The organism is Hymenobacter defluvii (genome assembly GCF_017589435.1).
In the GTDB taxonomy this organism is placed as follows: Bacteria; Bacteroidota; Bacteroidia; order Cytophagales; family Hymenobacteraceae; genus Hymenobacter; species Hymenobacter profundi.
In genome coordinates this window covers 344,607-459,949 of the sequence record NZ_JAGETX010000002.1, presented here as the reverse complement: position 1 = coordinate 459,949, position 115,343 = coordinate 344,607, and the positions used below count along the sequence as shown (strand labels likewise).

Here is a 115,343-nt window from a genome sequence, read left to right as displayed (position 1 = left end):
GGGCGCCAATGGTTTTCACCCAGTCAGCGTTCGTGAAAGTGCCCAGCTCGGCCTTGGCCTCGGCGTAGTTCAGCAGCACCTCGGCGTAGCGGATGATGGGTAGGGAGTTGATGTTGCGCGTGCCGCCGTCGTAGTACGTGTCGTCCAGCGTCAGTTTAATGGGCTGGTAGCCAGTATAGGTATACGAGAAAACCGGCGGGGCGGCCTCTGTAGTGTTGCCATTGGTGCGGCGGTAGTCACCCATCCGGATGGTTTGTTGCAGGCGCTTGTCGCGGCCCTTCACCTCCTGCGCAAAGGGCAGTGTTTCGTAGCCGTCCTTGCTGGTGAAGGGCGTGCCGTCGATGTTCAGGTAGGTGTTCACGAAGGTGCGAATCAGGCTCACGCGCGAGCCGTAAGTAGCGCTGGTCCACCACCAGTTGGCGTCGTTGTACACGCTCAGCGCCGGGTCCGACACGGCGGCCAGAATCACCTCCGAGCCCACCGGCGCTTGGCTGGTAAACACTTGGCGGTAGGCGCGGTCGGTGCCGCCAGCCGCGTTCAGGCTGAAGCCGCCGGTGGTCATCACCTGCTCGGCGGCGGTGGCGGCCTCGGTCAGCCACTGGTTGGCGCTGCCCGTGAGGCCGTAGCCGGTCTGGTATTTCCGAAACGTGCCCTCAAACAGGCACACCCGCGACTTAAAGGCGGCGGCCGTTTGCTTGGTCACGAGGCTGCGGCTGTTGTCGGCGGTAGTTGTGATGTTCTGGATGGCGAAGTTCAAATCGGCCAGCACCGAGTCCATCACCAGGGTGCGCGGGTCGCGGGCGTTGTAGAGCGTAGGGTCGTCCACCGACTGGGGCTTGCCAATCCACGGCACATCCCCGAAGCGCTTCACTTTATCGAAGTAAAACCACGCCCGGAAAAACCGCGCCAGGCCCAGGTAATGGTTGCGCACGGCCGGCGCCACGGCGGGGTTGTTGTTGTTGGCAATGAAATAGTTGATGTTGCGCAACGGGCGCCAGTCCCAGCCCGAACTTTGGCGGGCACTGAAAGCGCCGGGTAGCAAAAAGTCGGGTACCTGGGTACGGGCCGCGTAGTCGGCCATGGCGTCGCCGCGCACGATGTCGTTGGCGGTCGGCAGCACGTCATAGAAGGAGTTGGCGTACAGCTCCAGGCCCCGCTCGCTGCTGAACACGGCCGAGCCTGTGACAGTAGCCTCGGGCTCCTGGTCCAGCGAATCGCAACCGGCCAGGGCTAGGCACAGGAGGAGGAAGGTGGTAAGGTATTGTTTCATGGTTGTTTGGTTGTTGCGCTGGTGTGCACCCCACCCCCGGCCCTCTCCCGGAGGATTCTCCGCATCAAGGAGAGAGGGCCGGGGGTGGGGTCTCGCCGTTAGAAAGTCACCGACAAGCCCAGGATGACACTTTTGAGGATGGGGTAGTTGTTGCCGTTGCCGCTGCTGTTGCTGTTGGGGTTGGAGCTATTAGCGGCTGGAGGGCTCAGCAAAGCGTCGGAGCGGCCGATGCTCTCCACGTCCAAATCACGCGTGATTTTGTAGAGCGGCGACCACGCCCACAGGTTCTCGCCCGACACGTACACCCGCGCCGCCGACAGCTTGGCGCGGTTAATCAGCGACACCGGTAGGTTGTAGCCCAACTGCACGTTTTTCAGGCGGATATACGCCGCGTTGATGAGGTAGCGCGTCTGGGTTTGGGTTAGTTCGCCGGCGCCATTTTGGGCCACGTAGCCGCGGTAGCGGGGGAAGTAGGCATCGGGGTTGTCTTCCGACCAGATGTTGCCCAGCTGCGACTTCGGTATCTTATTATAGGGCCGGTTGTACTGGCCCCAGAACGTGCCTGCTTCCGCGCCGGGGTACCAGTCCTGGTGCCCTACCCCCTGGAAGAAGGCCGAGAAGAAGAAGTTGTGCCAGCTGGCATCGGCCATCACGCCGTAGGTGTAGCGGGGTAGGGAGTTGCCAATCACGCGCCGGTCGCCGGGGTTGGCCACGGTATTGTCGCCGTTGTTGATAACGTTGTCGCCGTTCAGGTCGGCAAACTTGATGTCGCCGGGCAGCAGCTGGCCGCTGGTAGAAGCCCGGAACAGAGCCTGCGAGGGCGAGGCGCTGATCTGATCCTGCGACACAAACAGCCCGTCGGCCGTATAGCCCCAGATTTCGCCCAGGCGCTGCCCCTCGTAGTAGTCGTTCAGGCGCTTGTTGGGGTTGTTGTACTTGGTGATGTGGGCCGTGTAGTCGGCCAGGGTCAGGCGCAGACCGTAGGCGAAGGGGCTAGCGCCCACATTTGCCTGGTCGCGCCAGTTCAGGGCCACTTCCCAGCCTTTGGTGCGCAGGTCGGCATAGTTGCCCTTCGGGATGTCGGTACCAAACACGGCCGGCAGGGTAGGGCCTACCGTGAACATATCGGTGGTGTTGCGGATGTAGCCGTCGGCGTTCAGCGTCAGGCGGTTTTTCAGCATGCTCAGGTCCAGGCCTAGGTCCGAGGTAGTGGAGGTTTCCCAAGTCAGGCCGTTGGGCAGCACGTTGGGCTGGCCGGTGTACTGGGGCCGCACCCCGTTCAGCACCCTACCCGACTGCGCAATGCTGAACTGCTCCTGGAAGGCGTAGGAGTTGATGTTGCCGTTGCCCAGCGCCCCATACGAGCCCCGGATTTTCAACTCTGAAATCAGGTTAGGCGACACCTTCCAGAACGGCTCGTTGGAGATGCGCCACCCTGCCGAGAAGGACGGAAAGTAGGCAAACCGTTCGTTCTCCGGAAACTTCGAGGAGCCGTCGTAGCGGCCGCTGGCTTCCAGCAGGTAGCGGTCCTTAAAGGAGTAGTTCAGACGATAGAAACCACCCGAAATGTTCCATCGGTCCCAGCCACCGCCCGTGGTAATGGCCTGGCCCAGGGCCAGATTGATGTCCTGGGCGCCTTCGTAAATCAGGCCGTTGCGCTGGGTTTGCAGCGCCTGGTAGGTCGACTGCTCGTAGTTGTAGCCCAGCAGCGCCTTGAAGTAGTGCGCCGGCGTGAAGTTGGTTTCGTACTCGGTGTAGAGGTTAGTGGCTAGGTAGCGCGTCTGCCCGAAAGCGCGCAGGTAGTCGTTGGTGTTGGTGCCCACGTACTCAATCACGCCGGGCTTGCGGCTATACGGCACCGGCACGCGCGTTTGGGTGCGGTCGTTGTCGGTGTTGCGAATGGTGAAGTTGCCGTTGACGCGGAATTTGTTGTCGAAAAACCGCGAGCTGAACGACGTCGTGTTCCGAAACACCCGCTCGTCGAGGTCGATGCCGTTTTTGCCGTACCAAAAGTCGCCCACCGTATAAGCCGCCGAGTAGGTAAGCGTGCCGTCGGGGTTGAACATGGGCGCTACCGTGTGGCCCTCATCGGCAATATTGCGCCAAATGCCCCCACCCTCGCCCACGTTCAGCGGGTTGTGGTAGGTCATGTTGGAGTAGTCGGCGTTGTTCTCCACACGCAGCCACGGAAACAGGTCCAAGGCCCCCTTCACCCGGAAGTTATACATCCGGTAATCGTCAGAATTATAGCGAAATAGCCCGTCCTGCCCGAAGTAGCGACCCGTGGCATAGAAGCTGGCCTTGCCGCTGCTCCCCGACACCGACACGTTGTGCTCCGACGAGCTGGTGCGCTTCTTATACAGCTCCTTGTACCAGTCGGTGTTACCGTAATACACGTACTCGCCATTGGCATTCACGTCTACCTTGGGTAGGCTGGGGTCTTCGGAACGCCGCTTCAGCTCGGCCAGGTACTCCGGCGAGAATTTCACCGTTTTGTTGATGTTCTGCGGGGTCTGGGAGTAGTCGTTCCACGCCGACCACCCCTCGTTGAACATCTTGGCAAACTGGTAGCCATCGGTCACGAAATCTGGCACCGCCGTGGGGCTCTTAATGGCCTGGTTGAACGAGTAGGTGATGCTGGTGCGGTCCTGGCTGGGGTTTTTGGTCGTAATCAGCACCACGCCAAATGCACCCCGCGCCCCGTAAATGGCCGCCGCCGAGGCATCCTTCAGCACCGATACCGTGGCGACGTCGTTGGGGTTCAGGCGGCTCGGGTCGCCCTCCACGCCGTCAATCAGCACCAGCGCATTGCCCCCCTGTCCAATCGAGGTAGTACCCCGAATGTTGTAGGCCGGGGACGTAATTGGCTTGCCGTCGCCGGGCACCAGGTTCAGGTTGGGTAGCACGCCCTGCAAGCCCTGCGTGAGGTTGGGCACCGAACGGTTTTGCAGTACCTCCGACGTCACCTGGTCCACGGCGCCGGTCAGGTTCACCTTCTTCTGGGTGCCGTAGCCCACCACCACCACCTCGTCCAGCGCCTTGGTGTCGGGCGCTAGTTTGATGTCGATGGTCGTGCGGTTGTTCAGCGGCACTTCCTGCGTATGAAAACCTAAATACGAAACGACCAGCGTGTTAGCCTCCGCAGGTACTTCCAGCGAGTAGGCACCAGTGGCGTCGGTTACGGTGCCTACCTGGGTGCCCTTGGCCAGCACCGTTACGCCGGGCAGGGCCTCGCCGGCAGTATCGGCAATGCGGCCGCTGACGGAGCGAGCCTGTTGGGCCGCGGCCGTGAGGCTGCAACACAAAACAGCGGGTAGCAGCAAGTGCCGCTGCCAGCGAAAAGCAGTAGGGGTTGAGGTCATGTACTAGGTGTATTGGTTGGAGGAAAGTAGGCGCACGACAGTCCCTGATGCTTATGTATAATAAGCCAGCGGGTAGGGTAGAAAAAGGACGGGATGGAGGAAAGAAAAGTAATTAAACAGTCAAGAAAAAGCCATATAAAACTCGCTCTGCTTTTCTTGGTGCAAAGATACAGCAGTGGTTTATGCTTTATTTAAGATTGAATAGGATTGACAAATTAATAACATATTCTGCTTGCTCATAATGTTTGCATAACGTTTCGGTATACATTTGATGATATAGCTTTGCCAAGCCTAAACAGTAGCTTCTTAAGATGTTTTTGTAACTATACTATTCATAAATACAAGTAGTTATGTTAAAAAAATAAAGCCCCGATACGCACTAAGCGGACTCTCAAGTCGCCAAATGCGTAGCGGGGCCAATCGAAAAAGATGGCGTATGTAAGCTGTGGAGTTACGCTGTTGTTTTAGTTATTATTTTGTTTTACAATGAGCTGGATAATGTGCGAGGATTATAAAATTATTGTAATTCAAATTTTAAAATTGAAAAATAATTCACTTGTTTAATAATATTATTTTTCAGAAAATAAATCCGGATAATCCGTAATAATTCCGTCTACCTGCTGCGCTACCAATTCCTTAATAGCCGCAGCAGAATTTACCGTCCACGGAATAACCTGGATATCTTGCTTGTGGCAGGTTTGCACCATTTTGGAGGTCACTAGCTTGTAGTAGGGGCTGTAGATAGTCGGCCGGAAGCTGAGGCGTTTCAGGTTGGCGGATAGGCCATCGAGGTTTTCGATGAGCAGGGCCGTGCGCAGGGTAGGGTGCGTGCGGTGCACCACCTCCAGCGTGCGCGGGTCGAAGGACTGGATAATGACGCGGTCCTGGATGCCTTTTGCCGTCACCACGGCCAGCAGCAGACGCACAAACTCCTCCGGCTCGGGGTGCAGGGTGTTGTCGCCGGCCGGGGTGGTTTTGGTTTCGATATTGTAGTGGGGTAGGGGGCGCCCCTGCTGCCGCGCGTGCGCCTCCGCTGAGTCGATGACCTCGGCGAGCAGAGGCTTGTAGGTCTTCAGTTTCTCTTGCCGCGGAAACTTGGGGTTGCCGTGGCTGCCCACGTCGTAGCGCCGAATTTCTGCGTAGGGCAACCCGTAGAGGCGCAGGGCTTTACCCGCGGCCGACGTGAGCGGCTGGCCATCGGGCGTGTGCACGAAGTCGGCGTTCATGTAGGGGTCGTGGGAGAGCAGCACCTGCTTGTCCTGGCTGATGGCGGCGTCCATCTCCAGGGTCGTCACGCCTAGGTCCAGCGCCTTCAGCATGGCCGGCACGGTGTTTTCGGGCAGCAGGCCGCGGCAGCCGCGGTGGCCCTGCGTGTCGAGCGGTGGTGGTGGGGTAGGGGCGGGCGTGAGCATGGCGAGCAGGGGAAGGAGCAGCAAGATTTTCATCGAAAGGAGGTTTTACGGCGCGGGTAGGGGTAGGGCCGGGGGGCATCAATCGTCGTCATCGTCGCGCTTGGGCGCTAGCTTCAGGAAGGCGCCGCGCCGGGGAGCGGGGGCCGTGGCGTTTTCGCCGCGCACAAACTTCCAGATCACCTCGTTCAGCTCCAGATCGGGCACGGCGTCTTCGCGAGCCAGGTTGAAGCGCTCCGACTTCTCGGCGCTTTTGTTCCAGGCCACGTTGCGGGCGTCCAGGTCTACGCGGGCGGGGCGGGCCTGGTAGGGCGTGGCGTTGGGCGTGGTGGTGAAGCAGTCGGCTAGGGGGAGGGCGGCGGCATCGTACTGACTCATAGGGGGTAGGCCCAGCAGCAGCTCCATGGTGCGCAGCGCGCCCGAGGTGGAGTAGAGCGTGTGGTTGACGGTGCCGCGGCGGGTGTAGGGGCTAATCACGAAGGCCAGGGAGCGGTGCGCGTCCACGTGGTCGGGGCCGTTCTGGGCGTCGTCTTCCAGCACAAACACCACCGATTCTTTCCAAATCGGGCTTTTCGACAGGTGCTCTACCAGCTGGCCCAGGGCCAGGTCGTTGTCGGCCATGGCGGCAATGGGCGTGTACTTGCCGCGCCGCTGCCCGCTGGTGTGGTCGTTGCTGAGGCGGATAGTGCTGAACTGCGGCACGGCCCCCACGGCCAGCAGCGAGTCGAAATCCTGCCGCCAGATGCGCACCCGCTCCACGTCCTTGATGTCCATATTAAACCCCGGCGACGGCACGCACACGTGCCCCTGCAACGACTTGAGCGGGGTTTTGCCCTTGTCGGCAAACTCGCCGTAGGTGCGGTAGCGCAGGCCGGCGCGCTGGCAGTAGTCCCAGATGTAGCCGTCGCGGGGGTAGGCAATCGGGCGGGTGCCCTCGTAGTCGTAGGTGCCGCCGCGGCCGCCGTAGCTGGTGGGCCAGGTTTTCTCGGTGTAGTCGGTGGCGTAGGCGGCCATGCTCCAGTTGTGGCCGTCGGCACTCACCTCGGCATTCACATAGAAGTTGTCGAGCAGCACAAACTCGCGGGCCAGGGCGTGGTGGTTGGGCGTCACCTTCTCCGGAAACACGCACAGGGTAGAGTCGCCGTTGCCCTCCGGCATATCGCCCAGCACCTGGTCGTAGGTGCGGTTTTCCTTGATGACGTAGAACACGTATTTGATGGGCGACGCCTCGCCTACCTTGCCGGGCACCGGGTGGCCGGCGGGGCGGGCCGCGGCCTGGCGTTCGGACTCAGCCGTGAAGGGCGTGTTGGCGTACACCTGCTTGGAGTAGGCGCCCAACGTAGCCTCGTCGGGCCGCGGAATAAACGACAGCGTGCCCTTAAACAGGCTGCCGATGTACTGCACCGGCTGCCCCGTCACGCCGGTATGCGAGCCGCTGTTGTCGGTGTTCTTCACTGGCTGCGGCCCCTGCGGGTTAGCCAGCGAGGAAAACCCTTTGCCATTGGCTACCAGAATGGTACGCCCCAAGGTCTTCACGTTGGTCGGGTACCAGCCCGTCGGGATGAAGCCGCGGGCCGCGCTCTTGCCCGGCGTGCGCACATCAAACACGGCCAGGCAGTTGTTGTCGGCGTTGGCGATGTAGAGCGTTTTCTCGTTGGGCGACAAGGCCAGCCCGTTGGTGGTCGAGCCGGTGAGATGGGTAGGGTAGAGGACCGTCGAAATCACCTCCAGCACCCGGCGCGTGCGCGTGTCCACCACCGACACCGAGTTGTCGTTGGCATTGGCCACGAACAGGTAGCGGCCGTTGCGGGTCAACAGCAGCTCGTTGGGGTGGCTTTCGGTGGCAATTTCGCCGGTGAGGCGGCCGGTTTGGGTGTCGAACAGCGCCACCTTGTCGCCGCCCCAGAGGGAGATGTAGAGCGTGCGCCGGTCGGGGGCGAGCAGGCAGGCGTAGGCTTCGTGGCCCAGCGCTACCTTCTGCACTGTAGCCCCGGTGCGGGTGTCGAGCACGTAGAGACTGTTGTCTTCCTTCGTCACCACGTAGAGGCGCTGGCGGGCGTCGTCGAGGGCCAGGCCGGTAGGACCGATCTTATTGGGCCAGGCGCGGCCCAGGCGCAGCGTGTCGGGGGTGCCCAGGCGGTTGCCGGCGGTAGGGTAGCGCAACACCACGTTGTCGTTGCCACCCGAGGCGTAGAGCTGCCGCCCATCGGCGCTAAAGGCCAGCCCGTACCACGACTTGCCAATCACCTTTTCGTCCAGCAGCTTTTCCGATTTGGGGTCGATCAGCTGAATGCTCTGCGTGCCCTGCCCGTTGTTGCTCACGGCCAGCAGCCGGCCGTTGCGGGAGAGCTGCATGTTCAGCGGCAAATCACCGAGCGGCACCGACCGCCCCGCCGGACTCAGTGACCAGCCATTGGGCAGCAGAATACGCTCGGCCTGCGGATTGTTGGTGGGCAGCTGGGCCTGCGCGGCCGGCGCGAGCCAGGTGCTGCCCAGCAGGCAGAGGCCCAAGGCGAAGGGGTGGGTACGGTGCATAGACGAGGAGGGTAGGGCGTGGAAGGCGGTAAGGTAAGGGAGTCGCGTGAATTGTGTTGTCGTTCTGGCAGTTACCCCACCCCCTAAACCCCTCCCCTCCGGGAGAGGGGGAACTAGTTCTAGAGCTAGATTTCTAGACAAACTATCGGCTAGTTCCCCCTCTCCCGGAGGGGAGGGGGCTAGGGGGTGGGGTATCCGGTTGCGTCGTGAGAACGTGCTCTGAGGACCATGCCAGAACTACCTGTATTTACACGGCTACCGTTTCGGTGTATTGCTGCCCGAAGCGGTCCGTCACTTCCACCCTGATTTCCTTGGCGTCTTTGGAAGGTCGGGCGTAGAACATGTGGTCGGCGAGGGTAGGGTCTACCCACTTGTGCTTAGCCGGGAGTTTGGGGCCGGCTTGCAGCTGCACGGCCAGCGGGTCGAGGCTGGTTTGCTGGTGCATGGGGCCTTGGCGCTGGCCGTTTTCAAACCACGTTACCTGCCACTCGGGGTCCCAGTTCCACACGTTCACTACGATGTCCTCGGGGCGTTCGGGGTTGGCGCCTTTGGGGTAGGCGCGGAACTGGTGGTTGCGGTCCTTGCCGAAGGATTTGTAGTACCACTTAATGGTGGGGCCGTCTACTTCATACACGCCGTAGCCACTGGGCGTGCCGTCGGTGCAGATGGGGCCAGTCCACCACGCGCCGCACACCGCGCCGTGGGTGTGCTCGATGGTGTTTTCGTGGAAGATTTTCTCGCACACGTGCGTGTGTCCCGACATAATGTGGGCCGTGTAGGGCTTCAGCAGCCGGTACAGCTCGTGGCGGTTCGACAGCACACCGCCCAGCGACTCGTCCTTGAGCTGATTGCGCCGCTTGTCGCCGCTGTCCACCGGAATATGCAGGGCCACCACCACGGTGCTGCCCGGCTTCACGTAGCTCAAATCCTGCTCCAGCCACTGCAACTGCGTCTCGGTCAGGTAGCCGATGTACTTTTTGGGCGGGCCAATGAAGAACACGTCATCCAACACCACGTAGTGCACCTCGCCCCGGTTGAATGAATAGTAGGTAGGCCCGAACAAGCTCTTGAACGTCTCGGCCGAGCCGTCGTCGGAGCGGGCCTTGATGTTCATATCGTGGTTGCCAATCACCTGGAAAAACGGAATGCCGGTGATGTCCACGGCCTGCTTGTAGTCCTCAAACAGCTCGAAATGGTCCCACACCAAATCGCCGCACCCGATGGCAAAGGTGTTGGGGCTGTTGTACTGCGCGGCCAGCTGCTTGAGGTCGGGCGCCGATACGGTTATCAGTTCGTGCGTGTCCTTCTTGTCGATCATCTGCGGGTCGGCCCACACCATAAAGGTGTGTTTCGAGTCGTCGCCGGGTAGCGGTTGCAGGGCGAAGTCGGCCGTCATGCTGCGCTGGCCGGGCTTGATGGGCTGGTAGAACCGCGCCACGCCCTTCTCGTGCGGAATCTGGTAGCCACGGGGTAGGGTGAGATACACAAACTCGGCGGTGGAGTTGCTGGTTAGCGTGTAGCGGCCGCTTTTGTCGGTGAGCACGATGTTGTAGCCGTCCGTGACGGGTACGCCGGCCAGGCCTTTACCGCCCGCGTGCACGCGGCCCTTAATCGTGAGCGGTGTGAGGTTGAGCTTGTGCGGAGTGGCTTTCGACTCTGCCAGTTCGGCTACGGCCGCCGGAGCCAGCGGCAGACTCACGCCCGCACTCAGCAGGCCCAGGCTTTGAAGAAATTTTCTGCGAAACATATATCTGAGTGTAGAGACGCGTACTCGCGTCTCGTCGTTGCTGATGTTGTTTATATCGGCTTCCTGAATCGTTCTGGCGGGTGTCGTTCAACGCCGAGACGCGAATACGCGTCTCTACATCGTGCCCTCGCTTCCGACTCAGTTTTCGTAAATGGCAATGTCATCCAGCCCCAAGCGCCCATTCAGGATGGCGGGCGGGGCGCTGGTGCCCAGACCGAGCTTGTTGATGCGGAAGCGCACCGGCCCTTCTATGTTCATCAGGAAGGTGATGGAGTGCTGCCAGCTGCCAGCGTCGGTGATGGTGGGGCCGGTTTGCTGCCAGGTAGCACCCTGGTCCTGCGAGTATTCCAGCATCCAGGAGCTGGAAGCGTCGTTATAGTAGGCGCCGTAGAGCAGGGTCACTTTGCTGGCCCCGTTGGGCAGGTCGAACTTCATTTCGGCCACGGCCGGCACGGTTAGGTTTTGCTGCATGCGCAGGCCCTGGGTGCCGGTGTACCGGTCGCGGCCGGCGGTATTGCCCAGAATGGTCTGGTAGAGTTTCCAGGGGCCAGTGCCGAAGGTTACGGTGTTGTCGGGCACGGCGGCGGTGTTCATGTTGTAGCTGCCCTTGGTGCTCTGCGGCACTCCCTCGAAGCTCTCGGGAAAGCCCGCGTACACGGGGCCGCTGGGGTCGATGGCGTCGGCAATAGTGCGCAGCCACAGCTGGGGTAGGGGCTGCCCATCGGTACCGGTAACCGCCACCGGAATGCCCTGGAAGGTGGCGCTGGCCGGCACCCGGCGACTGGCAAACGCGGCCGCGGCCTCGGTGTGGAGTACCAATAGGTTGCCGGAGCCGTCTACCAGGTTTTTGTCGCCGCTGTAGGTGACGCCCCCGGTAGGCGCGGGCGTGATGTTGCCACCCGTGACGCGCACCAGCGTGGCCTCGTAGGTGCCAGGCGAGGCGCGCAGGGCCTCAATGGTAACCGCCTGCACCACCGGCTTATTGCCGCCGCTCACTTTGGTGATGTTGGCTGGCGACAGACCCGTAATGCGCAGGCCGCCGTTCTGGCTGGTGAGGGTAGCCCCGCTGATATCCACCACCACCGAGTCGCCCACGGCGTAGTTGAGGGGGGCGCCGTCCGGCATGGGCAGCACTAGGCCGCGCACCTGGCCTTTGCGGCGGTTTTGCACCACCACGGCCTGGGGGCCACCCGGCACGTTGCGGCCGCTGGCGTCGGAAATCACGAGGCCCGCAATCTGGCGGGCACCGGACAGGTTGCCGTTGTCGAGCAGCACGTCGGTGCCTTTGTAGAGGTTACGCACATCGGCAATGGAGATGGTCGGGCTGGGGATACCGGCGGCGTAGTCAGGGTTGTCTTCGAGGCAGCCGCCTAGCGCGAAGGCGCTGAGCAGCAAGGCGAAAGGTAGGGTGCGTTTCATGGGTTGAGCTGTTAGCTGATGGCTGATAGCTGTTAGCTTTTTTCGTTCTAGTATGGAGCATTTGAGTTTCTTCTAGCGGCGAGCTAACAGCTAATAGCCATCAGCTAACAGCTAAAAAAACCTAGTTCTGCCACCACACCTTGGTGTTCACATCATCTGGGCCCTGGTCGGCTACGGCGGCCTGGTAGCTTTGCTGGTTCAGGCTTTGCACGTACACAGGGTAGTTGAGGCGGGCGGGCATCTTACCGTCGTTGCGCACGCCGGCGCCGCGGGGTAGCACTGGGTGGCCCGTGCGGCGGTACTCAAACCACTGCTGGAAATCGGTGAAAAACAGAGCGTAGTATTTCTGCAAGTGAATCTGCTCCAGCTTGCGGTCTAGGGAGCTGGCGGGGTTCCACTGCACGTCGGAATTGTCGAAGTAGCCCGTGGGCACGGTGTAGCCCCAGAGCGTGATGCCGGCCGTAGTCCCGGCCTCGTAATAGGTTTGGGCGTTGCCCGACACCCAGCCCCGCGCGGCGGCTTCGGCCAGCAGTAACTGCACTTCGCCGTAGTTGAGGATGTTGCCCAGCAGCGGCTCCGTCATGAGGGCCGCGGGGTAGGTAGAGCCCACTGGCTGGCCCTGCGTGATGGGGTCGTAGCCGCTCGGAATGCCCTCGTACACCCCCTGGTAGAGCGTCATCCACTTGGCGCGGCGCGGGTCGTTCCACTCGTTCAGGTTGTTCACAAAGAACTGACTTAGCGAGCTGAACGACGAAAAATCGGCCGTGCGGAAGGTGGCAAACGGCGACTGGTAGGGCGCCGTGCCGGTCCAACGCAAAATGGCCGACTCCTCGTTGTTGCTGATGAGGGGGTAGGCCGCGGCGTTGGTGTTCACCAGGTCGCGCAGTTTGTCTTGCGGGCTCATGCCGTTGGCAATGGCATCGGTGCGGTTGGATACGCGCAGGAGCAGGCGCAGGTAAAGCGAGTTGCCAAACTTGCGCCATTTCAGCGCTTTGCCGGCGTAAAGCGGGTCGAGCTGGCTTTGGTCGGCCGAGAGGTCGGTGCCGGCTTTCAGCAGCTCGTTGGCTTCTTCCAGCTTGGTAAACAGGTCTTTGTAAATGTCTTCCTGCTTATCGAAGGCCGGCTGCAACAGCCCCTCGCGCCCCCGAATGGCCTGAGAATACGGCACGTCGCCGTACGTATCCGTCAGCAGCGACACCGTCCAGACCTCCAGGATGCGGGCAATGGCCTTGAAGGTCGGACTATTCACGGCCTCGGCGCTGCGGTACAGGTCGCGGAAGTCGGTGAGCTGGGTGTACCAGTTGTTCCACATGTAGTCGGCCTCGGCGGGGCGCACCACGTAGCGGTGAATGGCGTCGCCCTCGTTGCGCGTCACCTGCACCTGCATCAGCTCGTTGGTGATGCGCTTGGCGCGGTCCATGTTGCGCTTCACCAGGTCGGTGAGGGCCGGGGCCAGCAGCGTTTCCGGTATCACGTTGGGGTTCTGGTTGGGGTTCACGTTCAGCTCCTCAAAGCCGTCGGTGCAGGCGGGTAGGGTAGCCGCGCTGGTGGAAGCAAGCAGCAGCCAGGCGAGTAGTTTGATGGTTTTCATGAGGTTATGGTAGACCCCACCCCCCGGCCCCCTCCCCTCCGGGAGAGGGGGAGCCAGTCGTCAGAACGACGTCGGAGCAGGTAGAAGAAGGTGAGGGTTATTCAAATTGACTATTGCTAGTGCAGTTAGTGCCGCCGTGGCTCCCCCTCTCCCAGAGGATTCTCCGCATCAAGGAGAGTGGGGCCGGGGGGTGGGGTTAAATCCCCACCGTCAGGTTCAGCCCTATGGTGCGGGTGCTGGGGAACTGGCCCAGCTCGTAGCCCAGGCTCACGGTGTCGTCGTTCAGGGTGCCAAACTCGGGGTCGTAGGCGGGCCACTTGGTCAGGATGTACAGGTCGCGGCCGTAGAGGCCGATGGTGGCCTGCGTGAGCTTGAAGCGCTGCAACAGGCTGGCGGGTAAGGAGTAATCAATGCGCACCTCGCGCAGCTTCAGGAAATCGGTGCGGAACAGGTTGGCCTCAATGTTGTCGCGACCGTAGTGCTGCGAGTAGTAGGCCGGCACGTTCTCGGCCACCACGTCGTTGGGGCGGAAAGTACCGTCGCCGTTGTCAATCACCCCATTGCCGATGATGCCGTTGTAGCGGCCGGGTAGGGTGAGCTTGGTTTTGCCCTGTTCGGCCAGCACGGCGTTGGTCATGGAGTAGGCTTTGGCGCCGAACTGCCCGTCTACCAGCACGTTCAGGCGCACTTGCTTGTAGCGGAACTCGTTGCCGATGCTGGCCTTCCACTTGGGTAGGGCCGAGCCCAGCAGCATCACGTCGTTGGTGAGCTGGGGTAGGCCGTTGCGGTAGATGATCTGGCCGTCGGGGGCGCGCAGGTAGCCGCGGCCGTAGATGGCGCCCATGTTGCCGCCGGGCCGGGCCTCCACGGTGCCGCGCCCGCCGGGGCCGCGCTGAAGCTGGTAGGTAAACACGCTGTCGGCCAGCTCTACCACCTTGTTGCGGTTGGCGGTGTAGGTGCCAAACATCTTCCAGCCAAAGCCCGAAGGTCGCGTCAGTATTTCGGCATTGGCCTGAATTTCAAGTCCCTGGTTGCGCACCAGGCCGGCGTTTAGTACCGAAGAGTTGTAGCCGGAAGCCCTATCGACGGGCACTTCCAGAATCTGGTCGTAGGTGTTGTTGCGGTACACGGCCACGTCCAGCCCGATGCGGTTTTGCAGGAAGCGCAAGTCCAAACCGAATTCGGTGCTGCGGGTGCGGCGCGGTTGCAGGCCGGGGTTGGCAATGTAGCTGGGGTTGCTCAGGCCCGACGGAAAGCCCGTGGCCACGGCGTAGGTGTAGGCCGTGCGGTAGGGCACCGTGGTGCCGCTACCCACCTCGGCCCACGAGCCGCGCACCTTCGCAAAGGATATCACCTCCGGCAGCTTCACCACCTCCGACACAATGCCGCTGAGGCTGGCCGATGGGTAAATCGGAATTTCCGTGACGCCGTTCACGCTGGCCAGCGTGCTGCTCCAGTCCTTGCGGGCGGTCAGGTCGAGGTACAGAAACTTGTTGAAGGCCACCGTGGCCAGGCCGTAGAAGCTGTTCACCGCAAACTCGGCGCGGTAGGGTAGGGTGATGGGTAGGTCGCGGCTGTTGGCGAAGGAGAAAATGCCGGGGTAGAGCAGGCGCTCGGCGCGCAGCTCGTCCTTCACGTAGCGGTTGCGCAGGCGGCTGCCCCCGCCCGAGGCCGTTAGCTCAAACTTGCCCACGTTGCGGGCGTATTGCAGCAGGAAATCGTGATTGATTTCCTGCGAAAAGATGTTCTGCGTGCGGTACATGCCCTCTTTGTAGCGCTCCGTGTCTTTGGGGCGCTGCTGCGAGCGGGCCTCGTAGGAGTAGTCCAGGGCCGAGCGCAGCATCAGGTTCCAGTGCTGCCCAAACTTGTAGTTCACCTGCACGTTGCCGGTGAGCGTGTTGCGGTTGCTTTTGTTCAGCATCTCGTAGGCAATCAGGTAGGGATTGTCGATGAGGCTGCTGAAGGGGCTGCGCTGGGTGATGTTCTCGGCGCCCGGCAGCCAGTAGTCCTTCCACCAGTTCAGGTTGGCGTTGGGCACCTGAAACATGTTCCAGTACATAATCGTCTGGTTGTTGTAGCCGGTGCTGGGGAGGTTGTCGCTGTAGCGGTTGGTGTAGTTGGCCTTGGCCGAAATGCGTAGGCGGTCGGTCAGCTTGTGGTTCAAGGACAAGGCCACCGTATTGCGCTTGTAGCCCGTGTTCGGGATAATCCAGGTGTTCTGTAAGTTGGTCAGCGACAGGCGGGCCGTGGTTTTGTCGGTGCCGCCGTCGATGGAAACCGTATTCACGAAGGTTTTGCCCGTCTCGAAGAAGTCCTTGCGGTTGTTTTTGTAGGGCACCCAGGGCGTGCGCTCGGTGGCGGTGGTGTTGGTGGCGGGGTCGTACTGGTAGAACTGCTGTCCATCAAACTTCGGCCCCCAGGCCGAGCTGGTGCTGCGCGTGCTGGGGCCGTCCTCGGTGGTATTATAGGAGTAGTAGTTCTGCCCAGCATCGCCCTGACCGTACTCGTACTGAAAGTCGGGCCAGCGCGAAATCGTCTCAATCGAGGAGTTGGAGTTGAACGTAACGCCGATGCCGCGCTTGCGCGCCTTGCCCGATTTGGTGGTGATAATGATGGCACCGTTGCCGCCGCGGGCGCCGTACAGCGCCGTAGCCGCCGGCCCCTTCAGCACCGACACCGACTCGATGTCCTCGGGGTTGATGTCGTTGAGGCTGGTGCCAAAATCCACCGGCGACTCGCTCTGGAGGTAGGCCGAGCTGCCGGTGCCGGTGTTGCGGTTCGAGCCGCCCAGCACCACGCCGTCCACCACAATCAGAGCGTCGTTGTCGCCGGCCAGGGAGCTTTCCCCGCGCAAGATGATGCGGTTGGTACCCGCCGGTCCGCCACCCGAGCGCACCAAATTCAGCCCCGCCACCTTGCCCGACAGCGCATCGGTCCAGTTGTTGGATTTGGCCTCCGTCAGCGCCTCGTTGTCAAGTTTCGCCACGGCGTAGCCCAGCGCTTTTTCCTCCCGCTGAATGCCCAGCGCCGTTACCAATACTTCGTCGAGGCTGGTCGCGTCCTCGCGCAGCACCACATCGTAAGTAGCTTTGGCTTCTACCCGCACCTCCTGCGTGGTATAGCCAATGAAGCTGAATAGCAGCACCTGGCCCGGCTCGGCGCTTAGCTGGTAGCGGCCCTCTACGTCGGTTACGGTGCCGGTGCTGGTGTCTTTGATGCGGATGGACACACCCGGTAAGCTCTGCCCCTGCGCGTCCAGCACGCGGCCGCTCACGGGCTTGGGCGCAGCTGTGCGGCCGGCTTTCAGCACAATGCGCTTGTCCTGCACCTCAAACTGCACGCCCGCCTGCGCGGCCACCTGGTTCAGCACGGCCTCCAAGTTGCTGTGCGGTGCCTGCACGCTGATGCGGCGGCTCAGTAGCTGGCCCTGGCCCGCAAACAGGAAGTGGTAGCCGGTTTGCCGCTCAATGCTGGTTAGTACCTCGCTCAGGGGCTGCTGCTGCACCTGCACCGCGCACGGCACGGCGCTGGGGCGCGTGGCCTGGTCCGGCGTGGCAGCGGGGGCGGCCGTGGCGCTCAGCACCGTTAGGCTCAGGCCCAACAGGGTAGGGCGCCAGTTGCCGGTTCGTTTCGAGTACCTCGTTTTTTTCATAAACTTGTACGTGAGCGTTTTAAATGACACAGGATTATTCTGTTGAGCTATTAGCTGTTGGCTATTAGCTGTTAGCTCATTCCGTAGTGCTGAGGTAAATGGTCTGGCCTTCGCGGCGGTAGACGATGGGGCCAGCCTCTTGCAAGGCCGCCAATACCTGGGGTAGGGGCTCGTTGCGGAAGGTGGCCCACAGGCGCACGTTGGCCGTGGCCGTATCGGCAAACACCAGCTTCACGCCGTAGAGGCGCTCAATCTGGTCAGCTACATCGGCCAACTTTTCATTCTGAAAAATTAGCTGGCGCTGCCGCCAGCCCGTCACGCGGTCGGCGCTGAAGGGCTGCCGGTACATGCGCCCCGTGCGGCGGTCGGCGAGTAGCTGCTGGCCCGGCGCGAGCTGGTAGGTGGTCTGCTGGTCCAGCACTTCCACGCGGCCTTCTACCAACGACACTGCCACTTGGGCCGCGCCCGGCCGGGCGTCCACGTTGAAGCGCGTGCCCAGTACCCGCGTAATCAAGGCGCCACTATGCACCCGAAACGGCCGGTGCGGATTCTTGCTGACTTCAAAAAAGGCCTCGCCCTCCAGGTACACCTCACGGCTATGGGCCGCAAACCGGGTAGGGTAGCGCAGCTGGCTTTGCGGGGCCAGCGTCACGCGGGAGCCATCGGGTAGGCGCAGGGTGTGCTGCTGACCGGCCGCGGTGCGGGCCAGGCGGTAGGCTGCGGTGGTCGGAGAGGTAGGGTAGAACAAGATGCCTACCCCCGCCACCACCAGCACCAGCAGTACCCACACTGCTACCCGGTAGCGCCGGACCTTTGCGGAGCGCAGCTGGTGTTGTGTGGCTTGGGCTAATGTCTGGCCGACCAGCTCCGGGCGGGCTTTCAGGCGGCGCAGGGCGGCGGCCGTGGCGCCGGGGGTAGGCGGCGTCTGGCTATGCTGCCACACAGTTTTGAGCTGCTCAAACGTCTGCTCGTTTTCGGCCGAGGTGGCCACCCAGGTAGCCAGTCGCTCATTTTCTGCGGGCGAGGTTTGGCGGGCCAGGTAACGGGTAATGAGCAGGTAGGATTCTTCTGGTCTCAACGGGTGCCGAGTGGCTGATTGCGTCGCCGCTCACCTGTATAGACGCCCGCGCTGTCTTGGCTCGTGACACGCAAAAGCAGGCTTAACCGAATCGTAACAACCGTAATATTGCCGTAACGTGGTGCCTGGGTACCTCGTCTCCCCGGCACGTCACTAAAAAGCTCCTGTTTGAGTTAGCTGCAAGGCTCGCCAGAACGGTGTAGAGACGCATACTTGCGTCTTATCGTTGAACGAAATGCGGTCTGATGGCACAAGCAACGAGACGCAAGTATGCGCGTCTCTACACCGTTCTGGCGAGCCTTGCAGCTAACTCAAACAACTTCTAAACTATCTGCTCCATGCTCCGTCTCATTCGCACCACCTCCGACCATCCCGATTTCCGCGCCCTCGTGCAACTCCTCGACCATGACCTCGCCTTGCGCGACGGCGCCGAGCACGCCTTCTATGCCCAGTTCAATAAGATTGACACCATCCGCCACGCCGTGGTGGCCTACCTCGACGATGAGCCTGTAGGTTGCGGTGCGTTCAAGCCGTATGCAGAAAAGCAGGTGGAAATCAAGCGGATGTATGTGCAGCCTGCTCGCCGCGGGCAGGGCGTGGCACCCGCCGTGTTGGCCGCGTTGGAAGATTGGGCCAACGAATTGGGCTACCGCGGCTGTGTGCTCGAAACCGGCCTCAAGCAACCTGAAGCTATCCGACTGTATGAGAAAAGCGGCTACCAGCGCATCCCCAATTACGGGCAGTACGTGGGGGTGGCGAACAGCGTATGTATGGAGAAGGCACTGTAGCCATTCCGGTTATCAGGGTTGAAACCCTGGGCTACGGAGTGGGTTGGGCAGCTATACAGAAAACGCTGCATAGCCCAGGGATTCAACCCTGGGAGCCGGGTTCACCGCACCCCCGATACGTGAAGCGCTTCTTTCAGAAAACGCAAGGCGCGGAACATGTGGGTTTTCACCGAGTTCAGGGAAATATCCAGCAGGTTGGCAATTTCCTCGTACGTCAGGCCTGCATCGCGGTGGAGCTGAAACACCTGGTGGGTACGGGCCGGCAGCTGCCCGATGAGCTGGTGCAGGCGCTGGTGTAGCTCCTGGTACGCCAGCTGCTCGTCGGGGCGCAGGTAGGCGGCCTCGGGCTGGTGCGGCGGCAGCTCGTCAATGACAGTGATTTCCTGGGCAGTGCGGCGCTGTTGGCGCAGCCGGTCGAAGCTGCGGTGCCGCACTGCAGTGTAGAGGTAGGCAGCCACCGAGCCCTGCACCGCAAGCTGGGCACGATTGGTCCAGAGGGTGCAAAACACGTCGGCCGTCACGTCTTCGGCGGCATCGGTGGGGTAGGGAAGCAGGCTGATAGCGTAGCGCAGCAAGCCGGCGTAGTGGCGAGCAAACAGCGCGTCGAAAGCGGCCTCGTTGCCGAGGGCCAGCGCGGCTAGTAGCTGCTGATCGGAAGAACTGGTTGCGTAGGTCATACCGGTAGGCAAAGCTACCAGTCGGCACTATACGACTACAATATGCTTTCATTACCTCAATATGAAGAACCCGGGCAGGGTAGTGAGGCTGGGGCGTGGTGCTCACACCTGGGCCGAACGCCAACCTTTTCGCGGTCAAGTCAGTATCAACAAACAGCCCTGACCTTGTAGGTCGGCTAGGTGCTCTCTCACTCTCTCCCCCTATATTGTCATGAAAAACTACCGTTTTTTTCTCCCGTTTTTTCTGTTTGTACTCATGTTTTCGGTCAGCAGCTGCGATGCCATTGCCGGCATCTTCAAAGCAGGTGCCTGGACGGCCGTTGTGGGTATTTTCCTGGTAGTACTACTCCTATGGTGGATTGTACGCCGGATGCGCGGTTAGCATATCATAGGTTTCTATACACACAAAAAGGCACCTAGTAGGTGCCTTTTTTAATAAAGCAGATCTTATTTTAAACTGCTTTCCATATCTGGAATAAACAAAAAGCCCAACTCGTATGAGTTGGGCCTGCATTCTACTAAGAAAGAAGAATAGCTACTTCTTCGGCTGGCGCGAAGGCATAGTGCCGATGATGTGGTCCCATAGGGTAGTACTCACCCCAAACGCCTCATCCTCTTGCCGGTAATGGTGCATGGCATGGTGGTGCCACCAGAACTTCAAGAAGTTCTTGGGCGGCGCATACATGTGGATGGCATAATGCACAAACAAATAGAGCGCGTAGCCAAACACAAAGCCCGCTAGAATACCGAAGCCCGCGTTGCCAAACGTGAAGCGGAAAATAAAGAACAGCAGCGAGGCCACAAATACCGTCAGGATAGGCGGCATGGCCAGGCGGGTCTTGTCTTTGGGGTATTCGTGGTGCACGCCGTGCATGGTATACTGAAACTTGGCCCGGCCGGGGGTAGAGGGCTCGATGTGGTACACGTAGCGATGCACCAGGTACTCGGCCAGCGTAAACAGCAACCACCCGCCCAAAAACAACCCAAACGCCGACAGCCCTGTGAGCAACCCCCGGCTCAGGCTGTAATACAGGCTAACTGCTGCCACCGCGAAAAAAATGCTGAGAGGCCCTGCTATGTGCGTGTGCGTGAGGCGCTCCAGCACGGGGTTCTGAAACAACTGCGCCGAGCCTTTGGCTTTCGGCTTCACAGCTGCAACAGGTTTCTTCGCGGGGGCAGCTTGTACCTCGGGTTGGGGGGAGGATGTAGCGTTCATAACAGAATAATCGTCTGAATTCAAGGTCAAAAGTACGCAGCCTGACGCAAACGCCATGCCTGCCCACTCCCAACGCTGCTACCTATGCCGTGGTACGGAAACGGTCAATGAGTTCACGCACAGCGGGTAATGTGCAGGCCGGAGGTGAGCAGCGCAGGGGTGCGCGCTCGTAAAACTCTTGGCGGGCGCGTAAGGTTTCGTCTAGGCGCAGTAGTAGGGCGGCTTCGTCGCGGGCGGGGGCCAGTAGGGGGCGGGTAGCCGCCGCACGCATTACCCGGCGCAGCAGCTCGGTGGTAGACACGGCCAGGTAGAGCGTCAGGCCGGTCTCGAGCAGCAGATCGAGGCTGTTGTGGAAGCAGGGCGTGCCGCCGCCAGTAGCCAGCACTAGGCGCGGGTAGCGCTCCAGCACCAAGCGCAGCACAGCCGCCTCCCGCTCACGGAAATACGCCTCGCCCTCATTCTGAAAAATATCAACGACGGTGCGCCCCTCGTGGCGTACAATTTCCTCGTCCAGATCAACAAAAGGCACTTCATAAGCCACGGCCAGCGCCCGCCCCAGGGTCGTTTTGCCCGCCCCCGGCATTCCAATTAAATAAAGTCGCATGAAGTGATGAGATGGTGAGTGGTGAAATTGTGAGTAGTCAATATAGCTGTCATCCTGAGCGCAGCGAAGGACCTTCTCAGTTGTGAACGAGTCGTTATTACGCCTGTCGTTCACAACTGAGAAGGTCCTTCGCTGCGCTCAGGATGACACGTTTCTTCTTATGCACAAACTCACAACTTTACCCGTGGGTCCAATACAGCATACAGCATGTCGACTACAATATTAATGGCCACAAACAGGAAGGCAATGAACAGGGTAGCTCCCATCACCACCGGAAAATCCAGATTTTCGACAGCGCGCAACGTAATGGTGCCCAGACCTTTCCAGTTGAAGATGTACTCAATAAAGAACGCACCCGCCATCAGGGAAGCCAGCCAGCCCGATACGGCCGTTACCACCGGGTTCAGAGCGTTTTTCAGGGCGTGCCCTACCACCGTGTGGTAGGATGAAAGGCCCTTTGCCCGCGCCGTGCGGATGTAGTCTTGGCTGAGTACATCCAGCATAGACGAGCGTGTGAGCTGGGTGATAATGGCCAGCGGCCGGATGCCCAGCGCAAAAGCGGGCAGGAGCAAGTTGCGCAGTACCAGATGGTTGCCCGTAAACGGGTCGGTTTCGTAGAGCTGGCCGGTGAGGTTGAGGCCGGTCCAGTGGCTCCAGTAGAATCCAAACGTCATGGCAATGAGGATGCCCGCCACAAACGACGGCACCGAGATACCCAACACCGAGGTGGTAATCAGGGTGCGGTCTAGCCAAGAGTGAGGCCGGAGCGCCGCCAGAATACCGAACAGGATGCCCAGCACCGCCGCCAGCAGCATAGCGGCCAGCGCCAGCCACAGGGTGCCCGTAAAGTGGTCGAGTAAAATACTGAGCACGTCTTTGTTGCTCTGAAAAGAGCGACGCAGGTAAGGCGCTTTCAGCACCAGCGCCTTGCCACCCAGCGGCAGCAGCGTAACCCCCCCATAGCGCACCACTGCCACCGAGTCGCGGGCGTGGATGCCTAGGGGCGAGGCGTCGTTGAGGTAGCCCAGCAGCTGGGCGGGTAGGGGCTTGTCGAGGCCCAGGTCGGCGCTGATGGCGGCGCGGGTAGCCGGGTCGGAGCGCTGGCCGGCCAGTAGAGCCACCGGGTCGCCGGGCAGCACATTGAACAGGAAGAACACCGTCACGGCCACCCCAATCAACACCAACACACCCTGGCCCAGCCGACTAAGTAAAAAGGAAAGCATTCGGTTTTCAGTGGTATTCGGTTTTCGTAACTGTCATCCTGAGCAGCGCGAAGGACCTTCTCACGTGAGAACGATAGACGTATCAACGACTCGTTCTCACGTGAGAAGGTCCTTCGCGCTGCTCAGGATGACAAACGCTTTCTATGCGCAGCTCTAAAGAAGCCCTTCCAGCTTGGCGCGGGTAGGGATGTCGTGGTAGTGAAACTTGCCCTTCACTACCCCATTCTGCAACAGCAGAAAACCAGGGTCGGAGCGGATGATGGTTTTGAGCACGGTGGCATCGGCGTAGTACACGGGCGCAATCAGGTTCACGTCGTGCCGAAAGGCGTCGAAGTCGGCGGGGCTGCTGCTGGTAACTACTAGAGGCGTTAACTTCTTTTGTGACGAATCGGCCGATTGCAGCAGCAGATTGATCTGCTTGAACCGGTCGCGGTCGGCGCGTTCTACGCTCTGCACAATCAGCACCAGTTTGTTGCCCTTCAATAGCTCTTGGGTGTAGTCACCCTCGTCGTTCCACACCCGGAAATCCGTAATTTTGGGGCCGTCATTCGGATTCAGCGCCACCATTTCCTTGAACTTCCAAGTGGTATCGGTGGGGTAGTCGATGAATTCCTGGTCCGCACCGTTGCGCGTCATAATGTACTTGTAGCGTAGCGGCGCCGAGGGCTGCATCAGCTTGCCAATGTCGTTGCCTACCTTATAAGGGCGGAAATCGAAGTAGGGCAAGTGCCCCAGCGCGTACACGCCAATGCCCGCCGATACGGCCGTGGCAATCGTGATGTACATCACGCCCAACTGGCCCGGCGCGAAAGAATAGCGCAGGTAGCGCTGCCCGCGGTACACTACCACCCACAGGCCCAGCAGGATCATGTCCTTCGTGAACGAAGCCCAGGGCGTCAGCTTCAGGAAGTCGCCGAAGCAGCCGCAGTCCGTTACTTTATTGAAAGCAGCCGAGTAGAACGTGAGGAAGCCGAAGAATACCAGCAAGGCCAGCAGCACCCACAACGTTTTGCGCAGGTACCAGCGTAGCAGCAACGCCACGCCCAATACCACCTCCAGGGTGCTGAGAATGATGGCCAGCGTGCGGGCTATGTTGCGGAAAATCAGGAAGAACGAGCCGAAATCCTGGGCAAATACCTCAAAGTATTCCTCCAGCTTTAGGCCCGTGCCCACTGGGTCGTTGAGCTTAATCAGGCCCGAGAAGATGAATACGATGCCCAGCAGCGCCCAACAAATGCGCGTAATCAGTTTCATAGGTAGGGTCTTGGGGTCTTAGGAGCTTGGTTGTTGTGTGGGAGCCGTTATGCAAGGTACGCCACGCACGCCAATACGGAAATGCTAGGGTAGGGGGCGTATGTCATTTCGACCAGCGGGAGAAATCTCGCTTGATAGTATCCAGCATCAGCACGCGAAATGCTTCGACAAGCAGACGCCAGATGGAGCATGACGTTCAACGTTTAGCACACAGGATTTCTCCCGCTGGTCGAAATGACGTTTGGGTTTATGCGGCTCCCACTTCTCCTAACTCCATCTTAATCAACACAAACACCGCATAGTTCAGCATGTCGCGGTAATTGGCTTCCACGCCTTCCGATACTTGGGTTTGGCCGGCCAGGTCCTCAATCTGCTTGGTGCGGTGCAGCTTCATCAGGATAATATCAGTGATGCTGGGAATGCGCATCTGGCGCCAGGCCTCGCCGTAGTCGTGGTTTTTAGCGAACAGCAGTTGGCGGTTGGCCTCTATTTCCTGGTCGTAGGCAGCGGCTACCTCCTCAGTGGGGAGGTCGAGGGGCGCGTCGGCGGGTAGGTGCAATTGCAGCAAGGCAATCACGCAGTAGTTGATGATGGCCACAAATTCTTCCTCCACGCCATCGGCTACCAACTGCGTGCCTTTCTCCTGAATGGAGCGAATACGCTGGGCCTTAATGTAGAGCTGATCGGTAACGGAGGGTAGGCGCAGGATGCGCCAGGCGGTGCCGTAGTCGTGGGTTTTGGCCAGAAACAGCGCGCGGCAGCGCGCAATTACCTGGTCGTACTCGTGCTGGGTTTGCGTTTGCAAGGTTTTCAACCTATTTTGTTGGGAAACGAAGGCGTCTGTCATCCTGACGAAGGAAGGACCTTATGACAGCAGAAGGAACCGCGGGCACGATACTCGTTACTATCTCCATCAGGTCCTTCCTTCGTCAGGATGACAGACGACCCACCCCGAAACTATGCTCCAGGCTCCGCAAGATACGTGTTTTTCGCCGAGGCAAACTCTGCGTTGCCCCCATGGTCGGGTGCTGGATTTGGGCCGTCCGCAGGTGATGGGCATCCTCAACCTCACCCCCGATTCGTTCTTCGAGGGTAGCCGGGTAGGGTCTGATGCCGACCTGCTGCACCGCGCCGAAGCCATGCTTACGGCCGGCGCCGCTGTGCTCGACTTGGGTGGCTATTCCTCCCGCCCCGGCGCCGAGGACATCAGCGCCGACGAGGAAAAGCGCCGCGTACTGCCCGCGGTAGAAGCCGTGCGCCGGGCCTTCCCGGAGGCGTTTCTCTCCGTCGACACCTTTCGGGCCAGCGTGGCCTCCGAGGCCGTGGCCGCCGGCGCCGACATCCTCAACGACATCAGCGGCGGCACCCTCGACGACGAAATGCTGACCACCGTGGGCCGCCTGCATGCGCCCTACGTGCTGATGCACATGCGCGGCACGCCCCAAACGATGATTCAACATACTGAATATAGTGGCGACATCGTTACGGAGCTCGTGCGTTATTTCCGCGACAAGCTAACCCATCTGCGCTCCTTCGGAGTGCGCGACGTGCTGCTCGACCCCGGCTTCGGGTTTGCCAAGACGGCTGCTCAGAACCACGAGCTGCTGCGCCGTCTACCCGAGCTAGGGGTGCTGGGCCTGCCCATCCTGGCGGGGCTTTCGCGCAAAGCCATGCTCTACAAACCCTTTGGCCTTACCCCCGATGCTGCACTCACGGGCACGGTGGCCGTCAATACCATTGCCCTGCTCAACGGTGCTCGCCTGCTGCGCGTACACGACGTAGCCGAGGCCATGCAAACCATTCACCTCGTATCGAACACCTACCCCGCCCACCCTTCCCTCCCGCTTTCCCCGTGAGTAGCTCTTTTGCCATCGGCTTCCTGCGCGTCGGCTGGATCGACGTTGTCGACGTGCTGCTCGTGACGGTGCTGTTTTATCAACTCTACAAGCTGCTGACGGGTAGCGTTGCCCTCAAGATTTTCCTGGGGTTGATGTCGCTCTACCTCACCTACCTGGTGGTGAAGGCCGCTGGTATGGAGCTGCTGACCAGCATCTTGGGGCAGTTTATGAGTGTGGGCGTTATTGCGTCGGTGGTGCTGTTTCAGCAGGAAATCCGGCGGTTTTTGCTGAACATCGGCAAGGCCACGGCCCTGGAGCGGGTGCGCATGTTCTCGTGGCGCCGCGAAACCGGCGGGCAGCGCATGAGCATCACGCCGTTTGTGGAAGCTGCTAAAAGCCTGTCGGGCAAGAATACGGGCGCGCTCATCGCCTTCACCATGTCCACGGAGCTGAAGTTCTACGCTGATTCCGGCGACCTGATTGACGCTGCCATCAGCAAACGCCTGCTGATGAGTATTTTCAACAAGACCAGTCCCCTGCACGACGGCGCCGTGATTATCGCCAACGGCCGTATCAACGCCGCTCGCTGCATCCTACCCGTGAGCGAAAACCCTGACGTGCCCGCCTCCATGGGTCTGCGCCACCGTGCCGCCATCGGCCTCACCGAGGTGACAGACGCCGTGGTGCTGGTCGTGAGTGAGGAAACCGGTCAGGTGTCATTAGTGCGTAGCGGCGAGGTATTCCGCAACTTGGCTCCCGCCGACCTGCGTGCCCGCCTCAACGAGTTCCTGTTCAATGCCGCGCCCCGCGCCGCTACTACCCCTACTGACGTAGCGGCGTAGTCTCTTCTGGGAGCTGTCCTGTTTCTCTGTCATCCTGAGCTTGCGAAGGACCTTCTCACGCGAGAACGACAGGCATTGTTAGGCAAAAACATCTGTCATCCTGAACGCAGTGAAGGACCTTCTCACAGCAGAATAAGTCGTTATTTCGACAATCGTTCTGCTGTGAGAAGGTCCTTCACTGCGTTCAGGATGACAGAGAAGTGAAAAATGACAGCCTACCGTAGTGTACTCCGTCCGCCGCTTCGGCTTACCGCTTCACAATGCGTTGCGCCAGGGTAGCATTGGCGGTTTGCACTTGCAGGAGGTACATGCCGGCGGGTAGTGCTTCCAGACGTAGCTGGGGCATGGAGCCATCCGTCACGGCCTGCTCCAGTACCAGTTGGCCCGCCAGATTGCGCAGTTGTGCGCGCGTGCTTCCGGCCGTCAGATTGCGTAGGTCCAGGGTTAGGCAATCGGTGGCGGGGTTGGGGTAGGCTGTTAGGGTAGTAGCAGTGGTAGTAGGAGCATCGGCTACCTGCACGCTGATGATGGGTGCATAATTAGTGCTGCCATCGAGGTCTACCTGCTTCAGGCGGTAGTAGCTGCGGCCCGTGAGGGGGCGTGCATCCGTGCTGGTATAGCGGGTAGGGGCAGCAGTGGTACCAGCACCCTGCACAGTAGCCAGCGATTGGAAGGTGTAGCCATCGGTGCTACGCTCCACCACAAAATGGTCGTTATTTTTCTCCGAAGCCGTGCTCCAAGCCAGTAGGACAGCGTTACCACGCACCTGCGCCGTGAAGCTGGTCAGTTCCACCGGCAGCACCTGATCGACGCAGCCACCGGTTTGCAGATTGGTATTATAGGAGTAGTTGCTGCCGAGTACGCCCGCTAGGGCATCCCAGCCCCTATCGCCAATTATCAAGGAAAGGAGAATGTTGAAGAGACCTTGTTCACACCGGCTCAAATCCAGACGGCCTACCACAGCAAACTTGCCGGAGCCATTTTGGCGGCATAGCTGGTAGCCAGACAGCTTGTCCACAATCACTTTCCCAACGCTTTTGCCATCGGTGGGGCCTTGTACCTCGCCGTCGTTGATGAGTTCGTGCACGGCCAGCTTGCCGGAGTTGAGGAGTAGGGCCACGCCATTGTTGTGACACGTATTGTCCACCTCAATGGTGCCGCAGTTGTTGGTCGTTTTATTGTTGTTGTAGTTGAGGCACTTCCAATAACCCTCATTATAGATCTTGCCCGAGTTATTGGTGTGGCCTTTGAGGATGCAGCTGCTGTAGTTGCGGAAGGTGGTGCCTTCAGCCGTCTGGCAATTCGTAAACGACAGCTGGCCCCAGTTATATACATTACCACCAGTAGTATTCAGATTCAGATCTTGGCACGAAATACTTCCGGTTCTCTCAACCGTAAGGGTGCCAGCCTGCCCCACCGGAATACTGCCGGGGCATGTCCATTTGCCGCTGGTGGTGATGGTAGCGCCGTTACCGTTCCAGTTCACGCCCGCCTTCAGGGTGCCCTTATTGGAGACAACGACCCCGTCGGTGAGGTTGAGATTACCTACTATGGTCTGGCTGGTTGCCGATGTATATAGTGCTCCGTTCTTCCCGAAATTGATGCTGTTGCCTGTGCTCCACACCCCGTTGTTGTACACGGCGCACTTGGTGCCATTCCAGTTGACGCTGCCTGTGAACGTGATACCAGCCGGAATGCATAGCGTCTCATTGTTGCCGAGGGGAAAAGAGTTGTTTCGCGTGCTTTCCGTAACTGTATAGGTATACGTCGTCGGTGTTTGCCCCTGCACGGATACTGGCCTTATCGCGATTATTGACAATAATATAACAAAATAGTTCAATGCCTTAGTAAAGGCACAGCGGTTCGGATACTGGCTGAAGAGCAGCATGGGTAGGAGTGTTTTATATCAAAACGAGAAGTTATAGGACAAATGTAATATAACTTTTCTATTAACAAATATGACTTATATAAATGTAAGCCTATAAAATGCTACGAATATTGATAAAAAACCTTCTTATTGTAACAAATCAGTTTGTAACTATCTCATAATAGGACAATTATCTCAAAGTGAGATGATATAAATATTTTCATAAAAAATAGCCCAGGATTACAATTGCCATGTGGCAACTGTAATCCTGGGCTATCAAGTAGGGTTATAGGCGCTCCTACCCCATCCGTTTTCCGATGGGCTATACTCTATGGCGTATTGGTTACCACTTGGCCAGGCGTGGTTTGGGCTGCGGCGCTACGGTCTTTCAGCGTACCCAGTTCCTGCCCTACCTCCACGAAAGCCGCAATGGCCTTGTCCAGATGCTCGCGGGAATGGGCGGCGGAGAGCTGCACCCGAATGCGGGCCTGGCCCTGCGGCACCACAGGGTAGTAGAAGCCTACCACATAGATGCCTTTTTCCAGCATTTTGGCTGCAAACTCCTGGCTCAGCTTAGCATCATAGAGCATCACGGGTACAATGGGGTGCTCGCCCGGCCGGATGTCGAAGCCAGCTTCCGTCATCTTCTCGCGGAAGTACTTGGTGTTTTCTTCCAGCTGGTCACGCAGTTGGGTGCTTTCGGTCAGCAGTTCCAGCACGCGCAGTGAGGCACCTACAATGGCCGGAGCCAGCGTATTGGAAAACAGGTAGGGCCGGCTGCGCTGGCGCAGCATATCAATAATCTCCTTGCGGCCAGAGGTGAAACCACCCATAGCGCCGCCCAACGCCTTGCCCAGCGTGCCGGTGATGATGTCCACGCGGCCCATCACGTCGCGGTACTCGTGGGTGCCGCGGCCGGTTTTGCCCAGGAAGCCCATCGAGTGGCACTCGTCAATCATCACCAAAGCCTCGTACTTATCAGCCAGGTCGCAGATTTTGTCGAGCTGGGCAATGGTGCCGTCCATCGAGAACGAGCCGTCGGTGACGATGATGCGGTGGCGCGTGCCCTTAGCCTGGGCATCCTGGAGCTGTTTTTCCAGGTCCTCCATGTTATTGTGCTGGTAGCGGTAGCGCTGGGCCTTGCACAGACGCACCCCATCGATGATGCTGGCGTGGTTGAGGGCGTCGGAAATAATAGCGTCCTGCTCGTTGAACAGCGGCTCGAACACGCCGCCGTTGGCGTCGAAAGCAGCAGCGTAGAGAATGGTGTCTTCGGTGCCCAGAAACTCGGCTAGCTTCTGCTCCAGCTCCTTATGGATATCCTGTGTGCCGCAAATAAAGCGCACCGACGACATGCCGTAGCCGTGCGTATCGATGGCCGCTTTGGCCGCCTGCACCACCTCGGGGTGCGACGACAGGCCCAGGTAGTTGTTGGCGCAGAAGTTCAGCACATCGCCCGCTTCCCGCGTTTCAATTTCGGCGCCCTGGGGCGAAGTAATCACGCGCTCCTTTTTATAGAGGCCGTTGTCTTTGATTTCCTGAAGCTGTTTTTCGAGGTCGGATTGCAGGGTAGCGTACATAGGGTAGTAGGTAGTGAAGAAGCGAATAACGCGAAATTACGCGTTCCAATACGTTTAACCCTGACAGGGCTTTGAGCCCCTGTCAGGGTTGCAAGGAGGCGTGCTATGCGCGGCAATACTAATTAGCGGGCTGCTACGTCAGCCTTCAGCAGGTTCGGGAAGGCCTTGCGGAACTTCTCTACTTTAGGCCGCGATACATTGGCGATATAGCCTTGGTTAGGGTTCTTGCGGTAGAAACCCTGGTGGTAGCTCTCAGCAGGCCAGAACTTTTGGATAGGGGTCACTTGCGTCACCACCGGCTCGGTGCCGTAATGACGCGAGGCGTTGATTTTCTTGATTTCGGCCTCAATCTGCTGCTTTTCCTGGGGCGTGCGGTAGAAGGCCACCGAGCGGTACTCCGGGCCGCGGTCGGGACCCTGGTAATTGAGCTCCGTAGGGTTGTGGGCGCCCAGAAAAAATACGTCGAGCAGCTGCTGGTAGCTCACCTGCTTGGGGTCATAGTACACCTGCACCGATTCGGCGTGGCCGGTTCCTTGGCCTGCTACCTCCTCGTAGGTAGGGTTTTGGGCTTTGCCGCCAGCGTAGCCCGCCAAGGTTTCGCGCACACCGCGCACCTCCCGGAAGGTTTCCTGCACGCTCCAGAAGCAACCACCGGCAAACGTAGCTACAGCCAGGCCTTGCGTGTTTTTGGGTAGGGACGCGGGTTTTAGCGCATCAGGCGACTGTTGCTGAGCGCAGGCAGTAGAGGCCACCGTGGCCAATACTAATAAGAGGGATTGAAAGAATTTCATACGAAAGAACAAGACGAAAAAAGACCAAAGCGTGCCGGCAAAAGCGCCAGCAGACTACAGATACATACGTCTTTCTCAACAAACCGGACTGCAAAAAAGCTCCTGCGTAGTAGCCTGTTACCGGTTGCCTGGGTAGCGCCGAGTGCTCAGCGGCTCGCCCGGTTTCGACCAAAAAAGGCCATGGCGCCTTCCCGGCCACTTTGTACCAGCAGCTGTTTCTGCGCCGCCGTCATGCGCTTGATTTTGGGGTTGAAGCCAGCCGTGCTGATGCTCACCGTGCGGGGCCAGTCCTGGGGCTGGGCGGGGTTCAGGTTTTCGATGGAAAGCGAGTAGAGCGCACCCATATAAGAACCGAAGTTCTGAATAGGGTAGGGGGCCAGCTGCTGCCGACCGCTGGGTAGCGTGTCCAAGGCAATCTGCTCGGCGCGGTCGAGGCGCAGGCCCAGGGTTTCGGGGTTGGGGGTAGGGGTAGCCGTTGGGCCAGTGCCGGCGGGCTGGTAGCGCGGGGCGTCGAACAGGTCGATGGGGTAGTTGGCCAGCAGGCCACCATCTACCAACACGTGCACCGGCTGCCCTTTGGCGGGGCGCGTCACCACGTGGCCCTGCATATCCAGCAGTACCGCCCGGAAGTACAGCGGAATGCTCATGCTGATGCGCACGGCATCAGCCACGCGCAGGTCGGGGTGGGTTTCGTAGCTGAACACCTGCACGCGCTGGGTGGTGAGGTTGGTGCCGGTGGTGTATAGGTCGCGGTAGCGGGTAGGCTGTACCAGGGCTAGCTGGTGCAGTTGGCCCAGCGTGAGGTTGGGCTGCTGGGTTTGCTGGCCTACCAGCTCGCTGAGGTACTCCGTAAACTGGTCGCCGCGGTACCAGCCGTATTGCTTCAGGAGACGGTTGCTACCCCCGAAGAAGATGAAGCGCCCGTCGTTGAGGCGCTGCACCGGCGTGCGGTCGATGATGTCGATGATCTGCTGGGACGAATAGCCCACGGCCAGCAGCGCCGCCTGAATAGCCCCCGCCGACGTACCGCCTACCCGCCGGATGTCGGCCAGCACCCCCTGTTCTTCCAGCACCTGCAAGGCCCCGCCGTAGGCAATGCCGCAGATGCCGCCGCCCTCCATCACCAGGTTGCGGTAGGGACTGGCGGGCTGCGCCAGTAGCGGGTTGGTCAGCAACAGAAAAAACAGGATAGCAAGGCAACGCAGCATACAAGGGTAGCAATAAGCACTATTCGGCTTCAAAATAAGCAATGCTTTACAGATAAATGAGTTATAGTCGTTTTGCAACAGTTGTGGTGAAAATGTGAAGAGTGAATTTGTAAATCAATCATCTTTCCTCTTCACAGCTTCACCCTCTACCGCTGCCCCTACGGCCTTGCGGGTAGCGGCACATAAGTTGCCTACCCGGTATCTTTGCATCGACCACCTGCTTCACGTTTTTACTCCATTTGTTTTCTATGGCTACCACCCCCGCCGAACCTGCTACCATTCTCGTTATTGGCGCTTGCGGCCAACTAGGTCTGGAACTCACTGAGGCGCTGCGCCAGCGCTACGGCGCGGCCCAGGTAATAGCCGCCGACGTGCGCCCACCCCAGCAGCCAGAGTTGTTGCATGGTGGCCCGTTTGAGCTGTTGGACGTGCTGGACCGCGCCCGCCTGTTTGCGCTGGTGCAGCAGTACCGCCCACGCCAAATCTACCACTTGGTTGCCATGCTCTCGGCCACCGCCGAGAAGCATCCGCAGGTGGCCTGGAAGCTGAACATGGATGGGTTGCTGAACGTGTTGGATGTGGCCGTGGAGTACCAGGTAGCGCAAGTCTATTGGCCCAGCAGCATCGCTGTGTTCGGCCCCGATACGCCCCGCACGCACACGCCCCAGCTCACCGTGATGAACCCCAACACGGTGTACGGCATCAGCAAGCTGGCCGGCGAGCAGTGGTGCGAGTGGTATCATCAGAAATACGGCCTCGATGTACGCAGTCTGCGCTATCCTGGTCTCATCGGCTACAAGAGCCTACCCGGCGGCGGCACCACCGACTACGCCGTGGACATCTACCACAAAGCGGTGGCCGGCGAAAACTTCGAGTGCTTTCTTCAGGAAGACACCGAGCTGCCCATGATGTACATGCCCGACGCCCTGCGCGCTACCCTAGACCTGATGCACGCCCCCGCCGAGCAGATTCTGATTCGCTCTTCATACAACCTGAGCGGCATGAGCTTCTCGCCCCAGGAAATTGCAGCCAGCATCCGGCGCCACGTACCCGGGTTTGAGGTTTCCTACCGCCCCGATACCCGCCAGCAGATTGCCGACTCCTGGCCCCGCAGCATCGACGACTCCCGGGCCCGCCAGGACTGGGGCTGGCAGCCGGAGTTCGACCTGGATAAGATGACCGCCGATATGCTGGCGCACTTGGCCGTGAGCGTGTAGCTTTTTCGCAGAGGTACGCAGAGAAAAGGCGCCGAGGTTCGCAGAGTTCAACGATTATCGTGCGCTGCGAACCTCGGCGCTTTCCCTCTGCGTACCTCTGCGAGAAACGTACTCCTCGCATGATTGTCAACCCTACCCCTACCGGCTGGCAGGTTATCTACCAGCAAGCCCACGCCCTGCTGGCCGCCCAACTAGCCTGGCAGTGGCCACCTTTCCTACCCACCGACCGCTGGGTAGGGCTGCTGGCTGCCACCGCTCAGCACGACGACGAGCAGCAGCGCTGGCGCGGCCACTACGGCCTCACCGCCGCCGGCGCCCCCGCCGACTTCACCCAAAAAGAATTTTCCCTGGAGCAAGCCGAGGGCGTAATGCGCGCGGCCCGCTTTCAGGGGCAGTGGCGCAGCCTGCTTACCAGCTTGCACCTGAGCTTTTTGTATGAGCCACAGCGCGGAGAAAATACGCAGCAAGATGCCTTCCTGGACGAGCAGCAGGCCCAGCAAACGCAATGGCGCCGCGCCCTGCACGTCACCAAAGCCGAGGCCCAGCGTGCCTACGCCCTGCTCCAATGGTGCGACCGGCTCTCCCTGATTTTGTGCCGGCAGGAATTGCCCGAACGAGGACGGGCGCTCGAAATCAGCGAGGGGCCAGACGGGAAACGGTATACCGTGCACCGCCCTACCCCCGAAGGACCGGTGCTGGTATCGCCCTGGCCCTTTGCGGCCTCAGAATTCGACGTGACGGTGGAGGCCAGTCAGCTGCACGAGTTGCAGTTTCAGGACGATGCAGCGCTGACGGCGGCCCTGCACGCGGCCCCCATCGAAACGCTACAGTGGGGCCTACGGCGGCAGCATTAGCTAACTCATCGCCTGGTAGTGCGTACTAGTGAACAATCTTCACCTGTAACAACTGCTACATGGCAACTCGGTATACTGCTGCTAATCTGGGCTCTATCCTCAAATGCACGGCCAGTAATTTTATTGAAAACAACTCCCTTCGCCTAGCTGGCGCATTGGCCTACAACGCCATTTTCTCGTTGCCACCGCTGCTGTTGATTGTTATCACAGCGGCCAGCACCTTTCTGGATCAGGACGCCGTTACGGGCAAGCTTTTCACTCAGATTGATGGTCTAGTAGGGGCTAAGGCCGCAGCTACCATTCAGGATTCCATTCGCACCTTCAATCAACAGCAGCAGGGCGGCATATCGGCCATCATTGGTGTCGGCACGCTGATTTTTGCAGCTACTACATTCTTTGTCACGTTGCAGGAAAGCATCAACAGCATCTGGAACGTGAAGGCTAAGCCCGATACGACCACGGGCAGCGCCTGGAATTTCGTTCGCGACCGGCTCCTGTCATTTGGTTTGATTTTGAGTGTGGCGTTGCTTCTGCTGATGTCATTCGTTATCAGCGCCTTGCTTACGGCATTCACAGACTATCTGTCCCGCCTTCTGCCCGGTATCACGGTGGTGTTAATTAAGGTGATTGACTTTGTGGTATCGTTGGGCGTTACCAGCCTACTGTTTGCCATGATTTACCGCTACCTACCAGACGCCATCATTCGCTGGCGCGATGTACGGATTGGCGCCCTGATTACCGGTACTCTGTTTCTGTTGGGTAAGTATCTGATATCTTTCTATATATCTAATTTTGATCCGGGTTCAGCCTATGGTGCGGCGGGTTCCATCATCGTGCTACTGGTCTGGATCTATTACTCTTCCCTCATCATCTTCTTCGGGGCCGAATTCACGCAGGAATACGCTGCTGCCTACGGACAGCGCGTGCAGCCCAAGGCCCACGCCGTGCGCATTGAAACCCGCGAAGTGCCTTTCCACAAAACAGAAGACAGTATAGACAGCGGCCGGCCAGAGCCCGAGGGTGTTTGGCGAGATACGAAGCGAAAGTAGATTGTAAAAGTCTAATAAGTAAAAGAGAAACTATATTAGAAGGTTCTGATATACAAATAGCTATACTGAAAAAAGATAGCTTAATCGGGCATATGTAACGTCTAATTCTCTATACGAATGTTGATGTGCGAACGAGAAAGTAGATAACAAAAGTGCTAGGTTTGAGGGCTTTGCATTCTACTTCTTATTCCAATGCGTCTACAGGGAATTGCAGCCTGCTTGGTTGCTATAACTAGCTGGTGTAGCCTTACTGCTCGTGCCCAACAATCCACTGGGAGCAGCCATACCTACGTGGTAAGCTCGCAGGTAGGTGAAGTAATCGACCACCAAGAAAAGGTCCGATTTGGTCTATTCCCGTACTATGCGGCCGACGATTTTAAGGAGGCTCGGTTCCTGCAATATTTCAGTGCCGATAGCTCTAGCAACTCCGTGGTGCTACAGGCTACCATGCGCAGTGGCGAGCTAAAGACCCGTCGGTTCACCGAAAGCGAGTTGCAAGATGTTCGCCGTCAGATTGAGGGGCGTAGTCAGGAGTTGCAGCAGTATGGCGCCCGGAACGCAGTAGCTGGCGACTCCATTGGAGGTACCTACTCGGTGGAGCTGCGTTCCGGTACCAGTTTCGTAGGGGTGTTGCTGGCACGCAACGATAACGAGTTAGAGTTTGATGCCCAGGATATTGGTCGGGTTTCGATTCAGAAGAGCAATATTCGCAGTATGCAGTTGCTTTCTGAAACGCAGCTGCGCAAAGGCTGGGAGCCCGTGGGCAATGGTACGCGCATGTTTTTCGCACCTACAGCCCGCAATTTGCGCAGGGGTGAAGGCTACGTGCAGGATATCAACATTGTATTGCTCGGTGCCAACTACGGCATCACGGACCACATCTCAATCGGGGCGCTGGTTCCCGCCCTTCCAGGGGTAGGCCTCAACGTATTCGCCATTACGCCGAAAGTTTCGGTGCCGATTAGCGAGAAGTTTCACGTGGGCGGAGGGCTGCTTTATGCCTTTGCATTTGGCTCTGGGGGAGGTATTGCCTACGGTGTGGGCACCTATGGTACCGCCGACAATAATGCAACGCTGGGCCTGGGGTATCTGGTTGGAAGCGGTGATGTTGATGCCTCACCAGTTGTGTTGGTGGGTGGAGCCACCCGCATTTCCCGACGGTTTTCGCTGCTGAATGAAACCTATATTACCGATGGCTTTCTAGCCGGGTTGGTAGGCGCCCGAGTGTCAGCCGCCCGTGTCAGTGGAAGTCTAGGTTTTATCTACGGTACAGGCATACCTATTTTGCCGGCTTACTTAGAAGTAGCCTATCGTTTTGGGCGAGTACGGTGAGTAGTAGCCGTAATAATTGTCGTGCTTGACGTAGCATATTCGCATTATACTTTATGAAGTCACTATTCTTCTATTCCTTCTTACTCTCCTTTTCGTGGTGTATTACATGCTATGCTGGCACGTCGCCAACAGCTCCCGATTCTATTTCGGGTCAAACGCAACTTATCAAGCAGATTGCTGCTGAAGCATGCCAGCAAATGGCTGCCGACAAACAACAGGACTCCTTCGCTACCATGCGTCCTCCGCAAGCGCAGGACACTTTCGAAAAAATACTACTAGCGACAATCAAACGGAGAGAAAGCACTATCCGACAGGTAGCGCGACGGAGTAACGTGCCAGGAGCCTACGAACAGCTATTAGGGAGTTTAGCGACTCTGGTTTCGGTGCAATTGGTCAGAACGTGTCCGGATGCTACCACGCTTTATGGTCGATTTGCAGGCGCACGGAGTGCTGAGCCTACCCCCACCGAACAAGCGCTTATACAAGAATGGGGCGATGAGCTGTGTCAGCGTCTGGCCGCTTTACAGAAAGCAGGACGTTTACAGGGCAAAACGTCTGCCGAATGCCTAGAGCTTTTTCACCAAGAATATACTGCTTCTCTTACAAAGCGCGGCCCTCAGACTATGCAGGTATACGGCTCAGATGCTAATAGTCAGATGGTTGTAGACTTATTGAGTAACCGAATTACCCAGTACATGCAGCAACACTGTCTGCAAACGCTTCTGTTGCTGCGCGGAACGGATGCGAAATAAACAAGAAGGCCGCTGGTAGTTGCTACCAGCGGCCTTCTTGTTCAAGAATTGCGCTTTACTACGCAACGGCTTCTGCCTTCTCCTTCACTGCCAGCTGTCCGCAGGCCGCGTCGATATCTTTACCGCGTGAGCGGCGCACGTTGGTTTGCACGCCCCGGTCGGCGAGGTACTTGTGGAAAGCTACCAGCTTATCGTCGGCGGTGTTGATGTAGTCGGCGTTTTCGATGGGATTATACTCGATCAGGTTCACCTTGCAGGGTAGCCACTTCGAAATCTGGAACAGCTCCTCGGCGTCTTGCAGCGTGTCGTTGAAGCTCTCGAACACGATGTACTCGTAGGTGACTTTGCGGCCGGTTTTCTGGTGGTAGTACTGCAACGCTTCCTTCAGCGCGGCCAGGGAGTTAGCTTCGTTGATGGGCATGATTTCGTTGCGCTTGGTATCGTTAGGAGCGTGCAACGACAGGGCCAGGTTGGCCTTCACGTCGTCGTCGGCCAGCTTCTTGATCATCTTGGCAATGCCGGCCGTGCTGATGGTGATGCGGCGCGGGGCCATATTCAGGCCATCGGGGGCAGTGATGCGGCGCACGCTTTCCACTACGTTGGCGTAGTTCAGTAGCGGCTCGCCCATGCCCATGTACACGATGTTGGTGAGCGGCGTGCCGTACTGCGCCTCGCACTGCTCCCGGATACGCACTACCTGATCATAGATTTCGGCCGCGTCGAGGTTGCGCTTGCGGTCCATGTAGCCGGTAGCGCAAAACTTGCACGTGAGCGAGCAGCCTACCTGCGACGAGATACAGGCCGTCATGCGCGTGTCGTGGGGGATGAGCACGCCTTCTACCACGTTGCCATCATACAGCCGAAACGCCGACTTAATGGTACCGTCGTTGGAGAGCTGCTTGTTTTGCACCTGCACGCCATTGATGACGAAGTGACGGGCCAGTAACTCGCGGGTAGCCAGTGAGATATTATTCATCTCCTCGAAGGAGCCGGCCGTGTTTTTCCACAACCACTCCGTCACCTGCTTGGCACGAAAGGGCTTTTCGCCGTGCTCGACCATGAAGGTTTTCAGGTCGTCGGCGGAGACTTTGCGAATGTCGCGCTTGGAAACTACGGGCAGCTCTATCATAACCGCAAAGATACAACATGCGCGGCGGTTGGGTTCCCGAAAATCTTCGACTTCTACTAGCTTTTAGTTGTGTACAGGGTAGAGACACAACCTATTGTGTCGTATTGGTGCGGCTGTTGGTAGGTTGGTGCAGTTCCATTTGGTCAGTGGTGAGACGCAGTAGGTTGTGGCGCTACCTTGTGCCTATGTCCGTTTTGGAAACGGATAGCCCGAATTTTATAACTGCCTACCGTGGTGCATTCCTCAAAATAACGCCTACCTTACCGGCCTAAACTTTAGGGGTGTTCTGCTACGAGCGGGACTGAGAAATACCCTTGGAACCTGATCCAGGTAATGCTGGCGAAGGGAAAAGTGCAAGAAGCGGACGCCTCCTTGGGCCCGCACGGGCGTGCGCCACCTGAAGTTTATTGTTTCTGACAGCCAACCAACTACCCGTTGCTTGTATGCTTCTCTATGTCAACAATAAACCGCACGAATCCTGCCTGCCTACCCCCACGCTGGCTGATACCCTCCTCGATTTGCAGCTCGCCGAACAGCGCGGCATTGCCGTGGCCGTGAACGACGCCGTGGTGCCCCGCGCCGAGTGGATGCGCCACCAATTGCGTGCCCAAGACCGCATCACTGTTATCCGCGCCACGCAGGGCGGGTAGGGGCGCGTCTGTCATCCTGAGCGCAGCGAAGGACCTTCTCACGGGAGATAGTGACTATCTCACGCAAGGTCGTTCTCCCGTGAGAAGGTCCTTCGCTGCGCTCAGGATGACAAACAGACAGGTAACCGTCAACCATCCCAGATTTTATGAAACAAGACCAAGCACCCCAGCAGACGCTGGTGGAGCGCCAGCCGCTTACTGGCTCGCGCAAACTCTACGTTCCCGGCCAGCTCTACCCCAACATTCGGGTGGCGATGCGCGAAATCATGCTGAGTGACACCAAGCGCCAGTTCGACTTCACGAACCTCACCGAGCAAAACCCGCCCGTGACGGTGTACGACACCAGCGGCCCCTACACTGACCCCAACGTGGAAATCGACCTGAAAAAAGGCCTGCCACGCCTGCGCGAAGAGTGGATTTTGGGTAGGGAAGATGTGGAAATGCTACCCGGCACCTCGTCGGAATACGGGCAGCAGCGCGCCGCCGATACCGCGTTGGACCACCTGCGTTTTGAGCACATCCGGCCGCCGCGGCGGGCCAAGGCGGGCCGCAACGTGTCGCAGATGCACTACGCCAAGCAAGGCATCATCACGCCCGAAATGGAGTACATCGCCATTCGGGAAAATCAGCGCATCGACCAACTAGCCGCCGATGATGCGCTGCGGGTGCAGCACTCCGGCCATAGTTTCGGGGCCAACACGCCGCAGGGCCACATCACGCCGGAGTTTGTGCGCCAGGAGGTAGCGGCGGGTAGGGCCGTGATTCCGTGTAACATCAACCACCCGGAAAGCGAGCCGATGATTATCGGGCGCAACTTCTTGGTGAAAATCAACACCAACATCGGCAACTCGGCCGTGACGTCGAGCATTGAGGAAGAGGTAGATAAGGCCGTGTGGAGCTGCCGCTGGGGTGGCGATACGCTGATGGACCTGAGCACGGGCAAGAACATCCACGAAACCCGCGAGTGGATTATCCGCAACTGCCCGGTGCCGGTGGGCACGGTGCCCATCTACCAAGCGCTGGAGAAGGTGAACGGCAAGGCCGAGGACCTGACCTGGGAGCTGTTCCGCGATACGCTCATCGAGCAGGCCGAGCAGGGCGTGGACTACTTCACCATCCACGCCGGGGTGCGCCTTCCCTACATCCCGATGACCGTCAAGCGCGTGACCGGCATTGTGTCGCGCGGCGGTTCCATCATGGCGAAGTGGTGCCTGGCCCACCACCAAGAGAGCTTCCTCTACACGCACTTCGAAGAAATCTGCGAAATCATGAAGGCCTACGACGTGGCCTTCTCGCTGGGCGACGGCCTGCGCCCCGGCTCCATTGCCGATGCCAACGACGCGGCGCAGTTCGCGGAGCTAGAAACCCTGGGTGAGCTGACCAAAATTGCTTGGGCGCACGATGTGCAGGTGATGATAGAAGGTCCCGGCCACGTGCCCATGCACCTGATTAAGGAGAACATGGAGAAGCAGTTGAAGGAGTGCCATGAAGCGCCGTTCTATACGCTCGGTCCGCTCACTACTGATATTGCCCCCGGCTATGACCACATCACCTCGGCCATTGGCGCGGCCATGATTGGCTGGTTTGGTACGGCCATGCTTTGCTACGTGACGCCTAAGGAACACCTCGGCCTACCCAACAAGCAGGACGTGAAGGACGGCGTGATTGCCTACAAGATTGCCGCCCACGCCGCCGACCTCGCCAAAGGCCACCCGGGAGCCCAATACCGCGACAATGCCCTGAGCAAAGCCCGCTTCGAGTTCCGCTGGGAAGACCAGTTCAACCTAAGCCTGGACCCCGACACCGCCCGCGAGTACCACGACGAAACCCTACCCGCCGACGGCGCCAAAGTGGCGCACTTCTGCTCGATGTGCGGCCCGCATTTCTGCTCTATGAAAATCACGCAGGAAGTCCGTGACTTCGCCGCCAAGCAAGACCTAACCGCCGCTGAGGCGTTGACGAAAGGCATGGTGGAAAAGTCGCGGGAGTTCGTGGAGAAGGGTAGTGAGATTTATCTGTAACCAAAAACCATCTGTCATCCTGAGCTTGCGAAGGACCTTATCACGTGTGAACGACGAAATAGAACGTCATGTCGAGCGGAGCGAGACATCTCGTGTGCTAATGCTGGATAATGACATGATTATCTGACGTGAGAAGGTCCTTCGCAAGCTCAGGATGACAGAAAAAACAATGTCTCAACCACCTCGCCCCTACGTTCTCAGCCTTGCCGGTTTCGACCCCAGCGGCGGGGCCGGCTTGCTGGCCGACTGCAAGACCTTCGAGCAGCGCGGCGTGTACGGCTTTGGCGTGTGCACGGCCCTCACGGTACAGAGCGACGTGCAGTTTGAGCGCGTGCAATGGATGCCGCTTGCCGACATTCAGGCGCAAGCCCGGCCGCTACTAGAGCGCTTCGGGGTAGGGTGGGCGAAGATTGGACTGGTAGAAAGTCTGGCTGAGTTGCCGGAACTGCTTCGGTGGTTACGGGCGCAAAGCCCGGCTATTGGTGTGGTGTGGGACCCGGTGCTGAAGGCCAGCGCCGGCTACGACTTTCACGCCGGTCCGGCGCCGGAGTTGGTGGCAGAAGTCTGCACCGCCCTAGCCCTGATTACGCCTAATCAACCCGAGATGCGGCGCCTGTGGCCGGCCGCCGCCACCGCCGAAGAAGCAGCCGCCGTCGTGAGTGCCTACTGCTCGGTGTTGCTGAAAGGCGGCCACGCCGAGGGCTCTGAAGCTACCGATGTGCTGTACCAGAACGGCCGGGAGGTAGCACGTTTTACTACGCCGCGCCTACCCCACGGCGAAAAGCACGGCAGTGGCTGCGTGTTGTCGGCAGCCATTGTGGCGGGGCTGGCACGAGGCGAGTCGCTAGTGGAGGCCTGCCGGTCGGGCAAGGCGTACACGGCGCGGGTGCTGGCCAGCAATGAGACGTTGTTGGGGTATCATTTTCAGAACGAACACGAGTATGCAAATCCGTAATCTTCACTATATCACTACCTCCCCTGAGCAAGCCGAGCGAGCCTGCCTTGGTGGCGTGCGCTGGGTGCAGCTGCGCGTGAAGAACACGCCCTACCCCGAATGGAAGCAACTGGCGCTGGATACGCAGGCCGTTTGCCGCCGCCACGATGCCACGTTCATCCTCAACGACAACCCGCAACTGGCGCTGGAAATTGGCGCTGATGGTGTGCACCTGGGCAAGGAGGACACGCCGCCCGCCGAAGCCCGCGCCCTGCTTGGGCAGGAGTTCATCATCGGCGGCACGGCCAACACGTTTGCCGATATCGAAGGCTTGGTGACGGCTGGAGTCGACTACATTGGGTTGGGGCCGTTTCGCTTCACGACGACTAAGGAGAAGCTAAGCCCGATTTTGGGACTGGCGGGTTATGAAACGCTGCTGGCGCAACACCGTGCTGCTGGCTTTCCTACCCCCGTCATCGGCATTGGTGGCATTACGCTGGCCGATGTGGCGCCGCTGCTGGCGGTTGGGCTGCATGGTGTAGCGATATCGGGGGCTATTACGGCGGCTCCTGATCCTGCGGTAGCAGCAGGACAATTTGTTGACTGTCTGCCTGTTTTGACGGCAGCTTTGTGAGGACGCGCGTGTACAACGACGGGCGCCTGCAAGGCGCCCCTACCTTAGTTTTTACCCTATGAAAACGCAACCCCTCGTACTTGCCGGCCGCACGTTTACCTCACGCCTGTTCACCGGCACGGGCAAGTTTAGCTCAACTGAGTTAATGGAAGAAGCCCTACTGGCCTCCGGCTCGGAGCTGGTAACGGTGGCCCTAAAGCGCGTGGACGTGGCCGATACGAACGACGACATTCTGAGTCATTTGGCGCACCCTCAGTTCAGCCTGCTGCCCAATACCTCGGGCGTGCGCACGGCCAAAGAGGCCGTTTTTGCTGCCCAACTGGCCCGCGAGGCGCTGGAAACCAATTGGCTCAAGCTCGAAATTCACCCCGACCCCAAGTACCTGCTGCCCGATCCGGTGGAAACCCTGAAAGCGGCCGAGGAGCTGGTGAAGCTGGGTTTCGTGGTGCTACCCTACATCCACGCCGACCCTGTGCTGTGCAAGCGTTTGGAGGAGGTAGGGGTAGCCGCCGTGATGCCGCTCGGTTCGCCCATCGGCTCTAATAAAGGCTTGTTGACCAGGGACTTTCTGGAAATTATCATTGGCCAGAGTAAGGTGCCGGTGGTAGTAGATGCCGGCATTGGGGCGCCCTCGCATGCGGCGGCGGCGCTGGAAATGGGGGCTGATGCAGTGCTGGTGAATACGGCCATTGCCGTGGCCGGTCAGCCGGTACAGATGGCTCACGCGTTCCGGATGGCCGTGGAAGCCGGCCGCTTGGCTTATGCGGCGCGGCTGGCCGCGCCGGTGGCGCACGCTGAGGCAAGTAGCCCGCTCACGGCATTTTTAGACTAGAACTACTTCAAGAAAGACCGTCATGCTGAGCTTGTCGAAGCATCTCTACCGCTTCGTTGAATTATCGTTACAACGAAGCGGTAGAGATGCTTCGACAAGCTCAGCATGACGGTCTGCATAAACCTACAGTCATGAGCTTCCGCCCGATTTTCGAGGCCCACCACTGGGACGATGTCAAAGCCAGCATCTACGCCAAAACCGCCGCCGATGTGGAGCGCGCCCTGGCCGCACCGCGCCGTACGCTGGACGACTTTAAAGCCCTGATTTCGCCTGCTGCGGTGCCCTACCTTGAGCAGATGGCGAGGCTCAGTCAGCAGCTCACGCGCAAGCGGTTTGGCAATACGGTGCAGCTCTATGTGCCGCTGTATCTGAGCAATGAGTGCCAAAACATCTGCACCTACTGTGGCTTCAGCCTCGATAATAAAATCCGCCGGCGCACGCTCAGCAGCGTGGAGATGTTGCAGGAAGCGCAGGTGCTGAAGGCGTGGGGCTACGAGCACGTGCTGCTGGTAACCGGCGAGGCCAACCAGACCGTGGGCGTCGACTACCTCGAGAAAGCCCTGCACACGCTGCGGCCGCACTTCGCGCATCTATCGATGGAAGTGCAGCCGCTGGATAAGGAGGAGTATGAGCGGCTGATTCCGGCAGGGTTGAACACAGTGCTGGTGTACCAGGAAACCTACCATCAGCAGGATTACAAAAAGCACCACCCCAAGGGCAAGAAGTCAAACTTCTACTACCGCCTCGACACGCCCGACCGCCTGGGTAGGGCCGGCGTGCACAAGATGGGGCTAGGCGTGCTGTTCGGCCTGGAAGACTGGCGCACCGACAGCTTCTTCACTGCCCTGCACCTCGACTACCTTGAACGTACCTACTGGCAGACCAAGTACAGCCTCTCTTTCCCGCGCCTGCGCCCCGCTGAGGGCCTCTTGCAGCCGAAAGTGGAGATGAGTGACCTGGAACTGGTGCAGCTCATCTGCGCCTACCGTCTGCTGAATGAGGAAGTGGAGCTGTCTATCTCGACCCGCGAAACCCCTACCTTCCGCAACAACATTATTCGCCTGGGCATCACCAGCATCAGCGCCGGCTCCAAAACCAATCCTGGTGGCTACGCGGTAGCGCCAGAGTCGTTGGAGCAGTTTGAAATCAGCGACGAGCGCAGCCCGGCGGAAATTGCGGCTATGATTCGGCGGCAGGGCTATGAGCCGGTGTGGAAAGACTGGGACGCGGCGTTGGCGCCGGCACCCATACAACCGGCATCTACCTCGGCCCTGTCATCCTGAGCGCAGCGAAGGATCTTCTCACGCATGAATAGCAGACGGAACAACGACTCGTTCTGCCGTAAGAAGGTCCTTCGCTGCGCTCAGGATGACAGAAAAACTAACTCTATCCCAACAAAAACAAACCCTACCTCTGCGCGTTTACTACCCATGCTTACCCCCGCCGAAACCCGCCGCTACGACCGTCACCTGCGCCTACCCGAAATTGGTTCTGAGGGCCAGCAGAAGCTGAAAGCTGCCCGTGTGCTGGTAGTAGGCTGTGGCGGCCTGGGCTGCCCGGTGCTGCAATACTTGGCGGCGGCCGGGGTAGGTACCCTCGGCCTGCTCGACCATGATACCGTAGACGAAAGCAACTTGCAACGCCAGGTGCTCTACGCCACTTCTGACGTGGATCGACCCAAAGCCGAAGCCGCCGCCGAGAAGCTGCGGGCGCAGAACCCGCTCGTGACGGTGCAGCCCTTGTGGGTGCGCCTGTCGGCCACGAATGCGCTGGAAGTCATGGCCGACTACGATGTGGTGGTAGACTGCACCGACAACTTCGCCACGCGCTATTTGGTCAGTGATGCGTGCGTGCTGCTGGGCAAGCCGCTGGTATTTGGGGCCATTTTCAAGTTTGAAGGGCAGGTTTCGGTGTTCAACTACCAGGGCGGCCCTACCTACCGCTGCCTGTTTGCGCAACCGCCCGCTCCTGGCGAGGCGCCGAGCTGCAACGAAATAGGCGTGCTGGGCGTGCTGCCGGGTATTATTGGTACACTGCAAGCATCTGAAGCGCTGAAAGTTGTGTTGGGTATAGGGGAGGTGTTGAGTGGTCGCCTGCTGGTGTTTGATGCGCTGTATATGCAGTTTCGTACCCTGCGCTTTCAGGCCGTGTCGGGTAATCAGCAACTTACTGGCTTGATTGACTACGACCAGTTCTGCGGCGACGCCCCAACCGACGCCGTCCCCGAAATCAGCGCCGACGAGCTGCGCCGGAAGCTACAGGCCCAGGAGCCGTTGCAGCTCCTCGATGTGCGCGAGCCGCACGAATACGCCGCCCGTCACATCGGCGGCCGTCTGGTGCCGTTGGGCCAGCTCGCCGCTGCCCTACTCACCCTCGATCCAGAAGTGCCCGTGGTGGTGCATTGTGCCAGCGGCAAACGCAGCCGCCAAGCCGTGGAGCTGCTGCTGGCTAATGGTTTTCAGCAGGTAGCCTCGTTGCGCAACGGATTGCAGGACTGGTAAACGGCCGGGCAGGCATGGTTGTCACTGTTAGGCACTGGCGCGGGGCTGTGCCCCGTGCCGATAATGTGCAGGCCTCTGGCCTGCGGATGTCTGCGCCATCAAGAAGTATTTGATGGGGCAGGCCAGCGGCCTGCCACGGATCTGGACGGGACACAGTTCCGCGCCAGCGCCAGGTCATAACAACTGTTGAAGCGCCGCCACCGGGTCAGCCGCTTGCCACACGCTGCCCAGCACCGCCGCTCCGGCAAAGCCCGCCGCTCGCACCTGCGCTATGTTATCGGGCGTGATGCCGCCCAACGCTACCACCTGTGGCACGTACTGCTGGCGCTGTTGCAGCCGCTGTAGCTGCTGTTGCACCTCCGTCAGCGCAAATGCGTGCCCGTAACCCTGCTTGCTGATGCTGTCGAAAATCGGGCTCAGAAACACGTAATTGTAGCGACGACGGTGCTGGCGCAACTCGGTAAGGCTGTGCAACGAGGTGGAAAGGCTGTGGCCCGGCTGCTGCAGGTGCGCCCGCGCGACCCAGGTAGCCCGTGCCGCGGCTGGTAGGTGCAGCCCGCCTACCTGATAGTGTTGCGCCAACTCGTATTGTCCGTGTAGTACCATGAGCCTGTGGTACTGTCGTGGTACGGCACGTAGGTAGGCTTCTACTTCCGAGACGGAAGCGCCGGGTTTGCGCAGATGAAATGACTGTAAACCAGCTTCAAACAAGCGCTGTAGCGTGGGCAGCTCCGTGGCGATGGTAGCGGGAGGCGAGACAAGCAGGAGCCGGAACGTGTGGTTGTTTGCTACCCCGTTCATTCGGCCGGACTAGTAAAACGCGTGACGACGGCTTCGGGTAGAGGCCGCAGCTTGCGGGTGGTGTAGTCGAAGCAGAGCATGCCGGTTTTGGCGCGGGCTATTTCGTTGCCGTGCTGGTTTTTCACCCAATAAACCACGTCGAAGCCATATTTGTGGTGGTCGGTGGCGGCGAGTTGGATATGTAGCGTGTCGCCGTGAAATCCTTCGCCTTTGTACTCCACGGCCACATCGGCCATGATAAAGCCCTGGCGCGTGGCGGGGTCATATTCCGGTTGTCCCAGAAACTGCAAGAACTGCACCCGCGCTTCGTGCAGTAGGCTCAACAGGGCGTCGTTGCCGAGGTGGGCGCCGTAGTTCAGGTCAGTGATGCGGATGGGAAGGGCAACCGTGAGCAGGTAGGTGTCGGGTAGGGCAACTTTGATACGAGGCATGCGCGTTAGTTTTTGATTACTTACGGATGGTTTTTGGTTATTTGTTCCGTTGTACCTGTCTGAACGTCCTTTCGACACAAATAACCACACCTCAGATGCAAGTAGAAGTTCGCCCTACCGCCGACGGTTCCAGCACGCTCTACGTGCCAGCGCTGGACGAGCACTACCACTCCACCCACGGCGCCGTGCAGGAAGCCCAGCATGTGTACCTAGAAGCGGCCCTGGAACCCGCCCTAGTCGCCGCCACCGATACTGTGCGGGTGCTGGAAATCGGCTTCGGAACCGGCCTCAACGCCATCCTCACCCTGCAACGTAGCCTCACTGCCCCTGTAGCCGTGGCCTACGACACAATAGAAAAGCACCCCCTACCCCCCGCCGTGGTAGCCGATCTGCATCCCGAGCGCTACCTCCTGAACCCGGAATTGTTGGACCAGTTCAGCCAACTACACGCGGCGGCCTGGGACGAGGCCGTGCCGCTGCTTCCGCGCTTTCTGCTGCGCAAAATCACCGGCGAGCTGCAGCACACCGCCCTACCCGCCAACCACTACCAGGTCATCTACTTCGACGCTTTCGCCCCTGAAAAGCAACCCGACATGTGGACCGACGCGGTATTTGCCCAGCTCTACGCCGCCGCAGCGCCGGGCGCCTTACTTACCAGTTACTGCGCCAAAGGCAGCTTCCGCCGCAGCCTGAAAGCGGCCGGCTGGCTGATAGAGAAGCTACCGGGGCCAATAGGCAAGCGCGAGATGACGCGGGCGCGGAAGGAGTAAAAGCTTATCATCCTGAGCGCAGCGAAGGACCTTCTTACGCATGAACGAACTGTTGTTAAGTTAACCGTTCACGCGTGAGAAGGTCCTTCGCTGCGCTCAGGATGACAGCTGTGAGGACCATCTACTTGCTAAAACAGCTTTACTATTATAAATCACTTTTCTAGATACTCTATCCTTCCTTCTGCCCATATTGCAGAAGCTATGAGTCGTAAGATTATTGAAGTCGAAGGCCCGAAATGGGTGGAACAAGGTATTATTACCACCGAGCAGGAGCAGCGGCTGCTGGCATTGTATCCCGTTGATGATAAAGCTATTGGGCTACTGCCGTTGCTAGGGAGCCTGCTGGTGCTGCTGAGCGCCCTAAGCCTGATTGCCGCCAACTGGCAGGAGCTGCCGCTACTGGTGCGCTTCGGGATTCTGCTGGGCTCGGTGGCGGGGAGCTACGTGGCGGGCGAATATTTCCGGCGGCGTGGCAACACGCAGTTGGGTATGGGCTTGGTGGGGCTGGGGCTGATTTTATTTGGCACCAGCATTATCCTCACCAGCCAGATGTTTCAGCTCATTGGCTACGACGTAACGGGCCTGGTGGCCTGGGGCGTGGCGGGAGTAGGTCTCACCTACCTCTACCGCTCGCGTCTACTGTTTGTGATGACGGTGGCCATCGGCGGCATTGTGCAGGGCTACAACACCGAGGCGCTGGGCGCGTTCAGCTACGCTACAGCCGTTTTCACGGCTCTCACGCTGGGCTACTACTGGTGGCGCTACCCCGATGCCTTGCTGGGTGCGGTGCTAGCGACCGGCCTGCTCTGGCAAGCCGGCTTGCTCATTGGCGTGCTGCACATCAAAATCACCTGGTTCTTTGTGGCGGCCATGCTCATCTACACGTTCGGCGACTGGCAGGCCGACCGCCCGGCGGGCAGGGCGTTGCAGGGGCCGCCCCTGGTGGCGGCGTTTCTGTTTGTGCTGGGGCTGGCCATTTTTGGGGAAGCTGGCAGCTACACCGACCGCCTGCGGCCACCCCTGCTGGCCTACCTGGCGGCGCTGGGGGCAGTGCTGGTCTTGTCGTTGCTGGGCAAAAAGGCGCGGGGCCGTTTGGGCAGCGCCACCGACTGGCTGCTGCTGCTGCCCGGTTTCTACCTCGATGCTGGCCTGCCGCTGGCCGTGGCAGCGCTGGTAGTACTCTATGCCTACACCGGCACGTTGCTTTGGCGTGCCCACCAAGAGCAAAACCCCGACCGCGTGACGCTGGGCACAGTACTGTTTATCCTCACTACCGCTGTGGCCTACTTCAAGCTCACGTGGGGCTTCATGGACAAATCGTTGTTTTTCCTGCTCGGGGGCATTTTGTTGCTGAGCCTGAGCTGGTACCTGCGCCGGCGGGCCGTGCAAACCACCGCGCCGGCCGCACCACCCGAAAAGCTGTAGCGTATGCCTGTTCTTCCTACCCCTGCCAATCGTCGGTTGTGGCTGCTGTTGCTGGTGGGCGCGCAGCTGTTGTTCATTGTGGCGGTGGCGGCGGCTGGCTACGCCACTACCGCCTACGGCCGCACGGTGCAGCTGCGCACGGCCCCCGTCAACCCCCGCGACCTGCTGGAGCGCGACCACCTGCGCCTGACTTACGGCATCACCTACCTACCCCTCACGCTGTGGCAGGAAGCCAATAAGCCGCGCCGCCGCCAGCCGGTGTATGTGGCGCTGCGTGCCCAGGGCAATGCCTACGCCGCCGTGCGCGTCTACAACCAGGAACCAAGCACCCTACCCCCCGATCAGGTGATCCTGCGCGGTTGGGTAGTGGGCAGCAGTCGTCGTACCCTGCGCCTACGCTATGGTCTGGAACGCTACTACGCGCCGGAAAACCAGGTGAAAGCGCTGAATAAGAAAGGTTCACACGCGTTGCTGGTGCACGTCAGTATTGCTCCTTGGGGGCAGGCACGCATCGCAAAAGCGGAGGTGTTGTGAGGGGGCTGTTTACAAGCTGTTCTGCTGCAAAAGAGCCCGGTCGTTACGGTCAAGGTCGACGAGGGCGTATTTCTTCTGGCTGGTGATGTTCATTTCATCCAAGGCGTCTACCAAGTTGCCGTAGGTCGATTCCTGTTCGGATTTGATGAGGACAACAGCACCAGTCTGCTGGCGTTGTAGAGTCAGCAATACCTGCCGGAGGCCATGGGCACTGTAGTCTGTGGTATGGAGGGTAGGCGCGGCGGCGGTGCCGGTCTCGTTCACGCCATAGAAGTAATGCACTTGGTTGTGCTTACCCAAAATCAGCGTAAGCGCTTTGCTACCCGGTACATCAGTACCCAGACCTTTCGCGGGCATAGCCAGTTCCATAACGTTGGGTTTGCTGAACGTGCTGGTCAGCATAAAAAAGGTGAGTAGCAGAAAGGCCAGGTCTACCATCGGCGTCATGTCGAGACGAAAGGCCATTTTTTTAGCACGGGGCTTACCATTTTTAGCAGGGGCGGCTGGTTGGATGTCGGCCATAGCGTTGTAGTGGTTGAGGTGAATGGATACTCCGCCAACGCCAATGAATATAGCAGTATTGCACTGCACCTATGCTATTGTCTGCCAGCGCTTATGTGTGCTACCTTTCAAAACAACCAGACCCGATCCGGCGTGAGGCAGGCGTGCAGGGGCATGTCGCCAGGCCACACATCGGTAATCTGCGGTACCGGCGGTTCCAGGCTAATACCGATACGCAGGGTTTCGGGCCGGCACTCGGCTAAGAAACGGTCGTAGAAGCCTTTGCCATAGCCTACCCGCTGGCCCCGCTCATCGAAGGCAAGCAAGGGCAGCAACACCGCATCAATGGCGGCAGGCGCTACCTCGGCCGCACCGACGGGCTCAGGAATACCCCAGCGGCTTTCTACTAGACGCGTGTCGGGGTTGAGGTGGTAGTGGCGTAGCGTAACGCCATCGGCCTGCACTACCGGCACCGCCACTTGCACAGCCGGATGCTCGGCCCACAGCCAACGAATGATAGGCCACGTATCCGGCTCGTGCTGCCGGGCAGCGGGCAGAGAGACGTGTAGCCAGCGCCACTGCGCCATCTCGAAGTGCTGCTGTAGCTGTTGGAGCAGTGCTGCGCTACGGCGTGCTACCTCGGCCGCAGGCAAGGCACGACGCGCGGCTGAGGCGGTACGGCGAAGTTCGGCTTTCAGCATATGCGAGGCGGTAGGGTAGGGGCGGCTTGCGGCCGCCTGTTGTTAGCAGGCACAACATTGAAATAGAAAAGCTCCTTCAAAATCAGATGGTGAAATAAGGGGTTACGAGCTGCCCCTAACTCATTCTACTCTTCTTCCAACACCGTAAACTCCAGCGCCAGCGGCTCAAACGTATCAAGGAGCTGCTGTAAAAAGTTTGGGTTGTTGATGTAGACACTCAGCACGTTGTCGGTACGCTCCTGCATGCCGCCGTCGGGGAAGAGCTTGTCTTTGAGGCCGCTTAGTTGAGAATAAGACGTTTCGTGCCTGGCTTCGGCGGCTTTCGAAAGGCGCTTTTCCAGCCCCGCCACGCTGCTGGCTACCTTGCTACCCTCGGCGGCCACGGCTTTCACCAGGGTAGGATCGAGGCGCTCGGCCAGTGCTTTTATCTGCTTAAACGCTTCCTCTAATGTATGCTGCTGCTCGGCCAGACTCACTTCTTCTTGCCCCAAAGCAGCGCCCACCTGCTTCTTCAGCTCGGGTAGGGGCTGAAAGATATCCGTAGCCGTAAGGCCCAGTTTGCGCAGCTTGCCCGCATTAGCTTTGCTGATATACAGCCCCGAGTTGCGCAGCAGCACAATCGGGAAAGGCACCTGATACTCGGCAAATACCTGCTTTAATTGAAACCAGTAGGCCACCTCCGCGCCGCCGCCAATGTAGCACAGGTTGGGCAGCAAGATCTCCTGATACAGAGGCCGCAGCACCACGTTTGGGCTGAACCGCTCCGGTTGTTGGTGTGCCAGGTCGAGTAGTTCTTCCTGGCTATAACAGTGGTCGGTGTTCAGTACGGCTACACAGCCGCGGGCCTCGTCGGCCTCCAGTCGTTCGCGCTTGCCGGTCTCTGTTATATAAAACAGGTTAAGTGGGCGCGAATACACCTGCGGGGAATACCCGGCAGCTTCCAGATCGGCATTGGTGGCCTGCACGGCGCGGTGCGAGGCTTGCGCCTGAATTTCCTTTTCTATCACCGGTACCAATGCCTGCTTCAGCGCGGGCGTGTCGGCATCCATACTCACCAAGCCAAACTCACCAAACAGCGCGTGCGTGAGGCGACGCGTGGCCTCGGTGAGGGTAGAGGCTTGCTCGTAAGCCTCCCGGAAGAGGGCGGGTACGTCGGCCGGCAGCTGGTCGAGGAACTGCTCCGGCAGCCCTTCCAGGCTCAAGCGTCCTACCGGACCGCCGGTTTCGGGGGCTTGCCAGGAGTACATCTTACCAAACAGCTGAAAATGATTGATTTCAGCAAAATCGTGGTCCTCCGTGGCCATCCAGTACACCGGCACAAAATCGTATTGCGGGTACTGCTCTTTCAGCTTTCGGCTCAGCTTAACAGCCGTGATAATCTTGTAGATGAAGTACAGCGGCCCGGTCATCAGGTTGAGCTGGTGGCCGGTAGTGATGGTGAACGTGGTGTCTTTTGCCAGTAAGTCAATACTAGCCTGCACTGCTGGATGTACCTCCAGGCCGGTGTATTGCTCTCGCAAAGCCTCTACCAGCCGTTGTCGGGCTTCGGGCGAGTAGGCTGCCTGCTTTTCTTTTAGTTGCGCCGCAAAATTCTCCAGGGTCGGGAAACGGTGGTAGAACGCTTGCAAGGTAGACTCCTGGTTCAGGTAGTCTGTAAGTAACGACGAGAAAGCACCGGTAGCAGCGTACGAAAGCGTGTGGACAGGCATAATGACGAATGAGGGCGGGCGCAAGTTTGAGAAAAAAGCTGACCTGCCATAAAGCGGCCAACACACCTGCATCTGCCTCTAACCCATAAGTAGGGTAGGAGTTTTGAGAAGGGCATAAAAAAGCCGCTCGGCGCGTTGGCCGAGCGGCAAATATTTCATGGTAGCAGAGTGTCTGCTACACCAACTGGCCGTACAAGTCAAAGTCCGATGCCTCGTTGATGCGCACGTGGGCAAAGTCGCCCAAGCGTACGTGGGTATCGGGGGTGGCGGGCACCAGCACCTCGTTGTCTACCTCGGGCGAGTCGTACTGGGTGCGGCCCACAAAGTAGCCGCTCTCCTTGCGGTCAAACAACACCTTATAGGTCTGGCCCACCTTCTGCTCATTCAGCTCCAGCGAAATGCCCTGTTGCAGCTCCATAATCTGGTCGGCTCGGTCCTGCTTCGTCTCGGCAGGCACGTTGTCTTCCAGCGTATAAGCGTGGGTGCTTTCCTCGTGCGAGTAGGTGAAGATGCCCAAGCGGTCAAACTTGGTATCGGCTACCCACTGGTACAACTCCTCGAAATCCTGCTGCGTCTCGCCGGGGTGACCGGCAATGAGGGTAGTGCGCAGGGCAATGTCCGGCACACGCTGGCGCATGGTGTCCACCAGCTCAATGGTGCGGCGCTTGCTGATGCCACGGCGCATGGTTTTCAGCATATTATCCGAAATATGCTGCAAGGGCATATCCAGGTACTTGCAGATGTTGTCGCGCTCAGCCATCACCGTCAGAGCCTCCATTGGAAACTGCGAAGGGTAGGCGTACTGCATCCGAATCCACTCAATGCCCTCCACATCGGAGAGGTGGCGCAGCAGGTCAGGCAGCTTCCGCTCGCCGTAGGCTTGCAGGCCGTAGTAGGTCAGGTCTTGGGCAATGAGAATCAGTTCCTTAGTGCCCATGCTAGCCAGACGCTTGGCTTCGCGCACCAAGTCCTCAATAGATCGGTCAGTGTGCTTGCCGCGCATCAATGGGATGGCGCAGAATGAGCACGGCCGGTTGCAGCCTTCGGCAATTTTGAAGTAGGCGTAGTGCGACGGTGTGGTAATCAACCGCTCGCCTACTAGCTCGTGCTGATAGTTGGCTTCCAGCTTCTTCATCAGCTGGGGCATTTCCAGCGTACCGAAGTAGGCATCCACTTGCGGAATCTCTACCTCCAGCTCGTCCTTGTAGCGCTGCGAAAGGCAGCCCATCACGTAGAGCTTATCCAGGCGGCCGGCCTCCTTCTCGTCGGCATAGCGCAGAATGGTATCGATGCTTTCCTGCTTGGCATTATCGATGAAGCCGCAGGTGTTCACAATCACGATGTTGGCGTCGTTGGTTTCCGCCTCGTGCGTCACATCAAACTGGTTGGCGCGCAACTGTCCCATCAGCACCTCCGAATCGACAAGATTCTTGGAGCAGCCCAGGGTAATCACGTTGACCTTATTGGCTTTTTGGCCTCTTACTTTCATGCTTACTTGATATTGCGATTTGTCATCCTGAGCGGAGCGAAGGACCTTTTCACGTTGCACAACTGGCGTAACAACGACAATCGTTCAACGTGAGAAGGTCCTTCGCTCCGCTCAGGATGACAAATCGACTTTATTTCTTGCTAAACAGCGAGTTGACGTACGTGTGCTTGTCAAACAGCTGCAAATCCGTCATCTTCTCGCCTACCCCAATGTAGCGCACCGGCACGTTCAGTTGGTCCGAAATGCCGATGACCACGCCACCCTTGGCCGTGCCATCGAGCTTGGTGATGGCCAAGGCCGATACCTCGGTGGCTTTGGTGAACTCCTTGGCTTGCAGGAAAGCGTTCTGGCCGGTGCTGCCGTCGAGCACGAGTAGGACCTCGTGGGGCGCGTCGGGAATCACCTTCTGCATCACGCGCTTGATCTTGCTCAGCTCGTTCATCAGGTTCACCTTGTTGTGCAGGCGGCCCGCGGTGTCGATAATCACCACATCGGCCTGCATTTCCACGCCTTTCTTTACGGCATCATAGGCCACGGAGGCGGGGTCGGTGTTCATGCCATGCGAAATCACCGGCACGCCTACCCGCTCACCCCAAATGATCAACTGGTCCACGGCCGCCGCCCGAAAGGTATCGGCAGCGCCTAGTACCACCTTCTTACCGGCGCTGTGAAAACGGTGCGCCAGCTTGCCGATGGTGGTAGTCTTGCCTACGCCGTTCACGCCTACCACCATAATCACGTAGGGTTGGCCGGTGTTGTCGGGGCGGTCGAGTAAGGCTAGAGAGCCCGACTTATTGTTCATCAGCAGCCCGGCAATTTCCTCGCGCAGAATGCGGTCCAGGTCGCCGGTGCTCACATATTTATCTCGGGCTACACGCTTCTCGATGCGGTCAATCACCTTCACAGTAGTATCGATGCCTACGTCGGCATGTACTAGCAGCGTTTCCAAGTCGTCGAGTACGGCTTCGTCCACGGTGCTTTTACCCACCACGGCCTTGCTGAGCTGGTCGAAGAAGTTGGTTTTGGTCTTTTGCAACCCTTCGTCCAGCGCCTGCTGCTGCTCTTTGCTCTCTTTATCCTTTTTGAAAAAGTCGAAAAGTCCCATAGGGGGGTGGCGATATGTAGGGGCGCGTTGCACGCGCCCGTCGTGGAACGGTAATCAATAGCACAACGGCCCGCCAGTCAACAATTCAACGACGGGCGCGTGCAACGCGCCCCTACAACACAAAAAAGTCCCACGGTTGGCGGGACTTCTTCACGTTGGTTGGGTAGCCACAAGTGGCGCCAAATTACTTGGTGCCCGAAGCCAGATACTCCTGCACTTTGTCAACCAGCACCATCTCTTCGCGGAAGGTATAGGCACCAGTTTTGGGGGATTTTACGGCGCGAATCACTTTCGCCCAGTCTTTACCGCCCGATACTTTCAGGGTTGCTACTACTTTCTTAGCCATTGCTCAGGTTATTTGATTTCCTTGTGAACGGTCATCTTCTTGAGCACGGGGTTGAACTTCTTCAGCTCGATGCGCTCGGGGGTATTCTTACGATTCTTCGTGGTAATGTAGCGCGAGGTGCCCGGCTGACCCGAGGTCTTGTGCTCGGTGCACTCCAGGATTACCTGCACCCGGTTTCCTTTTTTAGCCATCTCGACTGTTGTTTTTGGATTAAGGACTGCAAAGGTACTGCCTTTTCCGGAATTGTCAAACAGTCAGACTATAAAGAATATAGCCTTTGTTTAATTCCGGGGTAGGCTTCCCATCACAAGTCCCGTAACCGGGCACCCGCAACGGGCACGTAGCAGCCGCTGATAAAGCTAGTAAACGATGAAGCCCTGCTCTTTGGCCTTCTTCAGCACCGACATGATGCCGTTCTTGTTGATCGTGCGGATGGTAGAAGCCGCTACTTTCAGCGTAACCCAGGCGTCCTGCTCCGGAATATAAAAGCGCTTCTTTTGCAGGTTGGGGTAGAACTTACGCTTGGTCTTATTGTTGGCGTGCGAAACGTTGTTACCCACACGGGTACGCTTGCCGGTCAGATCACAAACTCGGGCCATGATATTGAGGAACTTAGAGGTTTCTATGTCAGAAAAAGGGACGCAAAGATCGGTATTTATCCGAGAAAAGCAAACCGGAGTGCTGAAAAATAGATGGTTAGCTGCCGACAGAGTCCGTCGGAGAAGACTTTTTCTCGCGCCCGTAGCCCCAGGGGCAGTGTCGGCAGCGGCTTTTGCAGCAGGTGCCGCGCCGCCGGTGATACTGTTCCGTAAACACCATCAGGCCTTCGGGCGTAAAGTAGTAGTCGCCGGGCTGTAGGGGTAGAGGGGTAGTAGACATTGGAACAACAAAGATACGTCGGCTACCGGCCCGAGGCTACAGCCATCCGCATTTAGCGCATCGTTGCTAGTTTGGAGGCTGATTCGGGACGTATCAGCTTGGGAGAAGACGTTTTATTATTGCACATGACCGCAACCGTACTATTTCGTTTTGCGCTGTTGGTTGGTTTGCTGGCGGCTGTTGCACCGGCGGCGCGGGCACAACAAAGGCCTGTCAACTATGCGCCACTCTCGGCCCACGCGCCTACCGACCAGCCGTTGGCCTTCGCCTCTACCGATGCAGCCCGGCGCCTGCGAGAGTTTGATGCGCAGATTGCCAGCGCCGTGAAGCAAGCCCGCACCACCCTACCCGGCGTAAAAAAGCGCTTTCAGGAAGGGCTACCCCAGGAGCACGTTCTGTTTCTGACCACGCGCCTCTACGATGCCGACGGCACTTTCGAGCAAGTGTTTATACGGGTGCGGGAGTGGTCGAACAAAACGGTGCAGGGCATCATCGCCAATGAGTTGCTCACCGTGCAGAGCTTCACGCAGGGTCAGCAAATCACCTTTCCCGAAAAAGCTGTGCTCGACTGGACCATCTCCCTACCCGACGGCAGCGAGGAAGGCAACTTTGTGGGCAAGCTCCTGGATTCTTTACCCCGGTAAGCCCCGCAGCATAAAGCCATTGCGCAATAAACCTCGTATGCTACTAACCACCTGATTTCTACCCATGACCACAACCTCCACCACCCGCAGCCAAGAGCTGATGCAGCTCGAAGACCAATACGGCGCTCATAACTATCACCCGCTGCCAGTGGTGCTCACACGGGGCGAGGGCGCGCGATTGTGGGATGTGGAGGGCAAGGAATACTACGACTTCCTGTCGGCCTACTCGGCTGTGAACCAGGGCCACTGCCACCCCCGCATCATTGGGGCCCTTACGGCGCAGGCTAAGCGCCTCACGCTCACGTCGCGGGCCTTCTTTAACGACCAATTGGGCGAGGCGGAAAAGCAGCTGTGTGAGCTGTTTGGCTACGATAAAGCGCTGCTGATGAACTCCGGGGCCGAAGCCGTGGAAACCGCCCTGAAGCTGGCGCGCAAGTGGGGATACGAGCAAAAAGGCATTGCCCCCAACGAGGCCGTTATCCTTGTAGCTGAGCACAACTTTCACGGCCGCACCACCGGCATTATCTCCTTCTCCACCGACCCCGACAGCACGGGTGGCTTCGGCCCCTACGTGCCCGGCTACCAGGTAGTGCCCTACGACGATCTGGACGCCCTGGCCGACGCCGTGCAAAACCGCCACGTGTGCGCTTTTCTGGTAGAGCCCATTCAGGGAGAAGCCGGGGTAGTGGTACCATCAGAAGGCTATTTGAAGAAGGCCTACGAGCTGTGCCACAAGCACAATGTGCTGTTTATTGCTGACGAAATTCAAACGGGGTTGGGGCGCACGGGCAAGCTGCTGGCTACTGATTATGAAGACGTGCGCGCCGATGTGCTGGTGCTGGGCAAGGCCCTGAGCGGGGGCGTGCTACCTGTATCGGCAGTACTAGCCGACGATGCGGTGATGCTCACCATTCAGCCCGGCCAACATGGCTCTACCTTCGGCGGCAACCCACTGGCCTCGGTGGTACTGCGGGCGGCGCTGGACGTGCTGCTCGACGAAAAACTCACTGAAAATGCTGCCCGGCTGGGCGAAATCTTTCGGGAGCGAATGCGCCAGGTGCAACAGCAGCGCCCTAAGGTGGTAACGGAGGTACGCGGCAAAGGTCTCCTCAACGCCGTGGTCATTCAGCCCGCCGCCGACGGTCGCACGGCCTGGGACGTGTGCGTGTCGCTGATGGAACGAGGCGTGCTGGCCAAGCCCACCCACGGCGACATCATCCGATTCGCGCCGCCGCTGGTGATTTCGGAAAAGCAGTTGCACGCGGCCTGCGACGTAATAGAAAAGGTGATTTTGGCGTTCTGAATAGGTTGTCCTCTTTTGACTGACGCAGCCTGCGTATCTTTGGCCCGCCGCTGACGGTTTACTTACTTTATGATGAAGGCATTTCTATGGGGTTGTGGGCTAGTGCCGGTACTGCTATTGGCGGGTTGCCAGAGCGAGCAGAAAGTGCTGCTGCCGGAAACGACTGCCTACTCCTCACCGTGCCCATCTACCACCGATTCGGCCTTTACTGTGCTATCTACTACCCCCGATAGTACGGCACTGCTAACTGCTACCCTACCGCTCGTGGGCACGCGTAGTCGGCAGAAGCTTGCTTCAGCAAGAGCGCAATTTCTGGCCACAAACCGTGCGCCGCGCGCTTTGCAATTAGCCCGGCCAGTTACGAAGTCGGAAGAAATCACTCAAATTCGGCGGGCACGCCGGCAACCGTTTCGTCTGCGGCACCCGCAGGACGAAACCGAAGGTAACCCCTGGCTGGTAGCCCTAGGCGTGGTGCTAGTAGCCGCCGGCATCGTAGGCGGCCTATTGATTGGCGGCGGAATAGGCATTTTTGCGGGTATCGTAGTAGGCTTGCTAGGCTACTACTTCTTCATGCGCGGGTTGCTGGGACCACACGCTTGGCTGGAAGCCATTCAGGAGCTGTTCCAGCTGTAAGAATAAGACGTCGTTAGTGTCAGCGTCCGAACTTTACGGGCCGCAGGTTGTTATTTCACGTTAAATCAACCTCACGTTCGCATGTCTATTATCCCCACGCACCGCCCGCGCCGTAACCGCAAGTCTCAGGTAATCCGCGATTTGGTGCAGGAAACTACGCTGTCGGTTCACGATTTTATCTATCCGCTGTTCATGATTGATGGACAGAATAAAGAGGTAGAAGTGAAGTCGATGCCCGGTATTCATCGGTACTCGCCCGACCGGCTGATTGACGAAATCGGGCGTTGTGTGGAGTTGGGCATCAAGAGTTTCGCTCCTTTCCCAGGCTTGGAAGATGCCGTGAAAGACCGCTTGGCCCGCGAATCGGCCAACCCCAACGGTCTGTACCTGCGCACGGTGGCCGACATCAAGCGGCAGTTTCCGGAAGTGGTGTTGATGACCGACGTGGCCATGGACCCCTACTCCAGCGACGGCCACGACGGCGTGGTAGACCCCGAGTCGGGTGAGATTCTCAACGATGCTACCCTGGAAGTGCTCGGCCAGATGGCCCTGGCCCAGGCCCGCGCCGGTGCCGACGTCATTGCGCCCTCCGACATGATGGACGGCCGCGTAGCCTGGATTCGGGACGTGCTGGACAAAAACGGCTTCTCCAACGTGAGCATCATGAGCTACACGGCCAAGTACGCCTCGGCTTTCTACGGTCCCTTCCGCGATGCGCTGGACTCGGCCCCCAAACGCGGGGATAAGAAAACCTACCAGATGAACCCCGCCAACCGCCGCGAAGCCCTGCGCGAGTTGGTCCTCGACGAGCAGGAAGGCGCCGATATGGTGATGGTGAAACCCGCCCTCAGCTACCTCGACATCATTCGGGAAGTGCGGAATAACACCACCCTACCCGTGACGGCTTACAACGTATCGGGCGAGTATGCCATGGTGAAAGCCGCCGCGCAGCAAGGCTGGGTGGATGGCGAGAGAACCATGATGGAAGTGCTGACCAGCATCAAGCGCGCCGGCGCCGACGCCATCCTGACGTACTTCGCGAAGGAAGCAGCCGAAGTGCTGCGGCGTGGGTAGTTGATTGCATAAACGCTATGGCGGTCCGTCTACTCATCAGAAACGATGATTGGGCGGACTGCTTTATTTTTGCCGTATGACGCTTCGCCTTGCTACCCCTGCCGATATTCCCGCCATCCTCTCCCTTATCCGTCGGGTGGTGCCGCTGATGAATGCGGCCGGTAATTTTCAATGGGAAGCTTCCTACCCCAACGAAGCCGTGTTTCAGCGAGACATTGCCCGACAGCACCTGTGGCTGGCGGAACTGGATGGGCAGCTGGCCGGCATTGCTGCCCTCACCCACAACGACCAGGACGCTGAGTATGCCCAAGCCGAGTGGGATATAACCGAGCCAGCCCTCGTAACGCACCGCTTGGCCGTAGACCCAGCCGCGCAGGGTAGGGGCGTGGCCGCGGCGCTGCTACAAAAAGCCGAGGAATTGGCCCGGCAGCACGGCTTGCGCGTGCTACGCGTAGATACCAACTCCGAAAACCAAGCCACTCAACGTCTTTTTCCGAAGCTGGGCTACCGCTTCGCTGGCGAAATCACCTTAGAATTTCGGCCGGGGCTGCGGTTTTTCTGCTACGAGAAGTGGGTAGGGTAGTACGGGCTGCCAGTTAGTAGCCAGACCGTTATTCCTCGACCAGTTCGGAATGGCAGTATTATGAATACACCTACTCCGGTAACGCAAACTGCTGCAATGCCGCCAATTCCTTCTGAATGGTCTTTTCCCATTGGGCCTGCTTAGCAGCAATGGTGCTGTTGGCAGTCTGGAGGCGATACTGCTGGCGGCGCTTGGCGGCGGCGGCTATCATTTGGGCGGCCGGGTCGGTTTTGGCTGAGGTAGGGGTAGGGGCGGCCGTAGGCGTGGCGGGCATCAGCTGGCGCAGCTTGCGGGCGTATATTTCGGTGATGTCGAACAACGTTTGCTGAAAGCGGAGCTGCTGGGCCACGTTATGCGCCGGATTGATGCTGGATTTGGAACGCACTAAACCGTTGCGCACGATGGTGCGCTTTTGCTTGGTGTAGAGGTTGGTACGCGTTTCGGTAGTAAGCTGAAACTCAGCCTTACCGATGGTTTCTTTCTTCAGCTTCACGCCAAAATCCTGGGCAGTGAGGTGGTGCTTGGCGCTCCAGGGTACGAAATCGGTAGTGGTTTGGGCGAAGGTGGTAAGGCTTAATAGGGAGAACAGGAGGGTATACAGTAGCTTCATGAATGGGGATAGGTAGGGATATGAAATCGTTTGTCATCCTGAACGCAGTGAAGGACCTTCTCACGCCAGAACGAGCCGCTTATACGATAATCGTTTAACTGACATAAGGTCCTTCGCGGGCGGACGCCAGATGAAGGATGACAGGCGCTTTGAGAAGACAAGCTTACAAAACGTTCCACAAGTATAGGCAGCCCTACTTAATAAATGGCCACCGCTTTTGCTGACGGCTCCAAAGCAGAAACGCCACCGCGCCCAGGGCCATCATACCCAGGGCGGCCACCTGAAAATAGAGGTTGAACCGGACCCCGCCCCATTCCACCGCCACCGGTGCAATGCCCACAAACACGAACAGCCACACGAGAATGACCAGAACAACGGGAAGTGGGTAAAGCGGCATCTTAAACGGCAGCGTTGCCGTGCCGCGCCGCCGCCGTAGCAGCACCAGCCCTACAGCCTGGCCCACAAACTGCACTAGAATACGCATGGCTAGAATGGCCGCAATCACCTCGCCCAACCGAAACAGTAGGCTGAAGACGAAGCCCACGCCGCCTAGCAGCAGCAACGAAACGTATGGAAACTGTTTGGTAGGGTGCAGCTTGCCGAACACAGGCAAAAACTCGCCATCCGCGGCGGCGGCGTAAGGAATACGGGAGTAGCCCAGCAGCACGGCAAACAGCGAGGCAAAGGCCACCAGCAGCACCATGGCCGTGGCTACTGTGGCGGCGGCCGGCCCATACAGTCGCTCCACAAACACGCTCACAATGAACTGCGATTTATCGCCAGCGCCGCTTTGCCAGCTCTGTACTTCCTGCCACGGAATAACGGTGCCCACGCTCCAGTTCATCAGCAAATACAGCCCCGCAATACCCACGATACTCAGGAAAATGCTGCGCGGAATCACCTTTTCTGGCCGTTTAATTTCAGCCCCTAAATGGCACACGTTGTAGTAGCCGAGGTAAGAGTAGATAGCGTTGACGGCGGCGTGGCCCATGGCCCCCGATAGCAGCAGGCCCGGTAAGGCTGGCACGCCCCCGCTAGGCAGCACGGCCACCGAATGATGAGCGTGCGTGAGGCCTCCGAAAATCAGCCAGCCCATGAGCGCCAGCACGCCTACCCACAGCGCCACGCCCAGCTTGCCGATGTCCTCGATGCGGCGGTAGAGCAGCACAATAAGCAGCAGTACCACGCTGCCAGCCACCAGCTTTGGTTGCCACCACTCAGTGAGGGGCACGAGGTAGCCGAAGTACTGCGCAAAGCCAATGGCACCCGAGGCCAGCACTAGCGGAGACTGAATCAGGGTTTGCCAGACGTAAAGAAACGACATCAGCCTACCCCACTTCTGCTCGCCATAGGCCAGTTTAAGAAAGCGGTAGCTGCCGCCGGCCTCGGGGTAGGCTGCACCCAGTTCGCTCCAGACCAAGCCATCGATGGCGGCCAGGGCGGCGCCTACTAGCCAGGCCAGCAGAAAGTTGGGTCCCATAAAGCCCATAACCAAGGGTAGGGTGACGAATGGTCCAATGCCCACCATGTCTATCATGTTGAGGGCGGTGGCCTGTACCAAGCCAAGGCGGCGCTGCAACATAGGAACTGGGGTAGGGGTGTCGGAGTCGAGGTGAGCCATAAGCAGCGGAGAGGGAGCGTAACGAGGGTAGAAAGCCGCGCCGCGCCGAAATGTTTGCCATAGCGTGCGTTTGCACGGGCCGCACCAGCACCAGCAGCATTTTTGCTTTCGATCCAGCTCCTTCGCGGCGCATGTGCAGACTAGGCGTTCTTAACCTTGCCCTGAGCCCCACCGTAAGGAAGAGGTATATCCCTCTTCTATGGCCGGAAAATCTTCTTCTAAATTAGTTATTTACGGGGCCATCGGGGCCAATGTCGCCATTGCTATTGCCAAGTTTGTAGCTACTTATTTCACGGGTAGCTCGGCTATGCTGTCGGAAGGTATTCACTCTTTGGTAGACAGCGGCAATGGCTTGCTGCTACTCTACGGTTTGCACCAAAGCACAAAGCCGGCCTCTATAGAGTTTCCGTTTGGGCGCAGCAAAGAGCTGTATTTCTGGTCGTTGATTGTGGCCGTGTTGGTGTTTTCGGTGGGCGGCGGCATGTCTATCTACGAAGGTATTGCCCACATTAAAGAACCCGCTCCCATCACCGACCCTACCTGGAATTACTGGGTGCTGGCGTTGGGTATCCTGTTTGAGGGTACGTCTTTCCTGATTGCCATGCGGGAGTTCAACAAAAGCCGGGGCACTGTAGGATGGGTAGCTTCGCTACGCCGCAGCAAAGACCCCTCGGTATTTGCCATCCTGATGGAAGATTTCGCAGCCCTTATTGGCTTGGTCATCGCCCTGCTGGGGGTGTATTTCGGGCATGCGCTCAACAACCCCTACCTCGATGGGGCCGCCTCCATCTGCATAGGGCTGCTGCTGGTGTGCGTGGCCATTTTCCTGATTCGTGAAACCAAAGGCCTACTCATTGGCGAAGGCGTGGACCGCGACACCCTCAACGACTTGCTACAGATTGCCCGTCAGCGCGATACCGTAGACCAAGTGCGCCCACCACTCACGTCCTACCTTGGCCCCGAAGATGTTATCCTGGCCCTCGACGTGCAGTTCCGCCGCGACCTGAATGCGGTAGAGATAGAGCAAGCCATCGACGATTTACAAGATGATATCCGGGAGAAATACCCCGAGTTCAAGCGCATTTTCATCGAAGCCAAGTCCCTTGGACAGAAGCATCGCACCACCGAAATCAGCGGTTCGCCGCAGTAAATGGTGAGATGGTGAGTAGTCATTTCACTACTCACCATCTCACCACTACCCAAACTCCTACGCCCATGCAACCCTACGACCACGCCGCTACTTCTCCTTTTCAATCGTTCTGGATGGCCGGTTACGAGTGTACGGATCAGCTGAACGCCTTCGGCCACCGTGTCGATTTCCTACCCCTCACCGGGCATTTGCAACTGATAGAGCAAGATTATCAGGACATTCAACGCGAGTTTCAGATGCAGACGGTGCGCGAAGGTATTCGCTGGAGTCAGATTGAAACCACGCCCTACCACTACGACTGGAGCACCGTGCAAGCGATGCTGGAAGTGGGGCAGCGCTTGGGCGTGCAGCAGATCTGGGACCTATGCCACTTTGGCTACCCCGACGACCTCACGCCCCTGCACCCCATGTTTGCGCGGCGCTTTGCGGCCCTGTGCCGGGCCTTTGTGGACTTCTATCGCCAGCAGCGCCCTGAAGGCGAACTGATTGTGACGCCCATCAACGAAGTGAGCTTTATGTCGTGGCTGGGAGGCGATGTACGCGGTACTTCGCCCTACTGCGTGGGGCAGGGCTGGGAGGTGAAGCGCGGGCTGATGCGAGCCTACATCGAAGGCGTGGCCGCTCTGCGTGAGGCCGACCCCGGCATCCGGATTCTCACCACCGAGCCGCTTATCAACGTGGTACCGCGCTTGGGGGCGGGTAGGGCCGAGCGCCAGCGCTGCGTGGAGTTCACCAACAACCAGTTTCAGTCGGTGGATATGCTGGCCGGGCGCTTGTGCCCCGAGCTGGGCGGCCGCGAGGAGTACCTGGATATTCTCGGCTTCAACTTCTACTACGACAACCAATGGCAGCTGGACCCGCACGAAACCATTGGTTGGGCCGATACGCCGGCTAACCCGCGCTGGACGCCCTTGCACAAGTTATTGCAAATGGCCCACCGCCGTTACGGCCGCCCCGTGGTGCTCACCGAAACCAGCCACCCCGGCATCGACCGGCCTAAGTGGTGGCACTACATTGGCCAGGAGTGCGCCCAGGCGCTGCAAGCTGGCGTGCCGCTGTGGGGGGTGTGCTGCTACCCCATCATCGACCGGCCCGACTGGGACTTCCTCGACAACTGGCACCGTTCTGGTCTGTGGGATGCCGAGCTACGGCCCGATGGCCCGCCGTTACGTATCTTAGATCAGCCTTCGGCCGAGGCGTTGCGGCAGGCGCAGGCCACCGTGGCGGCCGCTCGGCCCCGACGGCAGCCCAAGCCGGCGCTTTCTTTTTCTTAACCTCCGAATTTGCTACCCGCAGTGCCTCATTCGATTACTCCCGTTCCGCTTTCTACCCCGCCTGCCCGCACGCCCCACGCCGAGGTGCACTTTAGTCCGCACGACGACTGCGCGGGCGCCATTCAGCGCTTCATTGGGCGAGTATCCGAAACGCTGGACGTGTGCGTGTTCACCATTGCCGACGACCGGCTGACGGCCGCCCTACTGGAAGCCCACCAGCGCGGCGTGCACGTGCGCATCCTCACCGACAACGAAAAGCTCGACGACCTGGGCTCCGACATCCGCCAGCTGCATAAAGCCGGCATCAACGTGCACGTTGACCGCACCGAGAACCACATGCACCACAAGTTTGCCGTGGCCGACAACCAATCGGTGCTTACCGGCAGCTACAACTGGACGCGCTCGGCGGCCTACTACAATCAAGAAAACCTGCTCATCACCGACGACCCCGCCATCGTGCGCCCCTACGCCCGCGAGTTCGAGCGCCTCTGGAGCGGCATGGCGCGGTTTGAAGGGTAGGGGTGAGATGGTGAATGGTGGAATAGTTAGTAAAACCGTCTGTCATCCTGAACGCAACTGAGCGAAGTATAGGAGCTTCTCACGCGAGAACGACAGGCTTGTTAACGACTCGTCTTCACGTTCATCGTTCTCATGTGAGAAGGTCCTTCACTTCGCTACGTTCAGGATGACAGACGGTTTTACTTCAAAAACTCACAACTTCACCATATGCCCGAAGCCTACCTTTCTACCCCACTGGGCCTGCTGAGCTTGCGTGGGTCCGATGCTGGACTGGCCGCGGTGACCTTTCTGGACGAGCCGCATGGCCAGGCGCCTACCCCCGTAGCAGAAGTGCCCGAATGCTTGCGTGAGGCGCATTGCCAACTCAAAGCCTACTTCGCGGGCGAGCTGCGGGAATTTAAGTTGAGGTATCATTTCGAGAAAGGCACTGATTTTCAGCGGCAAGTGTGGGCGACACTGCTGGGGGTAGGCTACGGCCGCACGGCTTCCTACCTCGATCTGGCCCGGCAATTGGGCAACCCTGGTGCGGTGCGGGCAGTGGGAGCAGCCAATGGACAAAACCCCTTGGGCATTGTGCTCCCGTGCCACCGGATTATTGGAGCCAATGGTCAGCTAACGGGCTATGCCGGTGGGCTGCACCGCAAAAAATGGCTGCTGCAACACGAGCGCCCCACCGGGCAGGGCGAGTTGTTTCGATAGGGGTAGCTGTTAGCTTCTAGCTGCTGGCTATTGGCTTTTTTACCAACTTGCACTGTTTCATACGCAGAACAGCACTCGTTCATTTTTGTCCGACTGCTTCAATAACCAGTTGATTCAGCTGCCGAGCTTCTACTGCCGTATGGTGCTGCCAGAACAAAAGCTAGCTGACTTGCCATCGTCAGAACATAAGCTAACAGCCAACAGCTACTAGCTACCAGCCAAATACATGCCCACTGCCCTGCTCCAAACTCCCGAAAGCACCCACCGCGTCTACCTGCAAGATTGCGACATGCTGGGCCACCTCAACAACGCCCGCTACCTCGACTATTTCCTTAATGCCCGCGAGGACCACACCACTCAGCACTATGCCCTGAACCTGGGTCAACTGGCCCAACAGCAGAATGCGGGCTGGGTTATCACCAAGCACCATATCAGCTACTTGCGCCCGGCGCGCCACGGCGAGGTAGTGCGTATTCGCACCCAGCTCATCCATTTCGACAACTCCAACCTGGTGGTGGAGATGCAGATGCTGCACGAAGACGGCTTGCGCCTGAAAGCCGTGCTGTGGTCGGAGCTGGCCTTTGTGCGGGTAGACAGCGGTGTGCGCGCCGACCATTCCGATGCCCTGATGGATATGCTGGAGCAGCTGGATGTGGAGGACGTGGACTACGACCCCGATGGGTTTGACGAGCGCGTGCGTCGGTTACGCAAGGAGCTGAAGCAGTTGCGCCGCGAGGGCGAAGAGTAAAGCACACGTAGCATAGCGTTTTGGGAGTACTAGGGCAAAATTTTATGCTTAACCCCCTGGTACAGGTTGCGTTGAATACCTAGCGGCATAGCCGTAAAACGGTGCCGTAATTATTCTCTGTACCACCCAAAACACCTAGACCATGAGCATTTTTGGCAGCGATAAATTGAAAGGTAAGAAAGTAGCCATCTTGGCTACCGATGGCTTCGAGCAGGTAGAACTGACTGAGCCGAAGAAATTTCTGGAAGACGAAGGCGCCCAAGTGGACGTCATTTCCCTGAAAAGCGGCTCCATCAAGGGCTGGGATAAAACCGACTGGGGCAAAAAAGTAGACGTAGACAAAGTAATTGACGACGCGAAAGTGGCCGATTACGATGCCTTGGTGCTACCCGGCGGCCAGATCAACCCCGATAAGCTGCGCGTAGAGCAAAGCGTGGTAGATTTTGTAGGCGAGTTTGCCCGTTCCGGCAAAACCGTAGCTGCCATCTGCCACGGCCCCTGGACGCTAATTGAAACTGGCTTCGTACGTGGCAAGCACATGACCAGCTACCCCAGCATCAAAACCGATCTGAAAAACGCCGGCGCCAAATGGTCCGACGAAACCGTGGTAGTCGACGGCAACCTCATCACCAGCCGCAACCCCGATGATATTCCGAACTTCAATAAGAAGATCAAAGAAGCATTGGTAGGCGAAACGGTAGAAGCCTAACATCCTACCTCTAGAAGCACAAAGCCCCGGCTGCTCAGCAGCCGGGGCTTTGTGCTTCTATCTGCTTACCCTACTAGTTGTAGAAGCTGCGCCGCAAAACGATGGTATAGCAGATAAAGCCCACTATCAAACAGCAGCAAAAAACCACCCTGTAGCCACAACGACCGGCCAAACCCCAGCAGCCGGACCGGCTTGGAGTCGGTGGCGGCGCGGGCCTGCAGCCAGCTGCCGATGCAGAGGTAGGCCACATCGAGGCCCAGGTTGAGCACCAGCAGCTTCTCGAAGTTGAACTGCGCCGTTAGGCTATCGGCTAGGGTAAGATTACCCACGCCATACGGGTTAGCGCGCAGTAGCCCTACCACAGCTAGCAGCAGGTTCACCACGTTCCAGCCCACATTCATCAAGTGAAAATGATGCGGCATGGTGCGTGCGTCGGTGCGGGCTATAAAGTAGCCGCTCACCAACAGGTTCAGCAAGGCCCATCCGCCCAACACGGCCATGGCTCGCTCGGCCACTAGCTCGCGGGCTTGGTTGATGGCGGGTAGGGCTGCCGTAGCCAGGAGTAGGGTAGAAGCCATGCGAAACTGAAAAGTGCTTCAACAAAAAAGGAAGACGCCTGGCGCCTTCCTTTTTGTTGAAGCTGATGGTGAAGCTAGTTGGAAATGCCCAAGCCCAGATACACTTGGAAAGCTTGGTTGCGTACGTCGCCACTGGGCACGTTAATTTGCCCAGCCGTGCCCGTAGTAGCATAGCCGTCTTTGCGGATTTTGGCTAGGCCCAGGTCGTAGCGGCCACCTATGCGTGCGGGCCCAACGCGGAATTCTATACCGCCTACTACGCCGTAGTCGAGGGAGTGGTAGCCGTAGTCATCAATGCTCTGGTCGACGCCGGCGTTTTTCACTTTCGTGAGCAAGGCAACCTGCGGGCCTACGTGCACGCTCACGTTATCGAGGAAGTTGTACGTGAGTAATACGGGCACCTTCAGGTAGTCGAGGCGGTTTACGCGCTGCTCCGTTGTGCCGCCCTGGGTTTGATCGTAGCGGTAGCCTTGGCGCGAATACAGCAGCTCGGGCTGGATGGCCACTTTGCTGCTGAGGCCAAACTGTGCATACACACCAGCATGGAACGTGTTCAGGTTTTCGCGGGCGGGAATGCCACCCTTGTCGTCGCCGTGCACGTTGGTGAGGTTGAAGCCGCCTTTCACCCCAAAACCGTTGTTGCGCGAGTCGGAGCTAGAACGAAAATAATCTGTAGAGGACATGGCACCACCGGGCCGCACCTGGGCATGGGCCAAAGAGAAGGAGGCAGCAAAAGCTACAAGCAGAAGCGTAATCTTTTTCATAAGTAGAAGGAAATCAAGCGGAGTAAAAAGTAAAAAACGAGCAACTGCAAGTGCGCGGCTCGCATAACATCCGTAAGCGGCTATACTTCGCCGTGGACAGAAAGTTGCGTAGGCAGGATAGTTGGCGTAAAAAATACCAGTGAAAATACTTGCTGCTACGGCGCTGCGTCGTATCTTAGCTGCTAATCCCGGCCGCCGCCAGCGGGCTTGCGGGGCGTTAGCTCAGTTGGTTCAGAGCGCTACCTTGACAGGGTAGAGGTCACTGGTTCGAGCCCAGTACGCCTCACGTAAGTCTGCAAAACATCGTGAGTGAGGCCGATTTGGAATCTGCCGACGGTTTTGCCAACGATGCAGTACCTGAGTCACCCAAAAAGCCCGACCTACCGGCCGGGCTTCTTTGTGCGCCGGCTGCCCCCATCCCTACCCTATGCTGCCTGTTGCCTGGGTACCCTGCTACGCCCACCCGCTGCCCGAAAACCACCGGTTTCCCATGCTCAAGTATGAGTTGCTGCCCGCGCAACTGCTACGCGAAGGCATCATCACCGAAGCCGACCTGTTTGCGCCCGCGCCGGCCGCCGCCGCGGATATTCTGCGCGTGCACACCGCCGACTACTATCACCGCGTTACGACGGGCCAGCTTACGCGGCAGGAAGAGCGGGCCACAGGTTTTCCGTGGAGCCCGCAGTTGATAACGCGGGAAATAACCATTCTGGAAGGCACCTTGGAGGCCGCGCGCCGCGCCTTGCAGATGGGAGTAGCACTCAACATTGCCGGCGGCACTCACCACGCGTTTGCCGATCGAGGCGAAGGGTTCTGCCTATTCAATGACCAGGCAGCGGGCGCCGCCTACCTCCTAGCTCAGCCAGAACTCGGCATAGATAAGGTGCTGATTGTGGACCTCGACGTGCACCAGGGCAACGGCACGGCCCGTATTTTCGAGCACGAGTCGCGTGTGTTCACGTTCTCGGTGCACGGCGCCCGCAACTACCCCGGCCGCAAAGAGCACTCTGACCTGGACCTGCCCCTCCCCGACGGCACCACCGACGCCGGGTATCTCAAGCTGCTAGCCGATACCCTACCCCGCCTGCTCGACGAGGTACAGCCGGATTTCGTGTTCTACCAGGCTGGCGTCGATGTGCTGGCTACTGATAAGCTGGGCTACCTCAGCCTCACCCGCGAAGGCTGCCGTCAGCGCGACCAACTGGTATTGCGCCTCTGCCACCAGCACCGCCTACCCGTGGTGGTGTGCATGGGCGGCGGCTACTCTCCCCGCCTCGCCGACATCCTCGACGCCCACGTCAACACCTTCCGCACCGCCGCGGAGATATGGGGGTAGTTGTGAAATGGTGAGTAGTGAAATGGTGAAGTTGTGAATGCAAAAGCGTCTGTCATTCTGAGCTTGTGAAGGGGATTGTCGCCTGATAACGAACATCTTAACAACGACTCGTTCACGCCTGATAAGGTCCTTCGCAAGCTCAGGATGACAGACGCTTTTGCATTCACAACTTCACCATTTCACTACTCACCATTTCACCATACAGCACCACTTGCCAGCGAAAGGCCCAGCACCAGCGCAACGAGTAGTGCTGAATACCGGCGGCGGCCAACAGGCGTTGCCAGTCCTGGCGGGTGAAGGCGCGTGCCACCGATAGCGGAGCATCGTGCCGCACGAGGTAGGAGCCGCCCAGCAGACGCGTTAACCAATGGATGCTGTAGTAAGCCAGTGGGTGACGATGCAAATCGTTGATAACCACGGCTACACGGGCCTGCTGGTGCCATTGGCGCAGCAGCGGCACCAGCTCCGCATCGGTAAAATGATGGCAGAACAGGCTGCACGTGAGCACGTCGAATGGCTGGCGCTGGAATTCGTTGGAGAATATATCCTGCTGCTGAAAGCTGATTTCGGGGTAGGCGCGGGCTTTGTCGGCGGCGTATTGCAGCATGAAAGCATTGGCGTCAATGCCAACCAACTCAACGGGTAGGGCCTGCCGCCGCGCCCAGCGGGCAACATGCCGGAGCGTGTCGCCGCCGCCGCTGCCCAGGTCGGCTAGGCGGAGCGGGTGGTTGGGCGGCCAGTGCGGACGCAGGACGGCCAGGGCCGTCAGCACCGGGCGGTAGCCGCCCAGCCACGTATTGATGGTTTCCAGCTCGTCGAGGTTCTGCCGTAGCGCGTCGGATGCCAACGTTAAATCATCCATCAGCTCCGGCTGCGTAGACCGGCGGCTCAAGTCAGGCATGTGGGAGATGGTGAGTGGTGAAATGGTGAGTTTGTGAATAAAATACGTCTGTCATCCTGAACGCAGTGAAGGACCTTTTCACGTAAGAACAATAGGCATAACAACGACTCGTCCTCACGTGAGAAGGTCCTTCACTGCGTTCAGGATGACAGACGTATTTTATTCACAAACTCACCATTTCACCTCCATTAACAGCGCTTCCAGCGTAAGACCGGGACCGAAAGCGAAGCTAAGCACAGGCGCGCCGTCCTGGGCAGGTGTGAGGTCCCGCATCAATTCAGCCAAAACGAACAGCACCGTGGCCGACGACATATTGCCGTAGTCGCGCAGTACTTGGTAGGCAAAGCGGTTGTCGTGATGCGTGAGCCCCAAGGCCTGCTCGATGGCCTCCAGAATGCGCCGCCCACCCGGATGAATCGCGAATAGCTTGATGTCGCTCATGCGGACCGGCAAGCGAGCCAGCAGTCCATCAGCCAAATGCTGAATGCCCTGCTTGATCAGGCCTGGCACGTAGGACGAAAGTGTCATCTCGAAGCCAAAATCGTTGATGTGCCACGCCATATCGGCGCGGCCGTCGGGCACTAGGTCGCAGTGGAAGGCTTGCAGCGATAGGCTGGGTCCGTGGGCGGCCGGCTGGGCTTGCACTAAGGCTGCCGCTGCGCCATCACCAAACAAGGCATTGGATACCAAATCATCGTCGTCGCGGCGCTTCTGAAAGTGCAGGGTGCACAGCTCGGCGCACACCACCAACACGCGGGCTTGCGCATCGGCCCGACAAAAGGCGTCGGCCAGCTTCAGGCCATTGAATGCGGCGTAGCATCCCATAAAATTGACGCATGTGCGCTGTACATGGGGGCTCAGTCCTAGGGCTTCTACCAGTTCAATATCAAGCCCCGGTGCATACATGCCCGTGCAACTCACCGTTACCAAGTGCGTGATGCTGTGGGGTAGGGAGGCATCCTGCAGTTGCGTAAGGCAGGACTGCACGGCGGCCACGGCCAGCGGCAGCGCGTGGGCGCGGTACTGTTCCATGCGCGGCCCTACCCTAGGGAATGGCTCTAGCTGCGGGGTGTTGGGAAAGAACGTGAAGTTGCCGTTTTCCTCGGCATAGTCGGGTAGCACGGAATAGCGCTGCCCAATGCCAGAGGCCCGGTACAGGGCCCCTAGGCGGCGGGTTTCTGCTTCATCAAACGATAAAGCATCGGCCATGAAACGGGCAATCTGAGATTGAGGAATGCGGTGGGGAGGATTGGCCGTGCCAATAGCACACAGGTAGCTGGTCATTGCTGACAGTATACGCAATTTATTGGGTGGCAGCGCGAGGGTAGCATAATCATGTTCAGAAGGGCTGCCCGTGCGTGCGCGCCACCAGCGCCTGCACGGCGCCGGGCCAGTGACGCAGCCCACCTATCACCCAGTCGCTAAGGCGGGGCTGCCCAAACAGCCGTTGCACCAACCGCCCTACCCGCAGGCGGGCGCCAAATTGCTGTTGCCAACTGTGGGTGTATGCTGCTTCTAACGCGGCCCGATGTATATGGCCCTGCAAAAAACGGTGAGCGTGCCCAGCCGCGAGGTAGGCGCCGTGTAGTGCCATCGCCATGCCGTTGCCGCACAGCGGCGTAATCAGGCCAGCAGCGTCGCCGCACAGGAGCACGTGGTCTTCCACGCAGGATTTGGGTGCAAAGGAAATTTCGTTGATGACTTCGGGCTGCGGGTAAAGCTGCTCGGCGCTGGTGAGAATGGCGCGCAGGTGCGGGTTGCGCATGAGTACCTGTGCTTCCAGCCCGGCAATAGTGCCGTGGGCCTTCAGGTTGCGGCGGGTAGTAAGGTAGCAGAAGCACAGCTTGTCTTCCTCAATAGCCGAAAACCCCGCGTAGCCATCGGCGAAGTTGTGCAGGGAAATCAGGTCGCGGGGGTGGCCGGGTAGGCGCAGGTGGTACTTCACGCCCAGGTAGGGCGAGCGTTGCTGAAAGAAGGGACGTTGCAGTTGGCGGTCCAGGTTGGCGCGCTTGCCGTAGGTGCCCAGCACTAGGCGGGCCGTTAATACGCGGCCGTCAGCCAGGGTAGCGTGGTGTTGGTCGGCTGCGAGGTCGTAGGTCACGGTGGTGACGGTTGCCCCTTGTTCCACCGCCACGCCGCGCGCCTGCGCCAGCTCTGCCAAGTAATGATCGAGCCGGTAGCGACTTATCCCAAACCCGCCCAGCGCAAGCGGGGCCGAAAGCAGTGCGCCGCCTGGCGCGCTCACCTGTAAGCGGGTAATAGTGGCAGGCCCCAAAGGCTCGGGTGATGCTCCCAGCCGATGTAGGTAGGGCACCACTTCTTGGGAGACGTACTCGCCGCACACCTTATGAAAAGGGTAGCGTTTGCGCTCCACCAGCATCACCCTATAGCCGCGCTGCCGTAGGTCGAGAGACGCCGCCAGACCTGCTAAGCCACCGCCGATAATGAGAACGTCCAAATTTTTTTGTGGGCTAACGTGTTGGAAGGGAAGTAGTAACTAAGGTTAATTTCGTAGATAAATTATATTTTGCTACAATTGCCAAAATTGTCTATATATCTTTGTAAACCTAATAAAATACCAGCCGTTAAGAACCACAGACTGGCTGATAATACGTCCATTCTATTTTCCGTCTATGATGAAACGATTACATTATTTGCTCTTTATACTACTAATGGGCAGCGCTAGCCTTATTGGTAGTGCCGTACCCACTCGCGCAGCTGCTCAGTCAGCAAACACACGTGTGGGTTTTCCCAAGGCTACCCTGGCCGATGAAAAATCGGTGTTGGTTTATCCCAATCCCAGCACAGGCATTGTGCACCTTACCATCAATGGTTTTGAAAACCGACGGGTAGAGTTGCGGGTGCTGAACGTTATTGGGTCGGTGGTGTACCGTGAACTGCTCACAGAGCTAAGCGACCGTGCCACCAAAACCTTGGATTTGAGCAAGATATCCAGCGGCCTCTACTATATTAAGTTGGAGGGCGACAACGTAAGCGAAATGCGCAAACTAGTAATTCGCTAAGCAATTATCAGTAGTTGCGCTGAGAATGTGTAATTCTTTTTCGCAGCGGCAGACGGCAGTAGATTATAAATCCGACAAAAAACAACGGGGGCCTCCTAGATAGGAAGCCCCCGTTGTTTTTTCGGAGTCCGAAAATTACTGACGGGCCGGTACAGTTTCCGGCTGCATCATTTCTTTCAGATTATTTACGGTGCTAAGGGCGAGTACAGCAGTTGCGACAATCAGACCCAAGAGAATTAACCAAGACATAAAAAGAGAATTAAAGGAAAAGAAAACCAACTGCTACCAGCAATTGGGTAGTGCTGTAAGATAAACAGCTTTCTAGTACTTCAACCCTAAAAAACGTTTTTGAGTTGTGGTATAATTATGTGCTTTTAAAAATAAAGCTCTTTCGGCCGCTACTCAGCGCCGAACTCTTGCTCTAGCTGGGCAATAACCAGTTCCGTTATCTGCCGCACCTGCTGCACCTGCTGCGTGGCAGTAGGCACGTCGGGAGGCGCTTGCTGGCAGGCTTCCAGCTGGCGAATGACGGTATGAAGCGGCCGGATGTGCATGCCATCGAGCGAGCTTTTGAGGTGATGCGCCGTAGAGCCCAACAATTTCCAATCGTTTGCCTCCAAGTGTTCCTCCATTTCGCGCACGCACGGCGGAGTAGTACGGATAAACAGATGTACCAGTCGCTTCACGAAGCCCTCGTTGCCGTGGGCCAGCCGGCGAATACCGCTCAGGTCGTAGAGTGGGGCGCTGTCGGGTAGGGGTTCTGCTGCTTCTATCATTGGCACAGGCTGTTTTTGCAGCACCGCCGAAACCGTACGGAACAGATCCTCCTCGCGGAAGGGCTTCGAGAGGTAGGCATCGAGGCCGGCCGAGCGGTAACGTTCGGCTTCGTCGCGCAGGGCGTGGGCCGTGAGGGCCACAACGGGGGTAGCTGCCCGCTGCGCATCGGGGTGGCGCCGCAACTGTCGGGTGGCCTCCACGCCGTCCATGCCCGGCATCTGAATATCCATGAGCACCACGTCGTAGGAGTTTTGCCAGAATAGCGTGAGTGCCTCCGAACCAGAAGAGGCCGTATCGACGTGCATACCCCAAGTGCTCAGCAGCGTTTCCACCAAAAACTGGTTGACAGCGTTGTCTTCGGCCAGTAGCACACGGCGCTTGCCTAGGGTATGGTAGCGGGGCGCGGGTTCCGCAGCGGTAGTAGGAGTAGCCTCTTCAGCTGGCTGGAAAGGTAGGGTGAACAGGAAGGAACTACCTTCGCCTACTGTGCTTTCAGCTGAAAGCTGGCCGCCCAACAGCTCCACCAGCCCGCGCGAAATACTCAGCCCCAGGCCCGAGCCGCCGTACTCGCGGGCCGTCGACGAAGATGCCTGCGTGAAAGGCTCAAACATGTGCTCCAGCTGCTCGGCCGGAATGCCGATACCCGTATCGAGCACCGAAAACTGAAAGCGGGGCTTCTCATGAGCGGCACTCAGGCGGCGGCAGGCCAGCAGTACCCGCCCGTGCTCCGTGAATTTCACGGCATTGCTAAGTAGATTGAGCAGTACTTGCCGCAGGCGGTAGGGGTCGCCCGTGACGAAGGTAGGCGTGGTTTCGGGGGGCAGCTCCAGCTCCAGCGACACGCCTTTTTCGGCGGCGCGGGGCTGCACCATTTGCTGGCTGGCGTACAGCACATCGCGCAGGTCAAACGAAACCGACTCCAGTTGTAGTTTGCCGGCGTCGAGTTGGGCCATGGCCAAAATGTCGTTGATAACTACCAGCAACGCTTCAGCCGAGTGCCGGATATGGCCCAGGTACTGGTTCTGCTGCTCGTCGAGCGGGGTTTTGGCCAGCAGGTTGGCAATACCCAGAATCCCGTTCATGGGCGTACGAATTTCGTGGCTCATATTGGCCAGAAACTCTTGCTTGGTGCGCGCCGTCGCCTCGGCGGCTTCTTTGGATTCGCGCAACTCCTGCTGCGCACGCTTTATATCGGTGATATCGGTGCTTACACCCAATACCTGCAACATGCCATCAGCTAGCATAAAAGGCTGCTTTACAACGTGCAGCCACCGGATAGAGCCATCAGGATTCGTGAAGGTGTCCTCGTAGTCAACGGTTTGCTCCGTGCGCAGTACGGTTTGGTCGTACTCATGGTCCCGTTGCAAGTCGGCCGGGTCGGCGTGGAGGAGCTGGTAGGGCGTGCGCACAATCTCCGTGGTGCTAGAGCCGTAGAGTTGCGCCGTAGCCTGGTTGGCCAGGGTGTAGTTGCCGGCCTCGTTTTTCAGGTAGATGAGGGGCGTGATGGTATCAATTACTTGCCGGAACAAGCGGTTCTGCTCGGCCAGCCGATAGTTGGCAAGGCGCCGCTGCTCGTCTGCAATTTTCCACTGGGTAATGTCCTCAGCCGTGCCTAGCATCAGGCGTAAGCGGCCTTCCTCGTCGCGCTCAAACGGCGTGTGGCTACACCGAAACCACCGGGTAGAACCATCCCGATGCAGAAAAGCCAACTCAAGGGAATATACCTCGCCATCTTCCGCCTGTTGTACTTGTATGTTGTGTTGCTGGAGCTTGGCAAGCTCGCTGGGCACAATCAGGTGTTGCGGAGAAGCAGTGCCGAAGGTCAATAGCTCATCCGGTGTATAGCCTAGCGCCGTAATGGAATAATGGTTGACGTAGACGAATGAGGTTTGCTGTACGTCAAACGTATAAATCAGGTTGGGTGCCAAGCTGGTGATACGGTCCATGAGCAGGCGACTCTGGCGCAACTCCTCCTGTATTTGCCGGGTAACGGTAACGTCTTGCGCGCTGCCAATAAGCTGAATGGGCTCACCATTAGGCTGCCGGGTAAACGCAGCCAACTGTAGTCGCAGCCAGCGCCACTCGCCGTCGCGGCGACGTATGGGGTACTCAAATACCAGTGGCTGCTGCGTTGGAAGCTGCCCCCCTTCAGGCCAGTGGCTAATGATTTCTTCTATGGTTTCGGGAGCCATCAGGTGATGAACGATGGCTGGCCCCATCGCCTTCAACTCTGTCTCTGTGTAGCCTAGTAGCAGCTCTGTTTGCCGGTTAGAGTACGTGAGGTTGTTCTGCGTGAGGTCGAAGAGAAACACCATGCTAGGCACTGTATCGTTGATGCGCGATACAAACAGCTGGCTGTGCAGTAATTCTGCCTCGGCTCGTCGCCGGTCGGTGATGTCCGTTAGATAAATAATAGCCGACTGCTCCTCCGGAAAAGGCACTATCTGCCAGTGGTAGAAATGGCCACCCAGGCGCCGCTCCGTGGTTCGAATCTGATGCTGTTGCAGGGCCTGCTCTATTTCGCTGCGGACAAAGTCGCGGGTTTCCGCTTCTATTGGCTTCTCCAACACTTGCAACAGCGGCTCAGCGGCTGGGTTGGCATACTGCGCCCTACCCACGCGGTCGAACCGGATGAAGGGATTGGGGCTATGCTCTGAAAGCAGCGAGTATTGCCGGATTTTTTCCTGCGCCTGCTCGCGCTCCGTCACGTCCTCTAGGCTCCACAGGTGCAGCATCGTTTTGCCATCCTGCAACACCGGCAGGTATTCCTGCTGCAAGATTCGGCCGTTGCGTAGCCGTAGCAGCTGCCCGCTTATGCGGTTCTGCTCGGCAATGGCCTGCTCAATGGTTTCTGATACCAAGGCGGGCTCCCGGAAGCAAAGGGCCAATACCCGACGCATTTGGGCGTGGGTATAGCCCAAATAAGTTTCGGGTGGCTGCGTAAGCCCTACCATATCGCAGAAACGCTGGTTCACCAGCGCCACCTGCCTACCCTGGTTTTCGGCCAGTATAGCCGTACTCATCGTTTGCAGGAGGGTGCTCATCTGGCTGGCGGCCGCAAGCCCTTGCTGGGCCAGTTGCGCACGCAGGTCCCGCAGCTCGGCGGTGGTAGCCATCTGAGCCCGCGTCATCTGCCGCAAACGTCGTTGCAGGTGGCGATACGCGATAGAACTCATAAAACAAGTTGTATAGAAATAAGTAAAACAAGAAAACCAGTCGTTAGCTGACCCGGATTTCGTTGTTCTGTATCATACGATAGATAGTGGACTTGCCAATTTGTAGTTTCGCCGCCACCTGCAATATGTTTCCGTTGTGGTTGTCGAGGTAGCGCTGCACAATGGCTGCCGTCTGCGTTCGTAGCGACTCATCACCATCTGGCGTGTTGATTTCCTGGGTGGTGCTGGCGTGCCGCAACGACAAATCTTGCGGCTGAATGGTGTCGCCGTCGGCCAATACGGCGGCTAGCTCTACCACTGCTTTCAGTTCGCGCACGTTGCCGGGGAAGGGGTAGCGCAGCAGTTTCTGCTGGGCATCCGGCGACAGGCGACAATCGGCCATGTTGTTTTGGGAGCAGAAGGTTTGTAAGAACGACTGAGCCAATAGCAGCACATCCTGGCCCCGGTCGCGCAGCGGGGGGAGCAGAATGGGTAGACCCAGCAAGCGGTAGTACAGGTCTTCCCGAAAACGGCCCTGCTTCACCTCTTCTGTCAGGTCGCGGTGCGTGGCTACCATCAGGCGGGCATCAAAAGGGATTGGAGCGCTGCCGCCTACCCGCATCACCTCCCGCTCCTGTAGCACGCGCAGAAGCTTGGCTTGTAGGTTTAGGTCTAGCTCAGCAATTTCATCCAGAAAAAGTGTGCCCCGATGGGCTTCCTCGAATCGTCCAATGCGCCGGCTAACGGCTCCGGTGAAAGACCCTTTTTCATGGCCAAACAGCTCACTTTCAATAAGCTCACGCGGAATAGCAGCCACGTTTACGGCCACAAAGGCATTGTTGCGGCGCTCAGACCGGAAGTGAATGGCCTTCGCAACCAGCTCTTTCCCCGTGCCGGTTTCCCCACTCAGAGAAACCGTGATGTTGGTGCGGGCTGCCTTCTCAACCAAGGAAAATAATTGCTGCATTTGGGGGCTCTTTCCCAAAATAGCACGTTGTGGATCGTACTTCTGTCCAATTTGTTCCCGCAGTCGTTCGTTTTCCCGGCGTAGGGCCAGTTGCTGATTTACGTTGCCAATGGTGTTCCAAAGCCGGTCGGCTGTTTCTTCATCTTTTACAAGATAGTCATAAGCACCCTGGCGCAGCAGGCCAACGGCTGTTCGCACATCCTCCTGTCCCGAAATGATAATAACGGCTACTTCTGGCAGGCGCTCTTTTATCTGGCGTAGTACTACGTCGCCGGTGCCATCGGGTAGGGTATAGTCTAGCGTAATAAGGTCAGGCTTCTCGTTAAGATTATCCAGGCAGGACTGCGCTGTGGTAAAGCGTCGTACAATATATTCTGGATTCTGAGAGAGCTTATATTCAAGTAGTTCGCCATACCAAGCGTTGTCTTCAACAACGAATATGCGAAGGGTAGAGGATGCAATCATTGGGGAATGTAGCGGAGTAGCTGTGGTAAACAATGCGTCACATAGAAACTATACGTAATGTACAGCTTCTATATGGAGTGTAGCCCATTCAGCTGGGTTTTCAGTAGCTCGGAAAGAGAAAAAAAGAGAAACGGGGGTGGACAGTGCGAGTATAAGTAGGGAAAGCTACTCAATCAAATTTTCTCATAATAGGATTTTTATTCTCTTTATGGGATATTTAGATAAAAACCATAAAATTATATAATCCTTTAAATCAAATATTTACACAAAAATATAATTTAAAGGCAGTGAAATTGTACTGTGATTTATGAACGTGTTTATGGACTTTTCTAATCTTGATTATGAAACGCTTCTTCTACTTACCAACCTTTTTACGCCGTAAGGCGACGCTTCTGCTGATGATATGGCTGGGATGTACCGCAGCATTAGCCCAGAGTCCCATCACACGAGTCATTTACACCAAAGCGGGCACAGCAAAGGTAATAAAAGGCAATGCCACTGTTACGGCTCAGGTTAGGGTAGCAGGTCTCGTTGGCCTTAGCACTCAAACAACTCCGCTAGCATCCGGAAATGTTGTGAACGAAGGAAGTGCAGCCGATGAAGGCGTAGCATCCTTCAACAGCTACGCGCTGTTGAAGACAAGCATCTTGCAATCAGACGTTTCTACTATACTTAATACAAGCTTAGTGTCTGTAGTAGGGCTAACGGGTGCAGTAGAGTCAGCATCTACCTCGGTGCGCGTTGATATGGCCGAGACCATTAAAAAGGGTAACCGGGCGGGTGTTGTGCTCGGTGGCGATAACTCGCTGGTGAATGTTTCGGCGCTGAACTCCGTGTATGTGCAAACCTATCTGAATGAAACGCCCGTGCAGCGTATTCCGATTGCTGAGTTGGTTGGGGTTGAGTCGAGCTTGACTAGCTCCTTGCGCAATAACTTACCCCTGTTTAGCAACCGCCCTACCCGCGCTGGCTTCATTGCCAGCGGCGACTTCAATAAAATAGAACTGGTAGCAGGGGGGGTAGTAAATCTGAGCTACGGCATACGCTTTTACTACGCCTTTGGCTTCGACGACCAAAACTCTACTATTCAATATAAAGGGGCATTGTCGAACAACCTCAGCTCTGTGGATGGACAAGAGTACAGTGCTAAACCCCGCGGGGCCGACGGTTTGGTGTGCGTGAATGTGAATGCAAACATTGACAATCCGCAGAATGCCGCCAACGCTAGTCTGACTGACTTTGCGACGTTTAGAAACCTGCTGAACGTGAGCGTACTGAACTGCCCGGCTACCCTGCGCGTGAAGCTGCGTAGCGCAGTAGGCCCTACCGGGTACCGTGCCGGATTTGTGATCGGCAACGGTGGCCTGCTTGACCTAAACCTGTTGCAGAACGTGCGCCTAAGCACCTACCTAAATGATGCACTACAGGAAAGCGCTTCCGGAGCTAACTTGCTGCGGGTGAATGTGCTGCCCGACAACCGCTATTTCCTGAGCTTCCAAACGACGAAGCCATTCAACCAGGTACAGATCAGCCTGAATGGGGCAGTAAACGTGCTGGACAACTTGAACGTGTACTATGGCTTTGGCATTGAAGAAGCAGCTTTCAGCGACCCAGACCCAGTCTTTTCTGACTTTGAAGATCCTACCGATAAATTCCAAGTGGCTACCCTCACACCAAATGCCAGTGGTTTGGTGACAGTTAGTGCCTGTGCTTCTGTTATCGGCAGTAGCTGCGCAGGGTTTCAGGACCCAAGCTTTGCTGCCAAGCGCAACCTAACTACCACTTATGCTCAGATCAAGGGCTCATTGGTGAATTTAAATGTGAATCAGGGCTTGGCATTGGCCGTGAAGCTTAACGGTGCCAACAAAGTGGCAAGCGGGAAAGCAGGTAAAGCAGGCAACCGCACCGGATTTGTCTTCGACTACACCGACAACGGAGGACTAGTAGGGGGCCTGTTGAGCGCGGGTGTCTTATCCAATTTCACCATCACGACTTATCGCGAAGGCCAGACCACTGCTGGTAAAGGCAGTAATACCAGCGCGGTGCCGTCGCTGATAGCAGTGGAGAGCGTGTCGGGAGCCAACCTTGCGCAGGCCACAATCCTGGGGGGCAGCACAGGTCGGCAAGCCCTGTCTTTCGTAGCCACGCAGGATTTTGATTGGGTAGAGCTAACTACTACCAACACAGTAGGCACTGTGCAGGATACGCGCATCTATTACGCTTTTGCCGAGGAGCTGCGGGGCTTCTTTCCCGAAAACCTCGTAAATCCTACCAACCCGCTACCCGTCGAGATGACAGCCTTCACGGTGCGCGCCACAAACCAGGGAGGCGAACTACATTGGAAAACGGCTTCGGAGCAAAATAATAGCCTGTTTGTCGTGGAACGAGCCGTGCAGCAAGGCGCCGATGCCGTTTTCCAAGCTATTGGTCAGGTAGCTGGCGCAGGCACCACAACCACCGCCCAACAGTACCGCTACCTAGATGCAACGGCTGCCGAGCAGAGCACCGGCACGGTATACTACCGCTTGCGACAGGTAGACACCAATGGTAACGAGTCGTTTTCGCCGGTAGTAGCGGCCACGTTTGAAGAGCAAACACTGGCTGTGTCGCTTCAGCTGGCCCCCAACCCCGCCGGAGCAGCCGAGATGGTGCGTGTGCTGGTAGGATCTGTAAAAGAAGGTACTGGGGGGCAGCAACTGGTAGTGTATGACGCGCAAGGCCGACAGGTGAATGCTATGGCCGTAACAGATCGTGCTACCCTGCTCCCAACTCAGAACCTGGGCCAGGGCCTCTACCACGTGGTGCTACTGAACGCCGCTGGTAAGCGCCTCACCAGCCAGCGTCTGATTATTGCAGGACGTTAATCTGATACCATATAGACTTGTTCTTACGTTAGGATCCGTGTAAAAAAGAACGTCATGCTTCATCTGGCGTCCGCTTGTCGAAGCATGACAGACATTTTTTCGATTCTTATTATTCAGGAACAGGTCTTATATATACAAGCACAACGCCACTCCTTGCAAAAGGAGTGGCGTTGTTATGAAGGGCGTTATCGGTGGCCTAAAGAGCAGCCTCAGGCTAGTTCAACCCTACTGTATCGTCGCTTTCGCCTTCGTGGCTATTCATGTAGGAACGGAAAGACAGCGCGACTTCGCTAGCCAGTGAAGAAGCCTGCGCCCGCACGCGCCGGTCGTTGTTGGTGCGGCTGTTGGTGCGGTCGGCAGCTAATTGGGCCACATAATCGACCAGCGGTACGGTGGTAGCGGGCTGTTTTTCGTTCGGGACTACCTCGAAAGCACCCACATTGTAATCGTAGCCATTATCAGTGGCGCGAAACACGAACTCAAAGCGGACCATTGTTTCGATGGGCTTGTTGTTGTCGAGCGTTTTTACCTTACCCGTACCCCGCAACCGGAGAGTGCCCGCGGCGGCATCAGCCTTCACATCCATCTTAGGGGTATATGCAAACCCTTTCTCGCTCCAGGCCAGCGCGTGCTGATACAGTGCTCGGCGACCAGCCCCCGACACCTGTACCTGCTCACCGTAGGCAACCGGGCTAGCAGACTGCGCCAGCGATGGTAAGGATAGCAACAGCAAACTGCCTAGCAGAAAACCAAGAAACGCATTTTTCATAGAGAGGAAGTAGAACAGGTAAGTAGCAACAGGAGCGCAAACATACGCCACTATTAGGCCATGCACGTAGTAGGCTATGTTATGAATATATCAAGAAGAGTGCCGGGTGCGTATTTTTCCCCCTTTGTTCCTTCTTCTGTTTTTTTCGGTAGTTCCTGCTTTCCTCTGTGTGAGTAGTCAAAGCGGTTTTTTCGTGCCCACACGAGGCAAATAGAATCCGTATTAGATCCAGCGCAACAACCGTATGCAAGGCGCTGCTACAAAATGCGCCCGGTGCAAGCTAGGCGTTTTTGCTTCTAGCAAACGATTAGCTGTTAGCTTTGCATCCGACATCACGTAGCTGCTAACAACTCAAAAGACCATGAACAAGCTGCTTTCCCGCATCCAGCGCGTCGATTCGCTGCTGTGCGTGGGTCTTGATCCTACCGGGGAGGATGCGCAGGTAGTCGGCCGCCTGACCGAAGTTATCGATCAGACCGCCGCGTATGCTGCCGCCTTCAAACCAAATCTGGCGTTCTTTCTGAGCCGGGAAAACGGTGTGGCCTTGTTGCGCGACACCATCCAACGGATTCCGCAGGACATTCCGGTGATTCTGGACGGTAAGTTTGGCGACATCTCCAACACCGCCGACCACTACGCCCGTTTCGCCTACGACGTGGTAGGCGCCGATGCCGTAACGGTGAACCCCTACATGGGCGACGACGCCATCGTACCGTTTCTGCGCGAGGGCAAAATGGTCTTTGTGCTGGCCAAAACCAGCAATAAGCCTACTCACTCCCTGCAAGACATGGCCCTCACGAGCGGTGGCGTCCTCAGCGACCAAGCCGCCCGCATCAGCGGCAAGTTGGATGAGGAGAATGGTGGAGTAGGGCTGGTGGTAGGCGCTACCCAACCCGAAGCCATGGCACGTGTACGCGAGCTGTGCCCTACCCAATGGTTTTTGGTGCCCGGCGTGGGTGCCCAGGGCGGCGACTTGGCCGCTACCCTCCGCGCCGGCCTACGCCCCGACGGCTTGGGCGTGCTCATCAACTCCTCGCGGGCCATCTGGCAAGCGGCCGATGCTGGCGCTGCTGCCCAAGAGTTGATGATGCAGATCAATGAGCATAGAAGGGCAGCAGAACCTGCCGTGTCCCAGGGTTAAAACCCTGGACTAAGTAGTGTTGCGGCGTCCGTATGTTGTAGGGTTACAACCAAATTCGCTCCGTAGCCCAGGGTTTCAACCCTGGGACGATAGACGGAAACACCTTATATAAGTATCTCCCTTGACCACCTCCCTACCCTCCGAAACCTTGGAACAGCAGCTAGTGCAGGAAGACGCCTTATTGCGCGGACACTTCCGCCTGTCTTCCGGGTTGCATTCTGATACTTACGTGCAGTGCGCGCGCTTCCTGCGCCGCCCCGATCTGGCCGCTCCCGCCGCTGCTGAATTGGCCGCCCAGATTCGGGCCGCCGGTTTGCAGCCCGATACCGTGGTAGGCCCTGCCATGGGCGGCGTGGTGATTGGCTACGAGCTGGCCCGGCAGCTGGGCGTGCCTGGCATTTTTACGGAGCGCGACGCCGATGGGCAGATGACGCTGCGCCGAGGCTTCACCATAGAGCCTGGCGAGCGGATTATTATTGCCGAAGACGTGGTGACTACGGGCAAGAGCACCAACGAAGTAGCGCGCCTGCTGACCGAAATGGGAGCAAAAATTTTGGCCGTGGCCAGTTTAATTGACCGCACTAGTGGGAAAGCTGAGCTTTCTTTTCCGAACTTTGCATTGCTGCCGGTTACGGCAGCCACCTACGCACCCGATGATTGCCCGCTGTGTCGGGCAGGTATTCCGGTAGTGAAGCCCGGCAGTCGGCCGGACAAAGCGTTTTCTTAAACCTACCCTGCGCTGGACGTAGGGCAAGGCATTTCCGGTGGCAGTTGGGTGCATCCTACTCTATATTATTATAGGGTAGGGGAGCCGGCGGCAGCGGAAAATAGCAAACCTTATTTCCTTCCTTTTGGAATCTATCCAACGAACCATTCAGCTGCGGCTTAAGCCTACCCGTCACGACGGCGAAGGTCAGCGTGTAGCCGAAGCAGCCCAGCGCCATCTGGGCCTGCGCACCGGGCGCGTGCAAAGCACTGCCCTCTACACTGTGCGCTACCCCCTCACCGACGAGCAGCTGCACAGCTTTGCCACGCGCTGCCTGCAAGACCCGGTGCTGCACGATGTGGCCCTGGACGAGTTTCGCCCCACCGACTCCATCTATAAGAGTTATATTCTGGTAGCCAAGCTGCCCGGCGTAACCGACGACGAAGGCATCTCGGCGCAAAATGCCCTAGGTGACTTCCTCAACCAGCCGCTCGACACCCATACCCAGCATATCTTCAGTAAACGGCTCTACTTCCTGGAGCACGAGCTGCCCGCGCAGGATCTGCGCCGCCTAGCCGAAGAACTGCTGGGCAACAAGATGATCAACCGCTTCGAAACCGGCCCCCTCTCCGAGCTGCGCGACTACACGCCGCGCCCCGGTGGCGGGGCCGAAGCCATTACGGAGCTGGTGCCGCTGGTGGGCCTCACCGACGAGGAACTGGTGAAGCTGTCGAAAGACAACCTCTACGCCCTGAACCTGGAGGAAATGCGCGCCGTGCGCGACCACTACGCCACCATCGCGGCCGAGCGCGAAGACGCCGGCCTACCCGCCGACCCCACCGACTGCGAGTTGGAAATCATTGCCCAAACGTGGTCGGAGCACTGCAAGCACAAGGAATTTTCAGCCGTTATTAACTACAAGGATGCGGCTACGGGCGAGACCAAGCAGGTCGATTCGCTGTTCAAAACCTACATCCGCAACGCCACCGCCGAGGTAGACCGCCAACTGCGCGCCAACGGCAACGACTGGCTGATTAAGGTGTTTTCGGACAACGCCGGTGCCGTGCGCATCAACCCGGAGTCGTTGTTTGTATGGAAGGTAGAAACGCATAATTCGCCCTCGGCCATCGACCCCTACGGCGGAGCTATTACCGGCATCCTGGGCAACAACCGCGACCCGCTGGCGACCGGCATTGGTGGTGCGCGCTTGCTGTTCAATACCAACGTGTTGTGCTTTGGTAATCCAGAGTTCAACGGCACTCTGCTTTCCAACCAGCTGCACCCACGCCGCATTTTTGAAGGCGTGCGCAAAGGCATTGAGGACGGCGGTAACAAGTCGGGTGTGCCTACGGTGAATGGCAGCATTGTGTTTGATGACCGTTACGCCGGTAAGCCGCTGGTGTACTGCGGCACCGGTGCCGTGATGCCCATGCAACTGGCTGGTGAGGATTCTTGGGAAAAGAAGATTGACCCGCAAGACCGCATCATCATGGCTGGGGGTAGGGTAGGCAAGGACGGCATCCACGGTGCTACCTTCTCCAGCATCGAGCTAGATGAAACCTCGCCCGCTACGGCCGTGCAAATCGGCTCACCCATCACCCAGAAGCTGGCGATGGACTTCCTAATACTCGCTACCCGGCGCGGCCTCATCAAGTGCAGCACCGACAACGGCGCGGGCGGCCTCTCGTCCAGCATCGGCGAGCTGGCTACCATCAGCGGTGGTGCCGTGGTGGAGTTGGAAAAGGTGCCGCTGAAATATTCGGGTTTGCGGCCCTGGGAAATCTTTGTTTCAGAGTCGCAGGAGCGGTTTTCGCTGGCCGTAGAACCGGCTAAGCTCGACGAGCTGCTGGCGCTGGGTAGGGAAATGGAAGTAGAGCTGACGGACATCGGCTACTTCACCGCCGACGGCTACCTCGACGTATGCTTTGCGGGTGAGGCCGTCGCCAAACTCGACATGCATTTCCTGCACGAAGGTGTACCGCGCAAAGTGCTGGAAGCCGAGTTGGCGCAACCCAACGCACAGGAGCCCGCTCTACCCGTTGAAACGGATTACACCGACACGCTCCGCCGCCTGCTGGGCTCGCTTAACATCTGCTCGCGCGAATCCGTGATTCGGCAGTACGACCACGAGGTAAAAGGCCGCACCATTGTGAAGCCCCTGATGGGTGCTACCGGCCAGGCCCCGCAGGATGCCGCCGTAGTGCGCTTCAACTTTGAGAGCTGGGAAGGCGTGGCCGTGAGCAATGGCATCCTACCCCGCTACGGCGACCTGGATGCCTACCAGATGTCGGCGGGCTCGTTTGATGAGGCTGTGCGGCAAATTATTGCCGTGGGTGGCAAGCTGCCCAACCTCACGCCCGGCGACGGCACGTTTTGGTCCGTAAATGACAACTTCTGCGTGCCCGATTCGGTGTACGATGAGGTAGGCAACCCCGACGGTAAGCACAAGCTGGCCAAGCTGGTGCAGATGTGCGAAGCCCTGCGCGACGCCACGGCTGCCTACTGCATCCCGCTTACGAGCGGCAAGGACTCGATGAAAAACGACTTCAAGGCGGACGGCGTGAAGATTTCGGTGCCGCCCACGGTGCTGTATTCCATGACTGCCAAAATGGAAGACGTGCGCCGGGCCGTCACCTCAGACTTCAAGCAGGAAGACGACGTGGTGTACTTACTGGGCGAAACCTACGACGAACTGGGTGGCTCGGAGTTCTACGCGCTGCATGGTGAGCTGGGCGCCAACGTGCCCCAAGTGCGCTTCAACAAGGCCAAGGAACTCTATGTAACGATAGGGGAGGCCAACGACCAGAACCTCATCCAATCCTGCCACGACCTGAGCGACGGCGGGCTAGCCGTAGCACTGGCCGAGGCCACCTTCGGCTACGGTTTTGGGGTTGAGGTAGAGCTGACCGGCGAGTTGAGCCTGATGGCTCAACTATTCTCGGAGTCGCACTCACGCTTTGTGGCTACAGTAGCACCCGAGGATGTGGTAGCTTTTGAAGCGTTGCTGAAAGGCCGCGCTACCCGTCTCGGTACCGTAACCAGCAATAGCCGTCTCACGGTGCGCCACGCAGGACAGGTAGTGATTGACGCCGATGTGAACGACTTGCGCGAAACGTGGTCGAACGGGCCGGTGAACAAGATAATCGGGCTGGACCTGGATGCCGTACGCAATGCCAACGAAGGCTCAACCAGCGGACTGGGATAAGCATATGGAAGACAAACCACTCATGCCCGACCTGAACGCACCGCCCCACCAGCAGCGCGACGACACCCCGCCGCCCCAAACAGCGGACGGCAACTTTCTGGTGCCCGGGTACAAAAGCGTAGACGCCGGCCACGAAACCACTGAACCTTTGAAAAGCACACAGGAACAAGCTAACAGCCAACAGCTAATGGCTAACAGCTCAAACGTAAAGGCTCTCATTCTAACAGGTTTTGGTATCAACTGCGAAGAAGAATTCGCGGCGGCCTACCGCCTGGCGGGCGCCGAGCCTACCATTGTGCACCTCAACCAGGTGCTACATGGTGAGGTGAGCATCCACGATTTCGATATTCTGAACTTCCCCGGCGGCTTCAGCTTCGGCGACGATTTGGGCTCGGGCGTGGTGCTGGCCAACAAGCTGCGCTACCGCAAAAACGCCGAGGGTCGCACGCTGCTAGATGATATCCGGCAGTTTATTGCTGATGGCAAGTTTGTGCTGGGCATCTGCAACGGGTTTCAGGTGCTTGTAAAGTTGGGCTTGCTGCCCGACCTCGCCGGAAACGTGACGCCCGAAGTGACCTTGACGCACAATGCCTCCGGCCGCTACGAAGACCGCTGGGTACGCCTGAAAGTTAACCCCAACGCCAGCACGCCCTTCCTGAAAGGCATTGATACCTTGGAAGTGCCCGTGCGCCACGGGGAAGGCCGCCTGATTATTCCCGACGAAGCCACGCTTGAGCAGATTGTGCAGCGCGGCCTCAACGTGCTAACCTATTGCGACAGCACGGGTTGCGAGGTGTCGGCCTACCCGCATAACCCCAATGGGGCCGACCTCAACTGCGCTGGCCTAACCGATACAACCGGGCAAGTATTTGGCCTGATGCCGCACCCCGAGGCCTTCCTATCGCTCTACAACCACCCGGAATGGACGCGCCGCAAGCGCCAAAACCCTGGGGTAAGCGAGGAGGGCGACGGCCTCCGCATCTTCCGCAACATTGTAGAGCATGTGCAGCAGCACGTAGCTCAACCTGAAGCGACTTCTGCATCCTAATTGTCACTGCAATCTGCCGACGATTCGCGTCAGCTTCCTGCCCGATATGAACACGCTCAACCACTTCGAAACGCCCCAACTCGAACTGCTGCACCGCGGTAAAGTCCGCGATTCGCTCCGCGCCCCCAACGGCAACCGACTCATCATTGTAACGGACCGTCTGTCGGCGTTCGACTCGGTGCTGGAAACGCCGATAGCCCACAAAGGTGCGGTGCTGAATGGCTTGGCTAACTTCTGGTTCGATAAGACGCGCAGCATCATTCCCAACCACGTGATTGAGTTGGTAGACGCCAACGCCATGCTGGTGAAGGAAGCGGAGCCGATTCGGGTGGAGATGGTAGTGCGCGCCTACCTCACCGGCTCTATGTGGCGTGGCTATCAGCAGGGCCAACGTACTTTTTCGGGCGTAACGGTGCCCGATGGCCTGAGCAAACACCAAGCGTTTCCGGAGTTCCTCGTAACGCCGACTACCAAGGAAGAATCGGACCGCGAAATCACGCCCGAGAACCTCGTGGGCGAAGGTTGGGTGAGCCAGGAGCTGTATGACCAGATGAAGGAGAAGTCCCTGGCCTTGTTCAAGGTAGGCTCCGATCTGTTGAAGGAAAAGGGTATCATCCTGGTTGACACCAAGTATGAATTCGGTCTGCTGGACGGCAAGCTGATTCTGATTGATGAAATCCACACGCCGGATTCGTCACGCTTTTGGTCGGCCGAAGACTACGCTAAGAACCCGGAGTCAGCGGAGCAGATGGATAAGGAGTACGTGCGCCAGTGGCTGATTGCCAACAAGGTAGACGGCCAGTATCCCCGCGCCCTCACGCCTGAGGTGTCGCAGGAAGCCACCCGTCGCTACCTCGACATCTACGAGCGCATCACCGGCAAGCCCCTACCCACTGCCAATGAGCAAACCACCGAGGGCGGTGTATCGGCTCGCTTGGTAGGCAACCTGGTGCGCGCCGGCGTAATGAAAGCGCTGTAATTCAATTGATAATAGAAAAATTTCGCACAGAGTTACATGGAGTCGAAAGGGGGCTTCACCAAGTGGATTCCTTTTAAACTCCCCTTTTAACTCCGTGCGAAACCTCGATACTGTGCAAAACTCAGTTACTTCATGAATGTAGTCATCCTCGGTTCTGGTGCCCGTGAGCACGCCCTCGCTTGGAAACTCGCCCAGGACGGCGCCACCGTGCACGTGCTGCCCGGCAACCCCGGCATTCCCGGCTCGGTGCCGTCTATCGACGCGCTGGATTTTCCGGCCGTACAGCAGTTTTGCCAGGAGCACGACGTGCAGCTGATCGTGCCGGGCTCCGAAGCGACTTTGGCGGCTGGCGTAACGGATTTCTTTGCCCAGACCGATATCCGCGTGTTCGGCCCTACCCGACAGGCGGCGGCGCTGGAGTCGTCGAAGGTGTGGTCGAAGAACTTTATGCAGCGCCACGGCGTGGCTACTGGCCAGGCCTGGACGTTCCGCTCCGACCAAGTAACCGAGGCCCTAGCCAAAGCGGCCGAGTTGGAGGGTAGGGTAGTAGTGAAGTACGACGGCCTGGCCGCCGGCAAGGGCGTGTACGTGTGCTCGTCGCAGGACGAAGTGAAGACGGCCCTTGATGAGCTGGTCGATCTGCACACCGATTGGTTTAGCTTCTTGCTCGAAGAAAAACTAGTGGGTCCGGAAATCAGTGTGATGGGCGCCACCGATGGCAACCGTATTCGGCTGTTGGCTACTTCCCAGGACCACAAGCAGTTGCGTGCTGGCGACCAGGGGCCCAACACCGGCGGTATGGGTGCCTACTGCCCCGTGCCTTTCGCCGACGACAACGTGATGGCCGAAGTGCGCCGCGACATCATTGAGCCTACCATGCGCGGGTTGAATGCGTCGCAGTTTGACTTCAAAGGCTTCATCTACTTCGGTATCATGCTCACGCCCAACGGGCCGAAGCTACTGGAATACAACACCCGCCTGGGCGACCCTGAGGCTGAGGTGCTGCTGCCTGCTATGCAGAGCAGCCTGCTCGACCTCATCACGGCGGCCCTCGACGGCGACCTGGCGCGCCATGACGTGTGGCAGCGCCCTGGCCATTATGCCGGGGTGGTGCTAGCTTCAGGCGGCTACCCGGCGCCCAAGTTCCCAACCGGCTTCCCCATCACCGGCCTCGACCAGCTGGCGCCCGAAACGCTGGTGTTCCTTGGTGGCGTGAAGGCCGGTGCCGAAGCCGGACAACTAGTGACCGGCGGCGGTCGGGTGCTAGTGGTAGTAACGCATGGCGATGAGCTGAACGATGCCGTGCAGCAAGCCTACGCCGAAATCAAGAAAATCAGCTTCCAGGATGCGTACTATCGCTCCGACATCGGGCAGCGGCCCAGCCCCATCCTTACCCGCGTATACTAATGACAACGAACTTGCCACGTCTGGCGATTTTGCTTTCGGGAAGGGGCTCCAATATGGTGGCCCTGGTCGAGGCGGTGCAGCGTGGCGTATTGCAAGGCGTGGCCGAAGTGGCCGTGGTGTTCAGCAATAAGCCCGATGCGCCGGGCCTGACTACGGCTGCCGCACTGGGCTGCCCTACCGCCAGCCTAGCCCCGGAGGGTAGGAAACGCGCCGAATACGACGCTGCCGTGGTGAACTTGCTGCAAAGCTACCAACCCGATTACGTGGTGCTGGCCGGCTACATGCGCATTCTGTCGCCGGTATTTGTGCGGGCGTTTGCGGGATGCATTGTCAACATTCATCCCGCCGATACGCACCAGCACCAAGGCCTGCATGCCTATGAGTGGGCCTTCGAAAACCACTTGTCCGAAACTAAAATAACGGTGCATTTGGTTGATGAGGGTCTTGATACGGGTCCGATTTTAGCGCAGGGCCCCGTGGACCTGCGTGGCGCCGATACGCTGGCTGAAGTAGAGCGCCGTGGCCTGGCCGTGGAACACCAATTGTACGCCAATACCTTAGCGCAACTCATTCGCCAAGAGTTGCCTACCCCCTCCATTGCCGAGCAATCGGCAACTCAACATTGACACTTCGACTATGTGCGGAATAGTAGGTTTTTACGGTCCCGATGACGTTGCGCACGATATCGTGTTCGGCCTCACCGCGTTGCAGCACCGCGGGCAGGACGCCGCCGGCATTGCCACCTTCGACGGCAACTTTCACCTGCACAAAGGCAACGGATTGATTGCCGACGTGTTCCGGCCGAAATTCCTGAAAAAGCTGAAAGGCAACATCGGCATCGGGCACGCGCGCTACACCACGCAGGGATCCAACGACTCGGAGCTGGCGCAGCCGTTCACTACCAGCTACCCCTTCGGGCTGTCGATGGTGCACAACGGCAACGTTATCAACTTTCGCGACGTGGCCAAGCGCCTACATGAGAAGTACCACGTGCTGCCCAAAACCAGCAACGACCTGGAGCTGATTATGTACACCTTTGCCTCGGAGCTGCGCACCAAGGACCTCGACCACCTCTCCGTGGTCGACATCTTTGATGCTGTGGAGACGACGCAAGAGCTGGTGGAAGGTGCCTACGCTACCATCACCGTCATTGCCGGGTACGGACTGCTGGCCTTCAACGACCCCCGCGGCATCCGGCCTTTAGTATTTGGCCGCCGCGAAACACCCAACGGCCCGGTATACGCCTTCTCCTCAGAATCAACGTGTTTTGATTACCTGGGCTTTGAGTTCATCAAGAACGTGGGGCCGGGCCAAGCGGTGTTCATCGACCAGAATTTCAAGGTTCACTACAAGAACCCCTACCAGCAGCCCAAGAACTTCTGCGTATTCGAGCACATCTATTTCGCCCGCGAAGACTCCGTGATTCACGGCCGCTTGGTGGCGCGGGAGCGGGTGCGCCTGGGCAAGCTGCTGGCGCGCCGGGTGAAAGAGGCTGGTTTGCAGCCCGATATGGTGATTGATGTGCCTTCGTCGGGCTACTTTGCGGCATCGGGACTGGCCGAAGCCATTGGTGTGCCCTACCGCCGTGGGTTGGTGAAAAACAACCACATGGGCCGTTCCTTTATTGTGAGCAGCCAGGCGGGTAGGGAAGACGTGGTGAAGAAAAAGCTGAACCCAATCCGCGCCTTTGTAGAGGGCAAGAAGGTGGCCGTAGTCGACGACAGTATTGTGCGCGGCACTACTTCGCGGCGCATCGTGCGCATTCTGCGCGAGGCGGGTGCCAAGGAAGTGTACTTCATTTCGTCGGCGCCGCCTATTATATCGCCCTGCATCTACGGCATCGATATGGCCATGAGCACGGAGCTGATTGCGGCCAACCACACGGAGCAGGAAATATGCGACTACATTGAAGCCGACCGCGTGATTTACCAGTCGGTAGAAGATTTGAAGGAGCTGTTCTCCGTAGAAAAAGGCCACGGCGGCAGCTGCTTTGCCTGCTTCACCGGCAACTACCCCACTGGCGACGTGACGCGCTACCTGCGTCATATTCAGGAAGAGCGCCAAAGCCACCGCAGCAAGAAGGATAAGGCGCTGGCCGCTACCTCTGTCAGTGCCAAAGCTCCCGAGCCCACGGAGCATTAATTCACCAAAAAACCTGTGTCATCCTGAGCGGAGCGAAGGACCTTATCACGCAAGAACGAGTCGTTGTTATGAAAATCGTTCTGCGGGCATAAGGTCCTTCGCTCCGCTCAGGATGACAAGAAATAAATAGCCTACCCTATGTCATCTTCCCAAAAACCTGCCGGCTACGACATCGACCTCGGCAACGAATGCTCCCGCAACGCCTACGCGTGGTCCAAGAAAACCTTCGCCAACCGCACAGGCAAGCCCGGCGAGGCGGCCCAGGACCTGGACGGCGGCTTCGCCAACGAAATTCGTTTCGGCAACGCACGGCTGGGCATTTCCTCCGATGGCATCGGTACCAAGATTGAGGTAGCCGAGCGGGTAGGCAAGTTCGATACGCTGGGCTACGACTTGGTGGCCATGACGGCCGACGACCTCATTGTAGGCGGTTTCGTACCCACCAACCTCAGCAATATCATCGACGTGAACACGCTTGACTACGACGTGATTGACGAGATGATGCGCGGCTTGCACGACGCCTGCAACTTTGCCGGCGTGGCCATCACGGGCGGCGAAATTGCCGAGCTGGGCAACCGTATCGGCGGTTGGGCCGGGGCGCGCATGAATTTCAACTGGTGCTCCACGGCTATTGGTAGCCTGCACCCCAGCCTGGAGCGCCCGCTCAGTGGTGCGGGTGTGCAAGCCGGGCAGGCGGTGGTGGCCATTCAGTCTCCTAGCTTCCGGTCCAACGGCTTTTCGCTAGCCCGTCGCACGTTGCAAAACCTGTTTGGCGACAACTGGCACTCCGCCCCCTACGACGGTACCGATGCTACCCCGCACGGCACGGCCGGGCACACCTGGGGTGAGGTGCTGCTGGCGCCGTCGCTCATCTACTCGCCCGGTGTAGCCAAGGTGCTCGACAAAGGCTTGCCACTATATGCCGCGGCACACATCACCGGCGGCGGCATTGCCGATAACTTCAAGCGGGTGCTGAAAAATGGGGTAGGCGCCGAGCTGACGAACCTGTTTGAGCCGCTACCCGCCATGCAAAAGCTCACGGAACTGGCCGGCATCACCCCCGCCGACGCTTACCTCTACTGGAACATGGGCAACGGTATGCTCCTCGTAACCGACGAAGCCCAGGCCGAAGCCGTAGCCGAAAGCCTCCGCGCCGACGGCTACCAGGCCCAGGTAGCGGGCCGCATTACGGCCGAAGCGGGCATCCGCCTGCAAGTGGGTGCCGGTGAGTTGACGTACGCTTAATAGCCCTAATAAGGTAGGCGCTACCATACTCTGTGGCGCGCCTACCTTGTATACACTTTCTGCACCAGGTCCCTGTTGGGAGCCCTTCCACCTATTCAAATGAGGTGGGGGCTACCGGCAGGGACCTTTTGCATACAGCATGTAGTAGGAATATGGAGCATAGTAGTTACCTAAAACCGCATAAATCGAAAGTGCTATTTTCAAGAAATGACCCCATTTTGTAAAGGGTATCATTGTATAAAAGCTAAATTTTTAAAATAAGTACTTAAAAAATAGGGGTGTATTTGCAATAATTTAAAAGTGCATGTATATATTGGCTATATAATTACACCCTACCCCTGTTGAGCTTGCTAGTTGCAATGCAACACTCAACAGCCTTGCATTACCTATCCCACTTACAATACTATTAAGTGCTTCTGCCCAATTAGGCAGGCGCATTTTCAAGAAGCATAGTACCCTGCTGAGTGCTGCCTTGCAAAAGCAGTAGCCGGCCTCCGCTTGCCCGAAGAGCATGGCATAGCCCACGCTTTTTTCAATACGCGTACGCTCACTGCTTTCACCTATATCCCTCCTCTATGTTGATGTTGACTACTGCCCTCCTGGCGGCAGCCCTGGCAAGCGAACCTGGCGATTCCGTGCAGAAAAAGCCGTTTGTGTTCTCTGGTTCAGCCGATGGCTACTACCGCTACAACTTCAGTAATCCGCAGGAAGGCCCATACAATAACCTCACAAGCTTTACCAACAGTCATAACTCATTTGAGCTGGGTATGATTTCGCTGAAGGCGGCGCACACGATAGGCAAGGTAGGGCTGGTGGCCGATGTCGGTTTTGGACGGCGAGCCGAGGAATTTTCCTACAACGATGACCGTACCCGGTTTGCTATCAAGCAGTTGTATGTGACGTATGCGCCCACAGAGAAAATCAAACTTACGGCGGGCAGTTGGGCCACGCATATTGGGTACGAGTCGGTAGATCCGTACCTGAACCGTAATTACAGCATGAGCTACATGTTCTCGTACGGGCCATTTTTCCATACGGGACTGAAAGCGGAGGTAAGCGTAGGCGACAAAACAACCCTCATGGTGGGCATCGCCAATCCTACTGATTTCAAGAGCGCCAGCAGCATGCCGAAAATGGCCATTGCGCAGCTGGCCACCAGCAGCAGAGACGATAAGTTGAAGGTCTACCTCAACTACCAGGGCGGCCGTGCACTGAATAGCTTACGGTTGCACCAAGAAGATCTGGTGCTTAGCTATTTGATTAATAGCAAGTTGTCGTTTTCCTACAACGGCACTATGCAGCAACGCAGAATCGTGGGCGAGGGCAGTGATGAATACCACACGTGGTGGGGCTCGGCCCTCTACGCCAACCTCGACCCCCAGCCCTGGCTCGGGTTTACGCTCCGCGCAGAGTACACCGGCGACAAGAACTACCTGCTAGGACTCAGCAAGAATGTCATCGAAACGACGCTGTCTTCCAACATTAGAATCGATAATCTGACCATCATCCCGGAAATCCGCCTGGATAGGAGTAGTGCCGATGACAACCTCTTCGTGAACAAAGCCGGAAACAGCAAAAACGCCACCGTGAGCGGGCTGATAGCGGCAGTATATGCCTTCTAGCGCAGCTACCTGGAAAGCAGCTACCTCATTGACCTGATAAAACACCCTCCACTTACCTAACATCTTTCGCATGGAAACTTCTCTACCTTCCAAATCTGGTCGAAGCCCGTTGGGGCTGATTTTGCTGGTCGTGCTGGGCCTGATAGCGGCCTTCGTGCGCGTGCCGCATCCGTCGGCCGAAGCTAACAGCGCCCTCAATACCGGCGACATTGCCTGGATGCTGACCGCCTCGGCCTTTGTACTGCTCATGACGCCGGGTTTGTCGTTTTTCTACGGCGGCATGGTGCGCCCTAAGAACCTGATTTCTACCATGCTGCAAAGCTTTGTGGCGCTGGGCGTTATCTCTATTGTGTGGTATTTTGTGGGCTTCTCGCTGGCCTACGGCGACTCCTGGAATGGTCTCATCGGCAACCCCATGACGTTTCTGTTGCTGCGCGATGTGGGCACGGCGCCCAACCCTACCTTGTCGCCTACCATCCCCTTCATTCTGTTCTTCGCCTTTCAGCTGAAGTTTGCTATCATCACGCCGGCCCTCATTACTGGCTCGTTTGCCGAGCGCGTGCGCTTCAAGAGCTACCTGGTGTTCATGGTACTGTTCTGCCTGTTCATCTACTGCCCGCTGGCCCACTGGACCTGGCACCCCGAGGGCTTCCTGCGCAAGTGGGGCGTGCTTGACTTTGCGGGCGGTACGGTTGTGCACATCTCGGCGGGCGTGGCTGCGCTGGTAGCCGCTATGGTGCTGGGGCCGCGCCGGGCGCACCGGCAAACGTCGTTCGTGACGCCTAATGTGCCGTATGTGCTCTTGGGTACTGGCTTGCTATGGTTTGGGTGGTTTGGCTTCAATGCCGGTTCGGCGTTGGGTTCCAATGAGTTGGCCTCGCTGTCGTTTGTGAATACTAACCTGGCCTCGGCGGCGGCGCTGGTGGCGTGGCTGCTGGTAGAGGTAGCGCGCGGCGGCAAGCCCACGGCCATGGGCGCTTGCATTGGTGCAGTGGTAGGCTTGGTGGGCATCACGCCCGCCGCTGGCTATGTCGATTACGGGCAGAGCATTCTCATCGGTATCGTGGCCTCGGTGGTCAGCTTTGCGGCCGTGCACTGGAAAAACAGCCGCACTACCATCGACGATACCCTGGATGTATTCCCGTGCCATGGCCTGGGCGGTATTGTCGGGATGCTGCTCACGGGCGTGTTTGCTGCCAATGTAGGCTTAGTGAATGGCACCGCTACCGTATTCGGCTACCACGTGCTGGGCCTAGTTATCGTTATTGCCTACGTCGCCATCCTGTCGTGGGTGCTGTTGAAAGTGACGGATGCGCTGGTAGGGCTGCGGGTGAAGCAGGAGGAAGAAGAACTGGGCCTCGACCTGAGCCAACACGAGGAATCGACCTACCATGTAGACGAAGAATACGAGAAGCTCTACCGTAAGGAGCTGGTGTCGTAATAACCTCTAGTTGCGGCTCACCATACCCAACCGGGTAGGCCGCTTGGATACACCTGAAAACAAGTAGCTCCCGCGTGGCAACAGCACCATTGGTGGCGCTGCTACCTGCGGGAGCTACTTGTTTTGGATGCCCTTTTGGTGTGTAAGGGGCTAATACAGCACTATCTAGCGCGTAAAAACAGCAAACACTAACGTACGGCTAAGCCTTCGGGCTTACGCTGCATAGTCGTGTTCAGCTCTTGCAAAAAGGCTTGCAGTTTCGAGTCAATCTTGGCGAGTTGCTTGCGCTGACTGGCCGTAGGCTGTCCTCGCAGCAGGGTTTCGGCCGGAATATGAAGTGGTCCGGCGCTGTGCTTACCGGCCCGGGCAAAGTGCGGCTGACTATACACTACGTCCTCTAACTTGTAGCGGTACCCATCGTTTTGAGTTTGCAGGGAAAGCTGGAACGAATACATTTCTTGGCCGTCGCGGAGCATTACGTGGGTTCTGATGAAACCCGCTTCTGCGCTATTGGTGCGTGTTGTCAGGTTATAGGAGCGGTTGGCTTGTAGTAGCCAATCCTGCGCCCGCGAGTACAAATGCTCTTGGGGCGTATTGGCTACCGGTACCGTGCCTTTGTATAGCACTTGCTGCGTAGCTGGGTCTACGTGTAGTGCGGGTGTGCTCGTGTAAGCGTCCTGGTGTTGGGCCATTGCTGTACTACCTAGTAGCATTAGCAAGGCAAAAGATATGCGTTTCATGGGCGGGGGCGGGGTGGAATAAAGCGTGAAGTAAATACCTTTATACGAAATACTTACCCCGAAAGGTGTGGAAATTACCAGAAGGCAAGGGTGCTGCTACGCGAAAGCCAGTTGGCCTTCTTCGGGAAAGAAAACCAACTGGCTTACAGATAATACGCTACACATGTGTCAGCTGGAAGCCGCTACACGCTACTAAAAAGAGTAGTTCAAAGACGCTTTGATGACTCGGTTCTGCGCCTGGAAACTGTTGTTTTTGTCCAGCGATGAGAGGCCGTAATCGTAGCCGGCGCTCAGGCCAAACCCGCTGTCGAACTGGTAGCCCAAGCCACCCACGGCGGCAAAATCAACCGACCGAAACTGGTTTTTGGTGTCAAAATCTTGCCGGAAGGCCGTGAAGCCCAATGCCCCGGCGGCTACGCGCACCTTACTGCTGACCAGGAACGACGCTTGCGGACCAGCGTAGAGGTAGAGGCCCCGTGTGAGGTAGGCTTTGGCCAGCACCGGCACATCCACATAAGCAGTGCGGGCGGTAGCCGTCACGTTGGCGCTCAACACCTCAAAGCCGGGCACCGAGGCCGTGCCGCGCAGTTGGGTGCCCTTCTCAGAGTATAACACGCCAGGCTCGATGGCGAACCGCTCACCCAAGGGTAGGGTGGCATACAGGCCAGCGTGAAAACCCGTGCGGGTTTCGCGGGTCACGGCGCCTTTGGTGTAGTCTGCCAGCGACATCACGCTTTGCACGGCGTCGCCGTGCCAGTCGGCCACGTTCACCCCGGCTCGAATGCCGAGTTGGACGCCGTTGTTAGAGGCAGCTTGCGGAGCCGTGTACACTGGCCGCCTACCCTGGGTAGAGTAGGTAGTAGGCCGGCGCACTTGCGCCTGAGCAGCAGAAAAAGAAACCGTTAGGAAAAGGCAAGCCGCGGCCAGGCGGCCGAAAAGACGCTTCGTTTGCATGATTGTAGGGAACGGGAGTAGAACCAAAAGCCGGGCCGCATGGTGCACACTAGCGACGGGCTGTTGCGGTACTATTCAAAAAAACCGTGCCAAAGTGCAATGCTGGCTTTGTTGCCTGAACACAGCAAAGGGCCCTCTTACAGGAGAACGAGTCGTTGATACGATAGTCGCTCTCTCGTAAAAGGGCCCTTCGGCACTGACTTAATGCGCCATATGCTCAGGATGACAGAAAAATCAGATAACCCGCTTTCTTACGGCCTTCTTCGTCTTCTGGGGAGTAGCGGCGGGCTTAGCAGGAGTAGCAGTCTCTTTGCCCTGAAGGCGCTGCTCAATGGTTTGAAGCAGGAAGTTGGCGTCGGACTTGTGCTGCTCATCGGGAAAGAGCTCCACGGCCAGTTGAGCCTGCTCTTTGGCTTTCTCAAACTGCTTCAACTCCAGATACACAAAGGCCAGGTTGAGGTGGGCTTCGGGGTAGTTTTTGCGCAGTTCAATGGAGCGCAGAAACGGCGCCACGCTTTCCTGAAACATGCCCAGGCGCTGATAGGAGTAGCCTTGCGCGTAGTAGGAACTGTAGTCGCCATAGCCGTGCTCGTGGGCTACGTCGTAGTACTTAATAATCAGCGGAAACAGGTCGTCTTCCTCCTTGCTGGTTTCGGCGCAGTTGCACTGCTGCACGGCAAAATAGTAGTCGCCCAGACCGCGGTCCAGCTTGTAGTCATTGGGGTAGCGGGTCTTTAAAACCCGCAGCGCCCGGCCCAGCGGAAACGTGGTCATGGTATACGTGCTATCCGGACTGCGGAAGTTTTCCAGGTTGTCCGTCAGCTGCACATCTTTGAAGGCAAACCGCCGGTACTGCGAGTGCCCCACGTTGTAGCGCAAGGCAATATCCTCTTTTTGCAGTACCACGGCCGGGCGCTCGTTGCGCGGGTCGTACTTCTGTAGCACCTGGAAGGCCGAGGCGTACTTCCGTTCGCCTACCAGCGCATCGGCTTTTTGGAGGATGGCAATGTTGGTTTGGCCCTGCGCCGTAGCCGCCAGGAAGAAGCCGCCAGCTAGTAAAAAGGCAGCGGTGATGCGTGAAGAGCCCAAAAAAATCATGATGTTTCCTGCGGAGTAAGAAAGTGCAAACAAGCGGTTTGTCGGCAAAATACGACGGTTTTGGCAGTAGGTGCAAGCACACCAACGTAACGGCCCGGCCAACGGATGTTTGGTTTTTAAAAAATGATTGCGCAGCTTTGGCCGTTGCCTTCACCCAAATCAGTCAACGCAACGCCCACATGCTTCTTACTTCGGCCTCGGCTTTTTTTAGCTTTTACTTTACCTACTACGAGCAATCGTAGCAGCGAGGCCGCTTTGTAGGAACACTACTCCTGAATCACGCAAAAGCCTCCCACTCTGGAAGGCTTTTTTTGTTTGTAACCCATGCCCATTAACGTGCCCGCTTTTGCCTATTACTTTTTTTACTTCTTCTACCCGAAGAAGCGGGCCCGCGTTTGCACTTGCTAACCAGCGAAAGCATAACGAAGGGCCCTGCCAAGGAGGCCCTTTTTTTACACCATTTCTCCTCGTCGTATGCACCCAACTATTGCCATTCAGGGATTTGAAGGAAGTTTCCACCAGGTAGCAGCCCGGCGGTATTTTGGCCTCGACCACGCCATTGCTCCCTGCGCTACCTTTGGGCAGGTAGTGCGCCACGTGGCCGGCGGCACTACCCACTTCGGGCTGATGGCAATTGAAAACTCCTTGGCAGGCAGTATTTTACCCAACTACTCCTTGTTGCAACGCCACCCAGTGCACGTGATTGGTGAAGTATACCTACACATCCGGCAGCACCTGATGGCCCTACCCGGCCAGCGCCTCGACGACCTGCACGAGGTACACTCGCACCCCATGGCCCTGCTCCAGTGCGCCGACTACCTGGGTAGTCACGGCCACTGGCGCCTGGTAGAAACCGAGGATACGGCCCTAAGCGCCCAGCGCATTCGGGAGCACCAGCGGCCGGGCATTGCTGCCGTGGCGGGAAGCCTGGCCGCCGAGCTGTTTGATCTGGAAATCGTGGCCGCTGATATCCACGCCGAGCCAGCTAATTACACCCGCTTTCTGGTATTAGAGCACGGTGCTCCGGTGCTCGAAGAGGTGGCGCCCGACGTCAACAAAGCGTCGTTGTATTTCCATACCAGTCACGCTCAAGGCAGCCTGGTGCAGGTGCTGATGCCCATTGCCCGGCTGGGCATCAACCTATCCAAATTGCAGTCCTACCCCCGCGCGGGGCGCACGTGGCAATACGGTTTCCATGTAGATGTGGAGTTTGATACGCTGGCGCAACTGCTGGCCCTGCTGCACGAGCTACGTCCCGTAACGGAGCACCTGGAGGTGCTGGGGGCCTACCGCCGCGACGTGCTGGAAGCCGTGCCAGCCCACGTGGTGAGCCAGGGAAACGTGCTTCAATAATCCTTTGTCATGAACGATCAGCAGATACAGATTACCACCGCCTCGCGCCTGGCTCATACGCAGGAGTACTACTTCTCCCGCAAGTTGCAGGAGATTGATGCCCTCAACAAAGCCGGCAAGCAGATCATCAACCTGGGCATCGGCAGCCCCGACATGCCGCCGCCACCCAGTGTGGTAGATGCCCTAACTGCCGATGCGGCCCTACCTAATGCCCACGGTTACCAGTCGTACAAAGGCCTGCCAGCACTACGCGAGGCCATGAGCGCATGGTACGCCCGCGCCTACGGCGTGACGCTGGACCCGAACAGCGAAGTGTTACCCCTACTGGGCTCGAAGGAAGGCATCATGCACATCAGTATGGCGTTTCTGGAAGCCGGCGACGAGGTGCTGCTGCCCAACCCCGGCTACCCTACCTACCGCGCTGCCGCCGAGCTAACCGGCGCTACCCTGCGCGAGTACGATCTGACCGCCGACACCGGCTGGCTGCCCAACCTGGCGGCCCTGGCCGCCACCGACCTTAGTCGCGTGAAGCTGATGTGGGTGAACTACCCGCACATGCCTACCGGCACCCGCGCCAGCGCCGCCGAGCTGCAAGCACTGGTTGATTTTGCGCTGGCCCACAACATTTTGCTGGTGCACGACAACCCGTACAGCTTCATTCTTAATGACAATCCAACCAGCTTGCTATCTGTGCCCGGCGCCCGCGGGTGCGTGCTGGAGCTGAACTCCCTGAGCAAATCGCACAACATGGCGGGCTGGCGGGTAGGCATGCTGGCCGGCCGTGCCGATTTGCTACAGGACGTGCTGCGCTTCAAAAGCAACATGGATTCGGGCATGTTCCGGCCGGTGCAGCAGGCCGCCGTGGTAGCGCTGGGCTTGGGCGAAGAATGGTTTGCCGAACTGAACACCCACTACCGCGCCCGGCGCGAACGGGTGTTTGCCTTGCTCGACCTGCTGGGCTGCACTTATAGCCGCGACCAGGTAGGCCTATTTGTGTGGGCTGCCGTGCCCGCCGCCTACCCCGATGGCTTTGCCGTGAGCGACCGGGTGCTCTACGACGCCAACGTGTTCATCACTCCCGGCGGCATCTTCGGCAGCAACGGCAACGGCTACATCCGCATTAGCCTGTGCCAGAAGGTAGAGGTGCTGGATGAGGCGATTCGGCGGGTAGAGGCAGCTCTGCGCTGACCCCACCCCCCTCCCCTCCGGGAGAGGGGGAGCCACAGCGTCAGTAAACAATGAGCGGTTGATGGCAAGCAATTGCTCATTGTTAATTACACACTACCCATTGCCTCTTGGCTTCCCCTCTCCCGGAGGGGAGGGGGCCGGGGGGTGGGGTGAAAACAACCAAAAATCAATTATGATAGTCACGGTAGTAGGGGTAGGGCTAATTGGTGGGTCGCTGGTGCTGAGCATGAAGCAGCACGGCGTAGCCACGCACGTCATTGGGGTAGACCACAACCCTACCCACCTGCGCGAAGCCGCCGCCCGTCACCTCATCGATGAGGGCAGCACCGACCTGCCCGCGGCCGTGCGCCGCGCCGACCTGATTATCCTGGCCGTGCCTATGGACGCGCTGCTTTCCGTGCTGCCTGCGGTGCTCGATCTGGCAGAAGATCAAGTGGTTATCGACGTGGGCTCTACCAAGAAAGCGCTGCTTGATGTGGTGCGCACGCACCCCAAACGTAGCCGTTTCGTGGCGGTACACCCCATGGCGGGCACCGAGTTTTCGGGGCCGGAGGCGGCGGTGCCGGAGCTGTTTCGCGACAAAACCCTGGTGCTCTGCGACGCCGAAGACAGCGCCGCCGACGCCGTGGCGCGGGTGGAGCAGGTAGCCGACGCCCTAGGCATGCGGCGCGTGTACCTGGGCGGCGCCGAGCACGATATGCACGTGGCCTACGTGTCGCACATTTCGCACATCACGTCGTTTGCCTTGGCGCTCACCGTGTTAGAGAAAGAACGCGACGAGCAGCGTATCTTTGAGCTGGCCAGTACGGGTTTTTCCTCCACGGTGCGTCTGGCCAAAAGCTCCTCGGCCATGTGGGTGCCCATCTTCCGCCAAAATCGTGAAAACGTGCTCGACGTGCTCGACGAACACCTGCGCCAGCTTCAACACATGCGCGACGTGCTGGCGCGGGAAGACTACCCGGCCTTCACCGACCTCATTCACCAAGCCAACCACATCAAACGCATTCTGAAATAACATTTTTCTGTCATTCTGAGTGAAGTGAAGGACCTTATCACGACAGAACAATACGGTTGATAGTAACTATCTGACGCATGATCGTTCAGCCGTAATAAGGTCCTTCGCTCCGCTCAGGATAACACAATTTCTCCTACCATACCTATGAACACCTCTCTCGAAACCCAGACGCTGGGCGCGGCCGTAGCCGCCAAGAAACCACTGATTATCTCCGGGCCGTGCTCGGCTGAAACGGAGGAGCAACTGATTGCTACTTGCACGCAACTAGCCGCCACCGGCCAGGTAGACATGCTGCGCGCCGGCATCTGGAAGCCCCGCACCAAGCCCGGTTTGTTCGAAGGAATTGGCACCAAAGGTCTGCCTTGGCTGAAGAAGGCCCGCGAGCTGACCGGCCTACCTACTACCATTGAGGTAGCCACGGCCCGCCACGTAGAAGACGCTCTGACGTTTGACGTGGACGCCCTGTGGATTGGCGCTCGCACCACTGTAAACCCGTTTTCGGTGCAGGAAGTGGCCGACGCCCTGCGCGGCGTAGACGTGCCCGTGTTCATCAAAAACCCCATCAACCCCGACCTGGAACTGTGGACGGGGGCCGTGGAGCGCATCGCAAAAGCCGGCGTGAAGCAGATTGGCCTGATTCACCGGGGCTTCGCGTCGTACGGTAACACGCAGTACCGCAACGCGCCCATGTGGCACTTGGCCATTGAGATGAAGCGCCGGATGCCGCACATGCACATGATCTGCGACCCGAGCCACATCTGCGGCAACCGCCACATGCTGGCCGAAGTGGCCCAAAAGTCCCTCGATCTGGACTACGACGGCCTAATTATCGAGTCGCACATCGACCCGGACAATGCTTGGAGTGATGCCAAGCAACAAGTGACGCCCGAACGCCTGGGCGAGCTGTTGGCAGGTCTGCACTGGCGCCGCGAAACCACCGATAAGCAGGAGTTCCTGAGCGCTCTGGCCAAGCTGCGTGAGCAAATCAACCACATCGACGACGAGGTGTTGCAGCTGCTGGGTCAGCGCATGCAGATTGCCGAGCGCATTGGCGAGTACAAGCGCGACAACAACATCACCATCCTGCAAACGGCCCGCTGGAACGATATCCTGGACCGCGGCGTGCAGAAAGGTGCCAAGCTGGGCCTCACCGAAGATTTCATCCTGAAATACCTCGATGCCATTCACCTGGAGTCCATCAACCGCCAGAACAAGGTGATGAGCAAGAAGGCGGAGTAGGGTAGGGGCTATTTAATTTTGGCTGTCATCCTGAACGCAGTGAAGGACCTTTTCACGTGAGAACGAGTCGTTGGTACGCTCGTCGTTCTCACGTGAAAAGGTCCTTCACTGCGTTCAGGATGACAGGAGAAAGCAGAATGACATCAGTATAAAAGAAACTTGCCCGTACGCGAAAATCCCCCGTATTTAGGCCCATGCTCTTTTACACCGTCATGAAGCCCGTGGTGCAGGTGGCGCTGCGCGTATTTTTCCGCAAGCTTGAAATCCGGCGGCACAACCGGTTGCAAACCAAAGGACCGCTGCTAATCGCCAGCAACCACCCCAACACCCTGATGGACCCGCTGGTGGTGGCTGCCAACCGTCGGGAGCCGGTGTTCTTCCTGGCGAAAAGCACGTTTTTCAAAAATCCGATTCTGCGGGCCGTAATGGAATCGGGCAACTGTATTCCGGTATATCGGCGGCAGGATACAGAGAGCGGCGCCGAAAAGCTGACGCCGGAGGAAATAACGGCCCGCAACGAGGCCGCTTTCAGCCGCAGCTACGACCACTTTGACCGGGGCGGCACGCTGATGATTTTCCCGGAAGGCACCAGCGTGAGCGAGCGGCGCCTGCGTCCGCTTAAAACCGGTGCCGCCCGCATTGCGCTGGGTGCCGAGGCCCGGCGCGACTTTCAGTTGGGCCTGCACATTCTACCCATTGGCATCAACTACTTCGACCCTACCCACTTCCGCTCCGACGTGCTGGTGAACCCGGCCCGCCTGATTCGGGTGGCCGACTACGCCGCCGCCTACCGCCAGGACCCCGAAGCCGCCGCCGACGCGCTGACTGAGGAAATCCGGCAGCGCTTGGAAAAGCACCTGGTCATCACCCGCGACGCGTCGGAAGATGAGCTGGTGCTCAACATCGAGCGCACCTTTGGCGACCACCTCAATCCTGACGACGACCCCAACACGCTTTACGACAACTTCCAGCTGAGCCGCACGCTGCTACAAGCCGTAACGTATTTCGAGCACCACGACCCGAATAGGCTGAACGAAGTGCGCGAAAAGCTGACCGCCTACCTTGGTGACCTACACCGCCTGCGCCTCACCGACGAAGCCTTAGAGCCGCAAGAGCCCCGGTCGTCGCGCCTCACGCGGGCCGTGAAGACGACGGCCAAGCTGGTGCTGGGCCTACCGGTATATTTGTATGGCGTGCTGAATAACTACGTGCCTTATATCCTACCCTCTGTGGTGGCCAAGCGCGCCACAAAGGATGTGGAGTTTGTGGCGCCGCTGCTGTTGTCGGTGGGCATTATCACGTTTAGCGCCAGCTACGCGGCCCAAACGGCGCTGGTGCACCACTATACCAAAGACTGGCGTTGGACGGCGTTGTACTTCCTCAGCCTACCCATCACGGGCTTCTACGCCCTGAGCTATTGGAACAACCTAGAAGCCCGCCGGCACCGACTGCGGGCGTCAAAACTATTCAGGCAACAGCCAGCCGAGGGCGAAAGCCTACTCCAACAGCGGGCCGATATTCTGCGCCTGCTTAGCGAGGCCAGCCAGGAATATTTGGTGGGTAAGAAGAGGTAGGGAGTGTCCATCTATCTTTGTCTCAAGCAGAGGAAGTGCGTTGAGCGAAAGCGACGCACTGTATACACCCTGCGTTTAGTGACAGTATATGTGGTTATCGTCTCGTGTGCACAAGCTGGTGCTGGTTCTGCTGCTGCTGGCTCTGCTACCCTTTCTGCTCTTGTGCTTTTATAATCAGCCCTACTTAGATGACTACAGTGCGGCTATTATATTCCGTGAATACGGGGCTTGGGGCGCACAAGCCTTTTTGTACCAGAACTTAAACGGCCGATACGTAGCGTCTTTTCTATTAACGGTGTTCAACCCGCTGTCTTATGGCTGGCAGAGCGGAATATGGGCGGCCAACCTGACCATTATACTACTGACGCTGGTCGCATTGTGGGGTAGCATCCGTAGCCTCACGGGCCGCGTATTCAGCCCACTGGCTATTAGCGTGCTCACAGTGGGGCTGTTTTTGGTGTTTGTGGCGGCTATTCCTGATATTCAATCGGCGCTCTACTGGTTTGCGTCACAGGCCACGCACCATATAGCCAGCCTGTTGCTGTTGCTGATTCCGGTGGTGGTAGTACGTGCTCATCAGGCTTCTACTCCGGGGCGCCGTGCGCTATGGCTACTAGCTGCCGCTGCCGGAACTATTTTTGTGGGCGGTTCCAGCGAGTTGGTAGCGATTCTGCTGGGTTGGTTGTACGTAGTGGCAAGTGGCATCAGTTTGCAACGGCGCGAGTTCCGAAACGCAGGGGTATGGCTGAGTCTGCTGCTACTGCTGGCTGCTGCTGTGCTTGTGGATGCCTGGGCGCCAAGCTACATGAGTCGTCTCAACCGAACAGTAAATGATGTGCATGCAGACTTGCCGGCTAAGTTTCTTACGTTTTGGAATCCGGCGTGGCTGCTAAAGGCGTTGCAATTGCTGCTCTGGCAGCCTAGCACGTTGCTACTACTGGTAGTGCCATTGCTGCTACAACCTTGGGCTACCCGGTTGGTGGCCGTCCGCCCACCTGGCTTCCAATTACCGTTGTCCATTAGCGGTCCGGTCTTGTTGCTGGGCGTTTTTCTGGGCGGGTTTCTGATGCAGATAGAAGTTTCCACGCAATACATTGTGGCTCGTTGCGCCAACGTGCTGCTATGGTGGCTGTTGCTGGGATGGCTGGCCGCCTGCTGGGCGGCCTTGCCCGCAGTGCCGCCCACTACCAGGGTAGCCCCTATGCAATCAGTACGAGCAATTAGTCTGCTGCTGCTAAGTGTACTGGTGGCTGCGCCTGTATGGCGGGCATGGCGGGAGTTGCTAGTAGAAGCTCCTGACTGGAGCCAGCAAAGCGAGCAGCGCTATGACGCCCTCCGCCGCATAGCCCGACACTCGCCTCATACCAACGTGCAGTTTCCTCCCATCCGTCATGTCACGCCCCACTACGTACTGATTCGAGGCTACGATATTCTACCCGTATACAATTCGCCTTATAACCGCGATATGGCCCGCTATTTCGGCGTCGATTCTGTACGGGTAGACCCAACGGCCCGCGATGCGGCTTTCTAAGCAGATTGTTGAATCAGTATTAAGCAACCTATAAATCCACCCCCACGCCCACGCCCAAGGTCAGTATCTGATCCAGACTTAGGCCTTTATGGTTGGGTAGATAACTCACTAGGTATAAATCATTGGTGCCCAGTTCATAATAAAGCGAAACGTCGCGCTTGCCGCCGGTAGCGCGGGGTAGTACCAGGGCTACCCGGCTACCCAAAAAGGCCCCGGCGCGCAGGGTAGGCGTCCACCAATAGTAGCCACGGTAGCCGTATTTGTCGGCGCTGTTGCGGTTGATCTGGGCAGCAGGCGTATAGTTCACCAGCCCGCCCACTGACAAGGGTAGTAGGCGCCACCGCTCCGCCAGCCGCACCGAAAACGGCGAGTACGTAGCTTTAGCCGTGAAAATGGCAAAGGCCCGGTGTCCAGTGTAGCGCGCCGGCACGTAGCCCACCAACACATCGGCATCGAAGCGGTGCGGATGCGAACTGGGTGAGTAGCCCGCGCCAGCCGTTATCATCCCAATGCCGCCGCCAGTTTGCAGCACAGCATGGTCGGGCACGTACCAGGGGCGCGGGGTAGGGCCCTCGGTGGATTGCGCCGTGGCTGACCAGCCGCTCAGTAGCAGCCCCGCGAAAAGAGTAGCTGTGTGCCGCATACTAATACGAAATGGTTTCAAGCTTGTACTGATGCCGACCCCAAAGCGTGAGCACCAAATAGTTGCGCTGCGCCACACTGTAGCCGCTGATGTAGGTGACGCGCCCTGGAACGGGCTGGCGTACGTAGAATTTATCGTTGTGGCCGGTGAGGTGCAGCACCAGGCGCGGCGCCTGCTCCAGCGCACTGGTGTAAGCGGGTGTTACGGCCGTGTCGAAGTCGCCGTCGTCGGGCGGTACATGAGCCATCACCACTTGGCGGCGCACGCCTACCGTATCGGCTAGCTGCTGTTGCAGCCAGGGCACATCGGGCACATGGCCATTGAACTCATACTCGCGGCCGTTGGTGTTTACTAGGATAAAGCGCGTGCCGGCGTAGGTGAACGAGTAGTTCAGCGGACCAAATATTTTCTGGTAGGCCTCGCGCCCGTTCTGCGTCAAATCATGGTTACCCACCACCGTGAGGTAGGGCACGTTCAGCTTCTTGAATTCATCATTCACCCAGCGCATTTCCCGAGCCAGACCGAAATCGGAAATATCGCCGCCTACCAGCACCATCGCCAAGCCGCGCTGTTGGTTGATGCTGGCTACCAGGGGCGGAACATCGTCGTAATAACGTTGCGAGTCGGAGGTGAACACAAAACGGAGCGTGTCGCCGCTGGTGGGCACGGGCTGCTGGGCCAGAGCCGCCAGGTTTTTGCGCGTCAGGTCGCGCTCCGAAGCGGGGGCGCGGGTGTCATTCGGGCTAAATTCGAGCAGGTCGCAACTTGTGGTGGCCGCTGCCAGGGCGCCCAGCAGTAGCCCGACGGCCAGCCGGGAAATTGTAAAATCAGCCATGCAAGAAGCCGTCGGCGTTATGGCGACGGTGCCATCTATACCGGGCAGCATAGTGTTGTGTTTCGGAAGAATAAATAGAAAGAGTGAGCCGCCGCCAGCCGTTTCCACAAAACCGTGTGTAGCGCACCGCCACCGGACAATCTGACACCCACGCTATTTTCGCGTTTCCTTGCACTTTCGTCACGGAATGACGTTCCGGATTCCGTTTAGTATGACGGGCAAATTCCCGCGTTTCCTACCCTACTCATCCAGATACTGGTGCACGAACTTAATGGCCATTGAGCCCTCGCCCACCGCCGAGGCCACGCGGGCCATGGCGCCGGTGCGGGCGTCGCCGGCCGCGAATACGCCGGGCACGCAGGTTTCGAGCAGGTAGGGCTCCCGGTTGTGCTTCCAGGCCTGGGGGTAGCGCGGGTCGGCCACCAGGTCGCGGCCGGTGAGCAAGAATCCTTTGGGGTCGCAAATCACGCTATCCTGTATCCACTCGGTGCTAGGCTTAGTGCCGATGAAGATAAACAGCGCCTGCGCCTCGCGCGCTTCTACTTGGCCATTGTTGTTGATAACGACTTCTTCCAAATGTCCCTCTCCGCGCACCTCCTGTACCTGCGTGTAGGGCATAATGGTGATGTTGGCCGTGTCGCCGATCTGCTCAATCAGGTAGGCCGACATGCTGGCCGCCAACGACTCACCCCGAATCAGGATGTAGACGTGGCGGGCGTAGGTGGCCAGGTACATAGCAGCTTGCCCTGCCGAGTTGCCGCCGCCCACAATGTACACGTCGCGGGCCTCGCAGGAGCGCGCCTCGGTACGGGCGGCGCCGTAGTAGATGCCCGCGCCGTTGAGGCGGTCCATACCGGGCACTTGCAGCTGGCGGTAGCTCACGCCGGTGGTCAGCACCACGGCGCGGGTGCGGATTTCGCTGCCGTCGGTCAGGGTCAGTACTTTATAGTAGCCATCCTGCACGCACATTTCCTGTACTTCCTGCGGGGCCAGCAGCTCGGCACCCAGGCGGGTGGCCTGCATCCAGGCGCGGTGGGTCAGCTCGGCACCGCTCAGGCCTGTCGGAAAGCCCAAGTAGTTTTCGATGCGGGTGCTAGTGCCGGCCTGGCCACCAGGGGTTTGACGCTCAATTACCAGCGTTTTCAATCCTTCCGAAGCGCCATATACGGCGGCGGCCAGCCCAGCCGGCCCGGCGCCTACCACCACCACATCGTATAGCTCCTGCGCGGCCTTGGATGCCAAGCCTATTTTGGTGGCAATGGCCGCCCGCTCGGGCCGGGCCAGGGCGGTGCCATCCTCAAAAATAACCACCGGCAAATCGGCAGCGGCGTACTCGGTGCCGGCCAGCAGGCCTTCCGCATCGGGGTTGTTCTCGTAGTCGAGCCACTGGTAGGGCACCATGTAGCCGGCCAGAAAGTCTTTCAGCTCATGCGAAAGCGGCGACCATTGAAACCCAATCAACCGCAGCCCCTCGAAACGGGGGCGGTAGGTGGCCTGCCAAGCGGCCAGTAAGTCGCGCAGGCTGGGGTAAAGCAATTCCTCCGGTGGGTCCCAGGGCTTGAGCAGGTAGTAGTCGAGGTGGGCGTTATTGATGGCCCGGATGGCGGCCGTGGTATCGGCATACGCCGTGAGCAGTACGCGCTTGGTATCGGGAAAGAGTGCACGCGCCTGTTCCAGCAGCTCTACCCCTTCCAGGCCAGGCATACGCTGATCAGCCAGAATGAGGGCCAGCGGCTCCTGGCGTTGGTGCAGCTCGCGGATGGTTTCCAGGGCCTCATCGCCGGACGAGGCGCGTAGAATGCGGTAGTCGCGCCGAAACTCGCGGCGCAGGTCGCGGTCCACGGCGCTCAACACCTGCGGGTCGTCATCAACGGCAAGAATAATCGGTTTTTTATCGGTAGCCATTAGGGTTGTGGGGTAGGGGCGCGTTGCACGCGCCCAGCGGGGTAGGGCAGTTTAGAGTAGGAAGTGCGTAACACGCGCCCGGCAGAGGGTAAGCCAGAATTTCTCGGAGGAAACTACCGAATGAACCTGAATAAACAACGACGGGCGCGTACAACGCGCCCCTACGCCGGCAGCCAGGCGCAAAACTCCGTGCGGCCGGGCACGGAACTGACCTCCAGCTTGCCGCCGTGGTTGGCAATGATGCGCTGGGCAATATCGAGGCCCAGGCCCGAACCCGCGCCGGCCTGCTTGGTAGAGAAGAACGGCTCGAAGATACGCGGCAGCACGTCGGCCGGAATGCCAGGGCCGTTATCGATGATGCACACCTGCACGAACCCGTTTTCCAGCCGGGTGCGCAACGTGATTTCGCCGCCTCGTTCGGGTAGGGCGTCGATAGCGTTGTCGAGCAGGTTGGTCCAGACTTGGTTGAGGCTGCTGGCTTGCCCCCGCACGCGGGGCAAGTCGGGCGCAAACTCGCGCACTACCGTAATGTGCTTGTGCCGCAGGGGGTAGCTCAGAATATTAAGCGTGCTGCGCAGGCCAGCCGTCACATCGAGCGGGGCGTAGTCGGTGCCGCGGTCCATGTGGGAGTAGGTTTTCACGTCCGTCACCAGTTGCGTAATGCGGCTGCCGGCCTCCTGAATATCGCGCAGCAGGCGCTGGGTGGTGAGGTGGCTGGCCAGCCAGGCAAAGGCCGCCGGGCGAGCCGCTTGGGGTAGCTGGTCAGCCATAATGGTTAACTCGGGCACAGCCAGCTCCGCTTCCAATAGGCTGGCTGCTAGCGTATAGCCATCGGGTACGCCTTGGTCTTCCAGCCAGTCTACCAACTCATCCTCCCGGTCGGCGCAGGCCAGCGCCGACATGGGCGTGGCGTTGCCGATGGGGGTGGCCGTAGCCAAGGCTGTCAGCTGAATAAGAGCGGCTGGGTCGAGGCAATGCTCGCCCAGGGCGCGCAGCAGGGTAGGCGCAGCGGCCGTCTGCTCACTCAGGTTGGCGGCGGCGCGGGCAATGGCGGCGGCGGGGTTATTCAGCTCGTGCGCCAGCCCCGCCGACAGCTTACCCAGGGCGCGCAGCTTATCGTCGCGCTCCTGCGAGCGGGCCTCCTCGCGTACCCGGTCGCTCATCATGCCCACCAGGCGCTGTACCAGCTCGGGGCTTACGCTTTCTAGCGCGGCAAATTGGTCGCGGTGCAGGCGGTAGATGGTGGTGTCGCCCAGGGTCACGCCGTAGCCTTTGCCAGCTTGCAAACGCGAGTAGGGGAGCAGCCCGGTTATCTGCCCCGCCGTAGCCCGAAACTTAGGCTCGCGCTGCCCATTTTGCACCGAAAAATACTGAATGCCACCGCGCAGCACGGCCAGCAGGTAATCAATGGGCGCGCCGGGCGTCATCGTTTCGGCGCCACTTGGGTATTCCCGTATTTCGCCGTGAGCGTGCAGCCAGTCGAGTACTTCGGCAGGTAGATCGGCGAAGGCCGTAATAACCGTGAGGTTGGCGGTGGAGGTTACCATGGCTTACTTATTCTGAATATGCGGTTGACTGCTAGCGTGTCTGTAAGAACGTCTACAGCGAGTATTCAGAGCAAGAACAATCTTTTGGGCAATATGTCTAGCTTACAGTACACCCAACGGCCCGGCTACCAATGTGGTAGCCGGGCCGTTGGGTGTACTGTAAGCTAGTCGTAGCCTACTGCTTCACTACCCGCACCATGCGACGGGCAGCAGCTTGCTGAATAGCCAGAAAATAAATGCCAGTCGGAAAGCTAGCTACTTCCGGTAATGATATGTCGGAAGTTCCACTGGGTAGGGCCAGTTGCCGGGTGCACAGCGTGCGGCCCGTAGCATCGGTTAGCGTTAGGGTAGCAATGCCCGCCTGCGGTGCCAGAATGCGCGCTACTAACGACTGGCCGAATGGGTTAGGAAACGGCTGTACGGCCAAAGTTTGCGCCGCTGTGCTCACCGTCAAGATTTGCACCGTCGAGTAGGAGGTTGTGCCATCTGTATCTACTTGGCGCAGACGGTAGTATAGCAGCGGTGCGTCGTAGCGGGCCACACGACTATCCGTGTAGGTATAGTTGGTGCGCTGGCTGGTAGTACCCTGGCCGGCTACCTCAGCCACCTTCTGAAATTTTTGTCCATCCACACTCACTTCCACGTCGAAGTGGGCGCTGTTTTTTTCTGATGCCGTCGCCCAACTCAGCCAGGCATCGTTGGCGCGGCGCTCGGCCGAGAACCGAGTCAGTTCCACGGGCAGAGGATTGCTTTGATTGCTGATTGTCAGACGGTCAAAGCTGGTGGTAGTGGTGCTGATGCTGCGGGTAGTGGAGGCGTCCGCGGCGGCCCCCGCCCCGTTCCAAGGAGCAGTGGCCGTAGCCTGCCGCCAAATCAGAACGCGAGAAAAATCGGTGAGGCCGTTGTCATTGTCGGGCAGCCAGGCCAGCGTGATGGGCACGGCACCGGTAGGCGCCGTACTCGTCGTCACGGTCCAGATTCGGTCAATGCTTTTGTTGTTACCGAAGGTGCCATAGCTGGTACCGGCCGTAGCCAGGCCGGCGGTGCGCGTCACCGTCACCTGGCCCAGGTT

The 115,343-nt window shown here is 58.4% G+C and carries 99 protein-coding genes, 1 tRNA gene and 1 riboswitch (2 of these 101 cut by a window edge); of the genes, 51 read left to right on the top strand and 49 right to left on the bottom strand.

Features of this window, described 5'->3' with window-relative positions:
• From J4D97_RS06075 to J4D97_RS06035, 9 genes are all read right to left on the bottom strand, one after another.
• Positions 1–1,270 carry the 5' portion of a RagB/SusD family nutrient uptake outer membrane protein gene (locus J4D97_RS06075; protein ID WP_208306796.1) on the bottom strand. Its footprint begins 506 nt before the window's first position, so 1,270 of the gene's 1,776 nt are visible here — the first part of the coding sequence; its start codon is at positions 1,268–1,270; its stop codon lies off the left edge, out of view.
• 98 nt (positions 1,271–1,368) lie between these two features.
• Positions 1,369–4,632, bottom strand: a complete 3,264-nt coding sequence (locus J4D97_RS06070; RefSeq protein ID WP_208306795.1) for a SusC/RagA family TonB-linked outer membrane protein — start codon at positions 4,630–4,632, stop codon at positions 1,369–1,371.
• A 569-nt stretch (positions 4,633–5,201) separates the two neighbouring features.
• Positions 5,202–6,077: a glycerophosphodiester phosphodiesterase family protein gene (locus tag J4D97_RS06065; protein WP_208306794.1), complete on the bottom strand. Its 876-nt coding sequence runs from the start codon at positions 6,075–6,077 to the stop codon at positions 5,202–5,204.
• Between the two features lie 45 nt (positions 6,078–6,122).
• Positions 6,123–8,576, bottom strand: a complete 2,454-nt coding sequence (locus J4D97_RS06060) for a bifunctional YncE family protein/alkaline phosphatase family protein (protein ID WP_208306793.1) — start codon at positions 8,574–8,576, stop codon at positions 6,123–6,125.
• Between the two features lie 247 nt (positions 8,577–8,823).
• Positions 8,824–10,323, bottom strand: a complete 1,500-nt coding sequence (locus J4D97_RS06055; protein ID WP_208306792.1) for a calcineurin-like phosphoesterase C-terminal domain-containing protein — start codon at positions 10,321–10,323, stop codon at positions 8,824–8,826.
• A 138-nt stretch (positions 10,324–10,461) separates the two neighbouring features.
• Entirely contained in the window at positions 10,462–11,742 is a 1,281-nt protein-coding gene (locus J4D97_RS06050) for a DUF5689 domain-containing protein (protein WP_208306791.1), read from the bottom strand.
• A 121-nt stretch (positions 11,743–11,863) separates the two neighbouring features.
• Entirely contained in the window at positions 11,864–13,333 is a 1,470-nt protein-coding gene (locus J4D97_RS06045) for a SusD/RagB family nutrient-binding outer membrane lipoprotein (RefSeq protein WP_208306790.1), read from the bottom strand.
• A gap of 196 nt (positions 13,334–13,529) precedes the next feature.
• Positions 13,530–16,985, bottom strand: a complete 3,456-nt coding sequence (locus J4D97_RS06040; RefSeq protein WP_208306789.1) for a SusC/RagA family TonB-linked outer membrane protein — start codon at positions 16,983–16,985, stop codon at positions 13,530–13,532.
• A 76-nt stretch (positions 16,986–17,061) separates the two neighbouring features.
• Positions 17,062–18,063: a FecR family protein gene (locus J4D97_RS06035; RefSeq protein WP_208306788.1), complete on the bottom strand. Its 1,002-nt coding sequence runs from the start codon at positions 18,061–18,063 to the stop codon at positions 17,062–17,064.
• Positions 18,064–18,401: 338 nt separating this feature from the next.
• Between J4D97_RS06035 and J4D97_RS06030 the strand changes: the two genes are divergently transcribed.
• Entirely contained in the window at positions 18,402–18,851 is a 450-nt protein-coding gene (locus J4D97_RS06030) for a GNAT family N-acetyltransferase (protein WP_208306787.1), read from the top strand.
• Between the two features lie 101 nt (positions 18,852–18,952).
• Here J4D97_RS06030 and J4D97_RS06025 read toward each other — a convergent pair whose 3' ends face one another.
• Positions 18,953–19,528, bottom strand: a complete 576-nt coding sequence (locus J4D97_RS06025) for an RNA polymerase sigma factor (RefSeq protein WP_185281742.1) — start codon at positions 19,526–19,528, stop codon at positions 18,953–18,955.
• A 211-nt stretch (positions 19,529–19,739) separates the two neighbouring features.
• Here J4D97_RS06025 and J4D97_RS06020 point away from each other — a divergent pair, with 211 nt between their 5' ends.
• The gene (locus J4D97_RS06020) at positions 19,740–19,910 is read left to right on the top strand and encodes a hypothetical protein (protein ID WP_185281741.1); all 171 of its coding nucleotides are present in this window, start codon (positions 19,740–19,742) and stop codon (positions 19,908–19,910) included.
• Between the two features lie 153 nt (positions 19,911–20,063).
• Here J4D97_RS06020 and J4D97_RS06015 read toward each other — a convergent pair whose 3' ends face one another.
• The 5 genes from J4D97_RS06015 to J4D97_RS05995 all read right to left on the bottom strand — a co-directional run bounded on the left by J4D97_RS06015 (position 20,064) and on the right by J4D97_RS05995 (position 24,630).
• Positions 20,064–20,744 carry a sterol desaturase family protein gene (locus tag J4D97_RS06015; protein WP_185281740.1) on the bottom strand — a complete coding sequence of 227 codons (681 nt, stop codon included), beginning with the start codon at positions 20,742–20,744 and terminating at the stop codon, positions 20,064–20,066.
• 82 nt (positions 20,745–20,826) lie between these two features.
• Positions 20,827–21,348, bottom strand: coding sequence for a shikimate kinase (locus tag J4D97_RS06010; RefSeq protein WP_185281739.1), 522 nt, complete (start codon positions 21,346–21,348; stop codon positions 20,827–20,829).
• Positions 21,349–21,518: 170 nt separating this feature from the next.
• The gene (locus tag J4D97_RS06005) at positions 21,519–22,571 is read right to left on the bottom strand and encodes an ABC transporter permease (protein WP_208306786.1); all 1,053 of its coding nucleotides are present in this window, start codon (positions 22,569–22,571) and stop codon (positions 21,519–21,521) included.
• Positions 22,572–22,724: 153 nt separating this feature from the next.
• On the bottom strand, positions 22,725–23,825 hold the full coding sequence (locus J4D97_RS06000; protein ID WP_208306785.1) for a BT_3928 family protein: 1,101 nt from the start codon (positions 23,823–23,825) through the stop codon (positions 22,725–22,727).
• A gap of 247 nt (positions 23,826–24,072) precedes the next feature.
• The gene (locus J4D97_RS05995; RefSeq protein WP_208306946.1) at positions 24,073–24,630 is read right to left on the bottom strand and encodes a DUF1599 domain-containing protein; all 558 of its coding nucleotides are present in this window, start codon (positions 24,628–24,630) and stop codon (positions 24,073–24,075) included.
• Between the two features lie 154 nt (positions 24,631–24,784).
• Here J4D97_RS05995 and folP point away from each other — a divergent pair, with 154 nt between their 5' ends.
• Together folP and cdaA are read left to right on the top strand one after the other, a co-directional pair.
• Complete coding sequence (gene folP / locus J4D97_RS05990) at positions 24,785–25,681, top strand: dihydropteroate synthase (RefSeq protein ID WP_208306784.1); 897 nt, start codon at positions 24,785–24,787, stop codon at positions 25,679–25,681.
• Positions 25,678–26,505 carry a diadenylate cyclase CdaA gene (gene cdaA / locus J4D97_RS05985; protein ID WP_185281734.1) on the top strand — a complete coding sequence of 276 codons (828 nt, stop codon included), beginning with the start codon at positions 25,678–25,680 and terminating at the stop codon, positions 26,503–26,505. The genes folP and cdaA overlap by 4 nt, the downstream gene beginning before the upstream one ends.
• Before the next feature lie 247 nt (positions 26,506–26,752).
• On the opposite strand, the gene J4D97_RS05980 is transcribed toward cdaA, so the two are convergent.
• The 4 genes from J4D97_RS05980 to J4D97_RS05965 all read right to left on the bottom strand — a co-directional run bounded on the left by J4D97_RS05980 (position 26,753) and on the right by J4D97_RS05965 (position 31,951).
• On the bottom strand, positions 26,753–28,294 hold the full coding sequence (locus J4D97_RS05980; protein WP_208306783.1) for a T9SS type A sorting domain-containing protein: 1,542 nt from the start codon (positions 28,292–28,294) through the stop codon (positions 26,753–26,755).
• A 407-nt stretch (positions 28,295–28,701) separates the two neighbouring features.
• On the bottom strand, positions 28,702–29,952 hold the full coding sequence (gene kbl / locus J4D97_RS05975) for a glycine C-acetyltransferase (RefSeq protein WP_208306782.1): 1,251 nt from the start codon (positions 29,950–29,952) through the stop codon (positions 28,702–28,704).
• Between the two features lie 122 nt (positions 29,953–30,074).
• Entirely contained in the window at positions 30,075–30,743 is a 669-nt protein-coding gene (gene msrA / locus J4D97_RS05970) for a peptide-methionine (S)-S-oxide reductase MsrA (RefSeq protein WP_208306781.1), read from the bottom strand.
• Positions 30,744–30,889: 146 nt separating this feature from the next.
• Positions 30,890–31,951 (bottom strand): patatin-like phospholipase family protein, encoded by a 1,062-nt coding sequence (locus J4D97_RS05965; protein WP_208306780.1) that lies wholly within the window; start codon positions 31,949–31,951, stop codon positions 30,890–30,892.
• 248 nt (positions 31,952–32,199) lie between these two features.
• On the opposite strand from J4D97_RS05965, the gene J4D97_RS05960 reads away from it, so the two are divergent.
• The 5 genes from J4D97_RS05960 to J4D97_RS05940 all read left to right on the top strand — a co-directional run bounded on the left by J4D97_RS05960 (position 32,200) and on the right by J4D97_RS05940 (position 37,155).
• On the top strand, positions 32,200–33,168 hold the full coding sequence (locus J4D97_RS05960; RefSeq protein ID WP_208306779.1) for an NAD-dependent epimerase/dehydratase family protein: 969 nt from the start codon (positions 32,200–32,202) through the stop codon (positions 33,166–33,168).
• 119 nt (positions 33,169–33,287) lie between these two features.
• Positions 33,288–34,022, top strand: a complete 735-nt coding sequence (locus J4D97_RS05955) for a DUF3891 family protein (protein WP_208306778.1) — start codon at positions 33,288–33,290, stop codon at positions 34,020–34,022.
• Between the two features lie 59 nt (positions 34,023–34,081).
• Entirely contained in the window at positions 34,082–35,071 is a 990-nt protein-coding gene (locus J4D97_RS05950) for a YihY/virulence factor BrkB family protein (RefSeq protein ID WP_208306777.1), read from the top strand.
• A gap of 192 nt (positions 35,072–35,263) precedes the next feature.
• On the top strand, positions 35,264–36,403 hold the full coding sequence (locus J4D97_RS05945) for a hypothetical protein (protein ID WP_208306776.1): 1,140 nt from the start codon (positions 35,264–35,266) through the stop codon (positions 36,401–36,403).
• A gap of 53 nt (positions 36,404–36,456) precedes the next feature.
• Positions 36,457–37,155: a hypothetical protein gene (locus J4D97_RS05940; protein ID WP_208306775.1), complete on the top strand. Its 699-nt coding sequence runs from the start codon at positions 36,457–36,459 to the stop codon at positions 37,153–37,155.
• Between the two features lie 58 nt (positions 37,156–37,213).
• On the opposite strand, the gene rlmN is transcribed toward J4D97_RS05940, so the two are convergent.
• Positions 37,214–38,284, bottom strand: a complete 1,071-nt coding sequence (gene rlmN / locus J4D97_RS05935) for a 23S rRNA (adenine(2503)-C(2))-methyltransferase RlmN (protein WP_208306774.1) — start codon at positions 38,282–38,284, stop codon at positions 37,214–37,216.
• Positions 38,285–38,551: 267 nt separating this feature from the next.
• A riboswitch (TPP riboswitch) is annotated at positions 38,552–38,649 on the top strand.
• Positions 38,650–38,727: 78 nt separating this feature from the next.
• Between rlmN and thiS the strand changes: the two genes are divergently transcribed.
• The 7 genes from thiS (at position 38,728) to moeB (ending at position 45,856) form a co-directional block, all read left to right on the top strand.
• Entirely contained in the window at positions 38,728–38,934 is a 207-nt protein-coding gene (thiS, locus tag J4D97_RS05930; protein WP_185281723.1) for a sulfur carrier protein ThiS, read from the top strand.
• Between the two features lie 146 nt (positions 38,935–39,080).
• A complete protein-coding gene (gene thiC / locus J4D97_RS05925) occupies positions 39,081–40,955 on the top strand; it encodes a phosphomethylpyrimidine synthase ThiC (protein WP_208306773.1) in 1,875 nt (624 codons plus the stop codon).
• 169 nt (positions 40,956–41,124) lie between these two features.
• Positions 41,125–41,910: a hydroxymethylpyrimidine/phosphomethylpyrimidine kinase gene (locus tag J4D97_RS05920; RefSeq protein ID WP_208306772.1), complete on the top strand. Its 786-nt coding sequence runs from the start codon at positions 41,125–41,127 to the stop codon at positions 41,908–41,910.
• Positions 41,897–42,523 carry a thiamine phosphate synthase gene (locus J4D97_RS05915; RefSeq protein ID WP_208306771.1) on the top strand — a complete coding sequence of 209 codons (627 nt, stop codon included), beginning with the start codon at positions 41,897–41,899 and terminating at the stop codon, positions 42,521–42,523. Before J4D97_RS05920 ends, J4D97_RS05915 begins: the two co-directional genes overlap by 14 nt.
• Before the next feature lie 58 nt (positions 42,524–42,581).
• A complete protein-coding gene (locus J4D97_RS05910; RefSeq protein ID WP_208306770.1) occupies positions 42,582–43,355 on the top strand; it encodes a thiazole synthase in 774 nt (257 codons plus the stop codon).
• Between the two features lie 131 nt (positions 43,356–43,486).
• A complete protein-coding gene (gene thiH, locus J4D97_RS05905; protein WP_208306769.1) occupies positions 43,487–44,638 on the top strand; it encodes a 2-iminoacetate synthase ThiH in 1,152 nt (383 codons plus the stop codon).
• A gap of 147 nt (positions 44,639–44,785) precedes the next feature.
• Positions 44,786–45,856, top strand: coding sequence for a molybdopterin-synthase adenylyltransferase MoeB (moeB, locus tag J4D97_RS05900; protein WP_208306768.1), 1,071 nt, complete (start codon positions 44,786–44,788; stop codon positions 45,854–45,856).
• A gap of 174 nt (positions 45,857–46,030) precedes the next feature.
• Here moeB and J4D97_RS05895 read toward each other — a convergent pair whose 3' ends face one another.
• Both J4D97_RS05895 and J4D97_RS05890 read right to left on the bottom strand, forming a co-directional pair.
• Complete coding sequence (locus J4D97_RS05895; protein ID WP_208306767.1) at positions 46,031–46,657, bottom strand: thiamine phosphate synthase; 627 nt, start codon at positions 46,655–46,657, stop codon at positions 46,031–46,033.
• Positions 46,654–47,088, bottom strand: coding sequence for a thioesterase family protein (locus J4D97_RS05890; protein WP_185281715.1), 435 nt, complete (start codon positions 47,086–47,088; stop codon positions 46,654–46,656). Before J4D97_RS05890 ends, J4D97_RS05895 begins: the two co-directional genes overlap by 4 nt.
• Positions 47,089–47,183: 95 nt before the next feature.
• Between J4D97_RS05890 and mnmD the strand changes: the two genes are divergently transcribed.
• The 3 genes from mnmD (at position 47,184) to J4D97_RS05875 (ending at position 49,817) form a co-directional block, all read left to right on the top strand.
• Entirely contained in the window at positions 47,184–47,858 is a 675-nt protein-coding gene (mnmD, locus tag J4D97_RS05885) for a tRNA (5-methylaminomethyl-2-thiouridine)(34)-methyltransferase MnmD (RefSeq protein WP_208306766.1), read from the top strand.
• A gap of 201 nt (positions 47,859–48,059) precedes the next feature.
• Positions 48,060–49,283, top strand: a complete 1,224-nt coding sequence (locus J4D97_RS05880; protein WP_208306765.1) for a DUF2157 domain-containing protein — start codon at positions 48,060–48,062, stop codon at positions 49,281–49,283.
• A 3-nt stretch (positions 49,284–49,286) separates the two neighbouring features.
• A complete protein-coding gene (locus tag J4D97_RS05875) occupies positions 49,287–49,817 on the top strand; it encodes a GDYXXLXY domain-containing protein (protein ID WP_208306764.1) in 531 nt (176 codons plus the stop codon).
• Between the two features lie 9 nt (positions 49,818–49,826).
• On the opposite strand, the gene J4D97_RS05870 is transcribed toward J4D97_RS05875, so the two are convergent.
• From J4D97_RS05870 to J4D97_RS05830, 9 genes are all read right to left on the bottom strand, one after another.
• Entirely contained in the window at positions 49,827–50,339 is a 513-nt protein-coding gene (locus J4D97_RS05870) for an ExbD/TolR family protein (RefSeq protein ID WP_208306763.1), read from the bottom strand.
• A 107-nt stretch (positions 50,340–50,446) separates the two neighbouring features.
• On the bottom strand, positions 50,447–51,019 hold the full coding sequence (locus J4D97_RS05865; protein WP_208306762.1) for a 5-formyltetrahydrofolate cyclo-ligase: 573 nt from the start codon (positions 51,017–51,019) through the stop codon (positions 50,447–50,449).
• A 125-nt stretch (positions 51,020–51,144) separates the two neighbouring features.
• The gene (gene bshC, locus J4D97_RS05860) at positions 51,145–52,728 is read right to left on the bottom strand and encodes a bacillithiol biosynthesis cysteine-adding enzyme BshC (RefSeq protein ID WP_208306761.1); all 1,584 of its coding nucleotides are present in this window, start codon (positions 52,726–52,728) and stop codon (positions 51,145–51,147) included.
• A gap of 175 nt (positions 52,729–52,903) precedes the next feature.
• A complete protein-coding gene (gene rimO, locus J4D97_RS05855; protein ID WP_185281707.1) occupies positions 52,904–54,217 on the bottom strand; it encodes a 30S ribosomal protein S12 methylthiotransferase RimO in 1,314 nt (437 codons plus the stop codon).
• A 130-nt stretch (positions 54,218–54,347) separates the two neighbouring features.
• Positions 54,348–55,322 (bottom strand): signal recognition particle-docking protein FtsY, encoded by a 975-nt coding sequence (ftsY, locus tag J4D97_RS05850; RefSeq protein WP_185281706.1) that lies wholly within the window; start codon positions 55,320–55,322, stop codon positions 54,348–54,350.
• A gap of 184 nt (positions 55,323–55,506) precedes the next feature.
• Positions 55,507–55,668 (bottom strand): DUF4295 domain-containing protein, encoded by a 162-nt coding sequence (locus J4D97_RS05845; RefSeq protein ID WP_185281705.1) that lies wholly within the window; start codon positions 55,666–55,668, stop codon positions 55,507–55,509.
• 8 nt (positions 55,669–55,676) lie between these two features.
• Positions 55,677–55,859, bottom strand: coding sequence for a 50S ribosomal protein L33 (gene rpmG / locus J4D97_RS05840; protein WP_185281704.1), 183 nt, complete (start codon positions 55,857–55,859; stop codon positions 55,677–55,679).
• A 168-nt stretch (positions 55,860–56,027) separates the two neighbouring features.
• Complete coding sequence (gene rpmB, locus J4D97_RS05835; protein WP_110976335.1) at positions 56,028–56,267, bottom strand: 50S ribosomal protein L28; 240 nt, start codon at positions 56,265–56,267, stop codon at positions 56,028–56,030.
• Between the two features lie 97 nt (positions 56,268–56,364).
• Complete coding sequence (locus tag J4D97_RS05830) at positions 56,365–56,547, bottom strand: DUF5522 domain-containing protein (RefSeq protein WP_185281703.1); 183 nt, start codon at positions 56,545–56,547, stop codon at positions 56,365–56,367.
• A gap of 125 nt (positions 56,548–56,672) precedes the next feature.
• Here J4D97_RS05830 and J4D97_RS05825 point away from each other — a divergent pair, with 125 nt between their 5' ends.
• The 5 genes from J4D97_RS05825 to J4D97_RS05805 all read left to right on the top strand — a co-directional run bounded on the left by J4D97_RS05825 (position 56,673) and on the right by J4D97_RS05805 (position 60,784).
• Complete coding sequence (locus J4D97_RS05825) at positions 56,673–57,191, top strand: DUF2314 domain-containing protein (protein WP_185281702.1); 519 nt, start codon at positions 56,673–56,675, stop codon at positions 57,189–57,191.
• 64 nt (positions 57,192–57,255) lie between these two features.
• On the top strand, positions 57,256–58,494 hold the full coding sequence (rocD, locus tag J4D97_RS05820; protein ID WP_208306760.1) for an ornithine--oxo-acid transaminase: 1,239 nt from the start codon (positions 57,256–57,258) through the stop codon (positions 58,492–58,494).
• Positions 58,495–58,563: 69 nt separating this feature from the next.
• Positions 58,564–59,127, top strand: coding sequence for a hypothetical protein (locus J4D97_RS05815; RefSeq protein WP_208306759.1), 564 nt, complete (start codon positions 58,564–58,566; stop codon positions 59,125–59,127).
• 81 nt (positions 59,128–59,208) lie between these two features.
• A complete protein-coding gene (gene hemB, locus J4D97_RS05810; RefSeq protein WP_185281699.1) occupies positions 59,209–60,201 on the top strand; it encodes a porphobilinogen synthase in 993 nt (330 codons plus the stop codon).
• Between the two features lie 76 nt (positions 60,202–60,277).
• A complete protein-coding gene (locus tag J4D97_RS05805) occupies positions 60,278–60,784 on the top strand; it encodes a GNAT family N-acetyltransferase (protein WP_208306758.1) in 507 nt (168 codons plus the stop codon).
• A 70-nt stretch (positions 60,785–60,854) separates the two neighbouring features.
• Here the strand turns inward: J4D97_RS05805 and J4D97_RS05800 are convergent, their stop codons facing one another.
• Together J4D97_RS05800 and J4D97_RS05795 are read right to left on the bottom strand one after the other, a co-directional pair.
• Complete coding sequence (locus J4D97_RS05800) at positions 60,855–61,394, bottom strand: hypothetical protein (RefSeq protein ID WP_208306757.1); 540 nt, start codon at positions 61,392–61,394, stop codon at positions 60,855–60,857.
• 193 nt (positions 61,395–61,587) lie between these two features.
• Complete coding sequence (locus J4D97_RS05795) at positions 61,588–63,015, bottom strand: APC family permease (protein ID WP_208306756.1); 1,428 nt, start codon at positions 63,013–63,015, stop codon at positions 61,588–61,590.
• 199 nt (positions 63,016–63,214) lie between these two features.
• Here J4D97_RS05795 and J4D97_RS05790 point away from each other — a divergent pair, with 199 nt between their 5' ends.
• From J4D97_RS05790 to J4D97_RS05765, 6 genes are all read left to right on the top strand, one after another.
• Positions 63,215–64,165, top strand: a complete 951-nt coding sequence (locus J4D97_RS05790) for a cation diffusion facilitator family transporter (RefSeq protein ID WP_185281695.1) — start codon at positions 63,215–63,217, stop codon at positions 64,163–64,165.
• A gap of 65 nt (positions 64,166–64,230) precedes the next feature.
• A complete protein-coding gene (locus tag J4D97_RS05785) occupies positions 64,231–65,439 on the top strand; it encodes an amine oxidase (protein WP_208306755.1) in 1,209 nt (402 codons plus the stop codon).
• Between the two features lie 21 nt (positions 65,440–65,460).
• Entirely contained in the window at positions 65,461–65,958 is a 498-nt protein-coding gene (locus J4D97_RS05780; RefSeq protein ID WP_208306754.1) for a phospholipase D-like domain-containing protein, read from the top strand.
• A 207-nt stretch (positions 65,959–66,165) separates the two neighbouring features.
• Complete coding sequence (locus J4D97_RS05775; protein ID WP_185281692.1) at positions 66,166–66,657, top strand: methylated-DNA--[protein]-cysteine S-methyltransferase; 492 nt, start codon at positions 66,166–66,168, stop codon at positions 66,655–66,657.
• A gap of 226 nt (positions 66,658–66,883) precedes the next feature.
• A complete protein-coding gene (locus J4D97_RS05770) occupies positions 66,884–67,405 on the top strand; it encodes an acyl-CoA thioesterase (protein ID WP_185281691.1) in 522 nt (173 codons plus the stop codon).
• 142 nt (positions 67,406–67,547) lie between these two features.
• Complete coding sequence (locus J4D97_RS05765) at positions 67,548–68,114, top strand: type 1 glutamine amidotransferase domain-containing protein (RefSeq protein WP_208306753.1); 567 nt, start codon at positions 67,548–67,550, stop codon at positions 68,112–68,114.
• 65 nt (positions 68,115–68,179) lie between these two features.
• Here the strand turns inward: J4D97_RS05765 and J4D97_RS05760 are convergent, their stop codons facing one another.
• A complete protein-coding gene (locus J4D97_RS05760) occupies positions 68,180–68,692 on the bottom strand; it encodes a DUF6992 family protein (protein WP_208306752.1) in 513 nt (170 codons plus the stop codon).
• Between the two features lie 74 nt (positions 68,693–68,766).
• Complete coding sequence (locus tag J4D97_RS05755; RefSeq protein WP_185281688.1) at positions 68,767–69,456, bottom strand: porin family protein; 690 nt, start codon at positions 69,454–69,456, stop codon at positions 68,767–68,769.
• A 211-nt stretch (positions 69,457–69,667) separates the two neighbouring features.
• Between J4D97_RS05755 and J4D97_RS05750 the strand changes: the two genes are divergently transcribed.
• Both J4D97_RS05750 and J4D97_RS05745 read left to right on the top strand, forming a co-directional pair.
• Positions 69,668–69,742 (top strand) — tRNA-Val (locus J4D97_RS05750).
• Between the two features lie 141 nt (positions 69,743–69,883).
• Positions 69,884–70,792 carry a histone deacetylase family protein gene (locus tag J4D97_RS05745; protein WP_208306751.1) on the top strand — a complete coding sequence of 303 codons (909 nt, stop codon included), beginning with the start codon at positions 69,884–69,886 and terminating at the stop codon, positions 70,790–70,792.
• A gap of 163 nt (positions 70,793–70,955) precedes the next feature.
• Here the strand turns inward: J4D97_RS05745 and J4D97_RS05740 are convergent, their stop codons facing one another.
• The 3 genes from J4D97_RS05740 to J4D97_RS05730 all read right to left on the bottom strand — a co-directional run bounded on the left by J4D97_RS05740 (position 70,956) and on the right by J4D97_RS05730 (position 74,151).
• Positions 70,956–71,693 (bottom strand): methyltransferase domain-containing protein, encoded by a 738-nt coding sequence (locus J4D97_RS05740; protein ID WP_208306750.1) that lies wholly within the window; start codon positions 71,691–71,693, stop codon positions 70,956–70,958.
• Positions 71,694–71,864: 171 nt separating this feature from the next.
• The gene (locus tag J4D97_RS05735) at positions 71,865–72,977 is read right to left on the bottom strand and encodes a type III polyketide synthase (protein ID WP_208306749.1); all 1,113 of its coding nucleotides are present in this window, start codon (positions 72,975–72,977) and stop codon (positions 71,865–71,867) included.
• A gap of 55 nt (positions 72,978–73,032) precedes the next feature.
• Positions 73,033–74,151 carry an NAD(P)/FAD-dependent oxidoreductase gene (locus J4D97_RS05730; protein ID WP_208306748.1) on the bottom strand — a complete coding sequence of 373 codons (1,119 nt, stop codon included), beginning with the start codon at positions 74,149–74,151 and terminating at the stop codon, positions 73,033–73,035.
• Positions 74,152–74,326: 175 nt separating this feature from the next.
• Here J4D97_RS05730 and J4D97_RS05725 point away from each other — a divergent pair, with 175 nt between their 5' ends.
• Positions 74,327–74,716 carry a T9SS type A sorting domain-containing protein gene (locus J4D97_RS05725; protein ID WP_208306747.1) on the top strand — a complete coding sequence of 130 codons (390 nt, stop codon included), beginning with the start codon at positions 74,327–74,329 and terminating at the stop codon, positions 74,714–74,716.
• A 398-nt stretch (positions 74,717–75,114) separates the two neighbouring features.
• On the opposite strand, the gene J4D97_RS05720 is transcribed toward J4D97_RS05725, so the two are convergent.
• Both J4D97_RS05720 and J4D97_RS05715 read right to left on the bottom strand, forming a co-directional pair.
• Complete coding sequence (locus tag J4D97_RS05720; RefSeq protein ID WP_208306746.1) at positions 75,115–78,669, bottom strand: PAS domain-containing hybrid sensor histidine kinase/response regulator; 3,555 nt, start codon at positions 78,667–78,669, stop codon at positions 75,115–75,117.
• 43 nt (positions 78,670–78,712) lie between these two features.
• Entirely contained in the window at positions 78,713–80,080 is a 1,368-nt protein-coding gene (locus J4D97_RS05715) for a sigma-54-dependent transcriptional regulator (RefSeq protein WP_208306745.1), read from the bottom strand.
• Between the two features lie 746 nt (positions 80,081–80,826).
• Here J4D97_RS05715 and J4D97_RS05710 point away from each other — a divergent pair.
• Positions 80,827–82,944, top strand: coding sequence for a T9SS type A sorting domain-containing protein (locus tag J4D97_RS05710; protein ID WP_208306744.1), 2,118 nt, complete (start codon positions 80,827–80,829; stop codon positions 82,942–82,944).
• 214 nt (positions 82,945–83,158) lie between these two features.
• Here the strand turns inward: J4D97_RS05710 and J4D97_RS05705 are convergent, their stop codons facing one another.
• Positions 83,159–83,713 (bottom strand): DUF4468 domain-containing protein, encoded by a 555-nt coding sequence (locus J4D97_RS05705; RefSeq protein WP_208306743.1) that lies wholly within the window; start codon positions 83,711–83,713, stop codon positions 83,159–83,161.
• A gap of 361 nt (positions 83,714–84,074) precedes the next feature.
• On the opposite strand from J4D97_RS05705, the gene pyrF reads away from it, so the two are divergent.
• The 11 genes from pyrF (at position 84,075) to J4D97_RS05650 (ending at position 98,649) form a co-directional block, all read left to right on the top strand.
• Entirely contained in the window at positions 84,075–84,854 is a 780-nt protein-coding gene (gene pyrF, locus J4D97_RS05700; RefSeq protein ID WP_208306742.1) for an orotidine-5'-phosphate decarboxylase, read from the top strand.
• A 121-nt stretch (positions 84,855–84,975) separates the two neighbouring features.
• Positions 84,976–85,581: an orotate phosphoribosyltransferase gene (gene pyrE, locus J4D97_RS05695; protein WP_208306741.1), complete on the top strand. Its 606-nt coding sequence runs from the start codon at positions 84,976–84,978 to the stop codon at positions 85,579–85,581.
• Positions 85,582–85,705: 124 nt separating this feature from the next.
• A complete protein-coding gene (locus J4D97_RS05690) occupies positions 85,706–88,765 on the top strand; it encodes a phosphoribosylformylglycinamidine synthase subunit PurL (protein ID WP_208306740.1) in 3,060 nt (1,019 codons plus the stop codon).
• A gap of 4 nt (positions 88,766–88,769) precedes the next feature.
• The gene (locus tag J4D97_RS05685; RefSeq protein ID WP_208306739.1) at positions 88,770–89,813 is read left to right on the top strand and encodes a phosphoribosylformylglycinamidine synthase subunit PurQ; all 1,044 of its coding nucleotides are present in this window, start codon (positions 88,770–88,772) and stop codon (positions 89,811–89,813) included.
• A gap of 46 nt (positions 89,814–89,859) precedes the next feature.
• A complete protein-coding gene (purC, locus tag J4D97_RS05680; protein WP_208306738.1) occupies positions 89,860–90,792 on the top strand; it encodes a phosphoribosylaminoimidazolesuccinocarboxamide synthase in 933 nt (310 codons plus the stop codon).
• Between the two features lie 132 nt (positions 90,793–90,924).
• Positions 90,925–92,199, top strand: coding sequence for a phosphoribosylamine--glycine ligase (purD, locus tag J4D97_RS05675; RefSeq protein ID WP_208306737.1), 1,275 nt, complete (start codon positions 90,925–90,927; stop codon positions 92,197–92,199).
• Positions 92,199–92,825 carry a phosphoribosylglycinamide formyltransferase gene (gene purN, locus J4D97_RS05670; protein ID WP_208306736.1) on the top strand — a complete coding sequence of 209 codons (627 nt, stop codon included), beginning with the start codon at positions 92,199–92,201 and terminating at the stop codon, positions 92,823–92,825. Before purD ends, purN begins: the two co-directional genes overlap by 1 nt.
• A 10-nt stretch (positions 92,826–92,835) precedes the next feature.
• Positions 92,836–94,341, top strand: coding sequence for an amidophosphoribosyltransferase (purF, locus tag J4D97_RS05665; protein ID WP_208306735.1), 1,506 nt, complete (start codon positions 92,836–92,838; stop codon positions 94,339–94,341).
• A 138-nt stretch (positions 94,342–94,479) separates the two neighbouring features.
• Positions 94,480–95,586, top strand: coding sequence for an AIR synthase-related protein (locus J4D97_RS05660; RefSeq protein WP_208306734.1), 1,107 nt, complete (start codon positions 94,480–94,482; stop codon positions 95,584–95,586).
• Between the two features lie 575 nt (positions 95,587–96,161).
• Entirely contained in the window at positions 96,162–97,208 is a 1,047-nt protein-coding gene (locus tag J4D97_RS05655) for an outer membrane beta-barrel protein (RefSeq protein ID WP_208306733.1), read from the top strand.
• A 70-nt stretch (positions 97,209–97,278) separates the two neighbouring features.
• Complete coding sequence (locus J4D97_RS05650) at positions 97,279–98,649, top strand: ammonium transporter (protein WP_185281670.1); 1,371 nt, start codon at positions 97,279–97,281, stop codon at positions 98,647–98,649.
• Between the two features lie 188 nt (positions 98,650–98,837).
• On the opposite strand, the gene J4D97_RS05645 is transcribed toward J4D97_RS05650, so the two are convergent.
• The 3 genes from J4D97_RS05645 to J4D97_RS05635 form a co-directional block, all read right to left on the bottom strand.
• On the bottom strand, positions 98,838–99,389 hold the full coding sequence (locus J4D97_RS05645) for a hypothetical protein (protein ID WP_208306732.1): 552 nt from the start codon (positions 99,387–99,389) through the stop codon (positions 98,838–98,840).
• Between the two features lie 192 nt (positions 99,390–99,581).
• The gene (locus J4D97_RS05640; RefSeq protein WP_208306731.1) at positions 99,582–100,343 is read right to left on the bottom strand and encodes a porin family protein; all 762 of its coding nucleotides are present in this window, start codon (positions 100,341–100,343) and stop codon (positions 99,582–99,584) included.
• Between the two features lie 234 nt (positions 100,344–100,577).
• Entirely contained in the window at positions 100,578–101,441 is an 864-nt protein-coding gene (locus J4D97_RS05635) for a tetratricopeptide repeat protein (RefSeq protein WP_208306730.1), read from the bottom strand.
• Between the two features lie 474 nt (positions 101,442–101,915).
• Between J4D97_RS05635 and J4D97_RS05630 the strand changes: the two genes are divergently transcribed.
• From J4D97_RS05630 to J4D97_RS05605, 6 genes are all read left to right on the top strand, one after another.
• Positions 101,916–102,794 carry a prephenate dehydratase gene (locus tag J4D97_RS05630; protein ID WP_185281666.1) on the top strand — a complete coding sequence of 293 codons (879 nt, stop codon included), beginning with the start codon at positions 101,916–101,918 and terminating at the stop codon, positions 102,792–102,794.
• Positions 102,795–102,803: 9 nt separating this feature from the next.
• Entirely contained in the window at positions 102,804–103,982 is a 1,179-nt protein-coding gene (locus tag J4D97_RS05625; RefSeq protein WP_208306729.1) for a pyridoxal phosphate-dependent aminotransferase, read from the top strand.
• A 172-nt stretch (positions 103,983–104,154) separates the two neighbouring features.
• Positions 104,155–104,997: a prephenate dehydrogenase gene (locus J4D97_RS05620; RefSeq protein ID WP_208306728.1), complete on the top strand. Its 843-nt coding sequence runs from the start codon at positions 104,155–104,157 to the stop codon at positions 104,995–104,997.
• A 144-nt stretch (positions 104,998–105,141) separates the two neighbouring features.
• Positions 105,142–106,236: a chorismate mutase gene (locus tag J4D97_RS05615; protein ID WP_185281663.1), complete on the top strand. Its 1,095-nt coding sequence runs from the start codon at positions 105,142–105,144 to the stop codon at positions 106,234–106,236.
• 194 nt (positions 106,237–106,430) lie between these two features.
• Positions 106,431–107,810 carry a lysophospholipid acyltransferase family protein gene (locus J4D97_RS05610; protein ID WP_208306727.1) on the top strand — a complete coding sequence of 460 codons (1,380 nt, stop codon included), beginning with the start codon at positions 106,431–106,433 and terminating at the stop codon, positions 107,808–107,810.
• 88 nt (positions 107,811–107,898) lie between these two features.
• Positions 107,899–109,341: a hypothetical protein gene (locus J4D97_RS05605; RefSeq protein WP_208306726.1), complete on the top strand. Its 1,443-nt coding sequence runs from the start codon at positions 107,899–107,901 to the stop codon at positions 109,339–109,341.
• Positions 109,342–109,369: 28 nt separating this feature from the next.
• Here J4D97_RS05605 and J4D97_RS05600 read toward each other — a convergent pair whose 3' ends face one another.
• From J4D97_RS05600 to J4D97_RS05580, 5 genes are all read right to left on the bottom strand, one after another.
• Positions 109,370–109,984 (bottom strand): hypothetical protein, encoded by a 615-nt coding sequence (locus tag J4D97_RS05600; protein ID WP_208306725.1) that lies wholly within the window; start codon positions 109,982–109,984, stop codon positions 109,370–109,372.
• 1 nt (position 109,985) lies between these two features.
• Entirely contained in the window at positions 109,986–110,819 is an 834-nt protein-coding gene (locus J4D97_RS05595; protein ID WP_208306724.1) for a metallophosphoesterase family protein, read from the bottom strand.
• A 240-nt stretch (positions 110,820–111,059) separates the two neighbouring features.
• Positions 111,060–112,724, bottom strand: coding sequence for an FAD-dependent oxidoreductase (locus J4D97_RS05590; RefSeq protein WP_208306723.1), 1,665 nt, complete (start codon positions 112,722–112,724; stop codon positions 111,060–111,062).
• Positions 112,725–112,885: 161 nt separating this feature from the next.
• Complete coding sequence (locus tag J4D97_RS05585) at positions 112,886–114,271, bottom strand: sensor histidine kinase (protein WP_208306722.1); 1,386 nt, start codon at positions 114,269–114,271, stop codon at positions 112,886–112,888.
• A gap of 175 nt (positions 114,272–114,446) precedes the next feature.
• A protein-coding gene (locus J4D97_RS05580) for a T9SS type A sorting domain-containing protein (protein ID WP_208306721.1) crosses the window boundary here: on the bottom strand, positions 114,447–115,343 show its 3' portion. 531 nt of this gene lie beyond the right edge of the window; 897 of the gene's 1,428 nt are visible here — the last part of the coding sequence; the start codon falls outside the window, past its right edge; the stop codon is at positions 114,447–114,449.

Coding starts and splice junctions, on each gene's coding strand:
- J4D97_RS06070 (WP_208306795.1), bottom strand. CDS start 4,632: ATGACCTCAACCCCTACTGCTTTTCGCTGGCAGCGGCACTTGCTGCTA.
- J4D97_RS06065 (WP_208306794.1), bottom strand. CDS start 6,077: ATGAAAATCTTGCTGCTCCTTCCCCTGCTCGCCATGCTCACGCCCGCC.
- J4D97_RS06060 (WP_208306793.1), bottom strand. CDS start 8,576: ATGCACCGTACCCACCCCTTCGCCTTGGGCCTCTGCCTGCTGGGCAGC.
- J4D97_RS06055 (WP_208306792.1), bottom strand. CDS start 10,323: ATGTTTCGCAGAAAATTTCTTCAAAGCCTGGGCCTGCTGAGTGCGGGC.
- J4D97_RS06050 (WP_208306791.1), bottom strand. CDS start 11,742: ATGAAACGCACCCTACCTTTCGCCTTGCTGCTCAGCGCCTTCGCGCTA.
- J4D97_RS06045 (WP_208306790.1), bottom strand. CDS start 13,333: ATGAAAACCATCAAACTACTCGCCTGGCTGCTGCTTGCTTCCACCAGC.
- J4D97_RS06040 (WP_208306789.1), bottom strand. CDS start 16,985: ATGAAAAAAACGAGGTACTCGAAACGAACCGGCAACTGGCGCCCTACC.
- J4D97_RS06030 (WP_208306787.1), top strand. CDS start 18,402: ATGCTCCGTCTCATTCGCACCACCTCCGACCATCCCGATTTCCGCGCC.
- J4D97_RS06025 (WP_185281742.1), bottom strand. CDS start 19,528: ATGACCTACGCAACCAGTTCTTCCGATCAGCAGCTACTAGCCGCGCTG.
- J4D97_RS06020 (WP_185281741.1), top strand. CDS start 19,740: ATGAAAAACTACCGTTTTTTTCTCCCGTTTTTTCTGTTTGTACTCATG.
- J4D97_RS06015 (WP_185281740.1), bottom strand. CDS start 20,744: ATGAACGCTACATCCTCCCCCCAACCCGAGGTACAAGCTGCCCCCGCG.
- J4D97_RS06010 (WP_185281739.1), bottom strand. CDS start 21,348: ATGCGACTTTATTTAATTGGAATGCCGGGGGCGGGCAAAACGACCCTG.
- J4D97_RS06005 (WP_208306786.1), bottom strand. CDS start 22,571: ATGCTTTCCTTTTTACTTAGTCGGCTGGGCCAGGGTGTGTTGGTGTTG.
- J4D97_RS06000 (WP_208306785.1), bottom strand. CDS start 23,825: ATGAAACTGATTACGCGCATTTGTTGGGCGCTGCTGGGCATCGTATTC.
- folP (WP_208306784.1), top strand. CDS start 24,785: ATGCTCCAGGCTCCGCAAGATACGTGTTTTTCGCCGAGGCAAACTCTG.
- kbl (WP_208306782.1), bottom strand. CDS start 29,952: ATGTACGCTACCCTGCAATCCGACCTCGAAAAACAGCTTCAGGAAATC.
- msrA (WP_208306781.1), bottom strand. CDS start 30,743: ATGAAATTCTTTCAATCCCTCTTATTAGTATTGGCCACGGTGGCCTCT.
- J4D97_RS05965 (WP_208306780.1), bottom strand. CDS start 31,951: ATGCTGCGTTGCCTTGCTATCCTGTTTTTTCTGTTGCTGACCAACCCG.
- J4D97_RS05960 (WP_208306779.1), top strand. CDS start 32,200: ATGGCTACCACCCCCGCCGAACCTGCTACCATTCTCGTTATTGGCGCT.
- J4D97_RS05955 (WP_208306778.1), top strand. CDS start 33,288: ATGATTGTCAACCCTACCCCTACCGGCTGGCAGGTTATCTACCAGCAA.
- J4D97_RS05950 (WP_208306777.1), top strand. CDS start 34,082: ATGGCAACTCGGTATACTGCTGCTAATCTGGGCTCTATCCTCAAATGC.
- J4D97_RS05945 (WP_208306776.1), top strand. CDS start 35,264: ATGCGTCTACAGGGAATTGCAGCCTGCTTGGTTGCTATAACTAGCTGG.
- J4D97_RS05940 (WP_208306775.1), top strand. CDS start 36,457: ATGAAGTCACTATTCTTCTATTCCTTCTTACTCTCCTTTTCGTGGTGT.
- rlmN (WP_208306774.1), bottom strand. CDS start 38,284: ATGATAGAGCTGCCCGTAGTTTCCAAGCGCGACATTCGCAAAGTCTCC.
- thiS (WP_185281723.1), top strand. CDS start 38,728: ATGCTTCTCTATGTCAACAATAAACCGCACGAATCCTGCCTGCCTACC.
- thiC (WP_208306773.1), top strand. CDS start 39,081: ATGAAACAAGACCAAGCACCCCAGCAGACGCTGGTGGAGCGCCAGCCG.
- J4D97_RS05920 (WP_208306772.1), top strand. CDS start 41,125: ATGTCTCAACCACCTCGCCCCTACGTTCTCAGCCTTGCCGGTTTCGAC.
- J4D97_RS05915 (WP_208306771.1), top strand. CDS start 41,897: ATGCAAATCCGTAATCTTCACTATATCACTACCTCCCCTGAGCAAGCC.
- J4D97_RS05910 (WP_208306770.1), top strand. CDS start 42,582: ATGAAAACGCAACCCCTCGTACTTGCCGGCCGCACGTTTACCTCACGC.
- thiH (WP_208306769.1), top strand. CDS start 43,487: ATGAGCTTCCGCCCGATTTTCGAGGCCCACCACTGGGACGATGTCAAA.
- moeB (WP_208306768.1), top strand. CDS start 44,786: ATGCTTACCCCCGCCGAAACCCGCCGCTACGACCGTCACCTGCGCCTA.
- J4D97_RS05895 (WP_208306767.1), bottom strand. CDS start 46,657: ATGAACGGGGTAGCAAACAACCACACGTTCCGGCTCCTGCTTGTCTCG.
- J4D97_RS05890 (WP_185281715.1), bottom strand. CDS start 47,088: ATGCCTCGTATCAAAGTTGCCCTACCCGACACCTACCTGCTCACGGTT.
- mnmD (WP_208306766.1), top strand. CDS start 47,184: ATGCAAGTAGAAGTTCGCCCTACCGCCGACGGTTCCAGCACGCTCTAC.
- J4D97_RS05880 (WP_208306765.1), top strand. CDS start 48,060: ATGAGTCGTAAGATTATTGAAGTCGAAGGCCCGAAATGGGTGGAACAA.
- J4D97_RS05875 (WP_208306764.1), top strand. CDS start 49,287: ATGCCTGTTCTTCCTACCCCTGCCAATCGTCGGTTGTGGCTGCTGTTG.
- J4D97_RS05870 (WP_208306763.1), bottom strand. CDS start 50,339: ATGGCCGACATCCAACCAGCCGCCCCTGCTAAAAATGGTAAGCCCCGT.
- J4D97_RS05865 (WP_208306762.1), bottom strand. CDS start 51,019: ATGCTGAAAGCCGAACTTCGCCGTACCGCCTCAGCCGCGCGTCGTGCC.
- bshC (WP_208306761.1), bottom strand. CDS start 52,728: ATGCCTGTCCACACGCTTTCGTACGCTGCTACCGGTGCTTTCTCGTCG.
- rimO (WP_185281707.1), bottom strand. CDS start 54,217: ATGAAAGTAAGAGGCCAAAAAGCCAATAAGGTCAACGTGATTACCCTG.
- ftsY (WP_185281706.1), bottom strand. CDS start 55,322: ATGGGACTTTTCGACTTTTTCAAAAAGGATAAAGAGAGCAAAGAGCAG.
- J4D97_RS05845 (WP_185281705.1), bottom strand. CDS start 55,668: ATGGCTAAGAAAGTAGTAGCAACCCTGAAAGTATCGGGCGGTAAAGAC.
- rpmG (WP_185281704.1), bottom strand. CDS start 55,859: ATGGCTAAAAAAGGAAACCGGGTGCAGGTAATCCTGGAGTGCACCGAG.
- rpmB (WP_110976335.1), bottom strand. CDS start 56,267: ATGGCCCGAGTTTGTGATCTGACCGGCAAGCGTACCCGTGTGGGTAAC.
- J4D97_RS05830 (WP_185281703.1), bottom strand. CDS start 56,547: ATGTCTACTACCCCTCTACCCCTACAGCCCGGCGACTACTACTTTACG.
- J4D97_RS05825 (WP_185281702.1), top strand. CDS start 56,673: ATGACCGCAACCGTACTATTTCGTTTTGCGCTGTTGGTTGGTTTGCTG.
- rocD (WP_208306760.1), top strand. CDS start 57,256: ATGACCACAACCTCCACCACCCGCAGCCAAGAGCTGATGCAGCTCGAA.
- J4D97_RS05815 (WP_208306759.1), top strand. CDS start 58,564: ATGATGAAGGCATTTCTATGGGGTTGTGGGCTAGTGCCGGTACTGCTA.
- hemB (WP_185281699.1), top strand. CDS start 59,209: ATGTCTATTATCCCCACGCACCGCCCGCGCCGTAACCGCAAGTCTCAG.
- J4D97_RS05805 (WP_208306758.1), top strand. CDS start 60,278: ATGACGCTTCGCCTTGCTACCCCTGCCGATATTCCCGCCATCCTCTCC.
- J4D97_RS05800 (WP_208306757.1), bottom strand. CDS start 61,394: ATGAAGCTACTGTATACCCTCCTGTTCTCCCTATTAAGCCTTACCACC.
- J4D97_RS05795 (WP_208306756.1), bottom strand. CDS start 63,015: ATGGCTCACCTCGACTCCGACACCCCTACCCCAGTTCCTATGTTGCAG.
- J4D97_RS05790 (WP_185281695.1), top strand. CDS start 63,215: ATGGCCGGAAAATCTTCTTCTAAATTAGTTATTTACGGGGCCATCGGG.
- J4D97_RS05785 (WP_208306755.1), top strand. CDS start 64,231: ATGCAACCCTACGACCACGCCGCTACTTCTCCTTTTCAATCGTTCTGG.
- J4D97_RS05775 (WP_185281692.1), top strand. CDS start 66,166: ATGCCCGAAGCCTACCTTTCTACCCCACTGGGCCTGCTGAGCTTGCGT.
- J4D97_RS05770 (WP_185281691.1), top strand. CDS start 66,884: ATGCCCACTGCCCTGCTCCAAACTCCCGAAAGCACCCACCGCGTCTAC.
- J4D97_RS05765 (WP_208306753.1), top strand. CDS start 67,548: ATGAGCATTTTTGGCAGCGATAAATTGAAAGGTAAGAAAGTAGCCATC.
- J4D97_RS05760 (WP_208306752.1), bottom strand. CDS start 68,692: ATGGCTTCTACCCTACTCCTGGCTACGGCAGCCCTACCCGCCATCAAC.
- J4D97_RS05755 (WP_185281688.1), bottom strand. CDS start 69,456: ATGAAAAAGATTACGCTTCTGCTTGTAGCTTTTGCTGCCTCCTTCTCT.
- J4D97_RS05745 (WP_208306751.1), top strand. CDS start 69,884: ATGCTGCCTGTTGCCTGGGTACCCTGCTACGCCCACCCGCTGCCCGAA.
- J4D97_RS05740 (WP_208306750.1), bottom strand. CDS start 71,693: ATGCCTGACTTGAGCCGCCGGTCTACGCAGCCGGAGCTGATGGATGAT.
- J4D97_RS05735 (WP_208306749.1), bottom strand. CDS start 72,977: ATGACCAGCTACCTGTGTGCTATTGGCACGGCCAATCCTCCCCACCGC.
- J4D97_RS05725 (WP_208306747.1), top strand. CDS start 74,327: ATGATGAAACGATTACATTATTTGCTCTTTATACTACTAATGGGCAGC.
- J4D97_RS05720 (WP_208306746.1), bottom strand. CDS start 78,669: ATGAGTTCTATCGCGTATCGCCACCTGCAACGACGTTTGCGGCAGATG.
- J4D97_RS05715 (WP_208306745.1), bottom strand. CDS start 80,080: ATGATTGCATCCTCTACCCTTCGCATATTCGTTGTTGAAGACAACGCT.
- J4D97_RS05710 (WP_208306744.1), top strand. CDS start 80,827: ATGGCCGAGACCATTAAAAAGGGTAACCGGGCGGGTGTTGTGCTCGGT.
- J4D97_RS05705 (WP_208306743.1), bottom strand. CDS start 83,713: ATGAAAAATGCGTTTCTTGGTTTTCTGCTAGGCAGTTTGCTGTTGCTA.
- pyrF (WP_208306742.1), top strand. CDS start 84,075: ATGAACAAGCTGCTTTCCCGCATCCAGCGCGTCGATTCGCTGCTGTGC.
- J4D97_RS05685 (WP_208306739.1), top strand. CDS start 88,770: ATGGAAGACAAACCACTCATGCCCGACCTGAACGCACCGCCCCACCAG.
- purC (WP_208306738.1), top strand. CDS start 89,860: ATGAACACGCTCAACCACTTCGAAACGCCCCAACTCGAACTGCTGCAC.
- purD (WP_208306737.1), top strand. CDS start 90,925: ATGAATGTAGTCATCCTCGGTTCTGGTGCCCGTGAGCACGCCCTCGCT.
- purN (WP_208306736.1), top strand. CDS start 92,199: ATGACAACGAACTTGCCACGTCTGGCGATTTTGCTTTCGGGAAGGGGC.
- purF (WP_208306735.1), top strand. CDS start 92,836: ATGTGCGGAATAGTAGGTTTTTACGGTCCCGATGACGTTGCGCACGAT.
- J4D97_RS05660 (WP_208306734.1), top strand. CDS start 94,480: ATGTCATCTTCCCAAAAACCTGCCGGCTACGACATCGACCTCGGCAAC.
- J4D97_RS05655 (WP_208306733.1), top strand. CDS start 96,162: ATGTTGATGTTGACTACTGCCCTCCTGGCGGCAGCCCTGGCAAGCGAA.
- J4D97_RS05650 (WP_185281670.1), top strand. CDS start 97,279: ATGGAAACTTCTCTACCTTCCAAATCTGGTCGAAGCCCGTTGGGGCTG.
- J4D97_RS05645 (WP_208306732.1), bottom strand. CDS start 99,389: ATGAAACGCATATCTTTTGCCTTGCTAATGCTACTAGGTAGTACAGCA.
- J4D97_RS05640 (WP_208306731.1), bottom strand. CDS start 100,343: ATGCAAACGAAGCGTCTTTTCGGCCGCCTGGCCGCGGCTTGCCTTTTC.
- J4D97_RS05635 (WP_208306730.1), bottom strand. CDS start 101,441: ATGATTTTTTTGGGCTCTTCACGCATCACCGCTGCCTTTTTACTAGCT.
- J4D97_RS05630 (WP_185281666.1), top strand. CDS start 101,916: ATGCACCCAACTATTGCCATTCAGGGATTTGAAGGAAGTTTCCACCAG.
- J4D97_RS05625 (WP_208306729.1), top strand. CDS start 102,804: ATGAACGATCAGCAGATACAGATTACCACCGCCTCGCGCCTGGCTCAT.
- J4D97_RS05620 (WP_208306728.1), top strand. CDS start 104,155: ATGATAGTCACGGTAGTAGGGGTAGGGCTAATTGGTGGGTCGCTGGTG.
- J4D97_RS05615 (WP_185281663.1), top strand. CDS start 105,142: ATGAACACCTCTCTCGAAACCCAGACGCTGGGCGCGGCCGTAGCCGCC.
- J4D97_RS05610 (WP_208306727.1), top strand. CDS start 106,431: ATGCTCTTTTACACCGTCATGAAGCCCGTGGTGCAGGTGGCGCTGCGC.
- J4D97_RS05605 (WP_208306726.1), top strand. CDS start 107,899: ATGTGGTTATCGTCTCGTGTGCACAAGCTGGTGCTGGTTCTGCTGCTG.
- J4D97_RS05600 (WP_208306725.1), bottom strand. CDS start 109,984: ATGCGGCACACAGCTACTCTTTTCGCGGGGCTGCTACTGAGCGGCTGG.
- J4D97_RS05595 (WP_208306724.1), bottom strand. CDS start 110,819: ATGGCTGATTTTACAATTTCCCGGCTGGCCGTCGGGCTACTGCTGGGC.
- J4D97_RS05590 (WP_208306723.1), bottom strand. CDS start 112,724: ATGGCTACCGATAAAAAACCGATTATTCTTGCCGTTGATGACGACCCG.
- J4D97_RS05585 (WP_208306722.1), bottom strand. CDS start 114,271: ATGGTAACCTCCACCGCCAACCTCACGGTTATTACGGCCTTCGCCGAT.